The organism is Streptomyces sp. GESEQ-4 (assembly GCF_017948455.1).
GTDB lineage: Bacteria > Actinomycetota > Actinomycetes > Streptomycetales > Streptomycetaceae > Streptomyces.
The window spans coordinates 1-112,165 of sequence record NZ_JAFFSU010000006.1; the positions used below are offsets into that span (position 1 = coordinate 1).

At 69.9% G+C, this 112,165-nt stretch carries 104 protein-coding genes and 1 tRNA gene (1 of these 105 cut by a window edge); 60 read left to right on the top strand and 45 right to left on the bottom strand.

Annotated elements, in window-relative coordinates; translation table 11 throughout:
• The coding region (locus KCH48_RS13875) for a GNAT family N-acetyltransferase (RefSeq protein WP_374104679.1) at positions 1-303 on the bottom strand (303 nt) is incomplete at its 3' end.
• Positions 304-465: 162 nt separating this feature from the next.
• Here KCH48_RS13875 and KCH48_RS13880 point away from each other — a divergent pair.
• Complete coding sequence (locus KCH48_RS13880; protein WP_210573861.1) at positions 466-1,464, top strand: alpha/beta fold hydrolase; 999 nt, start codon at positions 466-468, stop codon at positions 1,462-1,464.
• 10 nt (positions 1,465-1,474) lie between these two features.
• On the opposite strand, the gene KCH48_RS13885 is transcribed toward KCH48_RS13880, so the two are convergent.
• Entirely contained in the window at positions 1,475-1,840 is a 366-nt protein-coding gene (locus tag KCH48_RS13885) for an iron chaperone (protein WP_210573863.1), read from the bottom strand.
• Positions 1,841-1,910: 70 nt separating this feature from the next.
• On the opposite strand from KCH48_RS13885, the gene KCH48_RS13890 reads away from it, so the two are divergent.
• The 5 genes from KCH48_RS13890 to KCH48_RS13910 all read left to right on the top strand — a co-directional run bounded on the left by KCH48_RS13890 (position 1,911) and on the right by KCH48_RS13910 (position 7,109).
• Positions 1,911-2,336 (top strand): nuclear transport factor 2 family protein, encoded by a 426-nt coding sequence (locus KCH48_RS13890; protein WP_210573864.1) that lies wholly within the window; start codon positions 1,911-1,913, stop codon positions 2,334-2,336.
• Between the two features lie 117 nt (positions 2,337-2,453).
• Positions 2,454-3,113 carry a trans-aconitate 2-methyltransferase gene (locus KCH48_RS13895; protein ID WP_210573867.1) on the top strand — a complete coding sequence of 220 codons (660 nt, stop codon included), beginning with the start codon at positions 2,454-2,456 and terminating at the stop codon, positions 3,111-3,113.
• Positions 3,114-3,180: 67 nt separating this feature from the next.
• Positions 3,181-4,149 carry a DUF3500 domain-containing protein gene (locus KCH48_RS13900; RefSeq protein ID WP_307840881.1) on the top strand — a complete coding sequence of 323 codons (969 nt, stop codon included), beginning with the start codon at positions 3,181-3,183 and terminating at the stop codon, positions 4,147-4,149.
• Between the two features lie 225 nt (positions 4,150-4,374).
• On the top strand, positions 4,375-6,018 hold the full coding sequence (locus KCH48_RS13905) for a TlrC/CarA/OleB/SrmB family ABC-F type ribosomal protection protein (RefSeq protein ID WP_210573869.1): 1,644 nt from the start codon (positions 4,375-4,377) through the stop codon (positions 6,016-6,018).
• 161 nt (positions 6,019-6,179) lie between these two features.
• On the top strand, positions 6,180-7,109 hold the full coding sequence (locus KCH48_RS13910; protein WP_210573871.1) for a DUF4436 family protein: 930 nt from the start codon (positions 6,180-6,182) through the stop codon (positions 7,107-7,109).
• Here KCH48_RS13910 and KCH48_RS13915 read toward each other — a convergent pair.
• Positions 7,048-8,136, bottom strand: coding sequence for a S9 family peptidase (locus tag KCH48_RS13915; RefSeq protein ID WP_210573873.1), 1,089 nt, complete (start codon positions 8,134-8,136; stop codon positions 7,048-7,050). The genes KCH48_RS13910 and KCH48_RS13915 overlap by 62 nt on opposite strands.
• A gap of 125 nt (positions 8,137-8,261) precedes the next feature.
• Here KCH48_RS13915 and KCH48_RS13920 point away from each other — a divergent pair, with 125 nt between their 5' ends.
• Together KCH48_RS13920 and KCH48_RS13925 are read left to right on the top strand one after the other, a co-directional pair.
• Positions 8,262-8,918 carry a GNAT family N-acetyltransferase gene (locus tag KCH48_RS13920; protein ID WP_210573874.1) on the top strand — a complete coding sequence of 219 codons (657 nt, stop codon included), beginning with the start codon at positions 8,262-8,264 and terminating at the stop codon, positions 8,916-8,918.
• A 26-nt stretch (positions 8,919-8,944) separates the two neighbouring features.
• On the top strand, positions 8,945-9,844 hold the full coding sequence (locus KCH48_RS13925; protein WP_210574557.1) for a PaaX family transcriptional regulator C-terminal domain-containing protein: 900 nt from the start codon (positions 8,945-8,947) through the stop codon (positions 9,842-9,844).
• A gap of 7 nt (positions 9,845-9,851) precedes the next feature.
• Here the strand turns inward: KCH48_RS13925 and KCH48_RS13930 are convergent, their stop codons facing one another.
• Complete coding sequence (locus KCH48_RS13930; RefSeq protein WP_210573882.1) at positions 9,852-10,586, bottom strand: DUF1963 domain-containing protein; 735 nt, start codon at positions 10,584-10,586, stop codon at positions 9,852-9,854.
• 64 nt (positions 10,587-10,650) lie between these two features.
• Positions 10,651-11,661, bottom strand: a complete 1,011-nt coding sequence (locus KCH48_RS13935; protein ID WP_210573884.1) for a DUF5937 family protein — start codon at positions 11,659-11,661, stop codon at positions 10,651-10,653.
• A 56-nt stretch (positions 11,662-11,717) separates the two neighbouring features.
• Between KCH48_RS13935 and KCH48_RS13940 the strand changes: the two genes are divergently transcribed.
• The 3 genes from KCH48_RS13940 to KCH48_RS13950 all read left to right on the top strand — a co-directional run bounded on the left by KCH48_RS13940 (position 11,718) and on the right by KCH48_RS13950 (position 13,980).
• Positions 11,718-13,001 carry an MFS transporter gene (locus KCH48_RS13940; protein ID WP_210573887.1) on the top strand — a complete coding sequence of 428 codons (1,284 nt, stop codon included), beginning with the start codon at positions 11,718-11,720 and terminating at the stop codon, positions 12,999-13,001.
• 98 nt (positions 13,002-13,099) lie between these two features.
• The gene (locus KCH48_RS13945; protein ID WP_210573889.1) at positions 13,100-13,444 is read left to right on the top strand and encodes a hypothetical protein; all 345 of its coding nucleotides are present in this window, start codon (positions 13,100-13,102) and stop codon (positions 13,442-13,444) included.
• An 11-nt stretch (positions 13,445-13,455) separates the two neighbouring features.
• Positions 13,456-13,980, top strand: coding sequence for an ATP-binding protein (locus KCH48_RS13950; protein ID WP_210573891.1), 525 nt, complete (start codon positions 13,456-13,458; stop codon positions 13,978-13,980).
• A gap of 100 nt (positions 13,981-14,080) precedes the next feature.
• Here KCH48_RS13950 and KCH48_RS13955 read toward each other — a convergent pair.
• Positions 14,081-14,155: transfer RNA gene (locus KCH48_RS13955), tRNA-Val, on the bottom strand.
• Positions 14,156-14,373: 218 nt separating this feature from the next.
• On the opposite strand from KCH48_RS13955, the gene KCH48_RS13960 reads away from it, so the two are divergent.
• From KCH48_RS13960 to KCH48_RS13970, 3 genes are all read left to right on the top strand, one after another.
• Complete coding sequence (locus KCH48_RS13960; RefSeq protein ID WP_210573893.1) at positions 14,374-15,144, top strand: DUF4097 family beta strand repeat-containing protein; 771 nt, start codon at positions 14,374-14,376, stop codon at positions 15,142-15,144.
• A gap of 254 nt (positions 15,145-15,398) precedes the next feature.
• Complete coding sequence (locus KCH48_RS13965) at positions 15,399-16,715, top strand: hypothetical protein (RefSeq protein ID WP_246885308.1); 1,317 nt, start codon at positions 15,399-15,401, stop codon at positions 16,713-16,715.
• Between the two features lie 16 nt (positions 16,716-16,731).
• Positions 16,732-16,944, top strand: a complete 213-nt coding sequence (locus KCH48_RS13970) for a zinc ribbon domain-containing protein (protein WP_210573895.1) — start codon at positions 16,732-16,734, stop codon at positions 16,942-16,944.
• Between the two features lie 156 nt (positions 16,945-17,100).
• Here the strand turns inward: KCH48_RS13970 and KCH48_RS13975 are convergent, their stop codons facing one another.
• The 3 genes from KCH48_RS13975 to KCH48_RS13985 all read right to left on the bottom strand — a co-directional run bounded on the left by KCH48_RS13975 (position 17,101) and on the right by KCH48_RS13985 (position 21,794).
• A complete protein-coding gene (locus KCH48_RS13975) occupies positions 17,101-17,913 on the bottom strand; it encodes an HAD family hydrolase (RefSeq protein ID WP_210573897.1) in 813 nt (270 codons plus the stop codon).
• Positions 17,913-20,564 (bottom strand): phosphoribosyltransferase, encoded by a 2,652-nt coding sequence (locus KCH48_RS13980; RefSeq protein WP_210573903.1) that lies wholly within the window; start codon positions 20,562-20,564, stop codon positions 17,913-17,915. The genes KCH48_RS13975 and KCH48_RS13980 overlap by 1 nt, the downstream gene beginning before the upstream one ends.
• 63 nt (positions 20,565-20,627) lie before the next feature.
• Entirely contained in the window at positions 20,628-21,794 is a 1,167-nt protein-coding gene (locus KCH48_RS13985; protein ID WP_210573905.1) for an HpcH/HpaI aldolase/citrate lyase family protein, read from the bottom strand.
• Positions 21,795-21,978: 184 nt separating this feature from the next.
• On the opposite strand from KCH48_RS13985, the gene KCH48_RS13990 reads away from it, so the two are divergent.
• Positions 21,979-22,761 carry a TerD family protein gene (locus tag KCH48_RS13990; RefSeq protein WP_210573907.1) on the top strand — a complete coding sequence of 261 codons (783 nt, stop codon included), beginning with the start codon at positions 21,979-21,981 and terminating at the stop codon, positions 22,759-22,761.
• A 105-nt stretch (positions 22,762-22,866) separates the two neighbouring features.
• On the opposite strand, the gene KCH48_RS13995 is transcribed toward KCH48_RS13990, so the two are convergent.
• From KCH48_RS13995 to KCH48_RS14020, 6 genes are all read right to left on the bottom strand, one after another.
• Entirely contained in the window at positions 22,867-23,610 is a 744-nt protein-coding gene (locus KCH48_RS13995; protein ID WP_210574561.1) for a Tellurium resistance, read from the bottom strand.
• A gap of 95 nt (positions 23,611-23,705) precedes the next feature.
• Complete coding sequence (locus KCH48_RS14000) at positions 23,706-24,848, bottom strand: DUF475 domain-containing protein (RefSeq protein ID WP_210573909.1); 1,143 nt, start codon at positions 24,846-24,848, stop codon at positions 23,706-23,708.
• 58 nt (positions 24,849-24,906) lie between these two features.
• A complete protein-coding gene (locus tag KCH48_RS14005; RefSeq protein WP_210573910.1) occupies positions 24,907-25,482 on the bottom strand; it encodes a TerD family protein in 576 nt (191 codons plus the stop codon).
• A gap of 108 nt (positions 25,483-25,590) precedes the next feature.
• Positions 25,591-26,166, bottom strand: coding sequence for a TerD family protein (locus KCH48_RS14010; RefSeq protein WP_210573912.1), 576 nt, complete (start codon positions 26,164-26,166; stop codon positions 25,591-25,593).
• Between the two features lie 115 nt (positions 26,167-26,281).
• Positions 26,282-26,740 (bottom strand): peroxiredoxin, encoded by a 459-nt coding sequence (locus tag KCH48_RS14015; RefSeq protein WP_210573914.1) that lies wholly within the window; start codon positions 26,738-26,740, stop codon positions 26,282-26,284.
• Between the two features lie 125 nt (positions 26,741-26,865).
• The gene (locus tag KCH48_RS14020) at positions 26,866-27,297 is read right to left on the bottom strand and encodes a DUF3052 domain-containing protein (RefSeq protein WP_020116104.1); all 432 of its coding nucleotides are present in this window, start codon (positions 27,295-27,297) and stop codon (positions 26,866-26,868) included.
• Positions 27,298-27,648: 351 nt separating this feature from the next.
• On the opposite strand from KCH48_RS14020, the gene aceE reads away from it, so the two are divergent.
• Positions 27,649-30,396: a pyruvate dehydrogenase (acetyl-transferring), homodimeric type gene (aceE, locus tag KCH48_RS14025; protein ID WP_210573916.1), complete on the top strand. Its 2,748-nt coding sequence runs from the start codon at positions 27,649-27,651 to the stop codon at positions 30,394-30,396.
• A 79-nt stretch (positions 30,397-30,475) separates the two neighbouring features.
• The gene (locus KCH48_RS14030) at positions 30,476-31,282 is read left to right on the top strand and encodes a potassium channel family protein (RefSeq protein ID WP_246885289.1); all 807 of its coding nucleotides are present in this window, start codon (positions 30,476-30,478) and stop codon (positions 31,280-31,282) included.
• A 229-nt stretch (positions 31,283-31,511) separates the two neighbouring features.
• Here the strand turns inward: KCH48_RS14030 and KCH48_RS14035 are convergent, their stop codons facing one another.
• Both KCH48_RS14035 and KCH48_RS14040 read right to left on the bottom strand, forming a co-directional pair.
• A complete protein-coding gene (locus KCH48_RS14035; RefSeq protein ID WP_210573918.1) occupies positions 31,512-31,817 on the bottom strand; it encodes a small hydrophobic protein in 306 nt (101 codons plus the stop codon).
• A gap of 267 nt (positions 31,818-32,084) precedes the next feature.
• Positions 32,085-33,704: an MFS transporter gene (locus KCH48_RS14040; RefSeq protein WP_210573920.1), complete on the bottom strand. Its 1,620-nt coding sequence runs from the start codon at positions 33,702-33,704 to the stop codon at positions 32,085-32,087.
• A gap of 66 nt (positions 33,705-33,770) precedes the next feature.
• Here KCH48_RS14040 and KCH48_RS14045 point away from each other — a divergent pair, with 66 nt between their 5' ends.
• The 3 genes from KCH48_RS14045 to KCH48_RS14055 all read left to right on the top strand — a co-directional run bounded on the left by KCH48_RS14045 (position 33,771) and on the right by KCH48_RS14055 (position 36,617).
• Complete coding sequence (locus KCH48_RS14045) at positions 33,771-34,397, top strand: TetR family transcriptional regulator (RefSeq protein ID WP_210573921.1); 627 nt, start codon at positions 33,771-33,773, stop codon at positions 34,395-34,397.
• 83 nt (positions 34,398-34,480) lie between these two features.
• On the top strand, positions 34,481-35,698 hold the full coding sequence (locus tag KCH48_RS14050; protein WP_210573923.1) for an alpha/beta hydrolase: 1,218 nt from the start codon (positions 34,481-34,483) through the stop codon (positions 35,696-35,698).
• 58 nt (positions 35,699-35,756) lie between these two features.
• On the top strand, positions 35,757-36,617 hold the full coding sequence (locus tag KCH48_RS14055) for a DUF4429 domain-containing protein (protein WP_210574565.1): 861 nt from the start codon (positions 35,757-35,759) through the stop codon (positions 36,615-36,617).
• A gap of 102 nt (positions 36,618-36,719) precedes the next feature.
• Here KCH48_RS14055 and KCH48_RS14060 read toward each other — a convergent pair whose 3' ends face one another.
• Complete coding sequence (locus KCH48_RS14060; RefSeq protein WP_210573925.1) at positions 36,720-37,742, bottom strand: aldo/keto reductase; 1,023 nt, start codon at positions 37,740-37,742, stop codon at positions 36,720-36,722.
• A complete protein-coding gene (locus KCH48_RS14065) occupies positions 37,739-38,203 on the bottom strand; it encodes a MerR family transcriptional regulator (RefSeq protein WP_210573932.1) in 465 nt (154 codons plus the stop codon). Before KCH48_RS14065 ends, KCH48_RS14060 begins: the two co-directional genes overlap by 4 nt.
• A 94-nt stretch (positions 38,204-38,297) precedes the next feature.
• Between KCH48_RS14065 and KCH48_RS14070 the strand changes: the two genes are divergently transcribed.
• Positions 38,298-38,768, top strand: coding sequence for a GNAT family N-acetyltransferase (locus tag KCH48_RS14070; RefSeq protein WP_210573933.1), 471 nt, complete (start codon positions 38,298-38,300; stop codon positions 38,766-38,768).
• A gap of 18 nt (positions 38,769-38,786) precedes the next feature.
• Positions 38,787-39,605, top strand: coding sequence for a serine hydrolase (locus KCH48_RS14075; RefSeq protein ID WP_210573935.1), 819 nt, complete (start codon positions 38,787-38,789; stop codon positions 39,603-39,605).
• Between the two features lie 16 nt (positions 39,606-39,621).
• Here KCH48_RS14075 and KCH48_RS14080 read toward each other — a convergent pair whose 3' ends face one another.
• A complete protein-coding gene (locus KCH48_RS14080; RefSeq protein ID WP_210574566.1) occupies positions 39,622-40,284 on the bottom strand; it encodes a pirin family protein in 663 nt (220 codons plus the stop codon).
• 299 nt (positions 40,285-40,583) lie between these two features.
• Between KCH48_RS14080 and fasR the strand changes: the two genes are divergently transcribed.
• From fasR to fabF, 5 genes are all read left to right on the top strand, one after another.
• Positions 40,584-41,789 (top strand): fatty acid biosynthesis transcriptional regulator FasR, encoded by a 1,206-nt coding sequence (gene fasR / locus KCH48_RS14085; protein WP_210573937.1) that lies wholly within the window; start codon positions 40,584-40,586, stop codon positions 41,787-41,789.
• Between the two features lie 89 nt (positions 41,790-41,878).
• On the top strand, positions 41,879-42,820 hold the full coding sequence (locus KCH48_RS14090) for an ACP S-malonyltransferase (RefSeq protein WP_210573939.1): 942 nt from the start codon (positions 41,879-41,881) through the stop codon (positions 42,818-42,820).
• A gap of 22 nt (positions 42,821-42,842) precedes the next feature.
• On the top strand, positions 42,843-43,841 hold the full coding sequence (locus tag KCH48_RS14095) for a ketoacyl-ACP synthase III (protein ID WP_210573941.1): 999 nt from the start codon (positions 42,843-42,845) through the stop codon (positions 43,839-43,841).
• A gap of 77 nt (positions 43,842-43,918) precedes the next feature.
• Entirely contained in the window at positions 43,919-44,167 is a 249-nt protein-coding gene (locus KCH48_RS14100; protein ID WP_004001566.1) for an acyl carrier protein, read from the top strand.
• Between the two features lie 107 nt (positions 44,168-44,274).
• Positions 44,275-45,546, top strand: a complete 1,272-nt coding sequence (gene fabF / locus KCH48_RS14105; RefSeq protein WP_210573943.1) for a beta-ketoacyl-ACP synthase II — start codon at positions 44,275-44,277, stop codon at positions 45,544-45,546.
• 154 nt (positions 45,547-45,700) lie between these two features.
• Here fabF and KCH48_RS14110 read toward each other — a convergent pair whose 3' ends face one another.
• Entirely contained in the window at positions 45,701-46,195 is a 495-nt protein-coding gene (locus KCH48_RS14110; protein ID WP_210573945.1) for a DUF3145 domain-containing protein, read from the bottom strand.
• Between the two features lie 257 nt (positions 46,196-46,452).
• Here KCH48_RS14110 and KCH48_RS14115 point away from each other — a divergent pair, with 257 nt between their 5' ends.
• On the top strand, positions 46,453-47,352 hold the full coding sequence (locus tag KCH48_RS14115; protein WP_210573947.1) for an SGNH/GDSL hydrolase family protein: 900 nt from the start codon (positions 46,453-46,455) through the stop codon (positions 47,350-47,352).
• 48 nt (positions 47,353-47,400) lie between these two features.
• Positions 47,401-48,369: an aldose epimerase family protein gene (locus KCH48_RS14120; protein WP_210573949.1), complete on the top strand. Its 969-nt coding sequence runs from the start codon at positions 47,401-47,403 to the stop codon at positions 48,367-48,369.
• A gap of 97 nt (positions 48,370-48,466) precedes the next feature.
• On the opposite strand, the gene KCH48_RS14125 is transcribed toward KCH48_RS14120, so the two are convergent.
• Positions 48,467-50,902: a glycoside hydrolase family 3 C-terminal domain-containing protein gene (locus KCH48_RS14125; RefSeq protein ID WP_210573951.1), complete on the bottom strand. Its 2,436-nt coding sequence runs from the start codon at positions 50,900-50,902 to the stop codon at positions 48,467-48,469.
• Positions 50,903-51,088: 186 nt separating this feature from the next.
• On the opposite strand from KCH48_RS14125, the gene KCH48_RS14130 reads away from it, so the two are divergent.
• Positions 51,089-52,327: a pyroglutamyl peptidase gene (locus tag KCH48_RS14130; RefSeq protein WP_210573953.1), complete on the top strand. Its 1,239-nt coding sequence runs from the start codon at positions 51,089-51,091 to the stop codon at positions 52,325-52,327.
• Here KCH48_RS14130 and KCH48_RS14135 read toward each other — a convergent pair whose 3' ends face one another.
• From KCH48_RS14135 to KCH48_RS14145, 3 genes are all read right to left on the bottom strand, one after another.
• Positions 52,328-53,122, bottom strand: coding sequence for an EI24 domain-containing protein (locus KCH48_RS14135; protein WP_210573955.1), 795 nt, complete (start codon positions 53,120-53,122; stop codon positions 52,328-52,330).
• Between the two features lie 58 nt (positions 53,123-53,180).
• The gene (locus tag KCH48_RS14140) at positions 53,181-53,654 is read right to left on the bottom strand and encodes a carboxymuconolactone decarboxylase family protein (protein WP_210573957.1); all 474 of its coding nucleotides are present in this window, start codon (positions 53,652-53,654) and stop codon (positions 53,181-53,183) included.
• Between the two features lie 96 nt (positions 53,655-53,750).
• Positions 53,751-54,620, bottom strand: coding sequence for a hypothetical protein (locus KCH48_RS14145; RefSeq protein ID WP_210573959.1), 870 nt, complete (start codon positions 54,618-54,620; stop codon positions 53,751-53,753).
• Positions 54,621-54,892: 272 nt separating this feature from the next.
• On the opposite strand from KCH48_RS14145, the gene KCH48_RS14150 reads away from it, so the two are divergent.
• The 3 genes from KCH48_RS14150 to KCH48_RS14160 all read left to right on the top strand — a co-directional run bounded on the left by KCH48_RS14150 (position 54,893) and on the right by KCH48_RS14160 (position 60,086).
• Entirely contained in the window at positions 54,893-57,460 is a 2,568-nt protein-coding gene (locus tag KCH48_RS14150; protein ID WP_210573961.1) for a M14 family zinc carboxypeptidase, read from the top strand.
• Positions 57,457-58,611 carry a serine hydrolase domain-containing protein gene (locus tag KCH48_RS14155; protein ID WP_210573963.1) on the top strand — a complete coding sequence of 385 codons (1,155 nt, stop codon included), beginning with the start codon at positions 57,457-57,459 and terminating at the stop codon, positions 58,609-58,611. The genes KCH48_RS14150 and KCH48_RS14155 overlap by 4 nt, the downstream gene beginning before the upstream one ends.
• A gap of 296 nt (positions 58,612-58,907) precedes the next feature.
• Entirely contained in the window at positions 58,908-60,086 is a 1,179-nt protein-coding gene (locus tag KCH48_RS14160; RefSeq protein WP_210573965.1) for an alpha/beta hydrolase, read from the top strand.
• Positions 60,087-60,157: 71 nt separating this feature from the next.
• On the opposite strand, the gene KCH48_RS14165 is transcribed toward KCH48_RS14160, so the two are convergent.
• On the bottom strand, positions 60,158-61,156 hold the full coding sequence (locus KCH48_RS14165; RefSeq protein WP_210573975.1) for an NADP-dependent oxidoreductase: 999 nt from the start codon (positions 61,154-61,156) through the stop codon (positions 60,158-60,160).
• 140 nt (positions 61,157-61,296) lie between these two features.
• On the opposite strand from KCH48_RS14165, the gene KCH48_RS14170 reads away from it, so the two are divergent.
• Entirely contained in the window at positions 61,297-61,734 is a 438-nt protein-coding gene (locus tag KCH48_RS14170; RefSeq protein ID WP_210573976.1) for a MarR family winged helix-turn-helix transcriptional regulator, read from the top strand.
• A gap of 98 nt (positions 61,735-61,832) precedes the next feature.
• On the opposite strand, the gene KCH48_RS42220 is transcribed toward KCH48_RS14170, so the two are convergent.
• Positions 61,833-62,819: a hypothetical protein gene (locus KCH48_RS42220; protein WP_246885290.1), complete on the bottom strand. Its 987-nt coding sequence runs from the start codon at positions 62,817-62,819 to the stop codon at positions 61,833-61,835.
• Positions 62,820-63,105: 286 nt separating this feature from the next.
• Here KCH48_RS42220 and KCH48_RS14180 point away from each other — a divergent pair, with 286 nt between their 5' ends.
• From KCH48_RS14180 to KCH48_RS14215, 8 genes are all read left to right on the top strand, one after another.
• Complete coding sequence (locus tag KCH48_RS14180) at positions 63,106-64,266, top strand: mandelate racemase/muconate lactonizing enzyme family protein (protein ID WP_210573978.1); 1,161 nt, start codon at positions 63,106-63,108, stop codon at positions 64,264-64,266.
• Positions 64,263-65,267 (top strand): zinc-binding dehydrogenase, encoded by a 1,005-nt coding sequence (locus KCH48_RS14185; protein ID WP_210573980.1) that lies wholly within the window; start codon positions 64,263-64,265, stop codon positions 65,265-65,267. The genes KCH48_RS14180 and KCH48_RS14185 overlap by 4 nt, the downstream gene beginning before the upstream one ends.
• Positions 65,268-65,378: 111 nt before the next feature.
• Complete coding sequence (locus KCH48_RS14190) at positions 65,379-66,347, top strand: hypothetical protein (protein WP_210573981.1); 969 nt, start codon at positions 65,379-65,381, stop codon at positions 66,345-66,347.
• Between the two features lie 142 nt (positions 66,348-66,489).
• A complete protein-coding gene (gene chvE, locus KCH48_RS14195) occupies positions 66,490-67,599 on the top strand; it encodes a multiple monosaccharide ABC transporter substrate-binding protein (protein WP_374104680.1) in 1,110 nt (369 codons plus the stop codon).
• A 36-nt stretch (positions 67,600-67,635) separates the two neighbouring features.
• A complete protein-coding gene (gene mmsA, locus KCH48_RS14200) occupies positions 67,636-69,186 on the top strand; it encodes a multiple monosaccharide ABC transporter ATP-binding protein (protein WP_210573985.1) in 1,551 nt (516 codons plus the stop codon).
• A complete protein-coding gene (mmsB, locus tag KCH48_RS14205; RefSeq protein WP_210573987.1) occupies positions 69,183-70,427 on the top strand; it encodes a multiple monosaccharide ABC transporter permease in 1,245 nt (414 codons plus the stop codon). Before mmsA ends, mmsB begins: the two co-directional genes overlap by 4 nt.
• 55 nt (positions 70,428-70,482) lie before the next feature.
• Positions 70,483-71,631 (top strand): aldose epimerase family protein, encoded by a 1,149-nt coding sequence (locus tag KCH48_RS14210; RefSeq protein ID WP_210573995.1) that lies wholly within the window; start codon positions 70,483-70,485, stop codon positions 71,629-71,631.
• Positions 71,632-71,793: 162 nt separating this feature from the next.
• Complete coding sequence (locus tag KCH48_RS14215; RefSeq protein WP_210573997.1) at positions 71,794-73,446, top strand: histidinol-phosphate transaminase; 1,653 nt, start codon at positions 71,794-71,796, stop codon at positions 73,444-73,446.
• 97 nt (positions 73,447-73,543) lie between these two features.
• On the opposite strand, the gene KCH48_RS14220 is transcribed toward KCH48_RS14215, so the two are convergent.
• The 3 genes from KCH48_RS14220 to KCH48_RS14230 form a co-directional block, all read right to left on the bottom strand.
• Positions 73,544-74,977, bottom strand: coding sequence for a family 43 glycosylhydrolase (locus tag KCH48_RS14220; protein WP_210573999.1), 1,434 nt, complete (start codon positions 74,975-74,977; stop codon positions 73,544-73,546).
• Positions 74,959-75,927 (bottom strand): arabinan endo-1,5-alpha-L-arabinosidase, encoded by a 969-nt coding sequence (locus KCH48_RS14225; protein ID WP_210574014.1) that lies wholly within the window; start codon positions 75,925-75,927, stop codon positions 74,959-74,961. Before KCH48_RS14225 ends, KCH48_RS14220 begins: the two co-directional genes overlap by 19 nt.
• Positions 75,928-75,990: 63 nt before the next feature.
• Complete coding sequence (locus KCH48_RS14230) at positions 75,991-76,455, bottom strand: ATP-binding protein (protein ID WP_210574016.1); 465 nt, start codon at positions 76,453-76,455, stop codon at positions 75,991-75,993.
• Positions 76,456-76,585: 130 nt separating this feature from the next.
• Here KCH48_RS14230 and KCH48_RS14235 point away from each other — a divergent pair, with 130 nt between their 5' ends.
• Entirely contained in the window at positions 76,586-77,419 is an 834-nt protein-coding gene (locus KCH48_RS14235) for a helix-turn-helix transcriptional regulator (protein WP_210574018.1), read from the top strand.
• Positions 77,416-77,625 carry a DUF397 domain-containing protein gene (locus KCH48_RS14240; RefSeq protein ID WP_210574020.1) on the top strand — a complete coding sequence of 70 codons (210 nt, stop codon included), beginning with the start codon at positions 77,416-77,418 and terminating at the stop codon, positions 77,623-77,625. The genes KCH48_RS14235 and KCH48_RS14240 overlap by 4 nt, the downstream gene beginning before the upstream one ends.
• Here KCH48_RS14240 and KCH48_RS14245 read toward each other — a convergent pair.
• From KCH48_RS14245 to KCH48_RS14255, 3 genes are all read right to left on the bottom strand, one after another.
• Positions 77,579-78,235: a DUF4360 domain-containing protein gene (locus tag KCH48_RS14245; RefSeq protein ID WP_210574022.1), complete on the bottom strand. Its 657-nt coding sequence runs from the start codon at positions 78,233-78,235 to the stop codon at positions 77,579-77,581. The two genes, KCH48_RS14240 and KCH48_RS14245, sit on opposite strands and share 47 nt — an antisense overlap.
• Before the next feature lie 173 nt (positions 78,236-78,408).
• Positions 78,409-79,548: a hypothetical protein gene (locus tag KCH48_RS14250; protein ID WP_210574024.1), complete on the bottom strand. Its 1,140-nt coding sequence runs from the start codon at positions 79,546-79,548 to the stop codon at positions 78,409-78,411.
• A 132-nt stretch (positions 79,549-79,680) separates the two neighbouring features.
• Positions 79,681-80,589: a LysR family transcriptional regulator gene (locus tag KCH48_RS14255; protein WP_210574026.1), complete on the bottom strand. Its 909-nt coding sequence runs from the start codon at positions 80,587-80,589 to the stop codon at positions 79,681-79,683.
• A 182-nt stretch (positions 80,590-80,771) separates the two neighbouring features.
• Here KCH48_RS14255 and KCH48_RS14260 point away from each other — a divergent pair, with 182 nt between their 5' ends.
• Together KCH48_RS14260 and egtA are read left to right on the top strand one after the other, a co-directional pair.
• Positions 80,772-81,518 carry an SDR family NAD(P)-dependent oxidoreductase gene (locus KCH48_RS14260; RefSeq protein WP_210574028.1) on the top strand — a complete coding sequence of 249 codons (747 nt, stop codon included), beginning with the start codon at positions 80,772-80,774 and terminating at the stop codon, positions 81,516-81,518.
• Positions 81,519-81,724: 206 nt separating this feature from the next.
• Positions 81,725-82,969, top strand: a complete 1,245-nt coding sequence (egtA, locus tag KCH48_RS14265) for an ergothioneine biosynthesis glutamate--cysteine ligase EgtA (RefSeq protein WP_210574030.1) — start codon at positions 81,725-81,727, stop codon at positions 82,967-82,969.
• A gap of 45 nt (positions 82,970-83,014) precedes the next feature.
• Here egtA and KCH48_RS14270 read toward each other — a convergent pair whose 3' ends face one another.
• The 6 genes from KCH48_RS14270 to KCH48_RS14295 all read right to left on the bottom strand — a co-directional run bounded on the left by KCH48_RS14270 (position 83,015) and on the right by KCH48_RS14295 (position 89,196).
• Positions 83,015-83,473: an Rrf2 family transcriptional regulator gene (locus KCH48_RS14270; RefSeq protein WP_210574032.1), complete on the bottom strand. Its 459-nt coding sequence runs from the start codon at positions 83,471-83,473 to the stop codon at positions 83,015-83,017.
• 28 nt (positions 83,474-83,501) lie between these two features.
• On the bottom strand, positions 83,502-85,016 hold the full coding sequence (locus tag KCH48_RS14275; protein ID WP_210574034.1) for an alpha-N-arabinofuranosidase: 1,515 nt from the start codon (positions 85,014-85,016) through the stop codon (positions 83,502-83,504).
• Positions 85,017-85,080: 64 nt separating this feature from the next.
• Positions 85,081-86,052: an arabinan endo-1,5-alpha-L-arabinosidase gene (locus KCH48_RS14280; RefSeq protein ID WP_210574036.1), complete on the bottom strand. Its 972-nt coding sequence runs from the start codon at positions 86,050-86,052 to the stop codon at positions 85,081-85,083.
• Entirely contained in the window at positions 86,049-86,903 is an 855-nt protein-coding gene (locus KCH48_RS14285; RefSeq protein ID WP_210574039.1) for a carbohydrate ABC transporter permease, read from the bottom strand. The genes KCH48_RS14280 and KCH48_RS14285 overlap by 4 nt, the downstream gene beginning before the upstream one ends.
• Positions 86,900-87,841 carry a carbohydrate ABC transporter permease gene (locus KCH48_RS14290; protein ID WP_210574041.1) on the bottom strand — a complete coding sequence of 314 codons (942 nt, stop codon included), beginning with the start codon at positions 87,839-87,841 and terminating at the stop codon, positions 86,900-86,902. The genes KCH48_RS14285 and KCH48_RS14290 overlap by 4 nt, the downstream gene beginning before the upstream one ends.
• Entirely contained in the window at positions 87,838-89,196 is a 1,359-nt protein-coding gene (locus KCH48_RS14295; protein WP_210574043.1) for an extracellular solute-binding protein, read from the bottom strand. The genes KCH48_RS14290 and KCH48_RS14295 overlap by 4 nt, the downstream gene beginning before the upstream one ends.
• 214 nt (positions 89,197-89,410) lie before the next feature.
• Here KCH48_RS14295 and KCH48_RS14300 point away from each other — a divergent pair, with 214 nt between their 5' ends.
• From KCH48_RS14300 to KCH48_RS14310, 3 genes are all read left to right on the top strand, one after another.
• Entirely contained in the window at positions 89,411-90,016 is a 606-nt protein-coding gene (locus KCH48_RS14300; RefSeq protein WP_210574051.1) for a toxin-antitoxin system, toxin component family protein, read from the top strand.
• A complete protein-coding gene (locus KCH48_RS14305) occupies positions 90,013-91,305 on the top strand; it encodes an MAB_1171c family putative transporter (RefSeq protein ID WP_307840882.1) in 1,293 nt (430 codons plus the stop codon). The genes KCH48_RS14300 and KCH48_RS14305 overlap by 4 nt, the downstream gene beginning before the upstream one ends.
• A gap of 85 nt (positions 91,306-91,390) precedes the next feature.
• On the top strand, positions 91,391-92,740 hold the full coding sequence (locus tag KCH48_RS14310) for an NAD(P)/FAD-dependent oxidoreductase (protein ID WP_210574053.1): 1,350 nt from the start codon (positions 91,391-91,393) through the stop codon (positions 92,738-92,740).
• Positions 92,741-92,761: 21 nt separating this feature from the next.
• Here KCH48_RS14310 and KCH48_RS14315 read toward each other — a convergent pair whose 3' ends face one another.
• The 4 genes from KCH48_RS14315 to KCH48_RS14330 all read right to left on the bottom strand — a co-directional run bounded on the left by KCH48_RS14315 (position 92,762) and on the right by KCH48_RS14330 (position 95,881).
• A complete protein-coding gene (locus tag KCH48_RS14315) occupies positions 92,762-93,610 on the bottom strand; it encodes an SMP-30/gluconolactonase/LRE family protein (RefSeq protein WP_210574055.1) in 849 nt (282 codons plus the stop codon).
• Complete coding sequence (locus KCH48_RS14320; protein ID WP_210574057.1) at positions 93,607-94,380, bottom strand: IclR family transcriptional regulator; 774 nt, start codon at positions 94,378-94,380, stop codon at positions 93,607-93,609. The genes KCH48_RS14315 and KCH48_RS14320 overlap by 4 nt, the downstream gene beginning before the upstream one ends.
• 109 nt (positions 94,381-94,489) lie before the next feature.
• Positions 94,490-95,725, bottom strand: a complete 1,236-nt coding sequence (locus KCH48_RS14325) for a CdaR family transcriptional regulator (RefSeq protein ID WP_210574059.1) — start codon at positions 95,723-95,725, stop codon at positions 94,490-94,492.
• 3 nt (positions 95,726-95,728) lie between these two features.
• Entirely contained in the window at positions 95,729-95,881 is a 153-nt protein-coding gene (locus KCH48_RS14330) for a hypothetical protein (RefSeq protein WP_210574061.1), read from the bottom strand.
• Between the two features lie 211 nt (positions 95,882-96,092).
• On the opposite strand from KCH48_RS14330, the gene KCH48_RS14335 reads away from it, so the two are divergent.
• From KCH48_RS14335 to KCH48_RS14385, 10 genes are all read left to right on the top strand, one after another.
• The gene (locus KCH48_RS14335) at positions 96,093-97,082 is read left to right on the top strand and encodes a DUF3068 domain-containing protein (protein ID WP_210574063.1); all 990 of its coding nucleotides are present in this window, start codon (positions 96,093-96,095) and stop codon (positions 97,080-97,082) included.
• A 278-nt stretch (positions 97,083-97,360) separates the two neighbouring features.
• The gene (locus tag KCH48_RS14340) at positions 97,361-98,515 is read left to right on the top strand and encodes a glycosyltransferase family 4 protein (protein ID WP_210574066.1); all 1,155 of its coding nucleotides are present in this window, start codon (positions 97,361-97,363) and stop codon (positions 98,513-98,515) included.
• Between the two features lie 104 nt (positions 98,516-98,619).
• Entirely contained in the window at positions 98,620-99,345 is a 726-nt protein-coding gene (locus tag KCH48_RS14345; RefSeq protein ID WP_210574068.1) for a bifunctional 2-polyprenyl-6-hydroxyphenol methylase/3-demethylubiquinol 3-O-methyltransferase UbiG, read from the top strand.
• Positions 99,342-103,718, top strand: a complete 4,377-nt coding sequence (locus KCH48_RS14350) for an alpha-(1->3)-arabinofuranosyltransferase (RefSeq protein ID WP_210574070.1) — start codon at positions 99,342-99,344, stop codon at positions 103,716-103,718. Before KCH48_RS14345 ends, KCH48_RS14350 begins: the two co-directional genes overlap by 4 nt.
• On the top strand, positions 103,715-105,331 hold the full coding sequence (locus tag KCH48_RS42225; RefSeq protein WP_246885291.1) for a condensation protein: 1,617 nt from the start codon (positions 103,715-103,717) through the stop codon (positions 105,329-105,331). Before KCH48_RS14350 ends, KCH48_RS42225 begins: the two co-directional genes overlap by 4 nt.
• A complete protein-coding gene (locus tag KCH48_RS14365) occupies positions 105,328-106,077 on the top strand; it encodes a bifunctional 2-polyprenyl-6-hydroxyphenol methylase/3-demethylubiquinol 3-O-methyltransferase UbiG (protein WP_210574072.1) in 750 nt (249 codons plus the stop codon). Before KCH48_RS42225 ends, KCH48_RS14365 begins: the two co-directional genes overlap by 4 nt.
• Positions 106,078-106,080: 3 nt before the next feature.
• Complete coding sequence (locus KCH48_RS14370; RefSeq protein ID WP_210574074.1) at positions 106,081-107,013, top strand: hypothetical protein; 933 nt, start codon at positions 106,081-106,083, stop codon at positions 107,011-107,013.
• A complete protein-coding gene (locus KCH48_RS14375; RefSeq protein ID WP_210574076.1) occupies positions 107,010-107,225 on the top strand; it encodes a Trm112 family protein in 216 nt (71 codons plus the stop codon). The genes KCH48_RS14370 and KCH48_RS14375 overlap by 4 nt, the downstream gene beginning before the upstream one ends.
• The gene (locus KCH48_RS14380; RefSeq protein ID WP_210574077.1) at positions 107,222-108,166 is read left to right on the top strand and encodes an FkbM family methyltransferase; all 945 of its coding nucleotides are present in this window, start codon (positions 107,222-107,224) and stop codon (positions 108,164-108,166) included. Before KCH48_RS14375 ends, KCH48_RS14380 begins: the two co-directional genes overlap by 4 nt.
• Positions 108,054-108,644 (top strand): hypothetical protein, encoded by a 591-nt coding sequence (locus tag KCH48_RS14385; protein WP_210574079.1) that lies wholly within the window; start codon positions 108,054-108,056, stop codon positions 108,642-108,644. The genes KCH48_RS14380 and KCH48_RS14385 overlap by 113 nt, the downstream gene beginning before the upstream one ends.
• A gap of 46 nt (positions 108,645-108,690) precedes the next feature.
• Here the strand turns inward: KCH48_RS14385 and KCH48_RS14390 are convergent, their stop codons facing one another.
• Positions 108,691-110,175, bottom strand: a complete 1,485-nt coding sequence (locus KCH48_RS14390; RefSeq protein ID WP_210574081.1) for an alpha/beta hydrolase — start codon at positions 110,173-110,175, stop codon at positions 108,691-108,693.
• Between the two features lie 183 nt (positions 110,176-110,358).
• Positions 110,359-111,516 (bottom strand): serine hydrolase domain-containing protein, encoded by a 1,158-nt coding sequence (locus KCH48_RS14395; RefSeq protein ID WP_210574568.1) that lies wholly within the window; start codon positions 111,514-111,516, stop codon positions 110,359-110,361.
• Positions 111,517-111,805: 289 nt separating this feature from the next.
• On the opposite strand from KCH48_RS14395, the gene KCH48_RS14400 reads away from it, so the two are divergent.
• A protein-coding gene (locus KCH48_RS14400; RefSeq protein WP_210574083.1) for a serine/threonine-protein kinase crosses the window boundary here: on the top strand, positions 111,806-112,165 show its 5' portion. The gene runs 1,170 nt beyond the window's last position; only the first 360 of its 1,530 coding nucleotides appear in the window; the start codon lies at positions 111,806-111,808; its stop codon lies off the right edge, out of view.

Below are 112,165 nucleotides of genomic sequence, written 5' to 3' on the forward strand. Positions count from 1 at the left end.
ACCCCCCCCCCCCTGGGACCCGGGCAGCACCCCCCACCCCGTCTCCCACCCGGTCTCCCCCTGCCACTCCCGCTCCCAGAACCCGATCGCCCCGACACTCTCGCCCCCGTCCGCCAGCACGACCCGGAACATCCCGCCGACCTCCATCTCGACATACCTCCGATGCCGGGCGGCCAGCTTCTCCTCCGGCTCCGGTCCGCCCAAGTGCTCGGTCATCTCAGGACTGTTGTTCCTCCGCAGCAGCCAGAAGTCGCCCTCCGCCCAGGGCACCAGCCGCACCTTCTCCGCGCTCGCCGCATCCATACAGATCACAGTAGGCCGAGGGTCTGACAATGGCCCCGAGCCGCACATCCCGTCGCCGTTTGCCGGACCGGCAAAATTCCTCGCCCGCGTCCGCCCCGGCCGCGCAAGATCGCCGTACGAGCAGAACCCGGCCCCGACGGCCCGCCACGGAGGATTGGCCCCATGCCCCACCAGGACCCGCTCCCGAACGTCAACGTCAACGTCACCCACCGACTCGTCCCCTCCCCCGCCGGCCGGATCCACCTGGTGGAACAGGGCAGCGGCCCGGTCGTCCTGCTGGTGCACGGCTTCCCGGAGTCCTGGTACTCGTGGCGCCGCCAGCTGCCGGTGCTGGCCGCGGCGGGATACCGCGCGGTCGCCGTGGACGTGCGCGGCTACGGGCGTTCGTCGCGGCCGGAGGCGGTGGCGGCGTACCGGATGACCGAGCTGGTGGCGGACAGCGTGGCCGTGGTGGAGGCGCTCGGCGAGCCGTCCGCGGTGATCGTCGGGCACGACTGGGGCGCGAACATCGCCGCGCACTCCGCCCTGCTGCGCCCCGACGTCTTCCGCGCGGTCGGCCTGCTGAGCGTGCCGTACACGCCGCCCGGCGGCCCCAAGCCGAGCGAGGTGTTCGCGGGCATGGGCGGGGAGGAAGAGTTCTACGTCTCCTACTTCCAGGAACCGGGCCGCGCCGAGCGCGAGATCGAACCGGACGTACGGGGCTGGCTCGCCGGCTTCTACGCCGCCATGTCCGGCGACACGATGCCCGCACCGGGCGCCCCGGACCCGCACTTCGTGAGCCCCGGCGCGACCCTGCGCGACCGCTTCCCCACCGACCGTCTCCCATCCTGGCTCGGCAAGGCGGAACTCGACGTCTACGCCGCGGAGTTCGAGCGCACGGGCCTCACCGGCGCCCTGAACCGCTACCGCTGCATGGACCGCGACTGGGGGGACTTCCAGTCCTTCGCCGGCGCCCCGATCCCCCAGCCGTCCCTGTTCCTCGGCGGCGCACTCGACGCGTCCACCACCTGGCTGGCCGACGCGATCGAGGCATACCCCACGACCCTCCCCGGCCTGCACAGCTCACACCTGCTGGAGGGCTGCGGCCACTGGATCCAGCAGGAACGCCCCGACGAGGTCAACCAGCACCTGACGGCCTGGCTCGCTGACCTGCCCACCTGAACCGGGCAGGTCAGCAAACCTCGCCGGGGCGTGCGGCGGTGGCGCGCAGCAGGTCTCGTACGAGATCGAAGTCCACGGCCTCCGGCTTGCGGAAGCGGAGACAGCCCTTGCCCATGTCCTGTTCGGCCAGCCGCTCCTCGAAGGCCTCACGGACGTCGGTGCGCATCAGGTAGAAGGAGATGTACTGCTTCTGACTGGCGAAGGCGATCTCGGCGGCCCCGTCGCGCTGGTACGCGGGCATGCCGTACGCCATCACCTCGTCGAATCCCTTGAGCTCCGCCCGGCACAGCCGCCGCAGCGCGGTCAGCGCCTCCCGGCGGTCCTCGTCGGCCTCGGCGAGGTAGCCGTCGACGTCGGTCGCCTTGCTCTGCACCATGCGGCAAGGGTAGGCCGCCGGCAAGGACAGGGACTAGGACAGATCGGCCGGGCAGGCCTACGGTTGGACCGTGGACGAAACACCCGATTCACCCCCTCAGGCGCCCGTCGACGTAGCGGAAGAGGCAGAGGCCCAGCTCATCCGCCTCGCAGAGAACTGGGCTGTCGCGATCGTCTCCAACGACGCGGAACGCATCGCCGGCTTCATCGCCGACGAATGGGTCATCGTCTCCGAGTCGGGCATCTCCTCAAAGGACGAGTTCCTCTCCCTCGTCGCGACCGGGGAGCTGACCCACTCGGCGATGGACCTGGAGACGCGGCCCAGAGTCCGCGTCCACGGAGACACGGCGATCCTCACCGGGCGAGTGACGAACACGGCCCACTACCAGGGCAAGCGCTACGACGCGGACGAGTGGACAACCGACGTGTACGTCAGACGCGACGGGCGCTGGCAGTGCGTGCTGAGCCACATCACGCCCGCGCTCCCGACGACCTGACGCGGTACGAGGAACTCCGCCGTGACCGTCCGGACGACTCTTGACCTTGCCCATGGGCGAAGGCCGAAGGTGTCTGTCGGCTGAGAGGAAGCCGAGTGGACGCCGAGAGGAACTCGCATGGACGACGATGCTCTCCTGGCGGAGCAGCTGGCCTATTACAGGGCGGGCGCGGCCGAATACGACCGGCCCTATGCGGAGTGCGAGGAGCTGAAGGAATTACCGGCGGTCGTCGATGACCTTCCGGTTGCCGGGGATGTGCTGGAGCTGGCCTGCGGAACGGGCCAGTGGACCGGAAGGCTCGCGGCGCGGGCGCGGTCGGTGACGGCTGTCGACGCGGCGGCCGAAGTGCTGGCCCTGGCTCGGGCACGGACCACGTCGCCCACCGTCCGGTTCCTTCAGGCGGACCTGTTCGCGTGGCAGCCGCCACGGCGCTACGACACCGTGTTCTTCGCCTTCTGGCTCTCCCATGTCCCGCCGACGCGCTGGCCCGGCTTCTGGAACACCGTCGCCGCCGCACTCGCCCCGGGCGGCAAAGCGATCTTCATCGACGACGGCCCCGACGCTGCCGCGGGAGAGAACGTCCTGGCAGGCCAGTCGGCCCCGGCGGCGCTTCGGCGGCTCGACGACGGCAGCCAGTACCGCATCGTGAAGGTGTTCCACGATGCGGCGACCCTCACGGACGACCTGGCAGCGCTGGGGTGGTCGGCTCACATCCGGTCCGTATCCGGCCATTTCGTCGGCGTCGCGGAACCAGTGGGTGGGGCTTGGCTCAGGTGACGCCGCATGGCGCACTATGGATCACAGGGGGCGCCGGATCCGGGGGCGCCGACGGGGAGGAAATGCTGTGGGTGGGTATTCGTTGAAGGCGACGGCCGTGGAGATGCGGGAGGCCGTGCGCGCGCTGCTGTCCGTGCTGGAGCCGGAGCAGGTGCGCGAGCTGCGCGCCGGGCCCGACCGGCTGGACGCGCCCGAGCTGCGGGAGTGGACGTATCTGCCGGGTCCGCGCCCCGGGCTGTCCACCGAGGGCCTCGGCGGCGAGCAGCGCGCGGCTGTCGACGCGCTGTTGGCCGCCGCGCACAGCGCACCCGGAGCGGAGCTGGCGCGCGGCGCGATCGAGGTGGAGCGGCACCGCCGCACCCTGGTCGGTGCCACGGGTGCCGACCGCTACTGGGTGCGGCTGCTGGGCGACCCGGACGGCGACGGTCCGTGGGGCTGGCGGATGAACGGTCACCACCTCGCCGTGCACGTAGTGATCACGGCGGCCGGGATGCGGGTGACGCCGCACTTCATCGGGTCGGAGCCGGCGCGGATCGCGGACGGTCCGCAGGCGGGCCGCCGGCTGCTGGGGCCGGAGGAGGATCTGGGCCGGGAGCTGGTCACGGACCTGGACGCCGGCCGACGCGCGAAGGCGGTCTTCGCCGACGCGCCGCCGGACGACATCCTGACCCGCGACGACCCGTTCGCCGATCCGGACCTGCTGCCGACGGGACTGCCCTACGGCGACATGACGCCCGGTCAGCAGCGGCTGCTGGAGCGCCTGGTGCGCCGCTACCTCGACCGCGCGCCCGCGGCGTACGCGCAGGAGTGCTGGTCCGACGCCGTGGCGCGAGGACTGGACGCGCTCTCCTTCGCCTGGGGCGGCGGCCTCGTCCTCGGGGACCGGCACTACTACTGCGTCCGGGCCCCGGACTTCCTCATCGAGTACGACAACACACAGGACGACGGCAACCACGCCCACTCCGTCTGGCGACACATCCGCCACGACTGGGGCACCGACCTGCTGCGGGCGCACTACACAGAGCAGCACCGGTAGGGGGCGGCGGCGGTCAGGGAGGCCCCGGCTGCCCCTGTCCCTAAGACGAGACGTACCGTCTTGCGGAATCCTCCGTCATGCCGTACGGTCTTCCGCATGGGTTCCCTGTGAGAAAACCGGCGCCGATCGCGTAGAGCACCGCTCCGCCATCGCCGCGCCCCGCCGTGCCCTTTCCCTTCCACCCGATCCGGCCCGGGCGAAGCCCCGGTCAGGAGGGACCCGCGCATGCGCACCTCACAACTCACCCTTCAGCACGTCACCAAGCGCTACCCCGGCCGCACCGTCCTCGACCAGGTCTCCTTCACCCTCAAGCCGGGCGAGAAGGCCGGCCTCATCGGCGACAACGGCTCCGGCAAGTCCACGCTCCTGCGGCTCATCGCGGGTCAGGAACGCCCGGACAGCGGCGAGTTGACCGTGTTCGCCGCCGACGGCATCGGCTATCTGCCGCAGACCATCCCCCTGCCCCCGACCGCCACCGTCCAGGACGCCGTAGACCTGGCTCTCGCGGATCTGCGCGCACTGGAGGCCGAGCTGCGCCGGGCCGAGCAGGCGCTCGGCGACGGCTCGGACCCGGCGGCACTCGCCGCGTACGCCGCACTCCTCGAGCGGTACGAGGCGCGCGGCGGCTACGACGCCGACCACCGCGTCGACCAAGCCCTGCACCATCTCGGCCTGCCCACCCTCCCCCGCGACCGACGGCTCGGCACCCTCTCCGGCGGCGAACGCTCCCGGCTGGCGCTGGCCGCCGTCCTCGCCGGCCGCCCGGAGCTGCTGCTCCTGGACGAGCCGACGAACGACCTGGACGACCAGGCCGTGGAGTGGCTGGAGACGCAGCTGCGGGCCCACCGCGGCACGGTGCTCGCGGTCACCCACGACCGCGTCTTCCTGGAACGCCTGACCTCCACGATCCTGGAGGCCGAGGCGGGAAAGGTCACCCGGTACGGAGACGGCTACGCCGGCTACCGCACCGCCAAGGCCGCGGAACGCCGCAGCCGGCTCCAGGAGTACGAGGAGTGGCGGGCCGAACTGGCCCGCAACGAGCGGCTGGCCGCAAGCCATGCGGTCCGCCTCGAAGGCATCCCCCGCAAGGCCGCGCTGGCCAATTTCGGCCACGGCGGCTTCCGGGCCCGCGGGCGGGCGCACGGCGCGATGTCCCGTATCCGCAATGCCCGCGAGCGGGTCGACCGGCTCACCGCGAACCCGGTCGCGCCGCCGCCGGAGCGGCTGACCTTCACCGCACGGGTGGTCGGTACGGCCGGGGACGGCGCGGATGCATCGGCAGCGGAGCTCCCTTCCGTACAGCTGTCGGACGTACGCGTAGGAGACCGTCTCCACCTGGGCTCCCTCACCCTCCACCGCTCCGGCCGACTACTGGTCACCGGTCCCAATGGCGCAGGCAAGACCACGCTGCTGAAGGTGCTCGCAGGTGAGGTGCGGCCGGACGAGGGATCGGTTCAGGTGCCGGGCCGGGTGGGTCATCTGCACCAGGACGAGACGCCGTGGCCGCCGGACCTGACGGTGGCTGAGGCGTTCGCGCTGGGCCGCGTGGGCTCAGCCGACGAGCACGCGGACGCGCTGCTGGCCCTCGGCCTCTTCCGACCGGCGGAGCTGAGGCTGCGCATCGGCGAGCTGTCGTACGGCCAGCGCCGCCGCGTGGACCTGGCCCGGCTGGTCGCCGACCCCGCGGATCTCCTGCTGCTCGACGAACCGACGAACCACCTGTCCCCCGCCCTGATCGAGGAACTGGAGGCAGCACTGACCGACTACCCGGGCGCGATCATCCTGGTCACCCACGACCGCGCCCTGCGGTCCCGCTTCCGGGGCGAGCATCTCGCCCTGCCGAAGACAGCGAGGGTCGAGGTGGGATGACGGCCGGAGGGGCCGGGGCGGCCGGGCACCTGAGGCGCCCCGGCCGCTCCGGCTGCGAGGCCATTCCTGATGGGTGAGGATGGCCGGTAGCGGCTCGGGGCTGAGGTGAAAGTCGAGGTCCCGTGGGGCGACGAGGTCGGCAGGTGAGGTCCGGGGTCTCCATGCGTCGGCCGCCCTGGCGCCATGGCCTGCTCGCGCTCGTCGTCCTGCTGGCGGTCTGCGGCGCCGGTATCGGGCTGTACTTCAATGAACGCGGGGCACGGCAGAAGACCCTGACCGTCGGCGCGAAGAAGGCCCCGCGCGACCGGCTCGACGTCGAAGCCGCCGTACGTCGGACCAATCCCGAACAGCACACCGCCACGCTGCAGTTGACGGCCACCCCGCACGGCAAATACAGCGACGGCGAAGGGCTGCCGGTCAAGGACATCACGCTGTTCACCACCGCACCGGACGGCAACACCTTGCTGTTCGAGGCGGACAGCACGGCGTGGCTCAAGGAGATCTCCGTACCGCTGACCGAGGGCACGTCGTCGGACTACCCGTTCGACCGGTACGCCGCCAGCCTCGTGGTCGGCGCGATGGCCGGCCAGGAGCGGGTGCCCGTGACCCTGCACTTCCGGGACCAGGACCCCGCCTTCGCCATCACACCGCACAAGAGCGAGTACCAGGACGAGATCGCCGCCGTCGCCGCCGACGTCAAGCGGTCACGGAGCACCTTCATCCTCGCCTGGTTCATGATCGTCGCCATGTGGGCGGTGGCCCTCGCGGTGGTGGTCGCCTGCTGGCTGGTCGTGCGCCAGGGCCGCGGCCTGCTCTGGGGCGCCCTGGGCTGGATGGCCGGCAGCCTCTTCGCCCTGGTGGGTCTGCGCAACGCGGCTCCGGGAAGCCCGCCCAACGGCAGCCTGCTCGACTACACCGCCTTCTACTGGGCCGAGGCGCTGATCGCCCTGAGTCTCACCTGCCTCGTCCTCCGCGGCGTCCTCGTCGAACACCGCACCGGCGGCCCCGTCCCCGAAGCACCCCATCCCGCTACACTCCGCTCTCCTCGGTTCCGCCACCGCCCCGGCCCCCGGCGGGTACGAGGCCGTTGAGGAACTGTTGTTGGCCGTCCAGGAATCCGTCCGCGAAGAGGGAGCGGGGGGAGAAGACCGCGGTGAGCGTGGTCTTGAGGCCGGAGTGCTCGATGGACTGCTTGAGCAGTGAATGGGTCGCGTCCGGATAATTCTTGACCGTCAGTGCGCCGCCCGCGTCCAGCACCTTGCGGTAGACGCGCTCCGTGTCGGCGGTGTCCACGTTGATGTCGTGGCCCGCGAGGGTCAGCAGCACCGGTACGCCGCTCAGCGCGCGGAGGTCTCGCGTGGCATCCGCGGTGTAGTTCTTGGAGATGAAGCCCCAGCGGTCGGCGGTCATGCCGTCCGCGTCGCCGCCCCGCGCCCTGACGTACTCCTCGAAGGTCGCGTGGCGTTTCAGCAGCCGGCGGGTGGTGTCGCTCCTGGCGATCTCGGCCTTGGTGCGGGCCGCCGACGCTCCGTCGGCGCGCAGTTCGGCGAGGAGGTTGTAGCGGCCCTGCTGGAGCCAGTTGATCGCGGGCGAGACGGCGATGACGAAGCTCACGGGCGTCCTGGCGGCGACCTTCGGCAGGACCCAGCCCGCCTGGCTGGCGCCCCAGAGACCGATCCGGTCGCCGTCGATGTCCGGGCGGGCGCGCGCCCAGGCGATGGCGGCAGCCGCCTCGTCGGCCCGGTCGTCCATGGACTGGTCGAGCCAGTTGCCGGGTGCGCCCGCGACGCCGGGCTTGTCCCAGGAGAGGGAGGCGTAACCGGCCTTGGCATTCGCTTCCCAGATGGGCTTGTAGCCGTCGTCGTGGGTGGCGTCGATGGGGCCGTCGCCGTGGACGTACACGACCAGGCCGTGGCGCTTGCGGCCGTCCTTGGGGGTGGCCAGTACGCCGTTGAGGGTGTGGCCGCCGTGGCGGATCGAGACCCGCCGCTCGTCCATGTCGTACGAGTTCTGCCACAGCACCACACCGACGAGACCGGCGACCACGACCAGGACCGCGACGAGGGACCACACGGCGATGCGGAGTCCGCGCCGTCGGGGCTGGACCTTTGGACCCATGAGATCGGACCGCCTCTGTTCGGGTTCACGTCCCACGGAAACTATCACTTCCAACACGATCGTCGTGAGAGTGATAGTTTTGAGGGAGGTTGCAGCGAGCAGGAAGCGAGAAGGAGGGGCACGGCATGGGAGTGGACGCGACAGGTGCCGACACCGGTACCGGCGCCGGACCGGTGACAGTCCGGCGGGGCGTTCCGGCCGGAGCCGAGCGGCGGGCGGCCGAGCTGTACTGGGACGCTTTCGGCCGCAAACTCGGCCCCGCCCTGAACCCGCCGGACAAGGCGGTGTCCTTCCTCGCCGCCCACCTGAACGCCGATCGCTCGGTGTGCGCGCTCCTCGACGGCCAGCTCGTCGGCCTCGCCGGCTACCAGCTCGGCGGCCGGGCCCTCACCGGAGGATCGTCCTCCGACGTGCTGCGCGCGTACGGACACCTGCGGGGACTGCACCGGCTCCTGCTCCTCGCCCTGTTCGAGCGCCGTCCCGCGCCCGGGCAGCTCCTCATGGACGGCATCGCCGTGGACCCGGACATACGCGGCCGGGGCATCGGGAGCCTGCTCATCGAGGAAGTGGCCGCCGTCGCGGCGGAGCAGGACTGCCGGGAGATCAGACTCGACGTGATCGACGTCAACCCGCGCGCCAGAGCCCTGTACGAGCGGCGCGGCTTCACGGCCGTACGGACCGAGCGCACGCCCTATCTGCGCGGGCTGCTGGGGTTCGGCGCGGTGACCACCATGCGCCGCCCTGTCGAGGCGAACGGGCCGAGAGGACCGCGCACACCATGACCGACCACGCCATGCCCGACCACGCCATGCCCGACCACATCGAGATCCCCACCCGCATGCTCGTCCACGCGCTGATCCGTGAGGACGGCACCGTCGGCGCGGACGAGCTGTACACCGTCGCCAACACCCTGGGTATGAGCGACCAGCAGGTGCGCCTGTGCGTCAAACGCCTTGTGGCCGAAGGCCGGTTCACCCATGAGGGCCGAGGCCGCAAGGCGGAACTGCGCGCGACCGCGGACACCACGCGTGCCCTCGCCCCCAACGCGGACTTCCTCCGGCACGCGTTCCAGCAGGACGCCGGGCTCGCACCCTGGGACGGTGTCTGGCACCTGGCCGCCTTCGCGGTGCCCGAATCGGCGCGCACGGCCCGGGACTCCCTGCGCGAGACGCTCGTCCACCTCGGCGGCGCCCCGCTCCAGGGCGGACTGTACGTCTGCGCCAACTCCTGGGAACCGTACGTCGAAGAAGCGGCACACCGCCTCGGCGCCCACGGCGCGCTCACCCTCCTCACCACGACGGACCTGCGCAGGGGCGACACCCGGGAACCCGCTGAACTCGCCCGCCGCCTATGGCCGTTGCAGGAGATCGCCGACCGCTACCACCGCCTCGGCCGGGTCACCCGGCCCCGCCTCGCCCGGCTCACCGGCCCTGACGCACTCTCCCCCTCCGCACTCCTCACCATCGCGGTCGAGCTGGCCGCCGAACTCACCCGCGCCATGGAGCCCGACCCGCTGCTTCCGCCCCAGCTCCTGCCCCAGCCCTGGCCCGGCACCCAGGCCCGGGAGCTCATCGCCCGGGCCTGGGCGGCCCTGCACGAACGAGAACCCGACGAAGCCCGCCCGGCCCTCTTCCGCATCTACGCCGACATCACCCGAGAAGCAGCGGAGCGGGCCGCGCGGCCTCCGCGAAGTGGGCGCCTCGCCTGAGGCTGTGTCAGCCGATCATGTCGAAGCTGGCGCGGGCCTGGTCGAAGCGACGGGCGGCCAGGTCGTCCCGGCGGATCACCCAGTCGACGAGGCCCGGGTCGGTCAGATCCTCGCCGGCGATCTCGGCGAGCAGCACCCAGTCGCCCGGGCCGTTGCGCGGGTGATGGGTGGGATCCTCGTTCCAGACCCAGGGGTAGCCGCCCATCTGCACCGGTCCGTCCGTCCGCATCTCGTCGCCGATCTCCCACCACACGTCGCCCAGCTCGCTGCTGTGCGGGAACTCCTCGGACTTCCAGCCGCGGTTGGGCAGTGAGGCTTCGATCATCAGATGGAGGTCTTGGGCGGGGTGGACCGGTGGCGGCTCCTCGCCGTCCGGACGGCGTTCGGAGACGGCCGTGCCGACCGGAACGTAGACGAGCCGGGACCAGACGAGGCCCGGCCACGGGTCCTCGGTGTCGGCGAAGAAGAGCAGCGTGCCGTCCTTCGGCAACGGGATGTCCGTCGCGCCGGGCGGGATGGCCGCGAGGTCGACCGAGGCGAGGAACGGCAGGTCCGGAACGGGTTCGTCCTCGGGCATCGGCGGCAGTCCACCGAGTCGTCCGACCACCGGGCTGCCGGGCGGCGCGTCACCGGCGGTGCCCAGCATCGCGCAGGGACGGACAGTGCCGAGCCATCGCTCGACCTCGTCCTCCGGTAAGTCACGCCTGCGGGCTTCGTTGCGGAATGGATCCAACGATTTCATGGCGCAGAGTATGGCGGGGCGATCAGGAACGCCTGAGCACCGGCCCGTTGGCGTTTGAGTTGGCTCACGCGTGGGCGGTGGACGGCGGTGATCCTGCGCCTGCGGCTTCCACGACGATCTCTCCGGTCCGGGTTCGTGCGTACAGCACCTCTCTGCCCGCACGGTGGGCGCTGACCAGACCAGCGGTGCGCAGGGCCGTCAGGTGCTGGGAGACGCCGCCGGGAGTCAGCCCGGTGCGGCGGGCGAGGCCGGTGGTCGAGGCGGGGGCCGTCAGCTCGGTCAGGAGGGTCGCGCGCGAGCGGCCCAGCACCCCAGCCAAGGCATCGGACACGGTCACGGACCGCCTGTGCCAGAGCATGCCGACGGCGCGTGGCGGGTAGCGCAGCGAGGGCTGCCACGGCTCGTCAAGCACGGAGAACACGCGCGGCCACACGAAGGCGGACGGCACCAGCAGCAAGCCCCGGCCGTCGAGCCGACGCGCTCCGCGCACGGTGCGGTGCTCCAGGTGCAGGGTGCCCCCGGCCCAGGTGACCTGTGGGTCGAGGTCTGCGAACAGGTGCTGGGCGCCGCCTTCGACCAGGCGGCCGGCACGGTAGCGGATGTCGCCCTCCAGCAGGGTGAGGATTCCCGACCAGTACGGTGCCAGAGCCAGTTCCCAGTACGTCTCCATCACATCGGTCAATCGCCCGAGCTCGGCGGTCGGGCTGGCGCGAAGGGCCGTCATCCGGGCAGGCGGTACCTCGGCCGTCGTGTGCAGCAGCGCCGCTGGGGTGGCCCGGACCGTGGCCAGCTCCACATCCAGTGACGGCAGCGGCGTCGTGGGCGGCGGGCAGATGAACCCCGGAACGCGGCCGGCCCAGGGCGAGCGCGTCGGCACCGGAACGAGGTCGAACAGCGGCCTCAGGTCGACGTCCGCCTTGGCCAGCCGCGGGCGCACCTGTTGGACCCAGGTGCGATGCACGCCATGTTCGTCCGCACCCTTGAGCACCCGGACGCTGGCCACCAATTCCCACAGCGGAGAGATCGCGAAGCGGGTCCGGGCCACATCTTCCAAGCCGAGTTCGATCTCGATCATTTAGCTGAGAGTAAATCACTGGGTAAAGCGGTCGACCGTCGCGCACGGTACCGCGCATGACCGAAGCACCCCGTTCCCCGTGGCGGCTGCGCGACTTCCGCATGCTCTTCGCCGCGAGCGCCCTCAGCCACCTCGGCAGCAATGTCGGCTACGTAGCGATCCCGCTGCTCGCCGTCACCACTCTCGGTGCGGGCCCCGGCCAGGCCGGTGCGCTGGCCGCGCTGTCCACCGCCGCATTCCTCCTCATCGGCCTGCCCGCAGGCGCCTGGGTGGACCGCCTGCCCGGCCGCCGGGTGCTGGTGGCCGCCGACGCCACTCGCGCCGTGCTGTTCGCCTCGATCCCCGTTGCCTGGTGGCTGGGCGTGCTGTCGTTGCCGCAGCTGTACGCGGTGGTGCTGCTGAACGGCTGCGCCACGGTGTTCTTCGACGTCGGCTCACAAAGCGTCCTGCCCGAACTGGTCGGCCGTGAGAGCCTGGTGTCGGCGAACGCCGCCCTCGTGAGCCTGATGGCCGGCACCAACATCGCCGGCCGCGGTGCCGGCGGCTTCCTGGTCCAGCTCTTCACAACTCCGCTGGCGATTCTCGGCGGGGCCATCGCTTACCTGGCCTCCGCTGCCGGCCTCATGGGCATCGGCCGACGGCGCACTCCTGCCGTGGGCTCGGCCGACCGGCAACGGCTGCGGGCCGAAGTGGCGGAAGGGCTGCGCCACGTCCTCGGCAGCCGCGAGCTACGCGCGCTGGCCTTCACCGCGACCCTCACCAACCTCGGCGCACAGATGATCAACGCCATGCTGCCGGTGCTGTTCATCCGCGAACTGCGCCTGTCCGCAGGGGCGCTCGGGACGTACTGGGCCGTCGGCGGCCTGGGCATCCTGCTCGGCGCCAGCCTCGCCCGCCGCCTCGCCGCCCGCCTCGGCCACGGTCGCACTCTGGCGTTGGCCGGGCTCTGGTTCGCACCTGCCGGACTTGCCATCGCGCTGATCGGCGAGGGGCCGTGGCTGTGGGTGGCCGGTGCCGGATGGTTCGCGGCCATGACCAAGACGGGCATCGACAACGTCCTCGGCGTCACCCTGCGCCAGCACTTGACCCCGGACCCGCTGCTCGGCCGAATGAATGCCACCTTCCGGTTCCTGCTCACCGGCGCCCTGGCCATCGGCTCCGCCCTCGGTGGCCTCGTCGGCCAGGCGGCCGGCGTACACGTGGCAGTCTGGGCGGGCGCGATCTGCCTGGCCGGCGCCTTCCTCCCGGTCTTCTGCTCCCCCGTCCGTACGCTGCAAGAGCTTCCAGCAGCTACCGCGCCACCCCGCCGGGCATCAGCGGCGTCCGCCACCGAGGCATGAACCGCCAACGGGCCAACTGAAGCGCTCAGTCACATCCGTCCGCATGAACAACCCAAAGAAGCTCGCAACCCAAAATCGAACAGGCGTAGCATTGCCGCGTGGCTACGCCCTATGACTTTCCGAGTGACCTCCGCGCCGGTCAGGAGGAGCTGCATCAGGTCCGGGCCGAGCTGTCGGCCCTGCTGAAGCGGCTGCCCTGGTCGGTCGCGCCCCTGGACGGCTTCAGTGACACAGGCGGCTGGCGCAAGGTGGAGCGCCCCGCCTCCCCCGGCTGGACGGCCGACGAACAGGCCGAGGTGGAGAAGCTTCGGCAGCGCGAGCACGAACTCGCGGTGTTCGTCAGCTGCCACCGCTTCTGGGCGGAGGTCGCGGCGGCGGAGCGCGTGGACGCGCGTATGAAGCTGAAGCACGTCCATGAGATCCCGGAGGAGACCGAGCGCTAGCCTCGGGGCCCATGATCGTATGGCTCAACGGCACTCATGGCGCAGGCAAGACGACGACCAGTCCACTCGTGCAGCAACTCATCCCGGATTCACGGGTGTTCGACGCCGAGAAGGTCGGCGAGACCCTCATGGACATCACACCCGGGCTGCCCGCGACGGACAACTTCCAGCACTGGCCGCCATGGCGGCCGCTCGTCGTCGAGACCGCCCGCCGCGTGCTCGACTACACCGGCGGCACTCTGGTGGTGCCCATGACCGTCCTGGTCGAGCAGTACTGGCGCGAGATCAGCACGGGCCTCACCCAACACGCCATCCCTGTACGGCACTTCGTCCTCCACGCCGACCAGGACACCCTCCGCGGACGCATCGCGGGCGACACCGTCCTTGGCCCGAACTCCCCGTTCCGCCTCAAATACCTCGAGCCTTACGCCGAGGCGGCCCGCACCTGGCTGCACCGCGAAGCCGAGGTCGTCGACACCACCCACCTCACACCCGCCGAGGCCGCCCGGCAGATCGCGGAAGCCGTCAAGAGCTGAGCCCCGCCGGTGGACTCCACGTGAACCCCGATCATGGAAACGACCCCTCGGAGATCACTCCGAGGGGCCGCCATCGTCCAGCCGAGCCGGTCTTTACCTATGGTGGGCGCGGACGGTTTCGAACCGCCGACATCCTGCTTGTAAGGCAGGCGCTCTACCCCTGAGCTACGCACCCGGGACCTGAGCCGATGTGCTCAGGACGAGTCGACAGCCTACCTTGCCCGGGGCACCGCACGGCAAACCCGTATTCCGGGACGGGCCGGAGTCAGGGGCATCCGGGGGTTAACCCCAGGGCGGATCCGGGAGTGGCCCGGATCCCCGGGTGGGCGGGGGCTCCGTACGGTCGAAGAGTCGCAGCAGAGTCCTCGTACTCCGACTCAGGGGGAGACCGTCATGGCCCGCACCGTTTCTGTCCGCGCAGCCGCCGTCACCGGCGTCGTGGCGCTGCTCGTCGTAGGGGCCACCGCCTGCGGCTCCTCCGCCGGAGACGACAAGGAGCCCGAGCACAAGTCCTTCGATCTGAAGGGCCGCACCCTCACCGTCGACTCCGACGACTCGGCGCTGGAGATCATCGCCGCGGACGACAACCCGGAGGGGCGGATCGAGGTCACCCGGTGGTTCCAGGGCACCGTCGCCATCGGCAACGACCCCAAGGTGACGTGGTCCATGGAGGACGACCGGCTGAAGCTGCGGCTGAAGTGCTCCGGCATGGTCGCCGACTGTGACGCCAAGCACCGTATCGAGGTACCGCGCGGGGTCACGGTCAAGGTCGAGGACGGCGACGGCAGCGTACGCGCGCGTGGCTTCGAGGACCCGCTGAGCATCCGTACGGGCGACGGCTCGGTGCGGGTCACCGACAGCAGCGCACCGCTGGACCTGCGGACGGGCGACGGGTCCATACGCGCGGACGTCACCTCGCGGGAGGTGCGCGCCCGGACCGGCGACGGCTCGGTCCACCTCGAACTGGGCGCCGTACCGGACCTGGTGGAGTCCCGTACGGCAGACGGCTCCGTGACGATGGTGCTGCCCCGGGCGACGTACAAGGTGTCGACCAAGACGGGCGACGGCAGCGTGGATGTGTCCGTGCCCCGGGACGAGTCCAGCTCGCACGTGGTGACCGCCGAGACGGGCGACGGGAAAGTCACGGTCCGGAGCGCGAACTAACCGGCCCGTGTGTTCGTCCTTAACCGGTGGGAGAATGACACGGGCAGGGCGGACCACGGGCACGGGAGAGGGATGTGACGGCGACACCATCGCAGCGCCGTCCCCGCGCGGGGCGTGCCGGGTTGTTTGGCCGTCGTTCGTCTGCGGGTGCGTCGTGGCTGGTCGCGCCCCGCGGCGGAGCCGCAGATCGACACAGCCCCGCGCCCCTTCGGGGCGCTCCTCAACCGCGGCCCACTTCGCGACGGCCCTCCGCGCTGCGTGACGCGCTCGTCCTCGTGAGTCTGCCGCTCGTCGCGGTGCTGGCGCTGCCCGCCGCGTTCGCGGGTGGCGGGACCCGGCGCTGGTTCGGCGGGCGGTCCGAGAACCAGCGGGCGGAGGCGCAGGCGGCGAAGGACGCCGCGGCCGCCGCGTTCTACGATCTGGACACCGCCCAGCGCGACCTGCGGATCTCGATCGAGACGATCACGGCGGTCGACGACTCCCCCGCAGCCCGGCGCGCGGTGGGCGACTTCGAGGCGCTCGGCCGGCGCATCGACGAGGCCAGCCACCAGTACATCAACGCCGTCGACGCGCATGACCTCGACCGCGACGACCTGGAGGCCTCGGTGGCGGCACGCGCGCGTGCCGAGCTGACCGCCGCCAAGGACGAGTTGGGGCGGGTCAAGCAGGACCTTGACCGGTTCGCGGACGGGCTCGGGCCGCTGCTCGGCAAGGCCGAGACCCAGCTCGCCCGGCTCGCCCCCTCGGTCGAGCGGGCCCGGCAGGGGCTCCTGGCCGCGTCGAACGCGCTCGATGCGGTACGAGAATCAGGGCTGAAGGCGGACGACCTCGCCGCCCGTCTCGCCGCCCTCGGCTCGGACCTGACGAAGCTCAACCAGGGCGCCGGGCAGCACGGCGTCCCGCAGACGCTGGAGCGGGCCGAGCGGGTCGCGCGGGCGGCCGAGACGATCAAGGTGGAGGCCGAGCGGCTCCCGGAGCGGGCGGCCGAGATCGATCACCGACTGGTGTCGCTGCGGACGCGCGCACAGGCGCTGACCACCCGTTCCGGCCAGGTCGACCCGGTGCTGAGCGAGCTGCGGCGGCGGTTCGTGGTGGCCTGCTGGCAGGATCTCCAGCATGTGCCGGAGCAGGCCGAGGAGAACGTACGGCAGGCCGAGCAGAAGCTGAAGGAGGCGCAGACCGCGCGGGACGAGCAGCGCTGGCCGGACGCGACCGCGCTGCTGTCGACCGTGCGGGCGCTGCTGAACACCACGGACGAGTCCGTCTCCGCCGCCGGCGACCGGCTGCGGCGGCTGAACGCCGTGCAGAAGGACCCCCAGCAGGAGATCGACCGCACCCGCTTCGCCATCCGCGACGCCCAGCGGCTCGCCATGGCCGGCCGCAACACCCCCGATCCCCGGCACGCCCGCCCGCTGGACGACTCCGTGGCCCGGCTGGAGCGCGCGATCACCACGCTGGAGGGGCGGCACCCCGACTACTGGCACTTCCTGACCGAGACGGAGGCGGTGCGGCAGACGGTGGCGCGGGTGGTGGCGCAGATCCGGGAGGAGCGGGGGGCTGCGCCGCACTGACCGTTAATCTGTGCGCATGCCTCGTTATGAGTATCGGTGTCGGACCTGCGGTGACACGTTTGAATTGAGCCGGCCTATGGCTGAGTCCTCGGCCCCGGCGGACTGCCCCGCGGGGCATGAGGACACGGTGAAGTTGTTGTCGACGGTTGCGGTCGGAGGTACGGCCAGTACCGCTTCGGCTTCGGCTCCATCCGGTGGGGGATGCTGCGGTGGGGGGTGCTGCGGCTAGCTGGGCGGCTGCGGGTGCATTGGGGTTGATCGCGCAGTCCCCCGCGCCCCCTCAGGGCGCTGCAAGCGCCGCGAGCTTTGAAGCCGACGGTCAGACCGCCCACCTGGGGGCGCGGGGAACTGCGCGACAAGCCCCCACCGGCCCGCAGGCCCGCCGTCACCTCGGCCCCCGCACCGCCTTCAAGAACTCCCGCAGGATTCGCTCCCCCGCCAGCACGCCCCTTTCCTGCAACGGGGTGATCGCCGGAGCGGTCCAGTCCGCGTCGGCCAGCTCGCCATGTCCCGGTCGCCAGCCCTGGTCGGCCGCGAGGAGGAGGTCGGCGTCGAGCAGGGAGTCGCCGGCCGCGAGGGTCAGCTCGGCGCCTGTGCGGCGGGCCAGCTCCCGCATGGCCGCGCTCTTGGTCAGCGGCTTCGGGACGGCGTAGATCTTGCGGCCCTGGAGCGACACCGTCCAGCCGCGGTTCTCCGCCCAGACCGCCAGTTCCTTCACCCAGTCCTCGGGCAGCAGCTCCCGCTCCACGACCATGTAAGCGAAGAGGTCCTCGGCGACCCGGTGCTTACGCACCCACAGCGGATCGGCCGTCTCCATCAGGTGCTCCCGCACCTCCGCGAGCGACGCGCACTCGTCCGCCAGCCGGGCCGTCACCCGCGCGTACCAGTCCGGGTCGGAGACCCCGTCGACGAGCAAGTGCCCGCCGTTCGCGCAGATCGCGTATCTCGGCGCCGGGCCGGGCAGGTTGATGCGCTCGTACTGCTTACGGGTGCGGGTCGTGGTCGGTACGAAGACCGCCGCGTCGCCGAGTTCCGTCAGCAGTGCGGCCGCCGTCTCCGTCATGTACGACAGGGGCTTGCTCTCGTGCACCTCGACGCAGAGCAGCCGGGGCGCCCGCGGGTCCGGCATGGTCAGGGCGAGGGCGCCCGCGGAGTAGATGAGCGTGCGGTCGAGGTCGCTCGCGACAAGCACCGGCATCAGACCGTCACCGCCCTGCCGTCGGCACCCGTCGCACCGCGCGTGTACTTGGGGTGGATCAACCCCACGCAGGTGTAGGGGAGTTCGGCGACCTCTTCCACCGGGACACCTCTCTGTTCGGCCAGCAGTCGTACGTGGTCCAGGTCGGCGCCCGCCCCGGCCCGCGCCAGGATCTTCCACGGCACGCGGCGCAGCAGCACGCGCGTGGTCTCGCCGACGCCCGGCTTGACGAGGTTCACGTCATGGATGCCGTACTCCTCGCTGATCCGCTCGACCGCCGCCCAGCCCTCCCAGGTCGGCGAACGGTCCGCGGACAGCAGCTCCTTGGCGAGTGCGTCCACCGCGTCCGCCACCTCGGGGAAGCGCGCGGCCACCGCGTCGAGGAAGTCCACCGACACGTCCGCGCCGGCGAGTTCGCGGTAGAACTTCGCGCCGTGGTAGTCGTGCGGCCCGACCAGGTCGGCGCGCAGCACCGTACGCGAAATCAGGCCCGACACCGTCGAGTTGAGGCAGGCGGAGGGGATGAGGAAGTCCTCCCTGGTGCCGTACGTCCGGACGCACGAGCCCGGGTCGGCCAGCACCGCGATCTCCGGGTCGAAGCCGGACACCCCCTCGGCCTCCTCGAACTCCCGCAGCGCGTCGGCGAGTTCGCGGGTGATGGCGCCCTTGCCGGTCCAGCCGTCGACGAACACGATGTCGGCGGGGTCGTGATGCGCCGCCAGCCAGCGCAGGGCGTTCACGTCGATGCCGCGGCCGCGCACGATCGACACCGCGTAGTGCGGCAGGTCGAGGCCGTGCCGGTACTCGGCCCAGCGGCGCATCAGGACACCGACGGGCGTGCCGGCGCGGGCGAGGGACACGAGGACCGGGCGGGGTGACCGCTCGGCGAGCACCAGCTCGGTGACCGCGCCCACCGCCCGCGCGATCCGCGCCGCGGACGTGTCCAGCGCCGCGTGGAACAGCTCCTGGTACTGCTCGCTCGGCTGGTACTCCACCGGCAGCGACTCCGCGTAGTGCGCGCCGCCACTCTGGATGGCCTCCTCGCGCTCCTCGGTCGGCGCCTCCAGTGTCACGTCCGAGAGATCCTGCAGCAGCCAGCCGACCTCCTCGGGTGCGTACGAGGAGAAGGCGGGGCCGCGCAGGGGCTCGGGCAGCATGTCGGGCCTTTCGGGGACGAGCGGGGGCTCGGGGACGTACGACGGCACGACCGCGAGCAGGACGTGCGGGGTGTGCGCGGCGAGCCGGGCCAACAGGCCGTCCGGCGCGTGCAGTTCGGGGGTGTCGGCGGTGGAGTCGACGACGGCGATCACGGCGTCGAATCCGGCGCCGGCCACGTTGTACGCGTAGCGCTCGCCGGGGCCGTCGGCCGGGTCGTCGTGGGCGGGGAAGACCAGGCGGGTGCGGATCGCGTAGCCGGGGTCGTCGACCGCGAGGACGGGTGAGCGGGTGGTGGTGGAGTAGCGGACCTCCGTGTCCGACGCGATCTGCTCCAGCTCACGGGCGAGTCTGAGCGGGGCGTACATCAGCTCCTCGAAGCCGAGGATGTGCACGCGGCGTGCGTCTTCCGGCAGCGCTTCGGCGAGCCTCGCCGCCATCGTGGGGAGGGCGCGCTCCAGGCGTATTCGGTGCGTGGGGGTGAAGCCATGACGGCCGCCGTCGGGGAGGCCGGGGGGCCAGTGCAGGTCGACGCGGGTGATGTGGGGGTGGGTTCGGTTGTCGGCCGGGTGCGGGCCGGTGGGGGCTTGTCGCGCAGTTCCCCGCGCCCCTAGGTGGGTGGTCCGCCCGTCGGTCCCAAGGCTCGCGGCGTCGGCATCACCCTCAAGGCTCGCGGTCCCTGCATCGCCCCTAAGGGGCGCGGGGAACTGCGCGACCGGCCACGACGCACCCGCAGACGATCGATCACCCATCGCGGCACTCTCTGCCTCGTACCGCGCCACCAGCTCCTGCCCCTTCTCCAGCACCCCCTCCGGCAGGCGTACCGTGCCCGAGGCTGCCGCCACCAGGTCCACCCGCGCCCCGATCTCCCCGGCGAAATCCGCGAGGCGCCCCGCGTTCGCCGCCGACCGCATATCCACCAGCGCGACCACGACGTACCGCTGCCTGGGATACCGCTCATGAAGGTCCCGGACGGTGTTCAGGACCGTGTTCCCCGTCGAGAACTCGTCGTCGACCAGCACCAGCGGCCCGTCCCCGGCGAGTAGCGCCGGGTCCTCCGGCAGCAGCACATGCGACGTGGCGTGGGAGTGCGCCTCCTCGAAGCCGCCGGCGGGGGCGATGCCGGGGATCGGGCGGCGGGTGGAGTGCAGGTAGGGGGCGAGGGCGAGGCCGTCGGCGACGGAGTGGCCGAGCCCGGTCGCGGTCTCGGCGTATCCGAGGACCACCGCGCGGCCCGCCTCGTCGTCGCCGAGCAGTTCGCGGACCCGGCGGCCGAGTGCGAAGCCGGCGCCGTACACCACGGACGGTGACTGCGGTACGTGCTTGCCGAGCACGTTGGAGACCAGCAGATGCGCCCGCTTGGGGTTGCGGCGCAGCGCGAGCCCCAGCAGACCGGTCAGTTCGTCGTCGCCGACGAGTTCGACGCCGAGCCGCTCGGCGACCCAGCTGCCGGTCCACACCTGGTCCGACGCCCCGTTGTTCACTGCCCTGTTCATGCGTCCCTTGTTGTTCAGGCGGATTCGGCCGGATCCGGCGGTTGAGCCGGGTATTCCGGCGGTTCAGCCGGGTATTCCGGCGGCGAGCAGTTCGACGAAGCCGATGTCCTCGTTCGCCACACCGAAGACCTCGGCGCGCAGCATGGTCCTCTCGGCCCATGCGCGATGCGGCTTCACTTCATTCATTTTGTTCGTGTACGCCGACCTGAGCACACCCCCGCCGCCCCGCTCGGGCCGCAGGATGTCCTGGGCGTCACTGAACTCCTCGTGGCTGACCACGGAGAGTGCGTGCACGGGCAGGACGTGCGAGGGGTGGATGCAGGTCTTGCCGAGCAGGCCGTTGGCCTGGTCGAGGGTGATCTCGCGGAGCAGCCCGTCCATGGAGTGCTCGATCAGCGCCTCACGCAGCTCCTCGGCCTGCCCCTCCAGGAAGGGGCTGCGGCGCAGCTGGGGCTTGAACATACGTTCCTGCACGCGGAAGTACTCCCACACCGGCCCGGTCACCGTGAATCCGGTGCCGTCGGCGCGTCCCAGCATGTTCACCACGTCGGCGATCACGGAGGCGACGATCTGGACGTCGTACGCCGTCATGTCGGGGGCTCTGCGCAGGCCGTACGAGGAGCAGAAGTCGGTGACGCCGAGGCGCAGCGCCAGCACCCGCACGCGGTACTTGTCGACCGCACGGAAGATGCCTTCCAGGATCTCCACCCGGGACTCGCGGTACAGCAGCTCCGGCGATTCGAGCACCGGCATGGCGAACAGACGCCGGCCGCTCGCGCTCTCGGCGCTCTCCAGGGCCTCCAGGAAGGGCATGCCGCGTTCCTCGGTGAACTTCGGCATCACGAATCCGGACAGCAGCCGGGCGGCGGGGCCGAGGCGTCGTACCAGGTCGGGGATCTGCTCGGGGGTACGGACCCGGATGAAGAGAAGGGGCAGGTCGGCGCCTTCCTGCCCGGCCAGGTCCGTGAACTGCCGGACGAGGTTCTCCTCGGCGTCCGGGACCTCCGAGTCGTCGATCGAGTCCTCCAGGCACAGCACCATGGAGACGACGCCGCGGCCGGCCTGCTTGAGGATGTCGTCGGCGAGCCGGGGGCGGGTGGCCGGACTGTAGAGCGTGGCGCCCAGGGCCGCGGAGAGCAGCCGCGGTGAGGAGTCGGCGGTGAAGTCGCACGGCTCCTGGTGGAAGAGGCGCTGCCGCACCTCCGGGGCGATGTGCCCGAAATGACGCATATGGACTCCCCCGTTACGGCTGGGCAACCTGTGGCGTGTGAAAGGTGGCCGGTAATAGTACGTAGAGGCCTATGTCTGGGGTTCCCGCAGGGCATGAATTTCAGGTAACGCGGGTCGGCACAGCCCGTATGGGATAAGCACCCCCGCGTTGTCGTGACCAGGACCGAGAGGGCAGGATGACCGCATGACGCACGCCATGCTGAAGGGGTCGAACGTCCCACTCAATGCCACCACGGTACGTGCCGTGGTGCGCTGGACGCCCGGGCAGGGGGTCCCGGACGTCGATGCCTCCGCGCTCCTCCTCGGCCCCGACGGACGCGTGCGTTCCGACGAGGATTTTGTCTTCTACAACCAGCCCCGGCACCCCTCCGGGACGGTCTGGCGGCTCGGCAAGCGGCGTGTTGCCGAGGGCCCGACCGACACGATTCAGACAGATCTCAGCGGTGTCGAGGCCGACGTCAGCCAGATTCTGCTGGTCGCTTCGGCCGAGGGGGTCACCTTCGACCGCGTACGAGGGCTGCGGATCGCGCTGTACGACGCCACCGCCGCCGACGGTGAGCCACTGGTCTACTTCGACATCAAGCCCGAGACCGGCCGGGAGACCGCGCTGATCTGCGGTGAGCTGTACCGGCGTGGGGAGGGGTGGAAGTTCCGGGCGCTGGGTGAGGGCTACGTGGAGGGGCTGAAGGGGCTGGCGTCGGACTTCGGGATCTCGGTGGACGAGGCGGAGGAAGCGGCGGCCGCAGCGGCGGCGGCAGCCGCGGCGACCGTTCAGGCGGCGCCCCCGACGACCGCTCCGGCGCAGCCGTTGCCGCCGGAGCAGTCGGCCGGGGTGCCTGCGCAGCCGGCGTACGGGTATCCCCATCCGACCAGCCAGCCCGCGTACGGCTACCCGCAGCCGGTGACTGCCGCGCCGGACAGCGACTTCCGGCTGCCGCCGCAGGGGCCGCAGTTCATCGGCCGCTAGTTGTTTGTGCAGGTAGGGGTGGGTCGCGCAGCCCGGCGCTTACGGGGTGCCGCCTGCGCCCACCCGTGCCGCCCCAGGCGGCACGCATGCCCGCAGGCTACGTAGCTAGCGTTCCGCCTTTGTTTTGTAGCCCCGACCCCACTGCAGCCCCCACCCGTACAACCGGTCCAGTTCCGCCTGGAAGCCGTACACGAACTTCACCTCGCGGCGGACGATCATTTCGCCCTTGATGTTCTCGAGCATGACGACGGCGCAGGAGCGGGCCTGGGGGTGGCGTTCGTCGAGGCCGATCTCGATGCGGGGGCCGTTGCTGGGGTAGAGGGTGACGATGGCGTGGGTACGGTCGAACGCCGGCGTCTGGTCGTAGATGTAGACGAAGACCAGGATGCGTTTGATGGCCTCGCGATGGTCGAGGTTGACGTAGATCGTCTCGCCGGACGCCGACCCGAACCGGTCGTCGCCGCTGAGCTTGACGTACGGCGGAGCGTTCACGTCGCCGAAGAGCCCACCGAGCGGCTGGACGACCCCCTTCGTGCCGTCCATCAGCTCATACAGGCAGCCGAGGTCCAGGTCGACGTTGACCATGCTCTGGCTGTGCCCGAGCACCTCCGGCGGCTTGAGCGCCTTGAAGGGGTGCCGCAGCAGACTCTCCCGCTGGGAGCCGCCGATGTCGGAGGTCCGCATCCGCCAGGCCAGATTGATGCGCAGATGCCCGGTGGCCGCGTCCTGCTTGGTCAGTGAGACCTGACTGTGCCGCTTCGTCAGCTCGATCGCATTGCTCGCGGCGCTGCCCGAGTCGAACCCGGCCTCGCGCCGACCGCGCCAGAGCAGTCCGTCCAGCAAGCCCATTTCCCGCCCCCACGTCCGCATGAAGTCCGGCGGGGCGGCCACGAGGACTCGCCTCGAAGCCGCCCCGCACAGAGCGTTCCTCACCTACAGCGGTGTCACACCCCGGACGAGACCTCAGTCTTCTCGTCCGAGCCGGCTTTTCCCTCGGCCGCCGCGATGGCGCGGTTGCGGCGGACGGAGGACCAGAAGGACCAGCCGATCAGGACGACCCCGATGAGGCCGGTGATGATCTCGCTGATCTGGTACTGGATGGTGATCAGGAGGATCGCGGCGAGCGCGCCGATCGCGTAGTGCGCGCCGTGCTCCAGGTAGACGTAGTCGTCGAGGGTGCCCTGGCGGACCAGGTAGACCGTGAGCGACCGGACGTACATCGCGCCGATGCCGAGACCCAGGGCCATCAGGACGATGTCGTTGGTGATGGCGAAGGCGCCGATGACGCCGTCGAAGGAGAAGGACGCGTCCAGGACCTCGAGGTAGAGGAACATGAAGAACGCGGCCTTGCCGGCCAGGACGACCGCCGAGCGTGGCTTGCCCTCGCGTTCCGCCGCTTCCTCCGCCTCGTGCTCCCGCTCTTCCTCTTCCTCGAGTTTGTCCTCGAAGTAGCCGGAGAGACCGCCGACGATCATGTACGTGATGAGACCGGCGACACCGGAGAGCAGAACTGTCTCCGCCTTGTTCGCGCTGCCGGCGTGCAGATGGGCGTGGGTCGCGAAGGTCATGGCGGTGCCCAGCAGCACGATCAGCGCGATGCAGACCGACAGCATGTCGACCTTGCCGAGCTTGGCCAGCGGCCGCTCGATCCAGCCGAGCCACTTGATGTCGCGGTCCTCGAAGATGAAGTCGAGGAAGATCATCAGCAGGAACATACCGCCGAAGGCCGCGATCGACGGGTGAGCGTCGGTGACGAGCTGTTCGTAGCGGTCCTTGTCGGTCAGCGCGAGGTCGACGGCCTCGATCGGACCCATCGAGGCGCTGACGGCGACGATGACGACAGGGAAGACCAGCCGCATACCGAAGACGGCGATCAGAATGCCGATCGTGAGGAAGATCTTCTGCCAGAAGGCACTCATCTTCTTCAAAATGCCGGCGTTGACGACTGCGTTGTCGAAGGACAGCGAGATCTCAAGGATGGAGAGGATCGCCACGATACCGAAGGCGGTCCACCCCCCGATGAGGACCGCCGCGACGAGGCCGAGCGCGGTGACCGCGAACGACCAGCCGAAGGTTTTCAGAACCACTGGCTACCCAATCCCTTGTGTACGGGGTGTACGGGTCTCCCCCGCGCCGCACCCGGCTTTACGAAACGTTGACTCCAAAGTCTAGAGCGATGCCCCGCAGCCCCGACGCGTACCCCTGTCCGACTGCTCGGAACTTCCATTCGCCCTGGTAGCGGTAGACCTCGCCGAAGATCATGGCGGTCTCCGTGGAGGCGTCCTCACTGAGGTCGTAGCGGGCGAGTTCCTGGCCGTCGGCCTGATTGACCACGCGGATGAAGGCGTTGCTGACCTGGCCGAAGGTCTGGCCACGCTCGTCGGCCATATGGATCGAGACCGGGAAGACGATCTTCTCGCACTGGGCCGGCACCTTGGGGAGGTCGATCAGGATCGACTCGTCGTCGCCCTCGCCCTCACCGGTGAGGTTGTCACCGGTGTGCTCCACCGAGCCGTCCGGGCTCTTGAGCTGGTTGTAGAAGATGAACCACTCGTCACCCATGACCCGTCCGCCGCTGCACATCAGCGCACTGGCGTCGAGGTCGAACGGGGCTCCGGTGGTGGAGCGAGCGTCCCAGCCGAGACCGATCAACACCTGAGTGAGGTTCGGTGCGGCCTTGGACAGGGAGACATTTCCTCCCTTGGCGAGCGTGACGCCCATGATGCTGGTCCCTCCCCGAGTGGAGCCTGTGCGGTTGTACGGAGTCCTGTGCGCCCGGCGCCGCACTCAAACCGTGCGGCGCCGGGCGGGTGAGGCAGTCGGACCGGCTCAGACGTTCACACCGAAGTCCTGCGCGATGCCGCGCAGGCCCGAGGCGTAGCCCTGGCCGATGGCGCGGAACTTCCACTCCGCACCGTGCCGGTAGAGCTCGCCGAAGACCATGGCGGTCTCCGTCGAGGCGTCCTCGGAGAGGTCGTACCTGGCGATCTCCGCCTCGCCGGCCTGGTTCACGACGCGGATGAACGCGTTGCGGACCTGGCCGAACGACTGCTGGCGGTTCTCGGCGTCGTAGATCGAGACCGGGAAGACGATCTTCTCGACGTCGGCCGGGACCGCGGCGAGGTTCACCTTGATCTGCTCGTCGTCGCCCTCTCCCTCACCGGTGATGTTGTCGCCGGTGTGCTCGACCGAGCCGTCCTGGCTCTTCAGGTTGTTGAAGAACACGAAGTTGGCGTCACTGCTGACCTTGCCCTCCGCGTTCGTGAGGATGGCGCTGGCGTCGAGGTCGAAGTCGGTGCCGGTGGTGGTGCGAACGTCCCACCCCAGACCGACGATGACCGCGGTGAGACCAGGTGCCTCCTTGCTCAGCGATACGTTGCCGCCCTTGCTGAGGCTGACTCCCACGAGTCCTCCCAATGGTGTCCAGGGGCGGTCAGCCCCGTTTTGTGCGTTGCTATCGGATCAACGTCTCGATCCTAGTGACGGGTTCCCGGACCCCGCAGGCCCTGGAACCGAACAATCACAGGGCGTCGAGCGCCTTCACGTACTCGTTCAGGTCACGGGCGTCCGGCAGACCGTTGACGACGGTCCAGCGCACGACGCCTTCCTTGTCGATGACGAAGGTCCCGCGCACCGCGCAGCCCTTGTCCTCGTCGAAGACGCCGTAGGCGCGCGAGGCCTCGCCGTGCGGCCAGAAGTCGGACAGCAGCGGGTACTCCAGGCTCTCCTGCTCGGCGAAGACGCGCAGGGTGTGGATGGAGTCGTTGGAGACGGCGAGCAGCTGGGTGTCGCGGTCGGTGAACTTCGGCAGGTTGTCGCGCAGCTCGCACAGCTCGCCGGTGCACACGCCGGTGAAGGCGAAGGGGTAGAAGAGCAGCACCACGTTCTTGTCGCCGCGGAGTTCGGACAGCCGCACGGTCCTGCCGTGGTTGTCCTTGAGCTCGAAGTCGGGTGCCTTGTCGCCGACCTGGATCGCCATCGTCGTAGAACCCTTTCGGTGGGCTGTTCGGGTGGTGCGAACACCCTATGCAGCGTCCACCTCGGGCCGTCGGACGGGCTGAGTGAATTCATTCAGCCCGTCCGCCGTTCGGGGACGAGGCCGGGTTACTTCTTGGACTTGGCGGCCTTGGGCGTCACCAGCCGGCTGCCGCTCCAGTCCTTGCCCACGCTGACGCTCTTGGACGCTGACAACCCTGCCGTGGTCGCGGCTTCAGAGATGTCGCTCGGCTCAACGTAGCCGTCGCGGCCGGTCTTCGGCGTCAGCAACAGGATCGAGCCGCCCTCTTCGATGTACGTGGTGGCATCCACCAGCACATCCGTGAGGTCGCCGTCCTCGTCGCGGAACCAGAGCACCACGGCATCGGCGACGTCGTCGTAGTCCTCGTCCACAAGGTCACTGCCGATCACTTGCTCAATGGCCTCGCGGAGCTCCTGGTCTACGTCGTCGTCGTAGCCGATCTCCTGGACCACCTGCTCGGGCTGGAACCCCAGCCTGACGGCAGGGCTCGTCTCCGCGTGGTCCGCGGTCGCGCTCACGGGTTGCCTCCTGATCATGTCTTGGTGAATATCTCAGCCACGCGCGTGCGCGCAGCATTGGCCGTAGTCCACACGGGCGGGACGGATCGCGCAAGTACCCGGCCGTTCAGACCGCCGAAACGGTGACGATCCTGGCTGTCTCGCCGCAACTCCCGGCAGGACGCCCCAAGCCGTTCGTGACATACGCCACACCTTTCTGCCCTCTTTGCGCGTTTGGGAACCCTATAGGAGCGTCAAGCTTGGGTTACCTCGAAGTAGAGATGACGTTTGGCATGCCGAGGTAGACGATGGTGGACGGTGCTGGGCACCCGCAAACCCCGAAAAGCAGCCCTCCGACAGGTAAGGAACACCGTGGCTTCCGGATCCGATCGAAACCCGATCATCATTGGCGGCCTTCCGAGTCAGGTTCCTGACTTCGATCCCGAGGAAACCCAGGAGTGGCTCGACTCCCTCGACGCCGCCGTGGACGAGCGCGGCCGGGAGCGGGCCCGTTACCTGATGTTGCGGCTGATCGAGCGGGCCCGCGAGAAGCGCGTGGCCGTGCCCGAGATGCGCAGCACGGACTACGTCAACACCATCCCCACCAAGAGTGAGCCGTTCTTCCCGGGCAACGAGGAGATCGAGCGGAAGATCCTCAACGCGACGCGCTGGAACGCCGCGGTGATGGTCTCGCGCGCCCAGCGTCCCGGCATCGGCGTCGGCGGTCACATCGCCACCTTCGCCTCCTCCGCCTCGCTCTACGACGTGGGCTTCAACCACTTCTTCCGCGGCAAGGACGAGGGCGACGGCGGCGACCAGGTCTTCTTCCAGGGGCATGCCTCGCCGGGCATCTACGCCCGCGCGTTCCTGCTTGACCGCCTGAGCGAGGAGAACCTGGACGGGTTCCGCCAGGAGAAGTCGAAGGCGCCGCGGGCGCTGTCCAGCTATCCGCATCCGCGGTCGATGCCGGACTTCTGGGAGTTCCCGACGGTGTCGATGGGTCTCGGCCCGATCGGCGCGATCTACCAGGCGCGGATGAACCGCTACATGGAGGCGCGCGGGATCGCGGACACCTCCAAGTCGCATGTGTGGGCCTTCCTCGGGGACGGCGAGATGGACGAGCCGGAGTCGCTCGGCCAGCTGTCCATCGCCGCCCGTGAGGGCCTCGACAACCTGACCTTCGTCGTCAACTGCAACCTGCAGCGCCTCGACGGCCCGGTGCGCGGCAACGGAAAGATCATCCAGGAGCTGGAGTCGGTCTTCCGGGGCGCCGGCTGGAACGTGATCAAGCTGGTCTGGGACCGCACCTGGGACCCGCTGCTCGCCCAGGACCGCGACGGCGTGCTGGTCAACAAGATGAACACCACGCCGGACGGCCAGTTCCAGACGTACGCCACCGAGACCGGCGCGTACATCCGCGACCACTTCTTCGGCGACGACCACCGGCTGCGCGCGATGGTCGAGAACATGACCGACGACCAGATCCTGCACCTGGGCCGCGGCGGCCACGACCACCGGAAGATCTTCGCGGCGTTCTCGGCGGCCAAGGCGCACAAGGGCCAGCCGACGGTGATCCTGGCCAAGACGATCAAGGGGTGGACGCTGGGCCCGAACTTCGAGGGCCGCAACGCCACGCACCAGATGAAGAAGCTGACGGTCGACGACCTCAAGCGCTTCCGGGACCGGCTGCACCTGCCGATCGCCGACAAGGAGCTGGAGAGCGGGCTCCCGCCGTACTACCACCCCGGGCGGGACTCCGAGGAGATCCAGTACATGCACGACCGCCGCAACGGACTCGGCGGTTACGTCCCGACGCGCGTCGTGCGCTCCAAGCCGCTGACGCTGCCGGAGGACAAGACGTACGCGACCGTGAAGAAGGGCACCGGCCAGCAGTCGATCGCGACGACTATGGCCTTCGTGCGGCTCCTCAAGGACCTCATGCGGGACAAGGAGATCGGCAAGCGGTTCGTGCTGATCGCGCCGGACGAGTACCGCACGTTCGGCATGGACTCGTTCTTCCCGAGCGCGAAGATCTACAACCCGCTCGGCCAGCAGTACGAGGCCGTCGACCGGGAACTGCTCCTCGCGTACAAGGAGTCGCCGACCGGGCAGATGCTGCACGACGGCATCTCCGAGGCGGGCTGTACGGCCTCTCTGATCGCGGCGGGTTCGGCGTACGCGACGCACGGCGAGCCGCTCATCCCGGTGTACGTCTTCTACTCGATGTTCGGTTTCCAGCGCACCGGCGACCAGTTCTGGCAGATGGCGGACCAGTTGGCGCGCGGCTTTGTGCTGGGTGCGACGGCGGGCCGTACGACTCTGACCGGTGAGGGTCTGCAACACGCCGACGGACACTCGCAGTTGCTGGCCTCGACCAACCCGGGCTGTGTGGCGTACGACCCGGCGTACGCGTACGAGATCGCGCACATCGTGCAGGACGGGCTGCGCCGGATGTACGGCAGTGACGAGGAGCATCCGCACGGCGAGGACGTCTTCTACTACCTCACCGTCTACAACGAGCCGATCCAGCACCCGGCCGAGCCTGCCGACGTCGATGTCGAGGGCATCCTCAAGGGCATCCACCGCATCTCGGCCGGGACGACGGGGTCGATTCCGGCGCAGGTCATGGCGTCCGGGGTCGCGGTGCCGTGGGCGCTGGAGGCGCAGCGGATCCTCGCCGAGGAGTGGAACGTGAAGGCCGACGTGTGGTCGGCGACCTCCTGGAACGAACTGCGGCGCGAGGCCGTGGCGTGCGAGGAGCACAACCTGCTGCATCCCGAGGAGGAGCAGCGGGTGCCGTGGGTGACGCGGAAGCTGAGCGGCGCCGAGGGACCGTTCGTGGCGGTTTCCGACTGGATGCGGGCGGTTCCGGACCAGATCTCGCGCTGGGTTCCCGGGACTTACCAGTCACTGGGAGCCGACGGCTTCGGGTTCGCGGACACACGGGGGGCGGCTCGGCGGTTCTTCCACATCGACGCGCAGTCGATCGTGGTGGGTGTGCTGACCGAGCTGGCGAAGGAGGGGAAGGTGGACCGGTCGGTGCTGAAGCAGGCCGTCGACCGGTACCAGTTGCTGGATGTCTCGGCCGCCGATCCCGGGGTCGCGGGGGGCGACGCGTAGCGCCGCGCGCGGCTAGGTAGTTGAAAGGGCGGTGGGGCCTGCGGCTTCACCGCCCTTTCACGTTCCCTACGATGCGGTCATGGATGCGCGCTTGGATTCGGGCTTGGATGCGGGCCGCCTGGGGGAGCTACCGGCGCAGGAGCGTTGGGAACAGCGCACCCAGCGGCCCTTGATGGTGCTTGCCGTGCTGTTCGCCGTCGCCTATGCCGTGCCGATCGTGAACCCGTCCGCGGGGCGCTCGCTGACGGTGGCCTGCGCGGTGGTCGAGTGGGTGGTGTGGGGGGCGTTCGCCGTCGACTATCTGGTGCGGCTCGTACTGGCGCGGCACCGGGCGGAGTTCGTACGGCGGCACTGGCTGGACCTGTGTGCGGTGGTGCTGCCGCTCGTGCAGCCGCTGCGGCTGCTGCGGGTCGTGTCCACGGTGTTGCTGGTGGGGCAGCGGGCGCGGATGGCCTCGCAGATCCGGCTGACGACGTATGTCGCCGGGGCGGTGGTGGCGTTGCTGATGTTCGGGTCGCTCGCTGTGCTGTCGGTGGAGCGGGAGTCGCCGGACGGGAACATCAGGACGCTGGATGACGCGGTGTGGTGGTCGTTCACGACGATGACGACCGTGGGGTATGGCGATCATGCGCCGACCACCGGGCTGGGGCGGATTCTGGCGGTCGGGCTGATGTTGTCCGGGATCGCGCTGCTGGGTGTCGTCACGGCGAACATCGCTGCGTGGTTCATCGCGCGGTTCGAGTCCGATGACGTGGAGGAGCGGCGGCAGACGGAGGCGATCGCCCTGCTGACGGAGGAGGTTCGGGCGTTGCGGGCGGAGGTCGCGGCGTTGTCGGGCGCGGCGGGGGTTGTGGTGCCGGGGGGTAGGGATGGGCAGCGTCAGTAGTCGCGTTGCCCGGGGTGGGGGTGAGGCGGGGGGGGGTCGCGCGGCCCGGCGCTGACGGGGTGCCGCCTGCGCCCACCCGTGCCGCCCCAGGCGGCACGACTGCCCGCAGCTGAGCGGGACGGGGTGCCCGCAGCTGGGCAGGACGGCTGCCCGCAGCTTGCGGCGAGCATGCCGACCTAGGGGCGCGGGGAACTGCGCGACCAGCCCCCACCGGCCCGCAGGTCTCCGCTTAGAACAGGCCCTGGCCCGGAGTTGTCGTGCCTGCCAGCCAGAGGATGGCCAGGAGCGTGTCGATCGCGCCGAGGACGAGGGCGATGAGGGCCGGGAGCGGGCGGGCTGTTGACCAGGTTCGGCCCATGGAGAGCCAGCCGCAGACCATGGCCACGGGGCCGAGGATGATGCCCAGGGTGAAGAAGCCGGCGATGGCGCAGATCGCTCCGATGATGCCGAGGGTCGCGCGATCCGGCCCGGTCCGTGACCACGTCCGGCCACGTGAGCGGGGGTACCTGCGCGTTCCGTGTCCGAAGCCCGCCATGTCAACTCCCGGGGCCCGTCGATCGGTTCGGTCGGCGGGACGAGTACCCCCGGTGCCGTTCCTAATCATGCGGAACTGCGGCGCGCCGCCCCCCTCCGGCAGCGCGCCGCAGTCCCGGTCGCCCTTCTCGTCGTACGAACTTGCCTCTGGAACATGCCGCACGAAGGACGTGACCACTGTGAACCGCGGCGCGTGCCGGGTGCGAGGAATCTTTAGCGTTGTCACCCTGATGGGCGAAATCGCCGTGGATTCCGCGGTGTTGAGCGCCTAGATGTGAGCCGCCCCCGCTCCCGCCTCCGCGTTCTCGCCCCGCTTGGTGAGGAACGCGACCAGGACGGCCACCGCGGCAACTCCCGCTGCCACGAGGGACGCCAGGCTCATGCCGGAGATGAAGGTGTCGTGGGCCACGTCGGTGATCTTCGCGGCGATCGCCTCCGGCGTGCCCTTGGCGACCGGGGCCATGCCGACCTGGACCGCCTCGGAAGCCTGGGCCTCCTGGGCCGGGGTGAGCTGCGGAAGGCCCGCGTCCGTCCAGTTGCCCGCGAGGTCGCTGTCGACCTTGGAAGCCATCACGGCGCCCAGCACGGCCGTACCGAGGCTGCCGCCGATCTGCATCGCGGCCTGCTGGAGGCCACCCGCGACGCCGGAGAGCTCCATCGGGGCGTTGCCGACGATGACTTCGGTGGCGCCGACCATGACCGGCGCGAGGCCGAGGCCCAGCAGGGCGAACCAGATCGACATGACGCCGCTGCTCGTGTCCGTCTCCAGCGTCGACATGCCGTACATGGCGATGGCGGTGCACGCCATGCCGCCCGCCAGCGGCACGCGCGGGCCGAGCTTGGTGATCATCGCGCCCGCGAGCGGGGAGCCGACGATCATCATGCCGGTGAGCGGGAGCAGGTGCAGACCGGCGTCGATCGGGCCCATGCCGTGCACGTTCTGCAAGTAGAACGTCACGAAGAACAGGCCGCCCATGAACGCGATGGCCATCAGGACCATCAGGACCACGCCGGCGGACAGCGGGATCGAGCGGAACAGGGCCAGCGGGATCAGCGGTTCCTTGACCCTCTGCTCCCACAGGGCGAACAGCACGAAGCCCACCACCGACACCGCCACGAACAGCCAGGTCTTGCCCGCGCCCCAGCCCCACTCGGGCGCGTTGATCAGCGCCCAGACCAGGCAGAACATCGCGCCCGAGAGCAGGCCGATGCCGAGGAGGTCGAAGGAGCGCGGCGCGTTCTCGGCACGGTGGTCGAGAAGGATCCACGCGCCGAGGGCGACGGCCAGGATGCCGACGGGCACGTTGATGAAGAACACCGACTGCCAGTTGACGTGCTCGACGAGCACACCGCCGAGGATCGGGCCGCCGGCAGTGGAGGCGCCGATGACCATGCCCCAGATACCGATGGCCATGTTGAGCTTCTCGGCCGGGAAGGTGGCCCGCAGCAGGCCGAGCGCGGCCGGCATCAGCAGGGCGCCGAACAGGCCCTGCAGGACGCGGAAGGTGACGACGAGCCCGATGCTGCTGGACAGGCCGATGGCGCCGGAGGCCACGGCGAAGCCGACGACGCCGATCAGGAAGGTCTGGCGGTGGCCGAAGCGGTCGCCGAGCTTGCCCGCGGTGATCAGGGAGACCGCGAGGGCGAGGAAGTAGCCGTTGGTGATCCACTGCACCTCGGCGAAGGTGGCGCCGAGGTCCTGCTGGATGGCCGGGTTGGCGATGGCCACGATGGTGCCGTCGAGGGCCACCATCATGACGCCGACGGCGACGGTTATGAGGGTGAACCACGGGTGGCCGCGCAGCCCCTTGGCCGGGCTCGCGTCAGACGGGGCTTGTGGTGCTCTGTCCCCCGGCCCCGTCTTGTCGATGGTGGTCTGACTAGTCATGCGTTCGAGGCTAATGACAGCCACTGACAATTGACAAACCAGTTCACACGCCGGTAACTGACACACATGGAAACACTGCGCGAACGCAAGAAGCAGCGCACCCGGGACGCGCTGCTACGCGCCGCGCTCGAACTGTTCACCACGCATGGGTACGAGCAGACGACCGTCGACGACATCGCCGAGGCCGTCGAGGTCTCGCAGCGCACCTTCTTCCGCTACTTCGCGAGCAAGGAGGACGCCGCCTTCTTCGCCGCGCGCCTCGCCGAGTCACGCTTCATCGAGGCCGTACGAGCCCGTCCGCCCCACGAGGCGCCGCTGGAGGCGCTGCGCCGGGCCGTCCTGGAGAGCTGGGACACCATCGGCGAGGCCATCGAGGAAGTGGTGCCGCTCGAACTGCACATGCGCATCTACCGGATGATCGAAGCGACACCCTCCCTGCTCGCCGCTCACCTGCGGCGCTCGGCGGAGCTGGAGGAGGAAATGGCCCGCATCATCGCCGCGCGTGAAGGGCTCGACGTGGACGCCGATCCGCGGCCACGTCTCGTCGTGGCGGTCTTCGGCTCGGTCATCAGGGTCACGGAGCGGATGTGGTCCGAGGGGGACGACTTCAGCCCGACGGCGATGCGTGAGCTGACCGCCATCTACCTGGAACAACTGGGTCCGGCACTGATGGGGAACTGGCGAACGAACTGAGGTCATCGTCACGTAACCCCCAAACGTGATACCCGTCACTTGGTTAACGCGAGACCGTCTCGTTCTCCTAGTGTGTCCTCCCAGTGACTTCCTTCGACACCTCTCCCCAATTGAACGTCTGGCGCGCACTGCTCGCGCTGGCCGTGGTGTTCGTGATGCTGGCGACCACGGGGTGGACCGCCCTGCGGCACCAGCGGACGTCCACCCCGCTCCAGGCCTCGGTCACCGCATGGGAGCACGGCCGTGTCAACGGTCACCGACTCCCCGACCCGGACGCCGGTCCCGCTCTGCTCGCCCGCTTCTTCGCCACGCTCACCGCGGCGCAGCGCGTCGACCTCGCGCAGCGCTACTCCCTCGCGGTCGGCAACATGAACGGTGCCCCGGTCGAGCTGCGCTACCGCGCCAACCGGATCGCCATCGACCAGGCACGCAAGGTCGAGCGAAAACGCATGCACGACGAGCGCCTGACGCCCGACGGGCAGCAGGAGGCGGGGCGCCGTATGCACCGCCTCGAGTCGCTGATGCTGGCCGAGCGCAGGATCCTCGCCTTCGACCCCGCGGGCGGGGGGCGGGTCGCCGAGGTCTTCGGCAACCTGGACAAGGCCGAGCGCGTCTCCGTTGTCGTGCCCGGTGTCGACACAGACCTGCTCTCCTTCCAGAAGACGGCCCGCAAGTACACGGCGACCGCCGGTATGGCCGAATCCCTCTACCACGCCGAGCGCGAGGCGAGCCCTTCGACGCGTACGGCCGTGATCGCCTGGGCCGACTACACCGCCCCCGCCGGTCTCGGCATCGAGTCGGCCACCGCGACACGCGCCACCGAGGGAGCCGTACGACTGAACTCGCTGGTCAGGGCGTTGCCCGGAGCCGCGGCCGTTTCACTGTTCTGCCACAGCTACGGCTCCGTGGTGTGCGGGCTCGCCGCGCCCACGCTGCCCGGCCGGGTGGCCGACATAGCCGTGGCCGGCAGCCCCGGCATGCGGGTCGCCAAGGCGTCCCATCTGCGCACCTCCGCTCATGTGTGGGCGATGCGCGACGCCGACGACTGGATCGAGGACGTGCCGTATCTCGAGCTCGGCGGACTGGGGCACGGTGCCGATCCGATGTCCCGTGCGTTCGGGGCGCGGGTGCTGGGGGCGCGGGACGCGAAGGGGCACGGCGGCTATTTCGAGCCCGGTACGGAGAGTCTGCTGAACTTCGCCGAGATCGGAATTGGCGCGTACGACTCGGTGCACTGCGCCGACGATGACGAAGGCTGCCGGGCGGGTTTGTCCGGCAGCGCCACGGCCGGACGCGCGTAGAGGCGCAAGAAACTGCGGTTTGCGCGGGGAGGGGACGAAGGAGCTCGTGCCGCATACGATGAGCCGCATGGGTGACGTACTGGCCGGATTTCATGCCGCCTGGGAGTTCGACTCCGACTCCGTGCTCATCCGCTACGAACGGGGGATTCGAACACCCAAGCTGTTCCAGGTGCTCGGCGAGCGGCGCGTGCCGCTCGCGGCTCTGCAGGGGGTGACGCTCACCCACGGCAAGCGCGGCACGGTGATCCTGCGGGCCGAGCCGCGGCCGGGCGCGGATCCGCTGCTGGAGGCTGCCGCCGGCCAGCTGAAGGAGGGCAGCGATCCCTACCGGCTTGTGTTGCCGGCCGACAAGGAGACGCTGGCCGAGTACTACGCCGACGAGCTGCGGGCCGCGCTGACCGAGAGCGGGCCGGCGGAACGGTATCTGGTGGCCGCGCCGGATGCGCCGCGGGCCTTCAAGGCGTACGACGCGAAGGCGTCCTTCGACGGGCGTTCGGTGTCGTTCCGGTGGTTCTGGACCGGGGCGTCGTCCGCGAAGTGGAAGGCCGGGGACCAGACGTTCGCCGTCGGCGACCTGAGTGGGGTCGAGTGGCGGTCACCGGAGGTCTTCGAGGGGTATCTGCGGTTGCTGCGGCGCGATGCGGCTGTGCCGGCGCCCGCGCAGGCCGATCAGGATCCGGGGGCTGTGGTGTTCGGGTTGGGGTACGGGCCTGTGCATGAGTCGTTGCCGTTCGCGGCGGCTGTGTTGGCTGCGGTGCGGGAGTGTGGGCCCGTCGCGGCGGTGCCGGCGAGCGCGCCGAGGCGCGATCCCGCCGACATCGCCGAGCGGATCCGTCATCTTGGGGAGCTGCATCAGGCGGGGCTGGTGACGGATGAGGAGTTCTCGCTCAAGAAGGCTGAGCTGCTGGCGGAGTTGTAGCTGGGGGGTGGGTCGCGCAGCCCGGCGCTGACGGGGCGCCGCCTGCGCCCACCCGTGCCGCCCCAGGCGGCACGCATGCCCGCAGCCTGGGGCGGCGGCCCGCTACTCCCTGCCTGCCGATGTGAACGTCATGTCCGCGTACCTGTTGCCTGCCACCTTCGCCGCGATGGGCTCCAGCAGGGCCAGGTCCTCCTCGCCCAGCACGATCCTCGTGGCGGCCGTGTTCTCCTCCACCCGGCTCGGCTTGCGGGTGCCCGGGATCGGGATCGAGAGGAGGCCGTGCTGGGCTGCCTGTTGGTGGACCCAGGCGAGGGCGATCTGGCCGAGGGAGGCGTCGTGGGAGTCGGCGACTGTGCGGATCGGGTCCAGGAGGGCCACGTTGGCGGCAGCGTTGTCGCCGGTGAAGCGGGGCTGCTGGCGGCGGAAGTCGTCGGGCGTCAGATCCTTGTCGGCGGCGGCGAAGGAGCCTGTGAGGAAGCCCCGGCCGAGCGGGGAGTACGGCACGAGCGCCACGCCCAGGTCGCGGGCCGCGGGAATCACGTACGCCTCGATGTCGCGGCTGAACAGCGACCACTCGGACTGCACGGCCGCGATGGGGTGCACGGCGTGGGCGGCGCGCAGTTCGGCGGCCGTCACCTCGCTCAGGCCCAGGTGCTTGACCTTGCCCTCGCGGACCAGTTCGGCCATGACGCCGACGGTCTCCTCGATGGGGACGTTCACGTCCCGGCGGTGCATGTAGTAGAGGTCGATGACGTCGACGTCCAGGCGCTTCAGGCTCGCCTCGACGGCCTGGCGGATGTACGGCGGGTCGTTGCGGATGACGCGCCGCGTCGGGTCGTCCGGCGGGATCGACAGGGCGAACTTGGTCGCGATGACGACCTCGTCGCGGTGGGCCTTGAAGAAGGGGGACAGGAACTTCTCGTTCTCCCCGGCGCCGTACGCGTCCGCCGTGTCGTACAGAGTGACGCCCAGTTCCAGCGCCCGCTCCAGCGTGGCCCGGGACTCCTTCTCGTCCGTCGGACCGTAGGCGAAGCTCATTCCCATGCAGCCGAGGCCCTGGACGCCGACCTCGGGGCCGCCGTGCTCGCCGAGCCGGGTCGTGGGGATCCTGGTGCTGTCGGTCATCGGGGCCTCTCCGACGCCAGGGCACGCCCGGCGTCCGCGTAGAAGTTGATCTTCCGGTCGAGTACGGCGAGGGTGTCGTTCAGCTCCGCGATCCGGGCGCGTACGTCCCGTCGGGTCGCCTCGAGGAGTTCGTACCGTTCGCCGTAGGTGTGGTCGCCCTCGCGCACCAGCTCGGCGTACCGCACCATGTCGGCGACCGGCATGCCGGTGAGCCGGAGCTTGCCGACGAGGTCGAGCCAGTCCAGGTCGCGGTTGCTGTAGCGGCGCTGGCCGGTGTGCGAGCGGTCGATGTGCGGCATCAGACCGATGCGCTCGTACCAGCGCAGGGTGTGCGCGGTCAGACCGGTGAACGCGGCGACCTCGCTGATCGTGTAGCTGTCCTGTCCGTCCGGCCGCCGATCGACATGCGGCGGGCCTGCGCAGGTGTCGGTCCTGGTACTCGTGGTGTCCATCACCGTCATGGCCTCAACGCTATGGCCTTGGAGTGCACTCCAGGCAAGCCGACCGTGAGAAATCGGCAAGACTCCACGGGCTGTTGTCATTAGCGTGCGGGCCATGAGTCTCGTACGCCGTGCCACTGCCGAAGACGCGGAGGAAGTGCTCCGCCTGCGTCAGGTCATGATCGATTCCGTGTTCTCCACAGGGTCCGAAACCGACTGGCATACCGCGTCCCTCCCCACCCTCCGGGACCGGCTCGCCGACCCCGACGGGAACTTCGCCGCGTTCGTCGTCGACCACCCGGAACGGCCGGGGGCGCTGGCGGCGCTGGTGGCCGGGACGGTCGAGTACCGCATCGGAAAGGCCGGGAACCCGCACGGCCGGGTCGGGTACGTCTTCAGCGTCGCCACAGATCCAGACGCGCGACGCCGCGGGTACTCACGCGCATGCATGGCGGAGCTGCTGGAGTGGTTCCGGGAGCGGGGCGTCGGGCAGGTGGATCTCACCGCCTCCGAGGACGCCGAGCCGCTGTACGCCTCCCTCGGCTTCGCGCGTACGAACGACCCCTTCATGCGCCTGAAATTCTGAGCAGCTTACGCTCGACGCATGTCCTTGAAGAGCCTCGCGTTGATCGAGAACTGGCCGGTTTCCACCGCCGCGGCGGCCGTCGTACGAGCCGACGGCACCGTCCTCGGGTCCCACGGCCCGACCGGCCACCGGTTCCCCCTCGCCTCGGTCACCAAGCCGCTCGCCGCATACGCCGCCCTCGTCGCGTACGAGGAGGGCGCCGTCGAACTCGACGAGCCGGCAGGCCCGCCCGGCTCGACCGTCCGTCACCTCCTCGCCCACACCTCGGGGCTCGCCTTCGACGAACACCGCGTCACCTCCGCACCCGGCGAGCGGCGGCTGTACTCCAACGCGGGTTTCGAGCAGCTCGGCGACCACATCGCGAAGGCCACGGACATCCCCTTCGCCGAGTATCTGCGCCAGGCGGTGCTGGACCCGCTGGGCATGACCTCGACGACGCTGGAGGGCTCCCCCGCGAAGGACGGCGTCTCGACGGTCGACGACCTCACCCGCTTCGCCGCCGAGGTCCAGGCCCCCCGCCTCCTCGACCCCCGCACGGTCGCCGCGGCCATGACCGTCCAGTACCCCGGCACCAAGGGCGTCCTTCCTGGCTACGGACACCAGAACCCCAACGACTGGGGCCTCGGCTTCGAGATCCGTGACTCCAAGTCCCCCCACTGGACCGGCGCTTCCTCCTCACCGCGCACCTTCGGCCACTTCGGCCAGTCCGGTACGTTCCTCTGGATCGACCCGGACGCCCGACTGGCCTGCGTCGCCCTCACGGACCGCGCCTTCGGCCCCTGGGCGGTCGAGGTGTGGCCGCCGTTCACGGACGCGGTACTGACCGAGGCCCGCTGAACCCGCTGAACTCCGCCTACTTCTCAGGCAGTTCCCACACCAGCACCTCGGCCGGCGCGGACACAGCCAGAAGCTCGAGATCCTTCTCACCAATCACCCGCACCGCGTCCCCCGGCGCCAGCTCATGCGGACCGAGCCGAACGGTGCCGCGCACCACATGCACGTACGTCAAAGGCGCATCAGGCACCGCAGTCCGCTCCCCCGCCGCGAGCCGCCGCACATGCAGCATCGCCCCCGCCTCCGGAACGGCGTACGGCGTCGAGTCCGCGATGCCGCGCACGGTCTCATAGGCGGGATCACCACCCGGCTCCAACGGCGCCAGCCACATCTGCACGAACGTGAGCGGCCCGGCACCGTCGTTCCGCTCCACATGCCGCACCCCGGCCGCCGAACTCAGCCGCTGAACATCACCGCGCCGGATCACCGTCTCGTGCCCCTGCGAGTCCCGGTGCGTCAGCTCCCCCTCGACAACCCAGGTCACCAGCTCGGTATGGCTGTGCGGATGCTCGTCGAAACCGGCGCCGGGCGCCAGTCGCTCCTCATTGCAGGCGATCACCGGCCCGAAGCGAAGGTTGTCGGGGTCGTAGTGCGAGCCGAACGAAAAGGCGTGCCACGACTCGATGCCGGCCGCGGGCTCGCCTCCGAGGTACCGGTCAGCCGCACGCCTTACATCCATCACGCCCCCCACCGTAGCCCGCCCCAACAGACGGCAAGGGCCCACCAACGAGCACCGTCCCCACGCGCCGGCCGCGAGGGAGCCGCAGGGGGCGCGCCGGTGTCGAGACGGCGAACGCGCGGAGGCGCGAAGCGTCGAGCACGATCGCCGTCTCGACACCGGCAGTAAGCGCCCCCGAAGGCGACCGAGCCATCCAACACAGCGCGTCGCCAGCCTCTAGACGCCGCCCCCCGAAGGCGACCGAGCCATCCAGCACAACCCCGCCCGCACGCACCGACGTCCCGATAAGGCAGTCTTGTCCCGTGCCCGAACCCCAAACCAGCAAGCCCCCCGCCGCAGCCCACGCCCCCCACCCCCACCCCGCCACCCTCAAGCGGCTGGAGAAGTCGTCGGGAAATCTCGCCGCGCAAGCCATCACGCGCATGGACGAGACGCTGCCGTGGTACCGGGCCATGCCCCCGGAGAACCGTTCCTGGATCGGTCTGGTGGCCCAGGCGGGCATCGCCGCGTTCACCGAGTGGTTCCGGCACCCCGACGCCCCCCAGGCGATCTCCACCGACGTGTTCGGAACCGCGCCGCGCGAGCTGACCCGGGCCATCACCCTCCGCCAGACCGTCGAGATGGTGCGCACCACCATCGAGGTCATGGAGTCCGCGATCGACGAGGTGGCGGCGCCCGGCGACGAGAACGTGCTGCGCGAGGCCCTGCTCGTCTACGCCCGCGAGATCGCCTTCGCCACCGCCCAGGTCTACGCCCAGGCCGCCGAGGCACGCGGTGCCTGGGACGCGCGCCTGGAGTCGCTGGTCGTGAACGCGGTCCTCAGCGGGGAGGCCGACGAGGGCGCGGTATCTCGCGCCGCCGCCCTCGGCTGGAACGCTCCCGAGCATGTGTGCGTGGTGTTGGGTACGGCGCCGGACGGTGACAGTGAGTTGACCGTGGAGGCGATCCGGCGGGCGGCCCGGCACGCCAAGCTGCAAGTGCTCACCGGGGTGCTCGGGAACCGGCTCGTGGTGATCGCGGGCGGCAGCGACAACCCCCTCGCGGTGGCCAAGTCGCTGATCGGGCCGTATGCCGCCGGGCCGGTGGTGGCGGGTCCCGTCGTACCGGATCTGCTGGCCGCGACCCGGTCCGCGCAGGCCGCCGCGGCGGGGCTGAAGGCGTGTTCTGCCTGGCAGGACGCCCCGCGGCCGGTGCTGGCCGACGATCTGCTGCCGGAGCGCGCGATGGCCGGGGACCCGAGCGCTCGCGAGCAGTTGGTGGAGGAGATCTACAGACCGCTGGAGGAAGCCGGGTCGGCGCTCCTGGAGACGCTCTCCGTCTATCTCGAGCAGGCGAGCAGCCTCGAGGGCGCGGCGCGCATGCTGTTCGTCCATCCCAACACCGTGCGCTACCGGCTCCGACGTGTGACTGACGTCACCGGCTGGTCGCCATCAGATGTACGGTCGGCGTTCACGTTGCGAATCGCGCTGATCCTGGGACGTCTGGCCGATGGAGATCCGCAGACCTAGTCTTTTGTCGGGGGCCTACAAAACCCCTTCGCGTTCTTCGTCCCTGTCCCCACGGGCGGCCGTGGCCGTCCACAAGAGAGAGTGTGAGAGTGCTCGTACTCGTCGCTCCCGGCCAAGGCGCTCAGACGCCCGGCTTCCTGACCCCCTGGCTCGAACTGCCCGGTGCCTCGGACCGCGTCGCCGCGTGGTCGGACGCCATCGGACTGGACCTCGCCCACTACGGCACACAGGCCGACGCGGACGCGATCCGCGACACCGCCGTGGCCCAGCCGCTGCTGGTCGCGGCCGGAATCCTCTCCGCCGCGGCACTCGGTGCCTACCCATTTGCCGCTGACGCGGCGGGGGCGCCCGGCGCGGTCGCCGGTCACAGCGTCGGCGAGTTCACCGCCGCCTCCTTCGCCGGCATCCTCGACGACACCGCCGCGCTGACCCTCGTACGCAAGCGGGGTCTGGCCATGGCCGACGCCGCCGCGGTCACCGAGACGGGTATGTCGGCGCTGCTCGGCGGCGACCCCGAGGTGTCGGTGGCGCATCTGGAGAAGCTGGGCCTGACCCCGGCGAACGTCAACGGCGCCGGTCAGATCGTCGCCGCGGGCACGCTGGAGCAGCTCGCCGCGCTCGCCGAGGACAAGCCCGAGGGCGTCCGCAAGGTCGTCGCGCTGAAGGTGGCCGGCGCCTTCCACACGCACCACATGGCTCCGGCGGTCGACGCGCTGGCCAAGGCCGCCGCTGATGTGACGCCCGCCGACCCCCGGATCACCTACGTTTCGAACAAGGACGGCCAGGCCGTCGCGACCGGCGCCGAGGTGCTCGACCGCCTCGTCGGCCAGGTCGCGAATCCCGTCCGCTGGGACCTGTGCATGGAGACCTTCAAGGAGCTGGGCGTCACCGCGCTCCTGGAGGTCTGCCCCGGCGGTACGCTCACCGGCCTCGCCAAGCGCGCGCTCCCCGGCGTCAAGACGCTGGCCCTGAAGACCCCCGACGACCTCGACGCGGCCCGCGAGCTCATCGCCGAGCACGCCGACGCCTGACGCCTAAGGAGCCGTAACGAACATGTCGAAGATCAAGCCCAGCAAGGGCGCCCCGTACGCGCGCATTCTCGGCGTGGGCGGTTACCGTCCCACCCGGGTCGTGCCGAACGAGGTGATCCTCGAGAAGATCGACTCGTCCGACGAGTGGATCCGTTCGCGCTCCGGCATCGAGACCCGGCACTGGGCCTCCGACGAGGAGACGGTCGCCGCGATGTCGATCGAGGCGTCCGGCAAGGCGATCGCCGACGCCGGGATCTCCGCCGAGCAGATCGGCGCCGTGGTCGTCTCGACCGTCTCGCACTTCAGCCAGACCCCGGCCGTCGCCACCGAGATCGCCGACAAGCTCGGCACCGCCAAGGCCGCCGCGTTCGACATCTCGGCGGGCTGCGCGGGCTTCGGCTACGGCCTCACGCTCGCCAAGGGCATGATCGTCGAGGGCTCCGCGGAGTACGTCCTCGTCATCGGCGTCGAGCGGCTGTCGGACCTGACCGACCTGGAGGACCGGGCCACCGCGTTCCTCTTCGGCGACGGTGCCGGCGCGGTCGTGGTCGGTCCCGCGCAGGAGCCCGCGATCGGCCCCACCGTCTGGGGTTCCGAGGGCGACAAGTCCGAGACCATCAAGCAGACCGTGCCGTGGAACGAGTACGACAGCTCCACGGACAAGTTCCCTGCGATCACGCAGGAGGGCCAGGCGGTGTTCCGCTGGGCCGTGTTCGAGATGGCGAAGGTCGCCCAGCAGGCGCTGGACGCGGCCGGGATCAGCCCGGACGACCTGGATGTCTTCATTCCCCACCAGGCCAACGAGCGGATCATCGACTCGATGGTGAAGACGCTGAAACTGCCGGAGCACGTCACGGTCGCCCGTGATGTCCGCACCACCGGCAACACCTCGGCCGCCTCGATCCCGCTCGCTATGGAGCGGCTTCTGGCGACCGGCGAGGCGAAGAGCGGCGACACCGCGCTCGTCATCGGATTCGGGGCGGGTCTCGTCTACGCCGCCACGGTCGTTACCCTCCCCTAGGCACTCCGTGCCGGATCACCCGATCCGGCACGGGAACCAACGCCACACCCTCTGGATACATAGAAGGAGCGCCTGACATGGCCGCCACTCAGGAAGAGATCGTCGCCGGTCTCGCCGACATCGTGAACGAGATCGCCGGCATCCCGGTTGAGGACGTCCAGCTGGACAAGTCCTTCACCGACGACCTGGACGTCGACTCGCTGTCCATGGTCGAGGTCGTCGTCGCCGCCGAAGAGCGCTTCGACGTCAAGATCCCGGACGAGGACGTCAAGAACCTCAAGACGGTCGGCGACGCGACCGACTACATCCTCAAGCACCAGGGCTGACACACCCCGTAGCCCTGACTGCAAGGCCCCGCCACCCGGCGGTGGCGCCGTTGTCCCCGCGATGAGCGGGGGTTGTCCTCCTCGGATCCGTTGGAGAAAGAATTCCCGTGAGCCCGACCAATCGCACCGTGGTCGTCACCGGTATCGGCGCAACCACACCGCTGGGTGGCGACGCAGCCTCTACCTGGGAGGGCCTGATCGCCGGCAAGTCCGGCGTCAAGCCCCTGGAGCAGGAGTGGGCGGCCGAGCAGGCCGTCCGTATCGCGGCCCCGGTCGCCGTGGAGCCTTCCGAGGTCATTCCACGGCCGCAGGCCCGCCGCCTGGACCGGTCGGCGCAGTTCGCGCTGATCGCCGCCCAGGAGGCCTGGGCGGACGCCGGTTTCACCGCCAAGGCCGGTGAGGACGGCGCCGTCGACCCCGACCGGCTCGGCGCGGTCATCGCCTCCGGCATCGGCGGCGTGACGACCCTGCTCGACCAGTACGACGTGCTCAAGGAGAAGGGCGTCCGCCGCGTCTCCCCGCACACCGTCCCCATGCTGATGCCCAACGGCCCCTCCGCCAACGTGGGTCTGGCCGTGGGCGCCCGCGCGGGCGTGCACACGCCGGTCTCCGCGTGTGCCTCCGGCGCCGAGGCCATCGGCTACGCCATCGAGATGATCCGCTCCGGCCGCGCCGACGTCGTCGTCGCCGGTGGTACGGAGGCGGCGATCCATCCGCTGCCCATCGCCGCGTTCGGCAACATGATGGCGATGTCCAAGAACAACGACGACCCCGAGGGCGCGTCCCGCCCGTACGACGTGGCCCGTGACGGCTTCGTCCTCGGCGAGGGCGCCGGCGTGATCGTCCTGGAGTCCGCCGAGCACGCCGCGAAGCGCGGTGCGCGGGTGTACGCCGAGGCGGTCGGGCAGGGTATCTCCGCCGACAGCCACGACATCGTGCAGCCCGAGCCGGAGGGGCGCGGCATCTCGCACGCGCTGCAGAACCTGCTCGACAACACCGACCTCAACCCTGCCGAGGTCATGCACGTCAACGCGCACGCGACGTCCACGCCGGCCGGTGACGTGGCCGAGCTGAAGGCACTGCGGAAGGTGTTCGGCGACGACGCGGATCACATGGCGGTCTCCGCGACCAAGTCGATGACCGGGCATCTGCTGGGCGGCGCGGGCGGCGTGGAGTCGGTCGCGACGGTGCTGGCCCTGTACCACCGGGTGGCTCCGCCGACCATCAACGTCGAGAACCTTGACCCTGAGGCCGAGGCCAACGCGGATGTCGTGCGCGGCGAGGCTCGGAAGCTGCCGGTCGAAGGGCGGATCGCTGCGTTGAACGACTCGTTCGGGTTCGGTGGGCACAACGTGGTGCTGGCGTTCCGTACGGTGTGAAGTCGCCGTTAGCTGAAAGTGGCCCGGTCTCCGTGGGGAGGTCGGGCCATTCGCCGTTTTGCTGTGTGTTGTCGGCCGACTGGCGGCCGGTGGGGGCTTGTCGCGCCCACGCGGCGGAGCCGCATATCGATACAGCCCCGCGCCCCTAGGTACCTCACACCACCTGATGTAGCCACCTCACCGGTGCTCCCTCACCCGCATACCTGAACGGCTCCAGCTCGTCGTCCCACGGCTTTCCGAGGAGCTTGGAGAGTTCGGCTTCCAGGTCCGTTTCTCCTCGCTGGGAGCGGACCAGGGCTGCTCTGAGGCGGTCTTCGGGGATGAGGATGTCGCCGTGGATGCCGGTGACGGCGTGGAAGATGCCGAGGTCGGGGGTGCAGCTGTAGCGCTCGCCCTCGGCGGTGGGGCAGGGCTCGGCGGTGACTTCGAAGCGCAGGAGGTGCCAGCCGCGCAGGGCGGACGCCAGTTTGGAGGCGGTGCCGGCCTCGGCCTGCCAGGAGAACTCGGAGCGCCAGGTGCCGGGTGCCGCGGGCTGCCGGATCCAGTCGAGGCTGACGCGTGTGCCGAGCACCCCGGCCACGGCCCACTCGACATGCGGGCACAGCGCGCGCGGCGCGGAGTGCACGTACAGAACTCCACGTGTCGTCACCGGGACCTCCGGGCAGAGCGGACCATCTTTGCGACCTGGCGGAACAGCAGTGGTTCCAGCCACGTTTGATGGCGAGGCTACCGTGCGACGGCGCAAGGAGTGTGACGTACCGTCGGTCCCGGTGCCGTGAAACGCCCGCCATTCACCCGGCAGGACGCTTGTACGGGTGCGCGGAGTTGCGTCTCGCGCGGTCGGGAACTCCCGCGCGTTGTTATGGGGGAGGAGCATTGCATGTCGAGCGAGGGGACCACCAGGGGATGCGGAAGCGCAACGGCCGTGGGACGGCCGTTCTCGCCGTTCTGGTGACGGCTGTCCTGAGTGTCGCGGGGTGCGACGCCACCGGTGGCGACTCGCCGGCGCCGAGAGGCACCGAGGCCAAGCAGGGGAAGCCGTCCCCCAAGCCGACGCCGACATGGGACCGCAGCCCGGGTTCGGTCGCCGCGGTGGGCGACTCCATCACCCGGGGTTTTGACGCGTGCTCGGTGCTGGCGGACTGCCCCGAAGCCTCTTGGGCGACCGGCAGCCGGGCGGACGTGGACAGTCTCGCCGTACGGCTGCTGGGTCCGACGCGGGCTGCCGAGCGCAGCTGGAACTACGCCCGGACCGGGGCGCTGATGGCGGACGTGGCCGGGCAGATGGCGCAGGCGGTGACGCGGAAGCCGCAGTTGGTGGCGGTGATGGCGGGGGCGAACGACGCCTGTCGCGCGACCACGTCGGCGATGACCTCGGTGGCCGACTTCCGCACCCAGTTCGAGGACGCGATGAGCACGCTGCGCACTGCTCTGCCCAAGTCCCAGGTGTATGTGGCGAGCGTGCCGGACCTGAAGCGGCTGTGGTCCGAAGGGCGGAGCAACCCGATGGGCAAGGCCGTGTGGAAGCTCGGCATCTGCCCCTCGATGCTGGACGACGCGGACGCCCTGGACGCGGCGGCGACCCTGCGGCGGGACACGGTGCAGGACCGGGTGGAGGCGTACAACGGTGTGCTGGAGCAGGTGTGTGAGAAGGACCGGTACTGCCGCTTCGACGGCGGCGCGGTGTACGAGTACCGGTTCGGTACGGAGCAGTTGAGCCGCTGGGACTGGTTCCACCCGAGCGTGAACGGACAGGCGCGGCTGGCGGAGATCGCCTATCGCACGGTCACCGCGAAGAAGGCGTGAGCCGGAGCTCTGAGGCGTGAGCCGGGCTTCCGAATTAGAGTTCCGAACATGAACGAACTCTTCGGCACACTTTCCGACGGCACCCCTGTCCACCGCTGGACCCTGGAGCGGGCGAACGTGCGCGTGCGGATTCTGTCGTACGGCGGGATCGTGCAGTCGGTGGAGGTGCCGGACCGGGAGGGGCGGCCGGGGAACGTGGTGCTGGGGTTCGCGGACCTCAATGGATATACGGCGCACCCGGGACCGTATTTCGGTGCGCTCGTCGGGCGGTACGCGAACCGGATCGCGGGCGGCCGCTTCTCGCTGGACGGCGTGACCTACGCGCTGGAGCCGAACAACGGGCCCAACTCGCTGCACGGCGGCGGGCGCGGCTTCGACAAGCGGGTGTGGGACGTGACGCCGGTCGAGCACGGGGTGCGGCTCGCGCGCGTCAGCCCGCACGGCGAGGAGGGCTTCCCGGGACGGCTCGAGGTCTCGGCGACGTACACGCTGGATGGCGCCGGTGCGCTGCGGATCGCGTACGAGGCGGTCACCGACGCGCCGACCGTGGTGAACCTGACGAACCACTCGTACTGGAACCTCAGCGGTGCGGGGAACGCGGGCGGGCATGAGCTGCGGATCGCCGCGTCGCGGTTCACGCCGGTCGACGCGGATCTGATCCCGACCGGTGTCGCCCCCGTCGAGGGCACCCGCTTCGACTTCCGTGCGGAGCGCAAGGCCGGCGCCGGGTACGACCACAACTTCGTGCTCGACAAGGGGGTGACGTCGGCCCCCGAGCAGGTGGCCGAGCTGTACGACCCCGCGTCCGGACGGGCGCTGACGGTCGCGACCACCGAGCCCGGCCTCCAGCTCTACACCGCCGACCACCTGACCGAGCCCTTCGCTCCCGGCGATGGCGTCGCCCTGGAGACCCAGCACTTCCCGGACTCCCCGAACCGGCCGGAGTTCCCGAGCACGGTGCTGAGGCCGGGCGAGGTGTTCCGGTCGGAAACGGTGTACGGCTTCTCGGTGAGGTAGTCCCTGAGGGCTTGCGAACGCACGAGCCCCGGCCCGGGTGTCAGGTCCCGGGCCGGGGCTGCTCGTGGGAAGGCTCGTCCCGAAGTCCCGTCCCGCCTCAGACGTTAATCGTCGCGGTGAGACGACGGTCCGTGATCGAGCGGCCGACCTGGATCTCGTACGAACCCTTCACAAGCGACCACGACATGGTCATCTCGTCCCAGATCTCGAACATGCGGCGCGGGAGTTCCACGGTCACCTCGGCGCTCTCGCCGGGCGCGGCCTCGACGCCCGCGAAACCGGCCAGCCAGCGTGCCGGGCGCTCGGCGTCGGGCTCGCTCGGCGCGAGATAGACCTGGACGACCTCGCGGCCCGGGCGCTGTCCGGAGTTGCGCACCCGGACCCGCACCGTCGTGCCCGTGACCTCGACGGACTCGTATGTCCAGTCGGTGTAGCCGAGGCCGTGGCCGAAGGCGTACGACGGGCTGCGGCCCTCCTTCTCCCAGGCGCGGTAGCCGATGAACACGCCCTCCGAGTAAGGGAGTTCACCGTCGGACGGGACGACCTGGGTGACCGGGGCGTCGGTGAGGGAACCCCAGGTGGTGGGCAGGCGGCCGCCGGGCTCGTGGGCGCCCGTCAGGACGTCGGCGAGGGCCGCGCCGCCCTCCTGGCCGGGGAACCAGCTGAGCAGGACCGCGGCCACGTCGTCGCGCCACGGCAGCTCCACCGGGGAACCGGAGTTGACCACCACGACGGTGTTCGGGTTGGCGGCGGCGACCGCGCGGACCAGGTCGTCCTGGCGGCCGGGCAGGCGCAGGTCCGCCCGGTCGAAGCCCTCGGACTCGACCCGCTCGGTCGTGGCGACCACGACGACCGCCGTGTCGGCGTCGCGTGCCGCTGCCACGGCCTCGGCGATCAGCTCGTCGGGGTCGCGCTGCGGATCCTGGTGGGCGAGGGCGAAGATGATCGCCCGCATCGGGAGGCCCTCGGGCTGTGTGACGACGTAGGTGAGGGAGACGTCGACCGGTTCGCCGGCGGTGAGTTCGGCCTGGGCGCGGGGGGTGGGCTCGCCGAAGAAGGTGATGAAGGGGTCGTCCTTGGCGGGGTTCTGGACGTCGTCGAAGTACGTCGTGCCGCCGATGGTCAGCGTGAAGGTGCCGATGCCCTGGATGCCGAAGGCGTGGAGCCCGCTCTCGCGCGGCGTGAAGGTGCCGGTGACCTCGACGGTGTGCAGCTGCTCGAAGGTGACGCCCTCGGGCAGGGCCGACGGGCCCATCCACTTCAGCTGGCCGCCCGGGGCGGAGTCGGAGCCGAGGACGTTTCCGTCGGCGTCACGGCAGATCGCACGCAGCTCGAAACCCGGGTCGAAGACGGAGAGTTCGGTGTCCGGGGCGGCGCCGACGGCGTAGGTCAGGGTGCCTTCAGGAAGCGCGGCGGTGAGGCCGTCGAGCGGGGAGACGATGCGGGACGGGAAGACGGTCGCGGAGCCGCCACCGAGGACACGGGCGTCGCGGGCGGCGGCGCCGATGAGGGCGACCCTTCCCGGCTTCAGCGGCAGCGCGCCCTCGTTGCGCACGAGGACGAAGGCGCGGCGGGCGATCTCGCGAGCCAGCTCGCTGCCGTCGACGGTCTCCGGGAGCTCGGTGACGACCGGCTCGGCGCCTTCCAGGATGCCGACGCGGGCCGCGAGGCGCAGGACATTGCGTACGGCGGTGTCGACCGTGGCCTCGTCGACCTTGCCGTCCCGTACGGCCGCCGCGAGCGCCGCGCCGTACACCGTGTCCGGACCCGGCATGGCGACATCGAGGCCGCCCTCGATGGCACCGACCGTCGACCGGGCGGCCGTCCAGTCGGAGACGTTGAAGCCGTCGAAGCCCCATTCGCCGCGCAGGACCTCGTTCACCAGGTAGCGGTGCTCGGTCATCGTCGTACCGTTGACCGTGTTGTACGCGGTCATGATGCCCCAGGGGTGGGCGTTCTCGACGATGGTCTCGAAGGGGGCCAAGTACAGCTCGCGCAGGGCGCGTTCGGAGACCAGGTTGTTCACCGTGAAGCGGTCGGTCTCGGCGTCGTTGGCGACGAAGTGCTTGACGGTGGTGCCGACGCCGCCCGACTGGACGCCCTTCACATAGCCCGCGCCGATCAGGCCGGTGAGGTACGGGTCCTCGCTGTAGGCCTCGAAGTGCCGGCCGCCCAGCGGGGAGCGGTGCAGGTTGACCGTGGGGGCGAGCAGGACGTGCACGCCCTTGCGGCGGCTCTCCTGGGCAAGCAGCACCCCTGCCCTGCGGGCGAGTTCCGGGTCCCAGGTGGCGGCGAGGGCGGTCGGGGACGGCAGGGCGACGGAGGGGTCGTCGGCGGTCCAGCGCACACCCCGGACGCCGATCGGGCCGTCCGACATGACCAGGGGCTTCAGCCCGATCTCGGGGAGCCCGGGCAGGGTCCACATGTCCTGACCGGCCAGCAGCCGTGCCTTCGCGTCGAGCCCGAGCCTGGCAAGCGCGGCCTCGACGACCTCCTCGCGCGCTTCATCGGCGTGGGTGCGGGTTCCCGCCATCGGGGTTGCCTCCTCGTTGAGTCCGTGCTGTCTCGTTGAGTCCGTGCTGTCTCCATCCTTCCTCGGCACCCGCGAAGGACTCGAAACCGCAACTGGCCGCCTCTCCTGGCTGAGCTACCCATGTCACTCCCGTCACGCCATACTGCCGAGCACGCTTCCCCGCAGCGACGGAAGGACCTGACCCCCTTGAATTCCATACGTGTTCGGATCGGCGTACTCGGACTCGCCCTGCTGGCGGGGCTCGCCGCCCCGACGACGGCGACGGCGGACACAGCCCCGGCCCCGACGGTCGAGGAGCTGCGGCTGGACAAGGCGCAACCGCAGGAGATCCTCAGGCGCTCCGGATTCGACACGGTGGCGCCGGAGTTCGCGCGGGCGCTCGCGGCGGCGGAGTCGTATGCGCAGGCCCGCCGGACCGTCGTACGGGAGGGCGCGACGCTGTGGCGGCTGGCCGTCGCTCGGGCACAGGGTCGGGCGCCGGCCGCCGGGGATCTGAGCCGGGACGACGACCGGCCGCTGTACTGGGCGCGGCTCGGGATGACCCGGGAAGTGCGCACCTGGGAGCCGGAGTTCACGCTGAGCGACTCCCAACGAGCCAAGCTGCTCGACGAGTTGGAGCGGAATTCTCGGGGACAGACCGCCATCCGGTATCCGCACGGCAAGGGGATGAAGCGGGTCCTGGTCACCGGGTTCGACCCGTTCACGCTGGACCGGGACATCCGGATCTCCAACCCGTCCGGGGCGACCGCGCTGGCTCTCGACGGCACGGTGATCGAGACGGCGGACGGTCCGGCACGGATCGAGACCGCCGTGTTCCCGGTGCGCTGGCGGGACTTCACGGCGGGGACGGTGGAGCGGGCGCTGCGGCCGTATCTGCCGAAGGTGGACCTGTTCACGACCGTGAGCCAGGGCCGGGTCGGGCGGTTCGACGTCGAGCGGACCAACGGGGCCTGGCGGGGCGGCTTCCTGGACAACGAGAACACCGGTACGGCCGAGACGATCCCGGTCACCGACCCGGCCTCGCAGCCGCAGTGGACGACGACCAGCCTGCCGTACGCCGCGATCGTGGCCGCGAACACCGGGCGGTTCCCCGTCTACGACAACACCAGCGTGACCGAGATCCCGGCGGGCGGCACCCAGTCCGTCGTACGGCCGGACGGGCCGACGCCCGGGTCGACGGCGCGTGCCGGGGGCGGCGGCGACTACCTGTCCAATGAGATCGCCTACCGGGCCACGCTGTTGCGGGACCGGCTGGGGCTGCACGACGCGCTGCCGGGCGGGCATGTGCACACGCCGGTGCTGCAGTTCGGCACGGGCAACACCGACCCGGCGACGGGGGCGGTCACCGACCCCGAGTTCGTGAAGAACCGGCTGGACATCATCGGTCAGGTGCGGGCGATCCTGACGGTGGCCGTCAACGAATGATCACTGAGTGACTCCCTCCTCCTCGGAGTCTTCGGCACCGTCCTCGACGGTCTCCTCGCCGGCCAGGTCGCGGGCCATCAGCGTCGCGCCCGCGACCGCGCCCGGCATCAGGAACACCGCGACGAACGGGACCACGAAGGCCAGCGCGAGAGGCGTGCCGAAGCCCCAGACCAGGGACTTTCGGGAGCGGAGCAGGGCGAGGCGGTCGCGCAGGACGACGTTTCGGCGCTGGAGGGCGACGGAGGTGAGTTCCTCCGTGAGGAAGAAGCCGGTGACGAAGAAGCCGATCACCGGGACGACCGTCTGGCCGGCGACCGGGATGAAGCCGCAGGCGAAGAGCAAGATGCCCCAGAGCAAGGCCCGTATGAGGACTCTCAGGCTGTCGCGGCCGGAGATCCACAGCTCGCGCCAGAGCGGCAGGCCGGACTCCGGTGCGGTGCCGTCCGGGGAGACGTCCCGGTCGACCTTCTCGGAGAGGTTCTCGTAGAAGGGCTGGCCGATCAGGAGGGTGACCGCGGTGAAGGTGAGGACGGCGAGGAGCAGGCTCAGGGCGAACAGGACGGCGGTGAGGAAGCCGCGGAACAGGCCGAGCCAAGGGCTGGACCAGTCGTCGGCGAAGGGCGTCGCCCACGCCACCAAGTCCTCGCCCCACAGCGCCAGCGAGACCAGCGCCGCCGCATAGAGGACGAGCGTTATCAGGCCCGGGACCAGCCCGAAGCCGTACTGCTTGCCGTGCCGGGCCACCCAGCGTTGGCCCTTCAGCAGGTAATTGAAGCCCACCCCAAGATCGCGCATGGAGAAAACTCTAACGGCATGCACTGACAGTGACGGGGTGGGCAGTGGGCACTCCCGGCTATCCGAACTGGCCGGGCTGGTAGTCGCCGGCGGGCATCTGGAGCATGACGTTCGCCCGGTTGAAGGTGTTGATGAGGGCGATCGTGCACACCAGGGCGGCCAGCTCCTCCTCGTCGTAGTACTTGGCGGCGTACGCCCAGGCCTCGTCCGTGACACCGCCGGCCGCGTCCGCGACGCGGGTGCCCTGCTCCGCCAGTTCGAGCGCGGCCCGCTCGGCCTCGGTGAAGACCGTGGCCTCCCGCCAGGCCGCGACCAGATTGAGACGCTCGGGGGTCTCACCGGCGGCGACGGCGTCCTTGAAGTGCATGTCGGTGCAGAAGCCGCATCCGTTGATCTGGCTGGCGCGGAGCTTGACGAGCTCCTGTGTCGCGACCGGCAGCGTCGAGTCCTTGAGCACCGTGTTCGCCGCGGTGATCTGCTTGAAGACCTTCATGATGGTCGGGCTGCTGAAGGCGTCCAGTCGGGCAGTCATGGTGATCTCCTCGGCCGTTGTCGTTGGCTACACAGCTATGACGGAACGACCCCGGCGCGATGTGACATCACCGAATGTGGCCTGCGTCTCCCTGTCTCAGCCCGCCGCCGCGGACACGGCCACCACCACCCCGCGATCCGCCGCCGGAGACACCGCCGCCGTCACCCGTATCGCCGCGGCCCGCGCCACCCGCCCCGCGCGCGAGGCCGTGGCCAGCATCAGGGGCTGAACCGACTCCAGTGCGGACACCACCAGTTCCTCCCCGGCGATGAGCACCGGCCGCGCCGCCTTGGTCGTCGCCGCCGCGGCTTCCGTGAGGTCGGCAAGGGGCGGCAGGGCTGCGCGTACGACACCCGCGCCCGCGGCGGCCGCGCGCTCGGCCAGGGCCACCTGGAGCGGCATCAGAGGAGCCAGCGCGGACGTCAACGCGTCGGCGACACGGCGGAGTTCGGGGGTCGACTCGTCGAGGACGTCGGTCGCGGCCCGGATCAGCGGGGTGAGAGCGAGCAGCACACCCGCGGCCAGGCCCGCCGCCGCGGGCAGCAGCGGGGACGTCGCCTCGACGAAGTCGCCGAGGGCAGTGGCGAATTCCTCCACCGCGGGCTCCACCGCGTCCAGCACCGGCAGCAGACTGTCGCTCACCGCCGCCAGCAGCGCCTGGGCCGGTTCGCTGACCGGGTGCACGGCGAGCGGGGCGCCGCTGGTGCCGAGCCGGGTGAGGGTGTCGACGATGCGGTAGAAGGCCTCCTGGGCCTGCGGGGAGGCGCTGGCCTCGGCGAGTTCGGCGGTGGTCTCGCGCAGGACGCGCAGCGCCTCCGCGCCCGAACCGTCGCGTGGGTCGAAGGTGTTGATGGCGATTCTGGTGATGTTCCCGGCCGTGTCCAGGAGTTGGCCGGTGATGTCGGTCGTGCTGCGGGCCATGCGCAGCATCTCGTCCCTGCTGGGGAGCGAAGGGATCGTCGCCATGAACACTCCTCGCGTATGCGCTCCGCTGGAAGGCGGTGACTCGGCTGCGGGTCCGTGGGGGCTGGTCGCGCCCACGCGGCGGAGCCGCATATGTCACAGCCCCGCGCCCCTTCGGGGCGCTGCGGAACCGCCGGGCCCTCTCAGCATGCCCCGTTCACCGGGCCGGGGATGCGCCATCCGGGGCATCGGCGCCACGGACTCCCTCTTGTTGCCGTTGAGTCGAACAGGTACATCTCGCCGTACCGATCTCAGGAAGCCCGGAGGAGGTACGCGTGCGCACCACGAGAACCGCCCCTGCGAGACCCGTCCTGATCACCGCCCTGGCCCTCACCACGGCGGGCTCACTTCTGCTCACCCCCGGCAGCGCCGGGGCCGACACCGAGCCCGTCACCCGCGAGGGCCCCGCCCTCGACCGACAAGCCGCCCTGACGCCGGTGGGCGCGGCCGAACGGGCCCTCGCCACCACCGTCGGAAGAACCGATTCCGCAAGCGGCTATCCCCGCGAGCAGCTCCTCACCCCCGACCCCGAGAACCCCGCCGACAAGTCGATCAAGCTGGGCCTCACCCCGTACCACGCGATCGCCCCGAAGCTGAACGCCTTGCAGGCCTTAGGTGATCGGGTGAGCGTAGAGGTCGCGGGCCGCTCGGCAGGCGGGCACCGTCTGTACCTCGTCACGGTCACCGCCCCGGAGTCCGCCCGCCAGACCCGCGCCCAGGAACGGATGCGCGAGCTGATCGAGAAGGCACCCGCGGCCGCCGCCAAATCCCCTGAGATCAAAGCGCGTTACAAGGTCCCGCTGTTCGTGAACAACAACATCCACGGCAACGAGTGGGAAGGCACAGACGCCTCCCTCGACCTCATCGAACAACTGGCGACGGCGAACGACACGCGCACCAAGGACCTCCTCTCCCGCTCCCGCCTCTACTTCAACATCACCGCCAACCCGGACGGCCGTATCGCCGGAACCCGCGCCAACGCCAACGGGTTCGACATGAACCGGGACTTCGTGACCGCCTCGCAGCCCGAGACGCGCGCGATGCGCCAGATCCAGATCGACAAGCAACCCGCCGTCATGCTCGACCTGCACGGCTACGTCAACGGCACCCTCATCGAGCCCACCACTCCCCCGCACGGCGAGAACTACGAGTACGACCTCTTCCTCAAGAACACCTACGCCAACGCCCTGCGCATGGAGTCGGCGGTCAACGGCCTCGGCTACACACCCGCCAAGGACGGCGTGGAGCCCGCCCAAATCCCCTTCCGTGACCAGCAGGAGGGCTGGGACGACTGGCCGCCCATCTTCACCCCTCAGTACGCGGCCTTCCAGGGCACGGTCGCAGCGCACACCATAGAGATCCCGCTCGCAGTGAACAACGAGGAGTACGACACCCTCCCGACGGCGGAACTGCGCCGCAGGTCCGCGATCAACGTCGACGTAGCGGGCGCCGCCCTCCGCGCCACCCTCGACTTCACACGCGCCCACCGTGGTTCACTGATCGCCGACCAGATCGAGGTCTTCCGGCGCGGCGCGGCAGGCGAGGCACAGATCCCGGTCTCGGAGGAGACGGTTCCCGGCGTCCCCGGCATCGGCCCCGAGGACGTCTACACCACGAACTTCCCCCGCTCATACGTCATGCCCACCGGGCCGTCCCAGCGCTCGGCGACCGCAGCCGCCCGCCTCGTGGACCACCTCCTCGCCAACGACGTCACCGTCACCCGCGCCACCCGCCCCTTCCACCTGGCCGGAAAGACGTACCCCCAGGGCTCCTACGTCATCGACATGCACCAGCCCAAGCGCGGCCTCGCGAACGCCCTCCTCGCCGACGGCACCGACATCAGCGACAAGGTATCGGTGATGTACGACATCTCGGGCTGGAGCCTGGGCCGCCTCTGGGGCGCCACGGTGAAGTCCGCACAGAGGGGCAGCCTGCCGTACGGCATACTCCGCACCATCGACAGAGCCACGCCCGTCGCCCACGTAGCCCCGTACGGCCCCCTCCGCCTCCGCCTGGACACCCCCCAGGAGATCGCGGCTCTCAACGACCTCCTCCAGCAGGGCATTTCCATACGCCAGGCCCCGGACGGCAGCGCGATCCTCCCGCCCTCGGCACGCAAGGCGGCAATCACGGCGGCCCGCACCCACGACGTGACCTTCGAGGCAACACACGCGCGCGGCACCACGAAACTGCGCCGACTCCGCCTGACCGCTGCCGTCACAGCGGGCGAGCTGTTCGCGCTCCGGGAGATGAACTTCGAGGTCACGCCCGTCTCCACGGCCGTACTGAACGCGGGCTTCGACTGGTCGAAGACGGACGCCCTGTTCGTCTCAGCAGGACTGTCCTACGAAGCCCTGAATCCGGCGGCCCGCAAGGCACTGGACACCTTCCTCACCACCCACCACGGCGGTCTGGTCGGCCGAGGCGCCACCGGCGCGGACCTCACCTCCGCGACCGGCCTGCTGGCGGCCAAGCCGGTGGAGGGCAACGGTGACGCCAACGGCGTAGTGCAAGTCGTCAACAAAGCCGGGCGGATCACCGGCGGAGCTCCGGACCACAGCTTCGTCTACGCGCCCGTCTGGTTCACCGACCTCGGCCCAGAAGTGCGGGTCGAGCAGTCGTACGGAACCGCCAACCCCCTGCTCTCCGGGCACTGGAGGCCCTTGGAGGACGGCAGTGGCGGTCCGGAGGCGGCGGCCGGGCAGGCCTCCGTCATCAGTGGTCCAGGTGCCGTGCTGTTCGGCACCGAACCCCTCTTCCGGGATCATCCGAAGGGGGAATTCGCGCAGGTGGCGCGGGCATTGTTCACCGTGGCACAGGCGAGTCAGGAGAGTGGTGGATGACGACGAAGGAGATTCACGGCACGGTAGCGGAGGGTTTCGACACGGTGCGCGACGAATTCGCCGCGTTCGTGGCAAGCGAACGGGACGACTACGAGGGCCAGTTGTGCGCGTACGTCCACGGCCGCAGAGTCGTCGACCTGTGGACCGGCGAGGGCGCCGACGCCACATCCCTCTACGGCGTGTACTCGTCCACCAAGGGCGCCGCCCACCTCGTGGTCGCGCTGCTCGTGCAGGACGGCACGCTGGAACTCGACCGCAAAGTGACCTACTACTGGCCGGAGTTCAGCGCCGAGGGCAAGGCCAACCTCACCCTGCGCGACCTGGTGACCCACCGGGCAGGCCTGATCGGCCTCGACACCGGCTTCTCCCTCGACGAGCTGGCCGACGACCGTATGATCGCCGAACGGCTCGCGGACCAACGCCCGTTCTGGCGTCCCGGCACCGCCTTCGGCTACCACGCCCTGGTCATCGGCGCCCTCGCCGGCGAGGTGGCACGCCGCGCGACGGGACGCACCCTCCAGGAACTGTTCGAGGAACGCGTACGCGCCCCGTACGCCCTCGACTTCCACCTCGGGCTCCCCCAGCCGCTCGAGCCCCGCTTCCGCTCGGCACAACCCATGCTGCCGACCCCGAAGCAACAGGCCGTACTGGACGCAGCCCCGACCGGCCCGCACACCCTCACGTCGATCGCGTTCAACGCCCACGTCCCGGACCCCGGCGAATTCACCGACTTCGCCAACTCCCGCACCGTACGCGCCAAGGGCCAGGCCTCAGCGGGCGGCGTGGCATCCGCGCGCGGCCTGGCCGGCATGTACGCGGCAGCGATCAGCGAGATGAACGACCGCCCACCCCTCCTCAAGCCCGACACCGCAGCCGAGGTGGGCCAGATCCACTCCATCGGCTACGACCTGGTCACCCGCACCCACCGCTCCTACGGCCTGGGCTTCCAGGCCACCGCCGACACCTGGTACCCCTTCCTGGGCGCCGGCGCCTTCGGCCACAGCGGCGCCCCCGGCTCCCAGGCCTTCGCCGACCCCCGCAGCGGCCTCGCCTACGGCTACACCCGACGCCGATTTGCCTACCCAGGCGGAGCAGCACCGGAGAACGAGCGCTTCGTAAGGGCGGCCCACAAGGCAACGCTGGCGACCTGACCGCAAACAAGAGCAGAGGGCAAGAGCCCACCAACAACAACTGGTCCGAAGCGCCGGCCGCGAGGGAGCCGCAGGGGGCGCGCCGGTGTCGAGACGGCGAACGCGCGGAGGCGCGAAGCGTCGAGCACGATCGCCGTCTCGACACCGGCAGTGAGCGCCCCCGGAGGCGACCGAGCAATCGAGTAGGGCCACACCAAAGGTAGGGCTCAGGGGCATCCCGTAGGTCCTGAGGACTACCGGTGGATCACCACGCAGAGTGACGCGGTCTACACTCCCGGCCTCCTAGCCTCATCTGCATGAATCGACTGCCTCGCGGCGCCACGGCCGCGTTACTCGGCCTGTCCTTGGCCCTCCTCGGCACAGGCGCGGCCATGGCCGCGCCCATCCACACACCCACCCCTGCTCCCACCCTTGCTCCCACCCTTGCTCCCACCCAGAACGACCAAGTACGCCTGGAACTCCCCCGCCCCACAGGCCAGTCGGCCATAGGCCGCGACACCCTGCACCTGATCGACAAGACCCGCCCCGACCCATGGGTCCCGGAGGCAGGCGCCCGAGAGCTGATGGTGTCGCTGTACTACCCGGCCCGCCCCGGACACGGCAGGACGGCCCCGTACATGACCACCGGCGAGGCGCGAGCCTTCCTGGAGGACCGCGACCTGGCCGATGCCGTGCCCGCCGAGACGCTCAGCGGCACCCGCACCCACGCCCGCCCCGGCGCCCGCCCTGCCCAGGGGAAGTTCCCGCTGGTCGTGCTGTCGCCCGGGTTCAGCGTCAACCGCTCGACCCTGACGCTGCTCGCCGAGGAGCTGGCGAGCCATGGGTATGTGGTGGCCTCCGTCGACCACGCCTATGAGTCGGTGGGTACGGCGTTCCCCGGCAACCGGCTGCTGACCTGCGTCGCCTGCGAGAAGGCGCCCGAAGTCGGTTACAAGACCGTCGCCGCCGGTCGCGCGAAGGACGTCTCCTTCCTGCTCGACCGACTGACCTCCCGTCATTCAGCCTGGCGCCACGCCGAGTTGATCGACCGCACCAGGATCGGCATGGCCGGTCACTCCATAGGCGGCGCCTCCACCGCGTCCACCATGGCCGGCGACCAGCGGGTCCGGGCCGGGGTCAATCTGGACGGCTCGCTGTTCGACCCCGTGCCCGCGAGCGGCCTGGACGGGCGGCCGTTCATGCTGCTGGGCACCGAGGAGGACGACGCCTCCTGGGTGCGCGACTGGCCGCACCTCGACGGCTGGAAACGCTGGCTGGCCGTGAAGGGCTCCGGGCACTTCACCTTCACCGACACACCGGTGCTCGCCGACCAGTTGGGGCTCCTGCCCCCGGAGGAGCCGCTGTCGGGCGAGCAGTCGCAGCGAATAACGCGCCGCTACGTCACGGCTTTCTTCGACCTCCACCTCAAGGGCGCCAGCCGGCCCTTGCTGGACGGCCCGTCACCGGAGTTCCCGGAAGTGCTCTTCCACAAATGACCTACGGGTGACCGTTCTACACATGACCTACGGTGACCGCCGGCAAATGATCTACAGGCGACGGGCGACCCTCAGAGCTTGACGATCATCTTCCCGGTGTTGTCGCCGCGCAGGACGCCGAGGAAGGCCTCCAGGTTGTTCTCGATGCCCTCGACGACCGTCTCGCGGTACTTGAGCGCACCCGAGGCGACCCAGGGGCCGACCTCCTGGACGAACTGCGGCTGGAGGTCGTAGTGGTCGCCGACCAGGAAGCCCTCGATGCGGCCACGGGTCTGGATGAGGCGGGCGAGGTTGCGCGGGCCGGGGGCAGGCTCGGTGTTGTTGTAGACCGAGATCATTCCGCAGACGGCGATCCGGCCGTCCCGGTTCAGCTGGCCGATCGCCGCCTCCAGGTGATCACCGCCGACGTTGTCGAAGTAGACGTCGATCCCGTCCGGTGCGGCCTCCCGGAGCTGGTCACTGACCTTGCCGTTCTTGTAGTTGAACGCGGCGTCGAAGCCGTACTCCTCCACGAGCAGCTTGACCTTGTCGTCCGAGCCCGCGGACCCGATGACCCGGGAGGCGCCCTTCAGCTTGGCGATCTGCCCGACCTGGCTGCCCACGGCGCCGGCGGCACCGGACACGAACACGGCGTCGCCCTCCTTGAAGGAGGCGGTGCGCAGCAGACCGGCATAGGCGGTGAGGCCGGTCATGCCGAGCACACCGAGGTAGGTGGACAGCGGCGCGGCGTCGGGGTTGACCTTGACGGCGTTCTTCGCGTCCACGGCGGCGTACTCGCGCCAGCCGAGGAAGTGCAGGACGTGGTCGCCGACGGCGATGCCCTCGGCGTTGGAGGCGACGACCTCGCCGACGGCGCCGCCCTGCATGACCTTGCCGAGCTCGAAGGGGGCGACGTAGGACTTGGCCGCCGACATGCGTCCGCGCATGTACGGGTCGACGGAGAGGTACTTGTTCCGGACGAGGACCTGGCCTTCGCCCGGCGTCGGGGCCTCACTCTCGACCAGGGCGAAGTCCTCGGGCTTGGGCCAGCCGACGGGGCGGGAGAGGAGGTGCCATTCGCGGTTGATCATGAGGGGAGTGCCTTTCCGAGCGAGCGAGAAAATGCTTCGGTGCCAGTACTTCGACTACTTCGACGTCAATACTTCAGCACCTGAAACAACCATGCTCCTCAATATTTCATGATGTCAAGTAACGGGGTACGCTGAGACGCATGGCCACTGACCAGAAGACCCGCCGCCCCGACGCCCTCACCATGGAAGTGGTCGAGCTGATCGGTGGCGTCGTGGCCCGCTACCACGAGGACTTCGACGTCGCCGCCGCCGACCACGCCCTGACCGGCGCGCAGGCGCGGCTGCTCAGCCTGCTGTCCCTGGAGCCGCTGCCGATGCGCAAGCTGGCCCAGAAGCTGAAGTGCGAGCCGTCGAACGTGACCGGGATAGTGGACCGGCTGGAGTCCCGGGGGCTGGTGGAGCGCCGCCCGGATCCGAAGGACCGGCGGGTGAAGCTGGCGGCCACGACGGACGAGGGGCGGCGGGTGGCGCGCGGTCTGCGGGAGTCGCTGCGGTTCGCGCGGGAGCCGTTGGCGGGGCTCTCCGAGGATGAGCGACTGGCGTTGCGGGATTTGCTACGGCGCATGTTGGAAGCGTGAGCGCTTCGCTGGATGGTGCCGGGATGTGAGGCGGTCGTTTGGCTGCGGCGCCGTCTTGGCTGGTCGCGCAGTTCCCCGCGCCCCTTCGGGGCGCTGTGCTAAGCGCACCACCACAGGAAACGCTCGCACGTCTCCGAAGGTGAGGGGTCCGGTGTCGGGTCCGAGGTGGGCGGGTTCGCGCTGGGGGCCGGGGTTTCGGCGGGGGACGAGGGGGCGGGGTCCGGGGTGGTGGGGTTCGGTGCCGGGGCCGCTGTCGCGGACTGGGCGTCCTGCTCGGCCTCTTCCTTGGTCGGCTTGTCGTCCTTCTCGGACTTGGACGGCGAGGGGGAGGTGGAGCCGGACGGGCTCGCGGTATCCGTCGTTCCGGCGGTGCCCTCCGCGTCGCCTGTCGGCTCGGCCGTCTCGTCCGCCTCCTTCGACGTGCCGCCCTCGGCGGACGCGTCGCCGCCCGCGGCCGCCGGTTTCGAAGGGGAACCCGGGGCGTCTATGCCGAGTTCCGCGAGGCTCAGGCCGGCGGCGGCGAGGATGAAGCCCGCGGATATGAGCACGGTCCGGCGACGGCGGCGACGGTGGGCCGCAGCCTTGCGGTCGCGACGACTCGCGCCTCCGGAGGCCGGGTCCTCGTCGTCGGCACCCTCGGGGTCAAGCTCGTCGTCCGACTGGTCACCGTCACCGACACCGACCGCCCCCACGGCGACCGTGACATCCCGCGCACGGCCCCGCCCCCGACGCCGACCACGCCGCCGGGCGGCACGTCCGTGGGGCTCGTCCTCGTCGTAATCGCCGTCATGACCGTCATCACCGTGGGCGTCACTCTCACCGGCGTCACCGGCGCGCGGCTCCTCGTACGCCCCACCGGAAGCTTCATACGCCCCACCAGGCGCCTCGTAGAACCCCTCAGAGGCCCCGGGAGCGTCATACTCTCCCGACCCCCCGTACGCCCCGCCCGGAGCCTCGTACACCCCCGCATACGCCGCGCTCGCGCCCGCGCCCGCCCCCGCGTCAAGCGAGTCGGCCGGTGCGCCGCAGCCCGGGCAGGTCAGGGCGCCGTTCAGGTGCCTTTGGCACGGGTGGCAGTAGTTCATGACGCGAGGAGACTAAGTTCCTCGGACGTAACGTTCATAGTCACGGCTGTGAAAGTTGTGTAGGGAACTTCCGCTTCCGGTATGGCGCGTTGACGCGGGGCATCGAAAGCTCTTCTCGAAACTGTCGAAACTGTTATGTGTTCGACCCATTGACACCCAGACCACCCCGTCCTTACTGTCACGCCAGCATTTCGAACGAGTGACGAAATATCGAACACGCAAGAACAGCCAGCACAGCCAAGAACAGCCAAGAACAGAGCCGTCGACGCAGCAAGGGGCAACTGCAGTGCGCATCACCGGAATCAGTACATACGTGGTCGGAACGCCGTGGCGCAATCTGACGTATGTCCAGGTGCACACCGACGAGGGGATCACGGGTGTCGGCGAGACCCGGATGCTGGGCCACACCGACGCGCTGATCGGCTACCTGCGGGAGGCCGAGAACAACCACATTCTCGGCTCCGACCCGTTCGCCACGGAAGACCTCGTGCGCCGGATGAAGTACGGGGACTACGGGCGGGCCGGCGAGATCGTGATGTCCGGGATCGCCGTCATCGAGATGGCCTGCTGGGACATCAAGGGCAAGGCGCTCGGCGTACCGGTGTGGCAGCTGCTCGGCGGCAAGGTCACCGACAAGGTCAAGGCCTACGCCAATGGCTGGTACACGACGGAGCGGACGCCGGAGGCCTACCACAAGGCCGCCCTGGAGGTCATGGCCCGCGGGTACAAGGCGCTCAAGATCGACCCCTTCGGGACCGGGCACTTCGAGCTGGACCACCAGCAGACCCTGTACGCCGTGTCGCTGATCGAGGCCGTGCGCGACGCCATCGGGCCGGACTCCGAGCTGATGCTGGAGATGCACGGCCGGTTCTCGCCCTCCACCGCCGTCCGTCTCGCGCACGAGCTCGCGCCCTTCAAGCCCGCGTGGCTGGAAGAGCCCGTGCCGCCGGAGAACCTGAAGGCGCTCGAAAAGGTTTCGGCGAAGGTGGACATGCCCGTCGCCACCGGTGAGCGCATTCACGATCGCATCGAGTTCCGCGAGCTGTTCGAGAGCCAGGCCGTCGACATCCTGCAGCCCGATGTCGGCCACATCGGCGGCATCTGGGAGACCCGTAAGCTCGCCGCCACCGCCGAGACCCACTACATGCTGGTCGCGCCGCACAATGTCGGCGGCTCCGTGCTGACCGCCGCCTCCCTCCAAGTCGGCTTCTCCACGCCGAACTTCAAGATCCTGGAGCACTTCAACGACTTCGCGGACGCGGAGATCAAGAAGGTCGTCAAGGGGGCGCCCCAGGTCGTGGACGGGTACTTCGAGATCTCCGACGCGCCCGGTCTCGGCGTCGAGCTCGACACCGACGCGGCGGCCGAATTCCCGCAGCAGCAGGCCCGGTTCGACCTGTGGGCCGAGGGCTGGGAGCAGCGCAAGCCGAAGGGCAGCGACAAGTGAGCACCGCGGTCGTCATCGAGGCGCCCGGCGAGCACCGGCTCGCCGAGCACACGCCACGTGAGCCCGGTCCCGGCGAGGCGCTCGTCGGCGTGCACGCCGTCGGGATCTGCGGCAGCGACCGCGAGGTGTATCAGGGCAACCGGCCCGAGGGGTACGTCCGTTACCCGCTCACCCCCGGTCACGAGTGGTCCGGCACCGTGCGCGCCGTCGGAGCCGGTGTGCCGGAGTCGATCGTCGGCCGCAAGGTCGTCGGCGAGGGCTTCCGGAACTGCCAGGTCTGCGACCGCTGCCACGCGGGCGAGACGACGCTGTGCACGGCCGGCTACGAGGAGACCGGGTTCACCCAGCCGGGCGCCATGGCCACCACGCTCACGCTTCCGGCCCGGCTGCTGCACGTCCTGCCGGACGACTGCGACCTCACCGCGGCCGCCCTGCTGGAGCCCGCTGCCTGTATCGCCGCTGCGGCGATCAAGGCGAACGCGCGGCCCGGCGAGCGGGTCGCCGTCGTGGGCACCGGCACGCTCGGCATGTTCGCCGTGCAGTTCCTGAAGGCGGGCTCCCCGGGCGAGCTGCTGGTCGTCGGCACGCGGGGCGACCGCGAGGCGCTGTCACGCCAGTACGGCGCCACCGACTTCCGTACGAAGGACCAGCCGCTCCCCGACGACTTCGACGTGGTGATCGAGACCGCCGGGTCCGCGTCCGCCGCGCGCACCGCCGCCTCCCTGCTCAGGCGCGGCGGACGCCTGGTCCTGACGGGCATCCCGGCGCCGGGCGCCGACGGTCTCGACCCGACCGATCTGGTCGTACGGCAGCTGGAGGTGCACACCGTCTTCGGGGCGCCGCCGGACGCCTGGGCGCACACGGTGCGGGTGTTCGCCGCCGGGCTGCTCGATCCGTTGCCGCTCGTCTCGCACGAGCTGCCGCTGGCCGAGTTCGCGCAGGCCATCGAGCTGGTGGGGTCCGGTGATCCGAAGGTCGGCAAAGTGCTCCTGCGCCCCTAGTCGTACGCCGGTACGGGGGCAACCTGACGGCTTCCGTACCGGCGTACACCCAAGCCCCCCGCACCCTGAGCCGCGAACCTCGTCCGACATATCGAACAAGAAGGACAGCTTGTGACCGACGCTTCCGATACGGCAGCCCGCCGACCCGGTGAGCAGGCCCTCACCACGCTCGGCCTGGGTGCGCCCGCCCTCGACCCCGCCGACGCCTCGCCGCACTCCTTCCCCGGTGGCGGCGGCTGGCGCACCGAGGTCCCCTCGTGCGAGGGGCCCGAAGCGCTGGCCGTGATCCTCAAGGAGTCCTCGCGGCTCGATGTGCCGATCCACCGGATAAGCCAGGGCAGCGGCGTGTGGATGCTGACCGACGCCGAGATCACCGAGATGGTCGACGCGACGAACGCTCGTGACATCGAGCTCTGCCTGTTCACCGGCCCGCGCGGGACCTGGGACATCGGCGGATCCACCCGGACCGACTCCCGCGGCGGCGGTCTGCGCGCCCGCGGCCATGACGCCGTCGCCGGCTGCGTCGAGGACGCCGTCCGGGCGACGGAGCTGGGCGTCAAGTGCCTGCTGGTCGCCGACGAGGGCGTGCTGTGGACCCTGCACCGGGCCCGCACGGCGGGCATCATCCCCGCCGACACCACCCTCAAGGTCTCGGCGCTGATCGGACCGGTCAATCCGGCCGCGTACGCGGTCTACGAGAATCTGGGCGCCGACTCGATCAATGTGCCCAGCGATCTGACGCTCGACCATCTCACCGAGATCCGGCGGGTCTCCGCCGCGCCCATGGACATGTACATCGAGGCCCCCGACGATCTCGGCGGCTATGTGCGCATGTACGAGGTCGCCGAGCTGATCCGGCGCGGCGCACCGCTCTACCTCAAGTTCGGCCTCTCGAAGGCGCCCGGTATCTACCCGTACGGGCACCATCTGCGCGATCTGACCCTGACCACCGCCCGGGAACGGGTGCGGCGCGGACGGCTCGCTCTGGACCTGCTCGCGCGGCACGGAGCGGACGGCGACATGGCGCCGCTCGGCTCCCGGCTGCCGGGCGCGCTCCGTCGTTTCGAAACACCCTCATAACGTTCCGGCCGTCACCTCTTCACAAAAGAAGACGCAGCCGAACACAATCCCACACACCCTCTCTTCGGTCGTACCGCACCACCCGACGGGGCCTCACCGCACCGCCAGACCGAGTCAGTCACAGACATCAAGGATGATGATCATGCGTACTCGCCGAGCCGCACTCGCCGCGATAGCCACGGCCGCCTCCCTCTCCCTCACCCTCACTGCCTGCGGTCAGAGCGGCGAGGGCGGCAGCGAGGAGGACTCCGGTAGCACCAAGGGCGCCACCATCGGCATCGCGATGCCCACGAAGTCGTCGGAGCGCTGGATCGCCGACGGCAACAACGTCAAGAAGGAACTGGAGTCCAAGGGGTACAAGACCACGCTGGTCTACGGCGAGGACGACCCCGACCAGCAGGTCTCCCAGATCGAGAACCTGATCACGCAGGACGTGAAGGCGCTGATCGTCGCGGCCATCGACAACAAGTCGATGAACAACGTGCTCCAGCAGGCCAAGGAAGCGAACATCCCGGTCATCTCCTACGACCGCCTGATCCTCGGCACCGAGAACGTCGACTACTACGCCTCGTTCGACAACGAGAAGGTCGGCGAGCTCCAGGGCAACTACATCGTCGAGAAGCTCGGCCTGAAGGACGGCTCCGAGAAGGGCCCGTTCAACATCGAGCTGTTCGCCGGCTCCAACGACGACAACAACACCCGCTACTTCTTCGGTGGCGCGATGAAGGTCCTGCAGCCCTACATCGACAAGAAGCAGCTCGTCGTCCGCTCCGGCCAGACCAAGCTGACCCAGGTCACCACCCTGCGCTGGGACGGCGGCACCGCCCAGAAGCGCATGGACGACATCCTGACCGGCTCCTACAAGTCCGAGCGGGTCGACGCGGTCCTCTCGCCGTACGACGGCATCTCCATCGGCATCCTGTCGGCCCTGAAGTCCGACGACTACGGCTCCAAGAGCAAGCCGCTGCCGATCGTCACGGGCCAGGACGCCGAGCTGGCCTCGGTGAAGTCGATCATCGCGGACCAGCAGTCGATGACCGTCTTCAAGGACCTCCGCGAACTCGCCAAGGTCGCCTCGAACATGGTCGACTCGGCGCTCAACGACAAGGAGCCCGAGGTCAACGACACCAAGACGTACGACAACGGCTCGAAGGTCGTCCCCGCCTACCTGCTGGAGCCGGTGGCCGTCGACAAGGCCAACTACCAGAAGGAACTGATCGACTCCGGCTTCCTCAAGGCGAACGACCTCTAAGACAACCGCCGCACCTAGGGATTGGAAGGCACGACCATGGCGGGACCCGTCCTGGAAATGCGCTCGATCGTCAAGACCTTTCCCGGCGTCAAAGCGCTGTCGGACGTCACTCTGACCGTCCAGCAGGGCGAGGTCCACGCCATCTGCGGGGAGAACGGCGCCGGCAAGTCGACCCTGATGAAGGTCCTCTCCGGCCTTCATCCGCACGGGACGTACGACGGTGAAGTCCTCTTCGAGGGAGAGGCCTGCAAGTTCAAGGACATCAAGGCCAGCGAGCATCACGGCATCGTGATCATCCATCAGGAGCTGGCCCTGATCCCCTACCTCTCCATCGCGGAGAACATCTTCCTCGGCAACGAGCACGCCACCCGCGGGATCATCAGCTGGACCGAGACGCTGCGGCACGCCACCGAGCTGCTGCGGCGGGTCGGTCTCAGCGATCACCCGGACACCCGCGTCGCCGACATCGGCGTGGGCAAGCAGCAGCTCGTGGAGATCGCGAAGGCGCTGTCGAAGAAGGTGAAGCTGCTCATCCTGGATGAGCCGACCGCCGCCCTGAACGACGAGGACAGCGGCAAACTCCTCGATCTCATCCTGGAGTTGAAGAAGCAGGGCATCACCTCGATCATCATCTCCCACAAGCTCAACGAGATCCGCACGGTCGCCGACTCGGTGACGATCCTGCGCGACGGCCGCACCATCGAGACGCTGAACGTGAAGGCCCCGGAGACCACCGAGGACCGGATCATCAGCGGCATGGTCGGCCGGGACCTGGAGCACCGCTTCCCGGAGCGGACGAAGCACGACGCCGAAGTGGGCGCCGCGGCGGCTCTGGAGATCCGCGACTGGACCGTGTTCCACCCGATCGACCAGCAGCGCAAGGTGGTCGACGATGTGTCGCTGACCGTGCGGCGCGGGGAGATCGTCGGCATCGCGGGCCTGATGGGCGCCGGCCGCACCGAGCTGGCGATGAGCGTCTTCGGGCGCACCTACGGCCGGTACGCGGGCGGTTCGGTCTTCAAGGACGGCCGGGAGATCCGTACGAAGTCGGTGGCGGAGGCCGTGAAGCACGGCATCGCGTATGTCACCGAGGACCGCAAGCACTACGGCCTCAACCTCATCGACACCATCGGCCGGAACATCTCGCTCAGCGCCCTGGGCAAGGTCTCCAAGCGCGGGGTGGTCGACGAGCACGAGGAACGGCGGGTCGCCGAGGGCTTCCGCAAGTCCATGAACATCAAGGCGCCGACCGTCTTCGAGCCGGTGGGCAAGCTGTCCGGCGGCAACCAGCAGAAGGTCGTCCTCAGCAAGTGGATCTTCGCGGGTCCGGATGTGCTGATCCTGGACGAGCCGACGCGCGGTATCGACGTCGGTGCCAAGTACGAGATCTACACCGTCATCGACCAACTCGCCGCGCAGGGCAAGGCGGTCGTCTTCATCTCGTCCGAGCTGCCCGAGCTGCTCGGCATGTGCGACCGCATCTACACGATGGCCGCGGGCCGGCTGACCGGTGAGTTCTCGCGGGCCGAGGCCTCACAGGAGACGCTGATGCGTCAGATGACCAAGGACAAAGAGGTAACCCGATGAGCACGGATGTGACCGCCAAGACGCCGGCCCCCGCGCCGGCCGGAAAGGGCGGTTCGAGCACAGGCGGCGGCCTGTTGCAGCTGATGCTGGACGGTATGCGCCGCAACATGCGGCAGTACGGCATGCTGTTCGCACTCGGCCTGATCGTGGCGCTGTTCGCCGTGTGGACCGACGGCGATCTGCTGCTGCCGCGCAATGTCTCCAACCTGGTGCTGCAGAACAGCTACATCCTGATCCTCGCGATCGGCATGATGCTCGTCATCATCGCGGGCCATATCGACCTGTCGGTCGGCTCGTTGACGGCGTTCATCGGCTCGATGGCAGCCGTGTTCATGGTCAAGAACGACCTGCCATGGCCGGTCGCGGTGATCCTCTGCCTGGCCATGGGCGCGGTCGCGGGCGCGGCACAAGGGTTCTTCATCGCGTACGGCGGCATACCGAGCTTCATCGTCACCCTCGCGGGCATGCTGATCTTCCGCGGTCTCACCGAGATCTTCCTCGAGGGCCAGACGCTGGGCCCGTTCCCGGAGGGGCTGCAGAAGGTCTCCAACGGCTTCATGCCGGAGGTCGGGCCGGAGACCAACTATCACAACATCACGTTGTTGTTGGGCATCGGGCTGATCGCGTTCGTGGTCTTCCAGGAGTTCCGCGACCGCCGCCGGCAGCAGGAGTTCGACCTCGACGTCCTGCCCACCAAGCTGTTCCTGCTGAAGCTGGTCGCGCTGGGCGCCGCCATCCTCACGGTGACGTTGATGCTCGCCAGCTACAAGGGCGCCCCGATCGTGCTGCTCATCCTCGGTGTGCTGCTGGTCGGCTTCGGCTACGTGATGCGCAACGCGATCATCGGCCGCCACATCTACGCGATCGGCGGCAACCTCCCGGCGGCCAAGCTGTCGGGTGTGAGGGACAAGAAGGTCACCTTCCTTGTCTTCGTGAACATGGGCATGCTCGCGGCCCTGGCGGGTCTGGTCTTCGCCGCCCGCTTCAACGCGGCCTCGCCCAAGGCCGGACTGAACTTCGAGCTCGAGGCGATCGCGGCCTCGTTCATCGGCGGCGCGTCGATGAGCGGCGGCGTAGGCACCGTCCTCGGCGCGATCATCGGCGGTCTGGTCCTGGGCGTGCTGAACAACGGTATGAACCTCGTCGGCATCGGCACCGACTGGCAGCAGGTCATCAAGGGCCTGGTCCTGCTGGCGGCGGTCGGCTTCGACGTGTGGAACAAGCGCAAGGTCGGTTCGTGAGTCGTCCTCGGGCCCCGCTCACAGAGCGGGGCCCCTCCATTTGCAGGAGCCGCACATGGAACTGAACAGACGAACGGTCATCGCCGGAGCAGCGGCGGCGGGCATAGCCGCCACCACGCTCGGCGGCACCGCGCACGCCACGGGAGGCAAGAAGCCGGTGAAGTCGCTCTTCGGCAAGCTCGCCGACGGCACGAAGGTCCACAGCTGGTCGCTGGAGAACGGGGGGACGCGGCTGAAGGTCCTCTCCTACGGCGGCATCGTCCAGTCCCTGGAGATCCCCGACCGGCGCGGGCGCTACACCAACGTGTCGCTCGGCTTCGACAACATCGAGGACTACGTCGCCAACAGCCCGTACTTCGGCGCGCTGATCGGCCGTTACGGCAACCGCATCGCCAAGGGCAAGTTCACCCTGGACGGCAAGAACTACCAGCTCGACGTCAACGACGGCGAGCAGAGCCTGCACGGTGGCGCCAAGGGCTTCGACAAGCGGGTGTGGAACGTCGAGCCGTTCACCAAGGGCTCGGACGTCGGCCTGTACCTGTACTACACGAGCGTCGACGGCGAGATGGGCTACCCCGGAACGCTGAAGACCAAGGTGACGTACACCCTCACCCGGCACGGCGACTGGCGCATCGACTACGAGGCCACCACCGACAAGGCCACCGTCGTCAACCTCACCAGCCACGTCTACTGGAACCTCGCGGGCGAGAGCAGCGGCACCATCTACGACCACGAACTGTCCATCGCCGCCTCCCGCTACACGCCGGTCGACTCGGGGCTGATCCCCACGGGCGAGCTGGCGAGGGTCGGGGGCACGCCCTTCGACTTCCGCTCCACCAAGACCGTCGGCGAGGACATCCGCGTCCCCCACCAGCAGCTGCTGTACGGCAAGGGCATCGACCACAACTGGGCGCTCGACAAGGGCATCACGGCCCGGCCGCAGCACGTCGCCACCCTCCGCGACCCGTCCTCGGGCCGCACGATGAAGATCGCCACGACCGAGCCGGGCCTGCAGTTCTACTCGGGCAACTTCCTCGACGGCAGCTTCGCCGGCACCGGCGGCAGCATCTACCGGCAGGGCGACGCGCTGTGCTTGGAGACACAGCACTTCCCGGACTCGCCGAACCAGCCGTCGTTCCCGTCGACAACGCTGCGACCTGGGCAGACGTACCGTTCGACCACGGTTCACTCCTTCGGAAAGTGACCCTGCTTCACAGCAGCTTCACAATTTTCCACCGAATCCACAGCGGTTGAACAGCGCCTCATAGGCATCCGTATCTAAGGGCGGCCCGCGCTCCCCCGCGCGGGCCGCCCAAAGACGACGGACCCGGTCGTCCCCACCGGGTCCGCCCCATACGGAGGTTCCATGGCTGAGAACGTCACCTCGCTGTTCCGCAGCACGGCGGCGCACAGCCCGTCGATGGCGGCGCTGACCCGCGAGGGCGGCGACGGAGCCGGTCCGATCGACTTCTGTATCCCGTGCAACCCGTACTTCCCCACGCCCGCGATGTTCGACGACATGGCGGGCCGGTTGCGCGACATCATCACGTACTACCCCAGCAGCGCCGACACGATCACGGCCGAGCTGTGCAACCTCCTCCAACTCCCGCCGCAGGCCGTCGCGATGGGCAACGGCTCGACCGAGCTGATCACCTGGATCGACCACCTGATGGTGCGTGAGTCCCTCGCCATCCCCGTCCCCACCTTCGGCCGCTGGACCGACCAGCCGATGGAGACCGGCAAGCGGGTCGACATGTTCCCGCTCCAGGAGTCCAGCGGCTTCGCCCTGGACCTCGCGCAGTACGCCGAGTTCATCCGGGCCCGCGGCACCCGCGTCGCCGTCATCTGCAACCCGAACAACCCCGACGGCGGCTATCTGCACAAGCACGCGCTGGTGCAGTTCATGGACGCGATGGCCGACCGGGACCTGATCGTCATCGACGAGTCGTTCCTGGAGTTCGCGGACGCCGAGCAGGAGCCGTCGGTCGTCCAGGAGGCGATGCTCCGCCCGAACGTCATCGTCCTGCGCAGCCTCGGCAAGAACTTCGGCCTGCACGGCATACGCTTCGGCTATCTGGTCGCCAACCCGGCGCTCGCGGGCCGCGTCCGCTCGATGCTGCCGAAGTGGAACCTCAACGCCTTCGCCGAGCACGTGGTGTTCATGCTGAAGAACCACGGCCAGGAGTACGCCCAGAGCCTGCACCAGGTGCGCCGCGACCGCCTGGACATGGCCAGCCAGCTCTCCGCCCTGCCCGGCCTCACGGTCTACCCCTCCCAGGGCAACTTCCTCTTCGTACGCCTCCCCGTGGGCGCGGAAGGCACCGTGGTCCGGGACCGACTGCTCACCGAGCACCGGATCCTGGTCCGCGAGTGCGGCAACAAGATCGGTTCGTCCAGCCGCTTCCTGCGGCTCGTGGTGCGCCCTCAGGTCGACGTGCGTCGCCTGGTGTCCGGCCTGGAACAGGTGCTCTACGGGACCAGGAGGGGAGCCGCCGTGCCCGAGCTGGGTACAGGGACCAACTACAGCTCGGGTACGGCGGCAGTGGACCGGTTGATCGGACAGACCAACGGGGCGGGCGTGCAGGGCCTCGCGGCGCAGGCGACGGCCTCCGGCGGTATGGGGGGTCAGGGGCAGGCGGGGGCGCCCATGCCAACGCCGATGCCGACGCCTGCGCCGATGCCCGCGCCGACGCCGATGCCGGCGGCTGCTTCGGCGCAGTCCTATCCGCAGCCGGTTGCCGCGCAGGCGTATCCGCAGCCGGTGCCTCCGGCGGCGCCGCCGCCACAGCAGTTCCCGGCGCCCCAGCCGATCCCTGCGCCGCAGCAGCCCGTCCCCGCGCAGTTCCCGGCGGCCGCGGCGTCTGCGGCCCAGCCGACGGGGCCCACGCCGGTGGGGGTTCCGGCGCGGGGTGGGCTTACCGCTGCGCAGGTACGGGGTACTAATGGGCTGACTCCGGCGCCGGCCACTGGGTGGCCGAATGCCGGGAGTTGGCCTAGTGCGGCGGGGCAGGCGGGGTAGGTAGCGCCTTTTCGCCGTAGGGGTGCGGGGGCTTGGGCGGGTAGCGGTTCGTTGTGGCTTGTCGCGCAGTTCCCCGCGCCCCTTACGGGGCGATGTGCTACACGGCGTTCAGGCGCCACTGTTGGCAGTTGTTGTTCAGCCATGTCCACTGTCTTACGTCCGACCCGTCCGCGGTCGAGCAGTTCGCTACGTCCGCCACCTTGCCGGTCGCCTGATTCACGATCCGGACGTAGCCGTCAGCCGTCGCCTGGAACCTGAACCGCTGGCACGTGTTGTTCAGCCAGGACCACTGGCGTAGGTCGGTGCCGTCGACGGAGGAGCAGTTCTCGGTGTCGAGGACCTTGCCGGTGGCGGTGTTCACCAGGCGGTGGGTGTCGTCGGCCAGGTCTTCGAGGCGCCATTTCTGGTTGGTGCCGCCGTTGCACGTCCACTGCTGGACGTTGGTGCCGTCGGCCGTCGAACCCCCGGCCACCTCAAGGCACTTACCGCTGTTGCGGTTGGTGAGGGTGTACGTCGTGGAGGCGGAGGCCGGTTCTCCCGACGGGCCGGGCATGCTCGCGCCGAGGCGGGCCGGTGTGCCGAAGTTCGGGGTGCCGTCGGAGTTCCAGGTGAACTTCTGGGCGCGGGTTGTGCGGCCGTTGTCGCAGCCCTCGGAGGCCGCGTCGTTGGCGTGGTAGACGATCCAGTTCTCGGTGCCGTCGGGTGAGGTGAAGAAGCCGTTGTGGCCGGGGCCGTAGACGCCGGCGGAGTCGTTGCGCTGGAAGACCGGCGTGGACTTCTTGGTCCAGGAGGACGCGGAGAGCGGGTTGGAGCCGGTGAGGCTGAGCTGGCCGAGTTTGTAGTCGGGGGTCCAACAGCCGCTCGCCGAGTAGATGAGGTAGGTCCGGCCGCCCCGTTGCAGGATCTCCGGGCCTTCGTTCACCGAACCGCCGGAGGTCTCCCAGGAGTTGGTGGGGGTGGAGACGGTGGAGAAGCCGGTGGCGAGGGTGTAGGGGTTGGACATACGGGCGGCCACCAGGTTCTGGGTGCCTCCGCTCGCGCTGCCGAACAAGTACAGGCTGCCGTTGATCGTGGCGACCGTAGGGTCCAGCATCCAGGCCGAGTTGAGCTGGTTGCGGTAGGTGTACGGGCCCATGGGGTCGGAGCCGGCGCTCTCCAGGACGTGAGTGCGTTGGGTCGGGTTGTAGTCGGAGACGTTCTGGCCGGCGACGTAGTACAGATACCAGCGACCGTTGATGAAGTGGATCTCCGGCGCCCAGATGTTGCAGCAGCGGTTCGCCGCGTCACCCTTCCACACCTCCACGCTGGGCGCGGTGGCGAGCCCGGCGAGGGTCGTGGACTTGCGCATGGTGATGACGTCGGTCCAACTCGTCGTCACCATGTAGTAGTTGCCGTTGTGGTATGAGATCCAGGGGTCGGCGCCCTTCTGTGCCTTGACGGGGTTGGCGAAGGAGGCGGCGCTCGCGGAGGACTGTCCCAGGCTCAGCAGGAAGACCAGCGCGGCCAGCAGGGTCAGTAGGCGACGGGCCATCCGCTGCTCCAGTTCAGGAGGTTGATGCCGAGTTTGGGTGTGCCGTTGTCCTGGGCGTCGTAGTAGTGGTAGACGATCAGGTCGCCGTCGGCGTCGTTCATGATCGACTGTCCGCCGGGGCCGATGTAGCGGCCGTGGGACTCGAGGACGGGTGTCCCGCCGTTGTTCATCATCGCGACGCCGTTCTTGTCGTGGTACGGGCCGGTGACGCTGGTGGCACGGCCGACCTTGACCTTGTATGTGGAGCTGGTGCCGGCGCAGCAGGTGTCGTACGAGGCGAAGAGGTAGTAGTAGCTGCCGCGCTTGACGATGTACGGCGCTTCGACGGCCTTGGTGCCGGTCGGGCGGGAGGCGAGCGAGTACCGGGTGGTGTTGCCGGCGAGCTGCTTACCGGTGGACGGGTTGAGCTGGATCATCTTGATGCCGGTCCACCAACTGCCGAAGGACAGCCACCACTTGCCGTCGCTGTCGACGAACAGGTTCGGGTCGATGGCGTTGTAGTCGCTGGACGAGCCGGAGGTGTAGACGGTCCCCTGGTCGGTCCAGCTGCCGGGCCGGCCGGTGCTGGAGGTGGCCAGCCCGATGGCCGAGGTGTTCGAGCCGAACTTCGAGACGGAGTAGTACAGCAGGTACTTGCCGCCCTGGTAGGAGATGTCCGGCGCCCAGGCTTCCGGCACGGAGGAGTACGACGACCACCAGCCCGGGCGGGAGGAGAAGGCGTCGGCGCCCGCGCTGAAGGCGATGCGGTTGCCGGACGACTTGCTCGCGATGCCGCCGCCGGTGGCGTACAGCAGGTACTGGCCGGACGAGGTGCGGATCATCGTCGGGTCGTGGGTGACGATGGAGCCGGTGACGGTACCGGGGTTGGGGTAGGCCGACGCGCTGGAGGGGATGAGGGCCAGCAAGGCGGCGGCGGGGAGGGCGAGAAGAGCGGTTCTGGTGCGGCTCACGTGAACGCTCCTGTTCTGTATCTCGAACAACGATCGTCACTTCGGACGGAACGTAGAATCGAATCACTTGCGCGTCAATGACCCGCGCGGAAGGTCCACCTCCGCGAGGACGGTCTTGCCGGGAAGGTCCCGATCCAGCACCTCCCACCGGTCGGCCAGCGCCTCCACGAGGACGAGTCCACGGCCGTGTTCGTCGAGGGGACCCGGAGGCGGTACGTCGCCCGGCTTCGGGACGCCGGCTTCGGTACGGGTGTCACTGACCTCGACCCGGACGCTCCCCGTCGGCAGCGACAGCCGCAGCTCGAAGTCCCGTCCTGGGACCCGGCCGTGGGTCACCGCGTTGGCCGCCAGCTCGGCGACGATCACAGCGACGGCGTCAGAGACGGCACTGCCGTACGGGATGCCCCATTCGTGGAGCTGGTTCAGGGCAAGGTGCCGGGCGAGACGGGCGCCGCGTGGGGTGACGCTGAGACGCAGGGTGAACGTACGTACGGTAACCGGGGGTTGGGGGGTGAGCGGTGCGTGCATGCGCTCAATCTGGCGACTTCGGCGGGCAGTTCACCAGGTCGGCGGCGCGTACGGTGCGGGAGCGTACGCGGTTACGGGGTGGACAGTACGCGTGACTGGCCGTGACCATGTGTGCGGGAGGTGACCGACAGTGGTCGATGCGGCGGTGGGTGGCGGTGAGCCGGAGGCCTCGGACAGTCTGCGGACGTTCGGGGCGGTGGTGCAGGCGTTGCGGGAGCACGCGGGGCTGAGCCGGGAGGAGTTCGGGGAGCGGGTGGGGCTGTCCAAACACACCGTGGCTTCGGTGGAGTTGGGTCGGCGGATGCCGGATCCGACGTTCGCGGAGCGGTCGGAGGGGGTGCTGGGGAATACGGGCGCCGTACGGAACGCGGCCAAGCATCTGGCTCGGCAGCCGGGGTTGGCGGCGTGGTTCCGGCGGTGGGCGCAGCTTGAGGCCACGGCGATCACGCTGTACACGTACGAATGCCGGTTGATTCCGGGGCTGTTGCAGACGGAGGCGTACGCGCGGACCCTGTTCACGAACCAGTTGCCTCCGCTGAGCGACGAGCAGATCGAGGCGCAGTGGGTAGCGCGGGCGGAACGGCAGCGGCTGCTGCGGGAACGCCCGAACACGGCGTTCGCGTTCATCCTGGAGGAGCACCTGTTCCGTCGGCGAACGGGCGGTTCGGAGGTCACGCGGGAGCTCGTCGATCATGTACTGGAGATCGCCCAACTACGGAACGTGGAACTCCAGATCATGCCGACGGAGCAGGAGACCCACGCGGGACTGGACGGTCCCATGCGACTGCTGGAGACACCGGAGAACAAGTGGTTCGCCTACTGCGAGGGGCAGGAAAGCGGCCAGTTCATCGCCGACCCAAAGGTGGTCAGCATGCTTCAAATGCGGTATGCCAGGATGCGCTCACAGGCTCTCACTCTCAAAGACTCCATGAGCCTGTTGCAGCGGATGCGAGGAGACCAATGAGCACGTCCGACCTGGCCTGGTTCAAGAGCAGTTACAGCGGAGGCTCCGGCGACGACTGCGTCGAGATCGCCGTCACCCCCGCCACCATCCACATCCGCGACTCCAAGGACAAGCAGGGCCCTCAGCTCACCCTCTCCCCCACCGCCTGGGCCGACTTCCTCACTTACCCGGGCACTCCTTCCAGGCCAAGTGGTAGGTCGTGCTGATGTCGCCGTCGGTCGAGTCCATCGTCATGAAGCTGGAGCTGCCCGGCGTCGACGTGCCCGCGCTCACGCGCAGCTCTGTGTTGATGTTGAAGTTGCGCTCGACTCCGCAGGGCGACCAGACGATCTGGGCGTACTCCGTCTGGTCCGTGGCCTGCCAGTTGTCGTTGTAGACGCCGCTGAAGTTGTGGGTCTTGGACGCCGTGTTCGACGAGCCCTGGAAGTAGTACGAGGCCTTCTGCATGCCGGTCGCGCCGCGCTGGAGTGAGGCGAAGCCCCGGTAGTCCGCGCTGGCGATGCCGTAGGTGAAGCCGCCGGGGACGTGGACGATCAGGTTGAGCTGGCAGTTCTTGCGGAACGCCGTGGGGTCGGCGTTGCCGCCGACCTTGGCGAGGTAGTCGCTGTAGGTGACGGTGAAGGCGGTGTTGTCCGGGGAGACGGCCACGGCGGCCGTGCCCAGCGGGCAGCCCGAGCCGTTCACGGTGGCGATCTTGATGACGACCTTGTCCGCGGGCGGGTCGTCGAACGAGGAGGTCGGGGTCGCGTGCGCGGGCAGTGTGGCCGTGAGGAGAGCGGCCAGCGCGCCGCCGCTCAGCAGGAGTCCACGAGACATGGTCTCTCCAAAGGGTTGGGGGGTGGCTGTGTGCCTCCAGCCTTCGTTGAGTTTTGAAGAAACTGTGAGGTTTCTGTGAAGACGAGAGGCGTTCGCATCGTACGAGCCGCACGCACGGCCGTCATGGGCGAACTCCAGCCATTTACAACCCAGTTGAGCGAGCAGGGGCGGGTTCAGCGGGTCGAACGTTGGATCAGTTCGTACTGGGCGGACGTGGACTCTCCGGTGATGAGTCCGTAATTGCCGACGGACCAGAACTGTCCGGTGCGGCCGGTGGGCGCGAGAGCATCGATGTCGTACGCCTGGGTCTGGCCGCCGGGGACGGCGTCGCCCTCGACGGAGGTCCAGACGCCGCCGCGCAGGCGCCAGTAGAGGGCGGTGCCCTCGTAGCCGTAGCGGTCGCCGGAGAGCCAGACGGTGCCCTTGCCGTCGCCGGTGATGGCACTGGCCCACAGCCCGTCGACCGGCCCGGTGACGTCGCGCCAGCTGCGGCCGTCCCAGTGCAGCACCTTGCTCTGCTGCGGTTCGTCCTCGGTGTACGGGGTGAGTGCGGTGACCCAGACGCTGCGGGCGGACTCCTGGTACACGGACGTGACCGTGAGATCGCTGCCGGCCGGCGCGACGTCGGTCCACGAACTGCCGTCCCAGTGCATGAGCACGGACCGCCCCGGCTGGCCGACGTGCGCGAACTGCCCGACCGCCCAGGCGTCGCGGGAGTTGCGCGCCTCGATGGCGTTGATGAAGAGGCCGCTCTGGAGGGGTGTGCTCTGCCAGACGCCGTTGGCGTAGGAGTTGATCGCGGTGTCGCTCACCAGCCAGACCTTGCCGGGAACGGCGGCGAGCTTCGCGAAGCCGTAGCCCTTCTCCGCGGGCAGCGGCATCTGCGTCCACCGCTTCCCGTCGTAGTGGGCCAGGGTCTCGCCTTCCTGGCTCCAGCCGTACGCCCAGACGTCGTGCGCCGACACCGCGTCCACGGCGTACCACACGCCGGTCCCCGGCACCCCGGGGGTGGACTGCTGCTGCCAGGTCCTGCCGTTCCAGCGCAGGATGACGCCCTTGGCGATGCCGTCGATGTACTGGTGTCCCACGGCCCAGGCGGCGTTCGGACCGGCCGACGCGATGTCGGACAGCGCGGAGTTGTCCGAGAGCGTCCCCGCCAGGGAGGTGCGCCAGGCCGGAGCCGAGGCCTGGCCCGGGGCCGACGCGGCGGGAGCCGCACGGTCCGCCGCCGATACCGTGGCCGGGGCGACGGCCACGGTGGCCGCCGTTAACGCCGTGACGATCGCGATCTTGAGATACGTGCCTGTCTTCATGACTGCTCCCCGTTGTCTGCCTGCTACGGGGGTGCCCCGTGGATCCTGCAACTTCGCCCCCCGTGGTCAGTTGCTCACTCATGAGACCGCTCGCCCGGCCGGACGGTTGTGCCCATCACGGGTCAGGCCGGCTCAATCAGTTGTGGGCCGGCCGAGGAGGCTTGTACCGCACCAGTTCTGCTGGTGGAGATGGTCGAGCATGGCCGTTTCCGCCGAACCCGGATTGCGCCGGACGCCGACGAGGACGGGTTCGGTCAGGGAGGGCAGTAGTGGGCAGGCCAGTTCTTCGAAGCCTTCGGGGATGGCCGAGGCCGGGACCACGGTGACGCCCAAGCCCTGCGCCACGAGCCGCACCGCGGTGGAGATCTGTGACGCTCGGGCCACCGTGTGCGGGCTGAGGCCCGCGTCGGCGAGCAGGCGGGCGAGGTAGTCGTCGAGCAGGCTGGCGCGCCGGAACCGGATCCACCCCTCTGAAGCCAGGTCTTCCAGGCTCAGGGCGGAGCCGTCCGGGAGAAGCGGGTGCCCCTTCGGCAGGACGGCGACGTAGGCTTCCTCGCCCAGCGGGTGAGTGTCGAAGGTGCACCCGGCGGGGATGCGGTGCACGAGGAGCATGTCGAGGGTTCCCTGGCGGACCAGTCGTTCCAGGTCCGCGGGATCGGGTTCCTCGTGGAGAGTCACCTGCAGCTTCGGGTGGCGATTGCGCAGCTGCCCCAATGCCTGGGGCAACTGGCGTGATCCCAGGCCCATGTGGACAGCCATGATGAGTTCGCCTGCCAGTTCCCCGTCGGCGGCGCGGGCGGCCGTGATGGCACGCCGGGACGCGGTCGTCGCGATCTCCGCCTCCGCGAGGAAGGCCCGCCCTGCCACCGTCACCGTCACCCCGCTCGGGGTGCGGGTGAACAGCTGCACCCCGAGGTGCTTCTCCAAGGCGCCGATCTGCTGCGACAGAGAGGGCTGAGTGACCCCGAGACGTTCTGCTGCCGCTGTCATGGAGCCCTCCTCGGCGACGGCCAGGGCGTATTCGTATTGGCGCAGGTTCATTCGAAATCCAACCCTCGACATGACATAGGCGATGTCAATGCAGGATATACGTTGCCACTATTTGCCTCTATGTCAGGCCGGTCCTACCGTGGTGCACGCCCGGCGCGGCCACCAGGGCCGGAAAGCTGCCGCCCGATCTCGGCGCGCGCTGCCAGGCATCTTTTCTTTTCGAGGAGCACACCATGGATTTCGCGGGCAAGAGCGTTCTGATCACGGGTGCGGGGTCGCGAGGAGGTATCGGCGCCGCGACGGCGCACGCGTTCGCACGCGACGGAGCGTCGGTGGTGATCACCGGCCGCGACGCCGAGCGCGGGGCCGAGGTGGTGGACGACATCACCGCCGGCGGAGGAAAGGCCAGGTTCATCCTCGCTGATCTGAGTGATCTCGCCGACGTCGAGCGGCTGGCCGAGGAGGCGGGTGAGGTCGACGTGCTGGTCAACAACGCGGCAAGCTACAGGGCCAGCATCAAGCCGACCCTCGACCAGGACATCGAAGCGAACGCGGAGTCGTGGGACACCAACGTGCGCGCCACCTTCGTCCTCAGCACACGACTCGTCCGGGGGATGATCGAGCGGGGCGGCGGCACCATCGTCAACATCAGCAGTATCGCCGCCGCGATCGCCATGCCGCACATGGCGACGTATGGAGCGCAGAAGGCGGCCGTCGAATCCTTCACCCGCAATTGGGCCGCGGAGTGGGGCCGTTACGGCATACGCGTCAACGCGGTGGCTCCTGGGAACGTGAACAGCGACAACGTGGTGGACTTCATCGGCGCCGACCAGTTCACGGCGTGGTCCGAGGTCAACCCGCTCAAGCGCAACGCCACGCCCGAGGAACTCGCCGAGGTCATCGCGTTCGTCGCGAGCGAGCGCGCGAGCTTCGTCACCGGCCAGGTGATCGTGGCCGACGGCGGTCGCCTCGCCGTCTGAACGACGCGGCGACCACCGCCACCGCGAAGATCTCCGGCCGCCGGTCCGTGTGCGGCCGGAGACCGAGCCGGGTCACGACGCCGACCACCAGCCGGGCCGACGACGCATCCGCCGCAGTGCCTGAGGTTGTCGAGAACTCAGCCACCCCTGCGCCCGGCCCGACACCCACCTGACCCGCACCGGATTGTGCGAGAGGAGGGACAGAAATGACCGAACTCACCCTGGAAGAGGCGGAAGCGTATGTGCTCGGCGTGTGTTTCAAGACCGGCCCCCCTGAGCGGATCGGTGTGGAGACGGAGTGGCTGGTCCAGGACCGCCACAACCCTCTGCTACCGATATCCGTCGACCGGCTGAACGCCGCCCTCGCGCCGATCGAGGTGACAGGCGCCCTGCCCGGGGGCAGCAGGCTCACCCGTGAGCCGGGCGGCCAGCTGGAGCTGAGTTCCCCGCCGGCCCTCTCGCTCGGCGCGTGCGTCGAGATGATGGCCGCGGATCTCGCCGTACTGCGCACGGCAGTCGAGCAGGCCGATCTGGCACTCGTCGGCCGGGGCCTCGACCCCTATCGTGAACCGCCTCGCGTGCTCGACCACCCCCGCTACCGGGCCATGGAGAGCTTCTTCGACCGCGAGGGCCCCTGGGGCCGCGACATGATGCGCCGCACCGCATCCGTACAGATCAACCTGGACTCCGGCGAGGACTCCCGCGGCGTGGGCGGCTACCGCTCCCGCTGGGAACTCGCCCACCGTATCGGTCCCGTGCTCGTCGCCGCCTTCGCCAACTCCCCGATACAGGACGGGTGGCCCACCGGGTGGCTGTCCACCCGGCAGGACGTCTGGTCCCGGATGGATGCCGGTCGTACCCGCCCGCCCCGCCACCACTGCGACCCACGTGTGGCCTGGACCCGCTATGCGCTCGACGCGCAGGTGATGTGCATACCGGGCGACCTCAACGGGGACTGGTCCGCGCCCTCCGGCTTGACCTTCCGCGCCTGGCTGCGAGGCGTACCCGAACTGCGGCCGCCGACCCTGGCCGACCTGGACTACCACCTCAGCACTCTGTTCCCGCCGGTCAGACCGCGCGGCTGGCTGGAGTTGCGGATGACCGACGCTCAGAACGGCGACGACTGGGTCGTGCCGACTGTACTGGCCGCGACGCTCCTGAACGACGCGGTGGCGGCCGATGCCGCCTACGCGGCAACCGAGCCACTCTGCCCGGACTCGCGGCGGCCCGTCCCCTCCCACGACGTCTGGCTGCGGGCGGCCCGCAGCGGCCTCGACGACCAGGACCTCGCCAAGGCCGCCCGCGCCTGCTTTGCCGCGGCCGACAGCGCCCTCGCCGTTCCCGGCACCCCGGCGGTCCTGCGGCATGTCCTGAACGATTTCGCCGAGCGCTACACAGAGCGCGGCCGTTCCCCGGCCCATGACCATCTGGACGCGCTCCGCCGCACCTGACCCCTGGGCCCTGCGGCGACCGAGGACGAGCCGATCCCATGAGCGCTACGGGTTCTCCCAAGCCGCCGGTTCCGCCGCCAGCTCCTTCACCGCCACCGGCAGGGCGTCCGCCGCGACGTCCGCGATCGTGACGCCCTCCAGGATCCGGCGGACGTTGGCGCGCAGCGCGATCCACAGCGGCAGCAGCGGCTCGGCCGAGCCGGCGTAGGACAGGCCGGTCGGGCGGACCCCGCGCACGGAGACGATGGGGCCGTCGACGGCCCGGATCACGTCGGCGACGGTGATCGCCGCCGCGTCCCGGGCCAGCTGGTAGCCGCCGTTGCCGCCGCGCCGGCTGTCGACCAGCCCGGCGCGGCGGAGGTCGCCGAGGATGCCCTCCAGGAACTTGTGCGGGATGTCCTGGACCGTGGCGATGGTCTCCGCCTTCACCGGACCGTCGCCATGGCGCACGGCCAGCTCCAGTACCGCCCGTACCGCGTAGTCCGCCCGTGCCGAGATCCTCATACGCCCATTGTCACCGGTCCCGCCCGTCTCAGCGCAGCCGGATCACGTTCCAGGACAGCGGTTCCAGTACGGCGGTGAGGGTGCCGTCCGTGAGTGCCGTGCCCTCGACGGGGTGCGGGCTGACACGCTCGGGGTCGTCGAGGGTGTTGCGGGCGTCCGGGTCGGCGTCCGCGAGGGTGCTGTGCTCGACGACGGAGGTCAAGTCCAGGGCGTTGAGGGCTACTTCGAGCGGCAGCGCTTCAGTGCGGCTGCGGTTCACCGCGAACACGGTGACCGAGCCGTCTTCGGCGCGTACGGCGGTGGCGTGCAGCAGGTCCGCCTCGCCGTACTTCTTCGTCTCGTACGTCGGTGAGTCCACCCGTACGTCCAGGACCTGCCCGCGCCCGTACTTCGACGCCTGCGCGAACGGGAAGAACGTCGTCTGCCGCCAGGCCGCGCCGCCCGGCTCCGTCATGATCGGCGCGATGACGTTGACGAGCTGGGCGAGGCAGGCGACAGTGACGCGGTCCGCGTGGCGGAGCAGGGCGATGAGGAGCGAACCGAAGACCACGGCGTCGGTGACGCTGTAGTTGTCCTCCAGGAGACGGGGCGCCTCGGGCCAGTCGTCCTGCTCGAACGCCTTCGCCCGCGCCTCCCACTCGGGCAGGTACCAGACGTTCCACTCGTCGAAGGACAGGTTGATCTTCTTTTTCGACTTGAGCTGTGCTCCCACGTGGTCGGCGGTCGCGACGACGTTGTCGATGAAGGACTCCATGTCGACGGCGGAGGCGAGGAAGGAGTCGATGTCGCCGTTCTCGGGCCAGTAATAGGCGTGCAGCGAGACGTAGTCGACGAGGTCGTACGTCTCCTTGAGGACCGTCGCCTCCCACTGGGCGAACGTCGGCATGGACTGGCTGGAGGAACCGCAGGCGACGAGTTCCACGGTGGGGTCCATCTGACGCATGGCACGGGCCGTTTCGGCGGCGACGCGGCCGTATTCCTCGGCCGTCTTGTGGCCCGTCTGCCAGGGGCCGTCCATTTCGTTGCCGAGGCACCAGAGCTTGATGCCGAAGGGGTCCTTGTCACCGTGGGCGATGCGCTGCTCTGCGAGGGCGGTGCCGGAGGTGTGGTTGGCGTATTCCTGGAGCTCCAGGGCTTCTGCCACGCCTCGGGTGCCGAGGTTGACCGCCATCATGGGTTCGGACTGGGGGCCGATCTTGCGGAGGAAGTCGATGTATTCGGAGAGGCCGAATCGGTTGGTCTCGGTGGAGTGCCAGGCGAGGTCGAGGCGGCGGGGGCGGGTCTCGGCGGGGCCCACCGAGTCCTCCCACTTGTAGCCGGAGACGAAGTTTCCTCCGGGGTAGCGGATGGCTGTTACGCCGAGTTCGCGGACCAGGTTGAGGACGTCTTGGCGGAGGCCTGCGTCGTCTGCGGTGGGGTGGTCCGGTTCGAAGATGCCGGTGTAGACGCAGCGGCCGAGGTGTTCTACGAAGGAGCCGAAGATACGGGGGTTTACCTGGCCGATGGTGAATGCGGGGTCCAGGGTGAAGCGGGCGGTGCGCATGGGGTCCTTTCGGTTGTGAGTATGTGCGGGTTCGTGGGGGCTTGTCGCGCAGTTCCCCGCGCCCCTAAGCGGCGATTGGCCAGCCGTTTCTTGTCCAGATCAGCTTGTTCAGGCCCAGCTTTGGCGTGCCGGCATCCTCCGCGTCGTAATAGTGATACGCCAGCCAGTCCTTGCCCCTGTCCCGGAACACCGACTGGCCTCCCGTACCGACGTACCTCCCATGTCCCTCCAGCAGCAGGTCGCCGCCGCCCTCCAGCATCGGCCTTCCTGTGCTGTCAACGTACGGGCCCGTGATCTTCGTAGCTCGGCCGACCTTGATCTTGTACGTCGAGTTCACGCCCGCGCAGCAGGCGTCGTAGGAGGCGAAGAGGTAGTAGTGGCGGCCGTGTTTGACGATGTACGGGCCTTCTACCGCGTAGGGCGCGTCCGGGCGAGTGGCCAGGTGGTGGACCGGGGTGTTCGCTGCCGCCTTGCCTGTCCGTTCGTCCAGCTCGATCATGCGGATGCCTGTCCAGTACGAGCCGAAGGACATCCAGAGTTTGCCGTCTGCCCTGGTCAGGGCGGGGTCTATGGCGTTCCAGTGGTCAGTCGTTTCGGAGGTGAAGGCCTTGCCGTGGTCGGTCCAGGTGCCGGGGAGGCCGGAGGGGGAGGTGGCGACGCCTATCGCGGAGTGGTTGGTGCCCCAGCTCGATACGGCGTAGTAGAGCCAGTAGCGGCCGGCGCGGTAGGAGATGTCGGGGGCCCAGGGGTCGCCGGTGTCGTTGTACTCGTACCACCAACTCGGGGGCTCGGCGAAGGCGTTGCCCGCGTCAGTCCAGTGGGTGCGGTCCTGGGAGACGCGGGCGCCGAGCACGCCGCCGGTCGAATAGGCGACGTAGCCGCCCTTCTTGAGGCGGATGACGGTCGGGTCGTGGATGATCTGCTGGCCGGTGATCGGCTGGGGGGCGGGGTAAGTCTCGGCTGCTTGCGCCGTGTTGGGAAGGAAGCCCAGGAGGACCGCCGTCAGTACGGCCGTCAACGCTCTGTGCGCTCTCACTGTCCCGCCAATCCCGTGTGGGCGACGCCCGCGACGATCTGCCGTTGGAAGAAGATGAAGACGACGATCAGAGGCAGGCCGGCCATCAACCCGCCCGCCATCAGCTGCGCCCACTGGATGCCGTAGGAGTTCATGACCGTCGCGATGCCGTTCGGCATCGTCATCAGGTCGGGGTTGTTGGTCACCATGTACGGCCAGAGGAAGTTGTTCCAGGACGCGATGAACGTGAAGATGCCTACCGCCGCGAGGGAGGGACGGGCGAGGGGGACGACGATGGTGAAGAAGACGCGCCAGCGGCCCGCACCGTCGATGAAGGCGGCTTCCTCCAGTTCGCGCGGGATGCCCTGGAAGAACTTGTAGAGGATGTAGACCATCGCGGCGGGCGCGCACTGCGGCAGGATCATGCCCCAGTACGTGTCGACCATCCCCATCTGCTGGACCGTGGTGAAGAGAGGCACGCCGAGGACCGCGGGGGAGATCATCAGGCCCGCCATGACGACGGCCATGAGAACGCCCTTGCCGCGGAACTCCGTGCGGGCGAAGCCGTATCCGGCCAACGCGCTCACCAGCAGGACCACTGACGTCACGCAGACCGAGACGACCAGGGAGTTCACGAACCAGTTGGTCATGTTGCCGGTCTCGAAGAGGGCCGTCCATGCCTGGCCCGTCCAGTCCTTCGGGAGCCAGTGCGGGGGGACCTCGACGGCCTCGGTCTCCGACTTGAGGGAGGTGAACAGGCCCCAGGCGAACGGCGCGAGGAAGACGACGGAGACGGCCGTCCCGAGGAGGGTGAGGATGATCTGGCTGGGGGTCCATGCCTTGCGCGGCTTCATCGGTACGGCGGTCGTCATCGGAGCGCGCCCTCCTCACGGTTGCGCAGCAGCCACATCCGGGCGAGGGCGACGGCCGCGATGATCACGAAGAAGATGATGGAGATGGCGGAGGCGTAGCCCACGCGGTAGCTGGTGAAGCCCTCTTCGAGGGTGTACTGGACGAAGGTGCGGGTCGCGCCCTCGGGGCCGGGAGTGAAGTCCATCATCACGACCGCCTGGTCGAAGACCTGGAGCGAGGCCAGGATCTGGAGCGCGATGACGAGGCCGGTGATGTTGCGGAGCATGGGGAGCGTGATGTGGATCATGCGGTGCCACGCGTTCGCGCCGTCCAGCTTCGCCGCCTCGTAGAGGTGATCCGGGATGGACTGGAGCGCGGCCAGGTAGAGCAGGAAGCTGAAGCCGACCGTCCACCACAGGGTGGTGATGACGATGGCGAGCATGGCGTACGACTTGTCGGTCAGCCAGGGCGTCTCGATGCCGAAGACGTGGTTGATCATGCCGGTGCCGGGGTTGAACAGCCACTGCCACAGGTTGCCCGCGACGGTGGAGGGGAGGAGGAAGGGCGCGAAGAAGCACAGGCGCCACAGCCAGGTGGCGTGTTCGATGTGGTGGGCGAGCATCGCGAGGAGGAAGGCGAGGACCGTGATGCAGGGGACGACCAGGAGCGTGAAGTACGCGCTGTGGCCGAGGGTGTCCCACATCAGGGGGTCCTGGAGGGCCTCGCGGTAGTTGTCGAGGCCGACGAAGTTCGCGCTGTCGCCGGAGATGTTGGCGTCGGTGAAGCTGAGGTAGAGGCCGCGGAGAAGTGGCCAGATGACGAAGAGGGCGAAGAGGACCAGGAACGGGGCCACGAACCAGCCGCCGTGCTGGAAGCCTTGCTTCCGGCGGACGGTGGCGCTGTCGGCGGCGGTCTTCGCTCGCGCCGGTGCGAGCACGGTCTGAGCGCTGGTGGTCATGCGACCGCACCTCCCTGCGCGGCGGTCCTGCCGTCCATGGGGTTCTTCGTCGCGAGCAGCCTGGTGAGCTCGCTCTTCATCCGGCGGGCGGCGGCGTCCGGCTTGGCGGAGCCCGTCGTCGAGGAGACGACGATCGGGCCGATGTCCTGGGCGAGGATGCCGGTGGAGCCCGCGAACCACACCTTGGGTTCGGTGGCCTGGTGGTCCATGGCGGAGACGTACTCGTTCTGCGGGGTCATCTTCCGGTACGCGGCTGTGGACAGGATCGGCCGGTAGGCGGGGATGTGGCCGCCGAGCGCCCACTGCTGGGCATCCTTGACGATGTAGGCGGCGAGTTGGTGCGCGGCCTCGTTGGCGGGGCCGCCGCGGTCGGCCTGGTGCGGCAGGACGAAGACGTGCGCCTCGGCGTGGGTGGCCTGCTTGCCGAAGACGGGCGGCAGCGGGGTGGCGCCGTAGTCGACTTTCGCGGCGTCGAAGACCGGTACCGACCAGTTGCCCTCCCAGACGAAGGGGGAGCCGTTGACGAACTGTTCGGCGCCCGCGCCGCCCCCGAAGTTCGGGTCGGCGTATCCGTCGGTGATGTGCCGGCGCAGGAACTCCAGGACCTGGGTGGCCTTGTCGGTGTCGAAGGTGACCTCGGTGCCGGCGTCGTTGAACCAGGTGCCGCCGAGCTGGGTGTAGAAGGCGACGAAGAACCACCACTGGAAGTTCTGGTCGCTGTGCCAGAAGCCGAAGGTCTGCAGGCCCTTCTTCGTGGCCGCCTTGGCCTCCTTCAGCACGTCGAACCACTCGTCGGTGGAGGAGACCGGGACCATCCGGCCGTCGTCGCCGAGCAGCCCCGCCTTCTTCAGCACGTCCCTGCGGTAGAAGCAGAGCTGGACGTGGATGTCGAGCGGGACGGCGTAGAGCTCGCCATCGATGACGCCGCGGTTCCACAGCTGGGGGTTGAAGTCCTGCTGCCGTACGCCGTACTTGGCGAGCAGGTCGACGTCCCAGGCGTCCAGGAGGCGGCCGGGCGAGAACCCGGTGACCCGGCCCATGTGCATGACGCCGAGATCGGGTGCGCGGCTGCCCGCGGCCGCCATGGCGAGCTTGGTGTAGAAGGGGCTGCCCCACTGGAGGGTGGAGTCCTTCACCGCGATGTCCGGGTTGTCCTTACGGAAGGCGTCCAGCATCGCGATCATGTTGTAGCCGTCGCCGCCGCTGAAGAGGTTCCAGTAGCGCACCCGGGTGTCCGCGCCGGAGGCGAGCGCGTCGGCGCCCGTGCCGAGTGCGGCGAAGCCGAAGCTGCCCGCGACCGCCAATCCGCCTGCCGCGGCCAGAAGTTGCCTGCGATTCAGGCCGGGTTGTCCCATGTGCCCTGCCCTCACTGTTCGACATTTCGGATTATGCTCGTAACTTCGAACCGGACCCTAAAAAGAAAGCGCTTGCACGTCAATGAGTTGCACAGGACTTTCGGTCGGCGCCGGTCGTTTCGCGTTGGACAACGGTCGGCCGATCGCATGACGTGGACAGTTCCGGGCGCGTAATCTCTGACGGGCTGCCGAACGGCGGTGAGAAGGGGGTCCGATGGGCATCGCGGGCGCGCGCAACAGTGCGGGGCGGGTCGCCACGGCACTGCGGCGCGCGAGAACCAGCTCCGTGATGCGCGAACTCGCCGGCGAACTCGGCGCCGCGGTCCGGGCCAGGCCCCGTCCACCGTCCGGGGTGCACGAGGTGTGCCGGGCGCTGTGCGAGGAGATGAGCGTGCGCCGCGGCGGACGGCCCGTCGAGCTGCGCTTCGAGCGGTTCCCCGAGGAGATCGAAGTCACCGGCCTGTGGGTGGAGTTCCAGGACTTCGACCTGGTCATCGTGGAGGAGCGGGCCGAGGCGGTGCAGCAACTGGTCATCCTGGGCCATGAGTTGTGGCATCTGCACGCCGGGCACCGCCACCACCACGGCATCGGCACGGCCGCCGCCCACGCCCTGGCCGGGCCCCGCGGCTGGGACGACCTCGCCCTGACGGTCGCGGCCCGCAACGGCTCCCGGCAGACGGACGAGGCGGAGGCGGACGACTTCGGGCACCGGCTGGCGGCGATGTTCCGGCCCTTCGTCGCCGGACAGGGCGGCGAGACCTCGCCCGACCCGGTCCAGAGGTCCCTCGGCTACCGCGGACGCGGAGGCGGGCGGCGGTGACACATCCCCAACTGGCCTCAGGACCGGCCGAGTTCTTCACGGGGCTGTACATCTCCTTCTGGCTCCCGGGCCTGGTCCTCGGCACCGCCCTGGCGATCAAGCTGCCCAGCCTCGTCAAGCTGTGGCGGGACCCGCTGCTGCGCGCCGTCGGCGGCCTGCTGCTGCTCGCCTGCGCGGTGTTCGTCTTCGCGGCCCCGAGCACCATCGCCTGGACGAACCGGGTCACCGGCGTACCGAACATCGCGGCACCCTGGGTGTACTCCCTGATCACCGCGCTCTCCGCGTCCTGGCTACTGCTCGTCATCCACTGGCGCAACGGCCGTACCGAACGTCAGGCGCAGACCCGGCGCGCGACCCGGTGGGTCGTCTCCGTCTACGCCGCCGTGGTCGTCGCGCTGTGGGTCCTCTTCGCGCTCGCCGACGTACCGGTCGAACAGATCGAGGACCTGGACACGTACTACGCCACGACACCGTTCATGCGCGAGGAGATCCTCCTCTATCTGATCGTGCACACGGTGGCCTGTCTGATCACCGCCCGGCTCATCTGGACCTGGATCCGCACCGACGGCCTCGACGGCTGGCTGCGCTGGGGCCTGAGGTTCCTGAGCGTCGGCTACGTCACGAACCTGCTCTTCAGCGCCGCCAAGTTCACCGCCATCACGGCCCGTTGGACCGGACACGACCTGAACTGGCTCAACACCAACATCGCGCCGTCCGCCGCGTGCATCGGCGCCACCATGGTCGCGGTCGGCATCATCGTCCCGCACGCCGGGCAGTACCTCCAGGAACGCTGGCTGGTCAACCGCCGGCGCCGGAGCCTGGCGCCGCTGGCCCGGCTGCTGCGGAGCGTCACCGGCCGCCGCGAGCCGCTCGCCCTGCGGGCAACCCCCGAGATCCGCCTGATCCGCCGCGAGACCTATATCCGCGACGCGCTCCTCCAGCTCTCCCGCCACCTCGACGAGGACCTGCGACGCCGGTCCTACGACAGCGCCCTCGCCCTCGGTGCCGAGCCCGACAGGGCCCAGGCCCTCGCCGCCGCCGTGACGATCCTGGACGCGGTGGAGGCGGAGCGGCGCGGCCCGGAGGGCGACAGAACGACCGCCCCCGACACCGCGTACCTGTTGCAGGAGATCTACGCCGTGTCCGAGGCCCTGCGCGCTCCCGACGAGATCACGGCGGTACGCGCCCGCGCGGCCGTCCCGGCACAGGCCCCGTCCGCGCACGACTACAGCGTCTTCCCGGGGGACACCCCCCGGACCCCCGGCAGCACAGCAGGTCGGCAAGGATGACCGGCGTGGACATCGCGAGGCAAGCTTGAGTGAACCACCCTCCCCCGCCAGAGTCGCCGTCGTCCTCGGGGGATCTCATACCGGCATGCTCGCGGCACGCGCCCTGGCCGGGCTCGCCGACCGGGTCGTCGTCGTGGAGCGCGACGAACTGCCCCGGGAACCCGCGCCCCGCAAGGGCCTGCCGCAAGCGCGCCACGTCCACATGCTGTGGTCGGGCGGTGCCCTGGCCATGGAGGAACTGCTGCCGGGCATCACCGAGGTGCTCCGCGCCGCCGGGGCCCGCCGGGCACCGATCACCACGGACATGGTCGGCCTCTCCCCGAGCGGCTGGTTCCGCCGGTGGCCCGAGTCCCACCACGTGATCCTGGCCGGACGGGACCTGCTCGACGCGACGGTCCGCGCGCAGGTCCTCGCGGACGGGCGGATCGAGGTGCTCGGCGCGGAGGTGCTGGGGCTCGTGGGCGGCCCGGAGGCGGTCACCGGGGTCCGGGTGCGCGAGCGCGACGGCCGGGAGCGGACCCTCGACGCGGTCATGGTCGTCGACGCCACCGGCCGGGGTTCCGGAGCGCCCCGCTGGCTGACCGACCTCGGGCTGCCCGCGCCGGAGCGGCGCGAGGTCGACTCCGGTCTGGCGTACGCCAGCCGGCTCTATCTCGCGCCCGAGCAGGCTCGCCGCGGCTTCCCGGTGATCAACGTGCAGCCGGACCCACGGGACGGCGGCCCCGGCCGGACAGGCGTCCTGCTGCCCATCGAGCACGGCCGCTGGCTGGTCACCCTCAGCGGCACCCGCGGCGGCGAACCCACCCCCGCGAACGCCTCCTCCGACGACTTCGTCCGCTTCGCCCGCGAGGAGCTGCGGCATCCACTCGTCGGCGACCTGATCGCACAGGCCGAGCCGCTGTCCGAGGTGGCCTTCACCCGCACGACCGCCAACCGCCGGAACTTCTACGAGCGGATGCCGGTCTGGCCCGACCACTTCACCGTCCTCGGCGACGCGCTCGCCGCGTACAACCCCGTCTACGGCCATGGCCTCGCGGTCGGTGCGCAGAGCGCCCTGATCCTGCGGGATGTCGTACGGCGTCGCGGCCTGGGCTCGCCCGGGCTGTCCCGTCGTATCCAGAAGGCGGTGGCCCGGCCGGCCGGCGCGGCGTGGGATCTGGCGATCGGGCAGGACGTGTTCTACCCCGGGGCCACGGAGAACGGGCCCACGCTGCGGGACCGGCTCGTGGCCGCGTACGTGAACCGGCTCATGCACACGGCCACCGGCAACGGCCGGATCGCCCGCCGCGTGACCGACGTGACGTCGCTGGAGCGGCGGGCGGAGGTGTTGCTCACTCCGTCGGTTCTGCTGGCGGCGATGGTGGGGCCGTTGCAGCCGCCCCTGAGCGAACCGCCGTTGACCGGGGACGAGTTGAAGCGCGCGGGCTTGCGCTGAACCCGCGCGCGACGACGGGCGTCAGCCGGCGAACGCCGGCTGCGCCAAGCCCTTTCCGGCCCCCGGCACCACCAGCAGCGAGCCCGCCACCGGGTGCGGGAACTCCAGGCCCACCCGCGCCGTCGTGATGTAGAGGTCGGTGAGGTCCGCTCCCCCGAACGCGCACGCCGTGACCTGCGGGGTCGGGAGGGTGATGACCCGGTCCAGCTCGCCGTCCGGCGTGTAGCGGCGTACCGCTCCCCCGTCCCACAGCGCCACCCACACACAGCCGTCGGCGTCGACCGTGAGGCCGTCGGGGAAGCCCGCGCCCTCCTCGATCTCGGCGAACCGGCGGCGGCCGGAGATCCGCCCCGCCGCGTGGTCGAAGACGTCGACACAGCGGGTCGGCGAGTCGATGTAGTACATCCGGCGTCCGTCGGGGCTCCACCCGGTGCCGTTGCTGACGGCCACGTCGTCGAGGACGGTCTCGACGGTTCCGTCACCGGTGACACGGGACAGGCTGCCGCCGCCCGGCGCCTCGTCGTACCGCATGGTGCCCGTCCAGAGCGATCCGTCAGGTGCGACGGCGGCGTCGTTGGCGCGGCGGCCGGGGACGCGTTCGCGGTGCAGCCAGCGGAAGCCTTCGTCCGCGTCCAGGAGGCCCACCCCGTCCACGAGATTGAGGACGAGCCCTCCGCCGGCGCGCGGCTTGGCGGCGCCCACGTGCTGGTCGACGACCCGAAGCGTTCGCCGGCCGGACGCGGGCTCGTATGTGTGCACCCGCCCGCCGAGGATGTCGACCCAGATCAGCCGCCCGGCCGCCGCGTCCCAGGTCGGGCCCTCGCCGAGGGTCGCCTCGGCCCGTACCGCGACTTCGTACTTGTACGTCATCCCACGCTCCGGTGACCGAGCCGCTCGGACAGTTCGGCCGCGCCCTTGGCGGCCAGCTGCTCCAGCTCACCACGCCGCTCGTCGCTCCAGCGGATCATCGGCACGGAGATGGACAGCGCCGCGACGACCTTCCCGGTACGGTCCCGGACGGGCGCGGCGACGCAGGAGACGTCGGGGTTGGACTCCCGGCTCTCGACGGCGATGCCCCGCTCCCTGATCTCGTCGAGGGTCTCGCGCAGGGCGGCCGGGTCGGTGATGCTGTTCGGGGTCATCGCGACCAGCTCGGCGTCCTGAGGGATGCGCGCGGTGAGTTCCGTCTCGGGAAGGGAGGCCAGCAGCATCTTGCCGACGGAAGTGCAGTGCGCGGGCAGCCGGCGTCCGGCGGCGGAGACCATCCGCACGGCGTGCGTCGAGTCGACCTTGGCGATGTAGATGACGTCGGTGCCCTCGAGGATCGCCACATGCACGGTCTCATCGCAGGTCTCGGCGACGGACCGGGCGACCTGCTGTCCCTCGGCGGCGAGGTCCAGCTGCTCGGCGTACCGGCTGCCGAGCTGGTACGGCCGTACACCCAGCCGGTACCGACCCGGCTGGCCCGGGACCTGGACGATGTACGACCGGGCGGCGAGCGTGGTGACCAGCTCGTGCACGGTGGTGCGCGGCAGCTGCAGCTTGCGCACGATGTCGGGGGCGGAGAGCGTGCCGTCCCCGTCGAGGAAGAGCTCGAGAATGTCGAGAGCCCGGGTCACGGCAGGTACGAGACGTCCCACGTCCGGCCCCCTCCCTTGGTATGTGTTCGAGATTTCAACAGGCGATCGGAATAACGAACACAGGCTACTCAAGGTCTGTTTGCCTGGGCAATGGGCAGGCACCCACCCGTCACCCCTGCACTTCTCCCAGCCTCCCCCGCAACCGCTGCGCCCGCAGCACCAGCTCCAGCTCGAACCGGCGGTCCGGGTCGTCGATCTCGTCGCCCCAGAGTTCGCGGATCTGGCGCAGGCGGTAGCGGACGGTCTGCGGGTGGACGCCGAGGCGGGCCGCCACCTCGGGGGCTCCGCCGCGGGTCTCCAGCCAGGCCAGCAGGGTCTGGGCGAGCCGGCGGCCGTGGGTGGGGCCGCAGTGGGCGAGGGGGGCGAGGCAGCGCAGGGCGAGGTCGTCGAGGAGTTCCTCGGGCTGGAGCAGGACCAGCGCCTCGGTGTGCTCGGTGCAGTAAAGGACGTCGCCGGCGGGCAGCAGACCGCGTTCCATCAGGCGTACGGCCGCCTCCGCCCAGCGCAGTGACTTCGCGGCGTCCGCCAGGGGGACCGGGGGGCCGATGGCTCCGGACCAGCCGGTCAGGGCGCGGTGCAGCAGTTCGGGGCGGCCGGCGGCGTCCGGTTCGGGGACGACCATGCGGGGCTGCTCGTACTCCATGTCGAGCAGGACGCCCTGGCCCACCGCGGGGGCGACGGCCTCCCGGGCGGGGCGCAGCAGTACGCCCACCGCGACCTTCTCGGGCAGCGGCCAGCCGATCCGGGCGGCCCGTTCGGAGAGCGCGTCGGCCGGGTCGCCGCGGTGGTGCTCGGCGAGCAGGAGCTCCATCAGGCGGCGCTGCAGCCTCAGCCGTTCTCCGGCCTGCCGTGCGGCCGCCTCCGCGTAGCCCCGTACCGACTGGTCGACCAGGCCGTCGAGGTACTCGTAGCCCGCGTCGACCAGCTCGTACATCGCCGGGGGCGGGATGTCCACGCGCTGGCCGATGTCGGCGAAACGGCGCCAGGCCAGTCGTACGCCCATGCGGTAGATCGCCTGCAGCGAGTCCAGACTGCGGCCGTTGAGACCTTCGCCGCGGCCGAACTCCTGGAAGACGCCCGGCGGTACGGTCGGGCGGCCCTCGGCGGTCTCCAGGTGCTGGACGAAGACCTCGATGGCGCGGCGGATGCCGACCAGGGCCATCGGCTCGCCGGACTCGTCGAGGACGACCGGCAGATGGGGATACTCGCGGCGGATCTCGCGCAGGATCTCCTCAGCCAGGTCGGGCGCCTCGGACATGGCGATCGCGGCGAAGCGGCGGACCTGGAGACGCGGGACGTCGAGCCAGGCCGAGCGCGTGGACACTGCCGGGGATCGGGCCGACACGGGTCAGCTCCCCTGGCCGGCTTGCTCGTACGTGATCAGGGGGGTGTTCGGTTGGTCGGGGGTCGCCTCGAGGAGCGCGACGATGCCGAGGGCGGCTCCTACGGCCAGTGCGGCGGCGGCCGCCACCGTGAGTGCTGCGGCGAGCAGTCTGGACATGTCGGGTCAGCCTTTCCGGACATTTCTAGACGCATCTGGACACGTCTAGAGGTACTCGAAAGGTCGCCCTCACCCTTGCGCCGGCCCCGTCCGGCAAAGGTTCAGTCTTGACTTTCCATTGACACTCCGTCAAGGGTGCGCCTACGGTTCCCGGCGCAGACGGGTTCGCGCGCACTGTTCCCCAGCACACCCCAGCCTTTGGAGTGCCAGGATGCGCCGTACTGCCTCACCGCTGTCCCTGATCCTGCTCGGCCTCGGCACGTTCCTGCTGGTGCTGGCGCCCCTGCTGGCCTGGTACGTGGAGCCGCGGGCCGCCGTGAATCCGATCGACATCGACCAGACCGCCGTCTACCAGGGCACGGGTTCCGTCTTCGACGTGGAGCAGGTCGAGACCGTCCCCGACCAGGCCATCACCATCACCCAGCGGGTCCGCGGCGACGTCGCCGAGAGCGAGCGCAGCGGACGGGCCGCGGTCTGGGACGTGACGACCACCGTCGACACGGACAAGTCCCTCCCTGCGGCCGATCCGCACGACGCGCTGGACTTCGTACCGCACCGCTGGGTCAGCGACCGCCGCACCAACCGGCCCGTGCACTGCTGCGGCGAGACGCCGTACATCGAGGGCGAGGCATATCTGAAGTTCCCCTTCGACGTGCAGAAACGCGACTACCAGTGGTGGGACAACACCGGCGAGCGCACGGTCACGCTGCGGTACCGGGGCGAGAAGAAGATCCAGGGGTACGAGGGCTACCGGTTCACCGGGACCGTTCCGGCCATCAAGACCGGAACGCGACTCGTGCCCGGCGCCATCATCGACCAGCCCGAGCGCTCCCAGGTCTTCGCCGAGGAGTGGTACGCCAACCACGGCATCGAGCTGGTCGTCGACCAGGCCACCGGCCGGGTGCTCTACGCCCAGACCGGCCCGCGCCGGACGCTGCGCGCGCCGGGCGGGGACGAGGACGCGGCGGTGCTCCTGGACAGCCGGAAGATCGCGTTCACGGACGAGACACAGGAGTTCGCGGTCGAGCGGGCCAAGGAGGACAGCGGGCAGCTGCGCCTCGTGGGGCGGACCCTGCCGGTGGGGGCGGCCGTGGCCGGATTCGTACTCGCGGCGGTGGGTGGCGTTCTGGTGATACGTGGGCGGAAACGTCCGGAAAATGCCGAGGAATCCGAACAATACCCACCGACCCTCACGATGTGATGTGGCGTCAGCTCCACAAAGCCCGGAAATTGTCACGCCGGTGAGTAGCAGCTTCGAACCACTGGGCGAAAACTGTCCACCCCCACAACTGAACACAGTGCGCCCACACCCTGTTCACAGGACAGTCCGCCCCATTCACAGAAGGAGTCCACGCCCTCACCGGCACCCTCACCGGCGCCCCAACAGGCGAAAACCACTCCACGCCCTCATGCACACCCCCCACCCCACGTGCCACTCCCCCCACTGAGTTCCGCACCCTGAGACGAGTTGGAGCACCGATGCCCCAGCACGTGCCTTCCCAGCTGCGCGCCGCACTCCCCCGGGCGCCGCAGCACCCCCCGGCGCACCCCCCACCTCCGCGCCGCATCGTCTTCCTCGCCCATCGGGACCTGGGCAATCCTGCCGCCGGCGGTTCCGAGCTGCTCGTCGACCGGCTCGCCGACGGACTGACCGGCCTGGGCCACCAGGTGACCCTGCTGTGCGGCGGCCCGGCCTCCTTCCGTGACTACCGGGTCGTGTCGGCGGGCGGTGAGTACGGCCATTTCCTGCGCGCCCGTTCCGCCTTCGCCCGGCAGGTCGGCGACTGCGATCTGCTGGTCGAGGTGTGCAACGGCATGCCGTACTTCGCGCCGATGTGGCATCGCGGCCCGACGATGTGCCTGGTCAACCATGTCCACACCGATCTCTGGAAGATGCGGTTCGGCGGCGGGCCACTGGCGCCGGCCGCCCGGATCGGACGAAGACTCGAACACTGGGCACTGACCGGTGCGCAGCACCGGAGCCTGATGGTCGCCGTCTCCCCCTCGACAGCGCACGCCCTGCGCGGGATCGGCGTCGAACGGGACCGGATCCGTGTCGTCCACAACGGGGTCGAGGACCCCGGCCCACGCGCCGACCGCTCACCCGAGCCGCTGTTCGTGGCGGTGGGGCGGCTCGTCGAGTACAAGCGGATCGATCTGCTGCTGCGGCTGTGGGAGCGGGTGCGGCCGGTGACGGGCGGGCGGCTGGTGATCGTCGGCGACGGGCCCGAACGCGCGCGGCTGGAGCAACTCGCCGGTGCGGGCGTGGAGTTCGCCGGGCATGTCAGCGAGGCCGAGAAACACCGGCTGCTGTGTGCGGCGTGGCTGCTCGTGCATCCCTCCGCGGTGGAGGGGTGGGGGCTGGTCGTCACGGAAGCGGCGACCCGTGAGACACCGGCGATCGCCTTCGACGTGCCGGGGCTTCGGGACTCCGTCGTGGACGGGGAGACCGGGATTCTCGCGCACGGGGAGTCCTCGTTCGCGGCGGCGTGGTGCACGCTGGCGCTCTCGGAGCATCGGCGGGAGCTGATGGGGAAGGCGGCGCGGGACCGGGCGGCACGCTATCGCTGGGATCGGACGGTTCGGCAGTTCCGGGCGGTGGCCTCCGAGGCGGTGCGGGGTTGGGTGCCGTGACGCCTAATCGCCGTGACGGTGAGGCCGGTTTGCGACTGCGGGTCGTGCGTGGCTTGTCGCGCAGTTCCCCGCGCCCCTATCGGGGCGCCCCAGCTCGTCGGCATATGAAGGATCCGTCTCTTCGGCGGTCCTTTGCCCTCTTCCGTGCGTTTCTGCACGAGCAGGACGATCCCGACGCCTGCTACTCGCTCCTCGCCCGGGATGCCGTCGATCAGGTCGAGGCCTACGGCGGTCCCGTCGTCGGGCGTACCGTCGTCGATGTCGGTGGCGGCAGCGGGTACTTCACCGAGGAGTTTCGGCGGCGTGGTGCGCACGCGTTTCTCTTCGAGCCCGATGTACGGGAGTTGGGACAGAAGCCTCCCGACTCGGCCGTGATCGCGGACGGGTATCTGCTTCCCCTGTACGACTCGGTCGCCGACGTCGCTTTCTCGTCCAATGTGCTCGAGCATGTCGACGATCCGCAGACGTTCCTGAGCGAGCTGGTGCGGGTGACCCGGCCCGGTGGGCTGATCTATGTCTCGTTCACCAACTGGCTGTCCCCGTGGGGCGGTCACGAGTGGGCGCCCTGGCACTACTTCGGTGCGGAGTGGGCCCGGGCCCGCTATCGGCGCCGTACCGGGAAGCCCGCGAAGCACACCCTCGGCGAGAACCTGTTCGCCGTGCACATCGGTCCGACCCTGCGGCAGGTGCGTGCCCGGGACGACGTCACGGTCGTCTCGGCGCGTTCCCGCTACTGGCCCTTCCTCGCGGAGACCGTCGTCAAGGCGCCGGGCATCCGTGAGGTGGCCACCTGGAATCTCCTCCTCGTCCTCCGGCGGTGTCCTCCATGACGACCACGGTCCAGGCTCCTCCCCCGGCAGCCGTCCCCACCACCACGACCGCGTCGGGCCCGCCGCACGGCCCCCGGTCGCGGCGCTGGCTGCTGGGGTTCTGGGCCGTGGTCTTCGTGCTGCTGCTCGCGGTGCAACCCGGGCGGCAGACCTTCGACACGAAGCTGGGCGTCACCGTCGACCCCGGTCAGTTCCTCGCCGACCTGGGCCACTTGTGGCACGACCGGGGCTCCTTCGGCGGGATCTCTGACCAGTACGTCGGCTACCTGTGGCCGATGCTGCCGTACTACTGGCTGTGCGATCTGATCCAGTTGCCGGTGTGGCTGGCGGAACGGCTGTGGCTGTCGCTGATCGTGTCCGTCGCCTTCTGGGGCGCGCTGCGGCTGGCCGAGCGGCTGGGGATCGGCAGCGGCGGGTCCCGGCTGGTGGGGGCGGTGGCGTATGCGCTGTGGCCGACCTTCACGATCGTCGTCGGCTCTACGTCGGCGGCGGCGCTGCCCGGTGCGTTCCTGCCGTGGGTGCTGCTGCCGCTGACGAACGAGCGGTACGCCGCCCGGGTCGCCGCCCTCCGCTCCGCGCTGATCGTGCCGTTCATGGGCGGGGTCAACGCGGCGGCGACGCTGGCGTCCCTGTTGCCGGTCGGCCTGTATCTGCTGTCCCGACCGCCCGGACCACGGCAGCGCAAGCTGATCGCCTGGTGGGTGCCCGGCGTGATCCTGGCGACCGCCTGGTGGTGGATCCCGCTGCTGCTGCTCGGCTTCTACGGCGAGAACTTCCTTCCGTACGTGGAGACTTCGCAGACCACGACGGACACGATGGCGGCGACGGAGGCACTGCGCGGCGCCGGGAACTGGGTCGCCTATCTGCACTTCGGTGAGGCGTGGCTGCCCGCCGGGTGGACCGTCGTGTCCTCGGTCGTCGTGGTCGTCTGCTCGACGCTGGCCGCCGGGCTCGGGCTCGCGGGACTGGCCCGGCGTGACCTGCCGGAGCGGCGCTGGCTGGTGCTGACCGTGCTGACGGTGGCGCTGATCGTGCTCGCCGGGTACGGCGGGGCGTTCGGGGCGCCCTTCCACGGGGTGGTGCAGGACTGGCTGAACGGCTCTCTGGCCCCCTTCCGCAACATCTACAAGTTCCTGCCGGGCCTCGCCCTCGCGCTCGTCCTGGGCCTGGCCCATCTGGTGGGCGTGGCCACCGAGCAGCGCGGCGCCCGCCCGGTCCGGGGCCGTCGTCTCGCGCCGCTGATCGCGGCGGTGCTGGTGCTGCCGGGGCTGATGTGGCCGTATCTCAACGGGTCGATCCTGAACCCGGGGTCCTTCCAGGAGATCCCCAAGTACTGGACGGCGACGGCGGATTGGCTGGAGGAGTACTCGCCGGATTCGCGCGCCCTGGTGGTCCCGGCGACCGCGCACGGCATCTACACCTGGGGGTCGACGATCGACCAGCCGCTGGACGTGGTGGCCGAGTCGCGCTGGGCGCAACGGGATTACGTGCCCATGGGCACGCCCGGCAACCGGCGCGCGATGGACGCCGTGGAGCAGGCGCTGATGTCGGGCGCTGAAGTCCCGGGCCTCGCGGACTACTTGAGCCGGGCCGGCATCCATTACGTCGTCGTCCGCAACGACCTCGACCCCGACCAGATCGGCCACGTACCGACCACGACGGTCAAGCGCACCCTGGAGCAGTCCGGGTACGAGCGGGTGAAGGGCCTGGGTCCGGTCATGACGGGCGGCCGGATCGCCGAGGGCACCCCGCTGGAGATCGAGGGCATCTATCCGAGGCAGCGGGCGGTGGAGATCTACCAGCCGCCGGGGAACGAGGGGGTACCACGTCCCGGCCAGGCTTCGCTCCTGCCGGTGTCCGACACGGCCGTGGTCTCCGGCGGCCCGGAGGCGCTACTGCCGCTGGCGACCGAACTCCGGGGCCGGGCCACGGTGTTGACCGGGGACAACCACCCCGGGCTCGGCACGCCACCCGTCCAGGTGGTGGGCGACGGACTGCGTCGCGCGGACACCCGGTTCGGGCTGGTCAACGCCAACACGTCGTACACGTACACCCGCGACGAACGCAACGCGCCGGACGCCGCCCAGGACGCCGGCGGGAAACCCCACCAGATCCTGCCGACCGAGGGCCTCGGCCATCAGACGGTCGCCGAACTGCGCGGCGCCCGCTCGGTCACGGCCTCCTCGTACGGCAACTGGCTCTTCCACCTCCCGCAGTACGACCCGGTGAACGCCTTCGACGGCAACCCGGACACCGCGTGGGCCGAGGGCTCGGCGGGCTCGGCGGACGGGCAGTGGCTGCGGATCGGGTTCAGCGAGGCGTACGACATGCCGTCGTCGTTCAGGGTGTCGCCGTTGCCGCAGGAGAGTGTGCGGTCGGCGGCGACGCGGGTGCGGGTGGAGACGGAGAAGGGGGCGCGGACCAGCGTCCTGCGCCCGGACGGGACGGCGCAGAGCATCAAGGCACCCTCGGGTGAGACGAGTTGGATGCGGCTGACGATCGTCGACTCGGTGGCGCGGCACACGGGTCTGACGGGCGCGGGCTTCTCCGAGATCTCGCTGCCTGACGTGCAGGTCACGCGCATGCTGCGACTGCCGACGGACGCGCGGGAGGCCGGTTCCGCAGCCGAGATCGTCTCGCTGCACCGCACGGCCGACCCGACCGGCCTCTCCGCGACCGGCACGGAGGCGGGCCTGCACCGCCGCTTCTCCACGGGCACGGCAGGGACGTACGAGGTGACGGCGAGCGCGGTGCCGGTACCCGGCGCGGAACTCGACCGGCTGCTGTACGACGTCGCCCCCGACCAGCAGAGCCGCATCGTCGCCACCGCCGACTCCACGGCACGGCTCGGCGCGGGCCTGGCGGCGCGCAACCTCACCGACGGTGACCTGACCACGGCGTGGATCGCGGGCGACCGCCCCACCATCCACCTCCGCTGGGACGGCGCACAGCCGGTCGGCGAACTGGTCCTGGCCCCCGCGGGCGGCCTCTCCACCCGACCCACCGAGGTGCAGATCAGCTCCCCGGCCGGAGCCGCCCTCGCCGGCGTCGACGAGAACGGCTGGGTCCGCTTCCCGCCGATCACCACGGACCGCCTCGACATCACCGTCACGGCGACGGCCCCGCTGACCCTCCACAACCCGGTCGTCGACGAGGACCTGCGACTGCCGGTGGGCCTCACGGAGGCGTACGTCCCAGCCCTCGACGCCTACCGCACACCCCAGCCGGCGGCCACGCGCACCTTCTCGCTGCCGTGCGGGCAGGGGCCGGTGATGGCGGTGGACGGGGAGCTGTACGAGACGAGTGTGCGGGGGACGGTACGGGACCTGACGGAACGGCGACCTGTACAGGTGACGCTCTGTCAGGAGGGGCGTGCGAACGCAGAGTTGGACCTGACCTCCGGCCAGCACCGGGTCGAGGGCGGGGACGCCGGGCCGCTGGCGCTCACCGATGTCACCCTCACGCGCGGCGGGACGCTCGCCGAGCCCACGTCCGCGGACCGCGACCTCCAGATCCGTGACTGGCTCGGCGACCAGCGCCAGGTGACGGTCGGGTCGGGCGCGGCCACGTACCTGACGACGTACCAGAACTACAACGACGGCTGGAAAGCCACCCTGAACGGCGACGAGTTGTCCCCGGTCCGCCTCGACGGCTGGCAGCAGGGCTGGCGGATCCCGGCCGGGGCGGGCGGCACGGTCAAGCTGTCGTACGAACCCGCGACGACGTACGACGCCGCGCTGATCGGCGGGGGTGTGGCGGTGGCGGCCCTGGTGGGGCTGGTGTTGTGGCGCCGTCGCTCCCCGAACTCCGACGAGCCGCAGCCGGTGCCCCCGCCGCCGGGTCTGTGGCTGGGGACGGTGGCGCTGACGCTGGTGGGCGCGGTGATCGCCGGGTGGTTCGCGCTGCTGGTACCGGCGCTGGCGCTGCTGGCTCACCGACGGCACGCACTGCTCGTACCGATCGCGTTCGTCGCGCTCGCGGGGGCGGGGATCGCGGCGGCGGTGGGAGCCGGGGAGCCGGCGGGCGCGGAGGAGGGGGCCTTCGGTCCGGCGGCTCAACTCCTGGCGCTGATCGGGTTGTTCGCGGGGTTGGTGAGCGTGCGGGAGCGGGACTTGACGGCGGTGCCGCCATCGGCCGCGGGGCCGCCTCCCACGTCGGAAGCCCCGACGCAGCAGTTGCCGCAACGGGAGCGGGGCGCGAGCCCTCTCGGCGCCGAGCCCCCGCCGCCTGCCCGCCCGGACTCCGGCCCGACCGTCTCGGCACGGGGCCCCGGCGCCCCGCCGCCCGACCCGCCCACCGTGCGCTTCGCGTTCCGCAAGCCGAGGCTCAGGGCGACACCACCCGAGGCGGACCTGAGGGGGGACCGCGCATGACGACGCTGGAGCACCGCGCCGAAGGCCCCGTACGGCCTCCCGAGCGCATCCCGTTCCCCGTGGTGGACGAGATCGCCCGCCACTGCCTCCAGGAGGAGGAACCGGAAACGGTCCACATCGAGGTCCACCTACCGGGCCACCTGGACCGCGACCGCCTCCGCTCCGCCTTCCACGAGGCCCTCCGCCGCCACCCCCGCATCCTCATGCGGGAGGCGGCGGGTCGGTGGTACCGACGCCGGTACGAGTGGGAACTGACGGCGGACCCGGATGTGGAGGTCGTGACGTTCCTGCCGCCGGGCCCGGACGCACTGCGAGGCGCACGGACGCGTGCGCTGGTGGAGGCCCCGCCGCTGACGGCTTCGCCGCCGATACGGCTGGAGGTGGTGGAGGGGGCGGGGGCGGTGGAGGGGAGTGAGGCGACGGATGCGGTGGGGGAAGCGGCGGCGGCTGCATCCGCCGCCGCTGCGGGCAGCGGTGCGGGCCCCGCGGGTGCGAGCAGCCGTGCGGGCCAGGGCGACGCCCACCCCAGCAGCGGCGCCGACGCAACGGCTGCTGACGCTGGTGCACCCGCCGCTGCCACACCCGCCGCCGCTGCCGCTACTGCATCCGCCGCCGCTGCGGGCAGTCGTGCCGCTGGGGCGGCACGGGTGGGCGCAGCGGCACCCGGCCAGCGCCGGCAAGCGACACCCACGCCCGGCACCAGCAACGCCGGTCACAGCAAAGGCACGGTCCTGTTCCTGACCATCAACCACACCGCCCTGGACGGCCCCGCCTGCCTCCGCGTCCTCGCCACCGCCGCCGAGCTGTACAGCGGCCGTGACAACTCCCCCGCAGCCTCCCCCACCCGCCCGACGCAACCCCCACCCCACCCCGAAGAGACCCCCTCCAACTGGTCACCCCCCGCCCGAGTAGCCCCCGGCACCCCCGAACCCTCCCCCGGCAACGGCATGCTCGTCACCGAACTCCCCCTCCCCCCCCGCCCCAAAGGCTCCCCCTACACGGTGAACGACCAGCTCATGGTCACCACAGCCCTGATGATCACCCACTGGAACAGAGAACACGGCGAACACCCCCGCCCCCTCCGCATCACGATGCCCGTGGACGACCGCCCCAGGGACACGACGATGCCGATAGGCAACGGCACCCGCCTGGTAGAAGTCCCCTTCACGCCAGCCGAGTTGAACCCGGCGGACATGCCCGCACTCCTCAGCCGTACGGCACTCCGAACCCGCGCCCTCAAGTCCCTCCCCCGCCCCCAACTCGGCCACGGAGCCACCCTCCTCACCGCCCCCATCACCCCCGTGTCCTGGCGAGCCGCCCTCACCAGAACCCTCCGCCGAGCAGCCGCCCCCTGGACCTCGACGACGCTCCTCAGCAACATCGGCCGCGTCCCGTACCCCCTGGACTTCGGCGAGGAGGCAGGCCGCGCGCACGCCGTCTGGTTCTCGGCCCCCGCGAGAATGCCCCGCGGCCTCACCGTCACCACCGCCTCCACGGCCGGCCGCCTGCACCTGGCCCTGCGCTGGTCCCGAGCCCTGCTCAGCCACGGCGACGGCGCGCACCTGCGTGACCTGTTCGAGCACTATCTGCACACCACGGAGGTGGCCCCATGACGACAACGTCCACGACCACCACCCCACCCCGCACGGAACTCCGCGACTTCTACGAGAACCCGGCGGTCCCCGTAGCCTCCGGCACCCCCCGCACCCTCCGCCAGGCCCACCTCCTGGCCACCGCCCTGGGCCCGTCGACCGGCCCGTCCGGCCACACCCGCACGATCCTCGACATCGGCTGTGGCGACGGCACGGCAGCCGCCACCACCGCACCTCTCCTCCCCGGCCACCGCATCATCGGCGTCGACTGGTCCCAGGACGCCCTGAAACGCGCGCACACCAGAATCCCGTACACCCTCCGAGCCGAGCTCAACTCCCTCCCCTTCAGGGACAGTTCAGCGGACGCCGTGCTGTTCAGCGAAGTGATCGAGCACCTCGTGGACCCGGACGCCGCCCTCGACGAGATCCGCCGGGTGCTGCGCCCGGGCGGCCATCTGATGCTGTCCACCCCGAACCTGGCCGCCTGGTACAACCGCGCCCTCCTCCTCGCGGGCGTGCAGCCCGTCTTCTCGGAGGTCAGCCTGCGCGCGATCCACGGCCGGCCGGGACGGGAAGTCGTAGGACATCTGCGGCTCTACACGGCCCGCGCCCTCCGCGAGTACGTCACCGCGGCAGGCTTCGAAGTCGTACGACTCAAAGGGGCCCCCTTCCACGGCGTACCGCGTCCCCTGCGCCCGCTCGACCGTCTCGCCTGCTCCAGAGCGCCACTCGCCTCGATCCTCCTCCTGCACGCGCGAAGGACGTAGCCGATGTGGTGGGGAGTAGCCGCGGCGTTGCTGGCGAACGTCCTGTACAGCACCGGTTTCGTCCTGGAGAAACGGGCGCTCGCGGCCCTGCCCCAGGTGACCGTGCGCGAACCGGCGAAGCTCCTGAGACTGGTCCTGGGCAGCCCGCTGTGGATAGGCGGATCGCTGTCGTTGGCCGCCGGATTCGCCGCCCAACTGGTCGTCTACCGCACGCTCCCGATCGCCGCCGCGCAGGGCATCTTCGTCTCCGGCCTGGTCCTGCTGGTGCTGCTGTCGGCCCGGCTCCTCGGCGAGGAGACCACCGGCCGCGAGCGGTACGCCCTCGGCGCGATCCTCGCCGCGCTGCTGATGGTCGTGCTGTCGCTGCGGGAGGACGCGGACACCGTGGGCGGCGAGGCGCCGTACCCCCTGATCCTGCTGGTCTGCGTACCGTCGCTCGGCGCGGGCGTCTGGCTGTACGGCTCCGCCGAGCGCCGCGCCCGCCACCGGCACCGGCTGCCGACGACCGGCGTCGAATACGGCGTGGCGGTGGGCGTGCTGTACGGCGTCAGCTCGCTGGCGATCAAAGGCGTCTCCAACTACCTCACGGACCTCACGGCAAGCGGAATCGGCGAGGCGCTGCTCGACCTCCTCCGCTCCCCGTATCCGTATCTCCTGCTGTTCACCGGCGCGTTCGGGCTGGTCATGTCGCAGGCGGCGCTGCAACGCTGCCGGGCCTCGCTGATCGTGCCGGTGTGTACGACGGTGACCTGCCTCTATACGGCGGTGCTCGGCACGCTGTCGTTCGGCGAGGCGCTGCCACAGGAGCCGTTGCGGCTGGCGCTGCGGCTCGCGGGCACGGCGCTGGCGATCACCGTACTGCTGACCATGCCCAAGCACGACCGGCAGGCAGCGCCCCAACCCTCCCTCGGTGCCAAGGAGTTGACACCACCGTGAAACCCGAAGACCCCCTGCTCCAGATCCTGGCGTGCCCGCTCGACAAGGGCCCGCTGCACCTGTTCACGGCCGATGACGAGGAGGTGCTCTACAACCCACGCCTGCGCCGCCGCTACCCGATCGTCGACGGCATCCCGCAGCTGCTGCCCTCGTCCGGGGAGCAGGTCACGGACGACGAACACGAGGAACTCCTCAAACGGATGACCCCATGACCAAGCCCCCGCGAACCCTCGCGGCCCGCCTGGCACCCCTGCTCCCGACCCGACTGGTCGCGGCAGCCGCCCGGGCCGTCTACCCCCGCTTCGAACCGGAGCTGGCCCGGCTCGGCGAGCTGTGCCCGCCCAACTGCGGCACAGCGGTGGACATCGGCGGCTGGTACGGCCCCTGGACACGCCGCCTGGCGAAGCGAGCCCGCGAGGTGGTGACCGTAGAACCGGTCCCCCACCTGGCACGCCTCCTCTCCGCCACGTCCCCACCCAACGTCCGCGTGATCCGCGCCGCCGCCTCCGACGGCCCCGGCATGGCCCGCCTCTGGCTCCCGGCGGACGACCCGGGCGACAGGGGCGTGTCCTCCCTGGTCCGCCGAGACATCCACAGCCGCGCGCTGGACGTCGGCTGCGTAGCCCTGGACGACCTGGGGCTCCGGAACGTCGACTTCATCAAGATCGACGTGGACGGCAGCGAACTGGCGGTGCTGCGCGGCGCGACAGGCATCCTGTCCCGCGACCGCCCGGCTCTGTTCGTCGAGCTGGAGTCCCGCATCCAGCCAATCGCCCGAGTAGTCACGTACCTCTCCCTACTCCGCTACGACGGCTGGGTCCTGCCCGGCGACACCTGGGTCCCGCTCGCTTCCTTCCCCCTGGAGGCGCACCAAGCGGAGGCCGCCCACGTCGTAACCCAGGGCCTGCTCCCCCGAGTCCTCCCCTTCCGCCACCGCCCCCGCTACGTCAACTCCGTCCTCTTCCTCCCGGACGGCCGCCGTCCGGGAGGAAGAGTGGTGAGCGACGAGATGAGCGCCGAGGTGAGCGACGATGGGAGGCATGCCGTCCGCAACACGCCCCCAAGGCCCCTTCACTCCCCTCGACTTCCAACTGGTCCTGCTGCGCCGCATGGCCGACCACAACCCGGACCTGGTGGCGGACGCGCGAGCTGAACTCGGCGCCTCCATCGCGGACATGCGCGAGGCGAACAAGCGCTGGCAGGCAATGCTCCACTCCCCGCGATCTCGCGCTGCAGCCTCCCGCTACCGCTCGATCCTGGGCACCCCCGAGTCCACCGTGCCCCGCACGATCGGCGACCTGAAGTGCGAGGCCTGGCAATGGCCCCTCCCCCTCTGGCCCGACCTGCGCTTCGAAGTCCTCACCGCCCCGAACGGCGCGGTATGGAACGAGTGGCTGGTCCGCGCGCCGGGTACCGAGGGCCCCGAGCTGCGGTCTTTGGCCGACCTCACCCCCTGGTCCTGCACGGTCGACGAGGCAGCCCGAGCCTTCCCCCCGGCCCGCCCACTGGAGGGTTCGGCCCCGACTCGGTGGGGGCTGGCGTTCAGGGCGCCGGATGGGGAGGGGAGGTCGCGGGAGGTGGTCGCGGAGTTCACGTGGGGGTTGTTGCAGCGGGTGGCGGTCGGCGAATGACGACGACGTACGTCATGCCATAGAACCCCCGCCGAACCAGGAATTGTCAGAACGGCACGGCGGGGCAGCTGGTGCCCCGTGGTGGGACTGCCAGGTCGGTGAGGTAGCTGTCCACGGCGTCCTCCATACACGGGCCGCTGGTGACGCTGCCGTGGCCGTGGCCCTCGTAGGTGAGGAGCACGCCGCTGCGGCCGAGTTGCCGGGCCACCGAGACCGCCCACTGGTAGCCGGTGGCAGGGTCGTGCAGTGCGTTGGACACCAGAATCGGAGGGGCACCGTGTGCATCCAGGGGGTGCTGTGGGTTGGCGGTCGGCAGGCCCAGACACGCCGCTGCCATGTGGATCGGCAGCAGGTGAGGCAGGTCAGGCGCCGTCCTGTTCATCATGGCGTCGAGCGAGGCGTACTCCCGGTAGTCGCGCACTGGCAGATGCCAGTCCGAACAGAAGACCGGCGTGGCCGGAGGCAGCGGGGCTACCGAGGTGGGCGACGCGGGCAGCGGCCTACTCGCCTCCATCCCCGCGATCGCCGTGGCCAGGCCCGCGTAGTCGGCCCCGTAGAACTTTCGGAACGCGATCTTGTTGACCAGATCCGAAGACGACAGCGAAGTGCCCGGCTTCGCCGGGTCCTCCAGTTCGCCGCGTCCGGCCCGGGCCAACAGGCCCTGCCAGACGGCGCGGACGTTGCGGCCGTGCAGCGCGCAGTCCGCTGCACCGTCGCACCACTTCACGAACTCCTGGAAGGAATCCTCTGCCGTGACCGCCTCGGACCGCAGGAAGGCACGGGTGGTCGGGACGCTGTGGTCCATGACGCTCTCCAGCACCATCGCGCGAACGCGGCGCGGGTAGGTCTCGGCGTACTGCGCCCCGAGCAGCGTGCCGTAGGAGCTGCCGTGGAAGGTCAGTTTCCGCTCGCCGAGGGCGGCTCGGAGGGCGTCCAAGTCCCGGACGGTCTGGGCGGTGTCAAGGTGGTCGAACACCGGGCCGGTGCGAGCCCGGCAGTCGGCACGGAGCCGCGTGTTGTACGCCACGGTGACGTCGAAATCCGCCTGGTTCTTCAGCTCCGGTGACGGCCGCTCGGCAAGCAGGTCGCCGGAGCATGTCACCGGGTTGCTGTCGCCCACGCCACGCGGGTCGAAGCTGACGATGTCGAACCTGCGGCGGACCTCGGGGCTGAACCGGCTGATACGGTCCACCACCATCTCCACACCCGAGTCGCCCGGCCCGCCGGGGCCGAACACCATCGAGCCGACGCGTGCGCCGGGGTCGGTGGCCGTGCGGCGGGCCACAGCCAGGTCGAGTCTCGGCCCGTCCGGGCGGGCCCAGTCGACGGGCACCGAAAAAGTGGCGCACTCGGCTCCCGGCTTCTCCGGGTCGCCGCACGGTGCCCATCGCAGGACCCCGGTGGCAGACGGCGACGCGTGGATCGCGGGAGCGGCGGCGAGGCCGGTGATGACGGCCATGGCGGCTCCCACGGCCATGGTCGTGCCCTGCACAGCGATGCGCCGCAGTGCGGATCTACCCCTTAACGGCATGAATCCTCCTCGTGGAAACAGCGGTTGTGTGCCCCTGTGAGGGGCATTTCCGGGTTGGGTCGGGGGCTGCTCAGAGGCGATCGGAGCCCAGCAGTTACCTCGCCGGCCTGCTCCTACGCGCCTCGATGACCTGGATAAAAGTCCTCACCCGGACCACCCATTGATCACGACTCGATACGCGCCCTAACCGCGTCCTCCGCACACCGCGCGCTCGACCATCCCGTAGGTCGCCTTCTCCTGCTCCGCCGACCGCTTCTGATCACCGAAGCGCGTGGTGAACACGGCCGCGGCGGCCGAGACCTCGCCGTCCGGCGTGACGGCGGCCTCGGAGACCGTGCCGAAGGACGTGCCGCCGTGGTACCAGACGCCGGTGTCGCAGCCGTCGACGGGGCGCCAGGCGATGCCGAGCCCGTAGCGGGCCTTGGCGCCGCCGGCGAAGTCGGGGGCCGGCACGGTGGTGCGCATCTGCGCCAGCTGCTTCGGCGGGAGCAACGTGCCGTCCATCAGGGCGCGGAGGAACGTGTTCATGTCGGTGGTCGTGCTGACGATGCCGCCGTCCGCGCCGCCGTCGACCTGGAGCGTGGTGTCGGTGAGGTCGTCGCGGCCGGGGAACTGGAGGTAGGCGATGGCGGTGGGCTGGGGGACGTAGGCGGAGGTGCCCAGCGTCAGGGTGTGGCGCAGGCCGAGCGGCTCGATGATCCGCTCGTGGATCTCCTGCTCCCAGGGATGCCCGGTGGCCCGCTCGATGATCATGCCGATCAGGACGTAGTTGGTGTTGGAGTAGGCCCACCGGGTCTCGGAGCCGGGATCCCCGGCGTCCGGCAACCAGCCCGGAGCGCGTGTCATGGCCAACGCGACCTGTTCTGCGGGGGTGCGCGCCGTGAAGCGCTTCGCGCGATAGTTCTCGGGCGTCAGTTCCTTGGGATCGCTGAACAGGATGTCCGTGTAGTTGGGCAGGCCGCTGGTGTGCTGGAGCAGGTTGCGGATGGTGACCCGGCTCCCGTCGTTGCCATGGCCGGTCACCACCCCGGGCAGCCACTGCTCCACGGTGTCGTCGAGAGCCAACTCGCCCTCGGCCACCAGCTGAAGCGCGGCCACGGCCACGAAGGTCTTGGTGTCGCTGCCGATCCGGTAGTACGCGTCGAAGGGCACCCGCCCGCCCCGCTCCAGATCCCGGACACCCGCCCTCGCCTCGCGATGACGCCCGCCGGCGTCCCGCGCCTGCACGACCAGACCGGAGGCGCCCGTACCCACCACCGCATCCGCGTCCCGCTGCAACCGCGTGCCCCTCGCCGAGTCGCTGTCATCGCCCTGCGCCCACGCTCCCGAGCCGAGCACCATGGCCCCCACGACCGCCGCACCGACACCGGCCGCGACCAGCACCACCCTCGGCCGGACCAGCCGGCCCCACTGCTTCCGCATCGTCGTCAACACGGATCAGACGCTACGGACCGGCCCACCGCGGGCCCATCCGGCAGCCCGGACCCTCGAAGCTGGGGGTAGCCCCACCTGCGCCCCACCCGTCCACGTGATCGACGAACGGTTGGCAGGCCCGTACGCTCGTATGGGTTATCGTGCCTCGTCGACCCCGACTGTTCACGAACGGGAAGCGGAGAAGGTGACGATCTCGGTGTCCGATCTTGGGCGACTCGTCGCCGGCCGTTACCTGTTGGTGGAGCGGGTGGGCAGTGGCGGTATGGGTACCGTGTGGCGGGCCGAGGACAAGCTGCTCGGCCGTCATGTCGCCGTGAAGAAGCTGCACATCCCGCCGCACCTGCACGACGACGAGGTCCGCACGCTCCATGAGCGCACCCGCCGCGAGGCCCGGAGCGCCGCCCGGATCGCGCACCCCAACGTGATCGTGGTGCATGACGTCGTCGATGACGAGGGCCTGCCGTGCATCGTCATGGAGTACATACCGTCGGCGACGCTCAGTGACGTGCTGAAGCGGCGGGGCGCGCTGCCTCCCGAGGAGGCGGCCCGGATCGGG

What these genes read in the sequence shown, in the direction of transcription:
- KCH48_RS13880 (WP_210573861.1), top strand. Translation starts at nt 466, where the DNA reads ATGCCCCACCAGGACCCGCTCCCGAACGTCAACGTCAACGTCACCCAC.
- KCH48_RS13885 (WP_210573863.1), bottom strand. Translation starts at nt 1,840, where the DNA reads ATGGTGCAGAGCAAGGCGACCGACGTCGACGGCTACCTCGCCGAGGCC.
- KCH48_RS13895 (WP_210573867.1), top strand. Translation starts at nt 2,454, where the DNA reads ATGGACGACGATGCTCTCCTGGCGGAGCAGCTGGCCTATTACAGGGCG.
- KCH48_RS13905 (WP_210573869.1), top strand. Translation starts at nt 4,375, where the DNA reads ATGCGCACCTCACAACTCACCCTTCAGCACGTCACCAAGCGCTACCCC.
- KCH48_RS13910 (WP_210573871.1), top strand. Translation starts at nt 6,180, where the DNA reads ATGCGTCGGCCGCCCTGGCGCCATGGCCTGCTCGCGCTCGTCGTCCTG.
- KCH48_RS13915 (WP_210573873.1), bottom strand. Translation starts at nt 8,136, where the DNA reads ATGGGTCCAAAGGTCCAGCCCCGACGGCGCGGACTCCGCATCGCCGTG.
- KCH48_RS13920 (WP_210573874.1), top strand. Translation starts at nt 8,262, where the DNA reads ATGGGAGTGGACGCGACAGGTGCCGACACCGGTACCGGCGCCGGACCG.
- KCH48_RS13925 (WP_210574557.1), top strand. Translation starts at nt 8,945, where the DNA reads ATGCCCGACCACATCGAGATCCCCACCCGCATGCTCGTCCACGCGCTG.
- KCH48_RS13930 (WP_210573882.1), bottom strand. Translation starts at nt 10,586, where the DNA reads ATGAAATCGTTGGATCCATTCCGCAACGAAGCCCGCAGGCGTGACTTA.
- KCH48_RS13935 (WP_210573884.1), bottom strand. Translation starts at nt 11,661, where the DNA reads ATGATCGAGATCGAACTCGGCTTGGAAGATGTGGCCCGGACCCGCTTC.
- KCH48_RS13940 (WP_210573887.1), top strand. Translation starts at nt 11,718, where the DNA reads ATGACCGAAGCACCCCGTTCCCCGTGGCGGCTGCGCGACTTCCGCATG.
- KCH48_RS13950 (WP_210573891.1), top strand. Translation starts at nt 13,456, where the DNA reads ATGATCGTATGGCTCAACGGCACTCATGGCGCAGGCAAGACGACGACC.
- KCH48_RS13960 (WP_210573893.1), top strand. Translation starts at nt 14,374, where the DNA reads ATGGCCCGCACCGTTTCTGTCCGCGCAGCCGCCGTCACCGGCGTCGTG.
- KCH48_RS13970 (WP_210573895.1), top strand. Translation starts at nt 16,732, where the DNA reads ATGCCTCGTTATGAGTATCGGTGTCGGACCTGCGGTGACACGTTTGAA.
- KCH48_RS13975 (WP_210573897.1), bottom strand. Translation starts at nt 17,913, where the DNA reads ATGCCGGTGCTTGTCGCGAGCGACCTCGACCGCACGCTCATCTACTCC.
- KCH48_RS13980 (WP_210573903.1), bottom strand. Translation starts at nt 20,564, where the DNA reads ATGAACAGGGCAGTGAACAACGGGGCGTCGGACCAGGTGTGGACCGGC.
- KCH48_RS13985 (WP_210573905.1), bottom strand. Translation starts at nt 21,794, where the DNA reads ATGCGTCATTTCGGGCACATCGCCCCGGAGGTGCGGCAGCGCCTCTTC.
- KCH48_RS13990 (WP_210573907.1), top strand. Translation starts at nt 21,979, where the DNA reads ATGACGCACGCCATGCTGAAGGGGTCGAACGTCCCACTCAATGCCACC.
- KCH48_RS13995 (WP_210574561.1), bottom strand. Translation starts at nt 23,610, where the DNA reads ATGGGCTTGCTGGACGGACTGCTCTGGCGCGGTCGGCGCGAGGCCGGG.
- KCH48_RS14005 (WP_210573910.1), bottom strand. Translation starts at nt 25,482, where the DNA reads ATGGGCGTCACGCTCGCCAAGGGAGGAAATGTCTCCCTGTCCAAGGCC.
- KCH48_RS14015 (WP_210573914.1), bottom strand. Translation starts at nt 26,740, where the DNA reads ATGGCGATCCAGGTCGGCGACAAGGCACCCGACTTCGAGCTCAAGGAC.
- KCH48_RS14030 (WP_246885289.1), top strand. Translation starts at nt 30,476, where the DNA reads ATGGATGCGCGCTTGGATTCGGGCTTGGATGCGGGCCGCCTGGGGGAG.
- KCH48_RS14035 (WP_210573918.1), bottom strand. Translation starts at nt 31,817, where the DNA reads ATGGCGGGCTTCGGACACGGAACGCGCAGGTACCCCCGCTCACGTGGC.
- KCH48_RS14040 (WP_210573920.1), bottom strand. Translation starts at nt 33,704, where the DNA reads ATGACTAGTCAGACCACCATCGACAAGACGGGGCCGGGGGACAGAGCA.
- KCH48_RS14045 (WP_210573921.1), top strand. Translation starts at nt 33,771, where the DNA reads ATGGAAACACTGCGCGAACGCAAGAAGCAGCGCACCCGGGACGCGCTG.
- KCH48_RS14055 (WP_210574565.1), top strand. Translation starts at nt 35,757, where the DNA reads ATGAGCCGCATGGGTGACGTACTGGCCGGATTTCATGCCGCCTGGGAG.
- KCH48_RS14060 (WP_210573925.1), bottom strand. Translation starts at nt 37,742, where the DNA reads ATGACCGACAGCACCAGGATCCCCACGACCCGGCTCGGCGAGCACGGC.
- KCH48_RS14065 (WP_210573932.1), bottom strand. Translation starts at nt 38,203, where the DNA reads ATGACGGTGATGGACACCACGAGTACCAGGACCGACACCTGCGCAGGC.
- KCH48_RS14070 (WP_210573933.1), top strand. Translation starts at nt 38,298, where the DNA reads ATGAGTCTCGTACGCCGTGCCACTGCCGAAGACGCGGAGGAAGTGCTC.
- KCH48_RS14075 (WP_210573935.1), top strand. Translation starts at nt 38,787, where the DNA reads ATGTCCTTGAAGAGCCTCGCGTTGATCGAGAACTGGCCGGTTTCCACC.
- KCH48_RS14095 (WP_210573941.1), top strand. Translation starts at nt 42,843, where the DNA reads ATGTCGAAGATCAAGCCCAGCAAGGGCGCCCCGTACGCGCGCATTCTC.
- KCH48_RS14100 (WP_004001566.1), top strand. Translation starts at nt 43,919, where the DNA reads ATGGCCGCCACTCAGGAAGAGATCGTCGCCGGTCTCGCCGACATCGTG.
- KCH48_RS14115 (WP_210573947.1), top strand. Translation starts at nt 46,453, where the DNA reads ATGCGGAAGCGCAACGGCCGTGGGACGGCCGTTCTCGCCGTTCTGGTG.
- KCH48_RS14120 (WP_210573949.1), top strand. Translation starts at nt 47,401, where the DNA reads ATGAACGAACTCTTCGGCACACTTTCCGACGGCACCCCTGTCCACCGC.
- KCH48_RS14125 (WP_210573951.1), bottom strand. Translation starts at nt 50,902, where the DNA reads ATGGCGGGAACCCGCACCCACGCCGATGAAGCGCGCGAGGAGGTCGTC.
- KCH48_RS14135 (WP_210573955.1), bottom strand. Translation starts at nt 53,122, where the DNA reads ATGCGCGATCTTGGGGTGGGCTTCAATTACCTGCTGAAGGGCCAACGC.
- KCH48_RS14140 (WP_210573957.1), bottom strand. Translation starts at nt 53,654, where the DNA reads ATGACTGCCCGACTGGACGCCTTCAGCAGCCCGACCATCATGAAGGTC.
- KCH48_RS14145 (WP_210573959.1), bottom strand. Translation starts at nt 54,620, where the DNA reads ATGGCGACGATCCCTTCGCTCCCCAGCAGGGACGAGATGCTGCGCATG.
- KCH48_RS14155 (WP_210573963.1), top strand. Translation starts at nt 57,457, where the DNA reads ATGACGACGAAGGAGATTCACGGCACGGTAGCGGAGGGTTTCGACACG.
- KCH48_RS14160 (WP_210573965.1), top strand. Translation starts at nt 58,908, where the DNA reads ATGAATCGACTGCCTCGCGGCGCCACGGCCGCGTTACTCGGCCTGTCC.
- KCH48_RS14165 (WP_210573975.1), bottom strand. Translation starts at nt 61,156, where the DNA reads ATGATCAACCGCGAATGGCACCTCCTCTCCCGCCCCGTCGGCTGGCCC.
- KCH48_RS14170 (WP_210573976.1), top strand. Translation starts at nt 61,297, where the DNA reads ATGGCCACTGACCAGAAGACCCGCCGCCCCGACGCCCTCACCATGGAA.
- KCH48_RS42220 (WP_246885290.1), bottom strand. Translation starts at nt 62,819, where the DNA reads ATGAACTACTGCCACCCGTGCCAAAGGCACCTGAACGGCGCCCTGACC.
- chvE (WP_374104680.1), top strand. Translation starts at nt 66,490, where the DNA reads ATGCGTACTCGCCGAGCCGCACTCGCCGCGATAGCCACGGCCGCCTCC.
- mmsA (WP_210573985.1), top strand. Translation starts at nt 67,636, where the DNA reads ATGGCGGGACCCGTCCTGGAAATGCGCTCGATCGTCAAGACCTTTCCC.
- mmsB (WP_210573987.1), top strand. Translation starts at nt 69,183, where the DNA reads ATGAGCACGGATGTGACCGCCAAGACGCCGGCCCCCGCGCCGGCCGGA.
- KCH48_RS14210 (WP_210573995.1), top strand. Translation starts at nt 70,483, where the DNA reads ATGGAACTGAACAGACGAACGGTCATCGCCGGAGCAGCGGCGGCGGGC.
- KCH48_RS14215 (WP_210573997.1), top strand. Translation starts at nt 71,794, where the DNA reads ATGGCTGAGAACGTCACCTCGCTGTTCCGCAGCACGGCGGCGCACAGC.
- KCH48_RS14220 (WP_210573999.1), bottom strand. Translation starts at nt 74,977, where the DNA reads ATGGCCCGTCGCCTACTGACCCTGCTGGCCGCGCTGGTCTTCCTGCTG.
- KCH48_RS14230 (WP_210574016.1), bottom strand. Translation starts at nt 76,455, where the DNA reads ATGCACGCACCGCTCACCCCCCAACCCCCGGTTACCGTACGTACGTTC.
- KCH48_RS14240 (WP_210574020.1), top strand. Translation starts at nt 77,416, where the DNA reads ATGAGCACGTCCGACCTGGCCTGGTTCAAGAGCAGTTACAGCGGAGGC.
- KCH48_RS14245 (WP_210574022.1), bottom strand. Translation starts at nt 78,235, where the DNA reads ATGTCTCGTGGACTCCTGCTGAGCGGCGGCGCGCTGGCCGCTCTCCTC.
- KCH48_RS14250 (WP_210574024.1), bottom strand. Translation starts at nt 79,548, where the DNA reads ATGAAGACAGGCACGTATCTCAAGATCGCGATCGTCACGGCGTTAACG.
- KCH48_RS14255 (WP_210574026.1), bottom strand. Translation starts at nt 80,589, where the DNA reads ATGAACCTGCGCCAATACGAATACGCCCTGGCCGTCGCCGAGGAGGGC.
- KCH48_RS14260 (WP_210574028.1), top strand. Translation starts at nt 80,772, where the DNA reads ATGGATTTCGCGGGCAAGAGCGTTCTGATCACGGGTGCGGGGTCGCGA.
- egtA (WP_210574030.1), top strand. Translation starts at nt 81,725, where the DNA reads ATGACCGAACTCACCCTGGAAGAGGCGGAAGCGTATGTGCTCGGCGTG.
- KCH48_RS14270 (WP_210574032.1), bottom strand. Translation starts at nt 83,473, where the DNA reads ATGAGGATCTCGGCACGGGCGGACTACGCGGTACGGGCGGTACTGGAG.
- KCH48_RS14275 (WP_210574034.1), bottom strand. Translation starts at nt 85,016, where the DNA reads ATGCGCACCGCCCGCTTCACCCTGGACCCCGCATTCACCATCGGCCAG.
- KCH48_RS14285 (WP_210574039.1), bottom strand. Translation starts at nt 86,903, where the DNA reads ATGACGACCGCCGTACCGATGAAGCCGCGCAAGGCATGGACCCCCAGC.
- KCH48_RS14290 (WP_210574041.1), bottom strand. Translation starts at nt 87,841, where the DNA reads ATGACCACCAGCGCTCAGACCGTGCTCGCACCGGCGCGAGCGAAGACC.
- KCH48_RS14295 (WP_210574043.1), bottom strand. Translation starts at nt 89,196, where the DNA reads ATGGGACAACCCGGCCTGAATCGCAGGCAACTTCTGGCCGCGGCAGGC.
- KCH48_RS14300 (WP_210574051.1), top strand. Translation starts at nt 89,411, where the DNA reads ATGGGCATCGCGGGCGCGCGCAACAGTGCGGGGCGGGTCGCCACGGCA.
- KCH48_RS14310 (WP_210574053.1), top strand. Translation starts at nt 91,391, where the DNA reads ATGCTCGCGGCACGCGCCCTGGCCGGGCTCGCCGACCGGGTCGTCGTC.
- KCH48_RS14315 (WP_210574055.1), bottom strand. Translation starts at nt 93,610, where the DNA reads ATGACGTACAAGTACGAAGTCGCGGTACGGGCCGAGGCGACCCTCGGC.
- KCH48_RS14330 (WP_210574061.1), bottom strand. Translation starts at nt 95,881, where the DNA reads ATGTCCAGACTGCTCGCCGCAGCACTCACGGTGGCGGCCGCCGCCGCA.
- KCH48_RS14335 (WP_210574063.1), top strand. Translation starts at nt 96,093, where the DNA reads ATGCGCCGTACTGCCTCACCGCTGTCCCTGATCCTGCTCGGCCTCGGC.
- KCH48_RS14340 (WP_210574066.1), top strand. Translation starts at nt 97,361, where the DNA reads ATGCCCCAGCACGTGCCTTCCCAGCTGCGCGCCGCACTCCCCCGGGCG.
- KCH48_RS14345 (WP_210574068.1), top strand. Translation starts at nt 98,620, where the DNA reads ATGAAGGATCCGTCTCTTCGGCGGTCCTTTGCCCTCTTCCGTGCGTTT.
- KCH48_RS14350 (WP_210574070.1), top strand. Translation starts at nt 99,342, where the DNA reads ATGACGACCACGGTCCAGGCTCCTCCCCCGGCAGCCGTCCCCACCACC.
- KCH48_RS42225 (WP_246885291.1), top strand. Translation starts at nt 103,715, where the DNA reads ATGACGACGCTGGAGCACCGCGCCGAAGGCCCCGTACGGCCTCCCGAG.
- KCH48_RS14365 (WP_210574072.1), top strand. Translation starts at nt 105,328, where the DNA reads ATGACGACAACGTCCACGACCACCACCCCACCCCGCACGGAACTCCGC.
- KCH48_RS14370 (WP_210574074.1), top strand. Translation starts at nt 106,081, where the DNA reads ATGTGGTGGGGAGTAGCCGCGGCGTTGCTGGCGAACGTCCTGTACAGC.
- KCH48_RS14380 (WP_210574077.1), top strand. Translation starts at nt 107,222, where the DNA reads ATGACCAAGCCCCCGCGAACCCTCGCGGCCCGCCTGGCACCCCTGCTC.
- KCH48_RS14385 (WP_210574079.1), top strand. Translation starts at nt 108,054, where the DNA reads ATGCCGTCCGCAACACGCCCCCAAGGCCCCTTCACTCCCCTCGACTTC.
- KCH48_RS14390 (WP_210574081.1), bottom strand. Translation starts at nt 110,175, where the DNA reads ATGCCGTTAAGGGGTAGATCCGCACTGCGGCGCATCGCTGTGCAGGGC.
- KCH48_RS14395 (WP_210574568.1), bottom strand. Translation starts at nt 111,516, where the DNA reads ATGGTGCTCGGCTCGGGAGCGTGGGCGCAGGGCGATGACAGCGACTCG.